Origin of the sequence: Vibrio sp. Vb339, from assembly GCF_902751245.1 — a bacterium.
GTDB classification, from domain to species: domain Bacteria; phylum Pseudomonadota; class Gammaproteobacteria; order Enterobacterales; family Vibrionaceae; genus Vibrio; species Vibrio coralliirubri.
The window spans coordinates 1,437,711-1,553,053 of sequence record NZ_CADDIS010000001.1 but is presented as its reverse complement, the minus strand read 5'-3'; the positions used below and the strand labels follow the sequence as shown (position 1 = coordinate 1,553,053).

Here is a 115,343-nt window from a genome sequence, read left to right as displayed (position 1 = left end):
TGGATATGGAAACCATCAAGCGTGTCGCTCAAGAGTCAGGTGGCGAAGCCTTTGAAGCACTTAACCGCGACGAACTGACCAAAGCCTATGCTCAGATTGGTGAGCTAGAACCTCAGCTGTATGAGAGTACCACTTATCGCCCTAAACAGGGGCTGCACCACTACTTGATGGCGATTGTTGTAGTGATGTATTTGACCGCATTCAGCTTAGCAACGATACGCCGAAGATCGCTGCTCGCTGCTTCGGCTAAGAATTTGAAAGGAGAGAGTGATGCCTGATTCTCTCACGATACAACAGTTCTTTACCCAGTTTCATTTTATCCGACCATTGTGGTTGTTGGCCTTTATTCCAATGTTTTTTCTGTTATGGGTTCGTTGGAGAGAAGAGACAAAACCAACGTGGAAAGACATTCTACCAGCACATTTACGTGATGCATTGACGATTGGCGAAACAGGCTGGCGCAAGCAACTGCCATTGAAGCTATTGGTGGTGATTGTGACTATCGCCATCATTATCTGTTCTGGCCCAACATGGCAACGTGAAGCATCGCCATTTGGTGAAGCATCGCCATTTGGTGAAGATAAAGCGTCGATGTTGGTTGTGCTCGATAATAGTGAATCTATGCTCGCTAAGGATTTGCCTCCAAGTCGCTTGGAACGATCTAAGCAGAAAATTAGAGACTTATTGGCAGCTCGCAAAGGCGGTAATACAGGCTTAGTGGTTTACGCAGGCAGCGCACACGTCGCGATGCCCGTCACGCAGGACAGCAAGGTATTTGAACCGTTTCTTGCGGCTATCACACCCGACATCATGCCGGTTTCAGGTAAATCAGCAGAAGAAGCGCTGCCACTCATAAATCAGCAACTGTCTGGTGAGTTAGGTTCGTCAGTGCTTTTAGTCTCTGATGGTGTGAATCCAAGTACGACGCGAGCTTTTGAAACCTTTTTCAACGAAAATCCATATCAGTTGCTGATTTTGGCTGCCGGAAATAGCGATGTGGTGAGCGATAACCCTGTCGACCTCGATTCATTGCACAATTTAGCAAACAAGACAGGTGGTCGAGTAATTGAGGTGACCGTTGACGATTCGGATATTCGACAACTGAATCAAGCGGTTGAAAGAAACATGCAACTTAACGGTGAATCTTCTATGCCATGGAAAGATATGGGCTATGGCCTGCTTATTCCAATGGTGATCATCATGTTGTTGTGGTTCAGAAAAGGATGGTTGGTACAGTGGTGTGTCGTTGGCCTAGTGATTTCGGGCAGCCTGTATTCACCAAGCACTTTGGCGAAAACAGTCAACTTAACTGCTGATAAACCCGTTGTGGTGGAGTCGCTTACAGCTTGGGATAAGACCACTCAATGGTGGTGGGACTTATGGCTAACGCCCGACCAACAAGGTCAACGTTTATTGAATCAGAAGGAGTACCTTCAAGCTGCCAAACATTTTACTGACCCAATGCGAAAGGGCGCGGCTTATTACTATGCTCGTGATTTTAAGCTCGCTCACAGTGCGTTCTTGCAGACCAAAACTGACCTTGGTTTGTACAATGCAGCCAGTGCGTTAGCTAGGCAGCGTGAATACCTTGCGGCGCGAGACCTTCTAAAATCATTAAGCGAGAAAGAAGATCTTTCACCTGAACTAAGAACGGATGTGGAAAATAACCTTGCTGTGCTTAGCGGGATTGTCGAAGAGGTAAACCGAACCAGTGAAAGCCAGTCTGGAACCACAGATGGCCCTGAAGAATCTTTAGAACTCGAAGACGATCAGCCGCGAACGGGTGATGGTGCTGAAGAAGAAACGGTAGCGGAATTGATGCTTAAGGAAACGCTGAATGCCAATGAAATATTGGGCAGTCAAGAGCTTGCCGACAAGTGGTTAAAACGAGTCGAAGCGGATCCTAAATTCTTCTTGAAGTCGAAATTTCAAATTCAATTAAGAGACCCTGCACCGTCTATTGAACAGGCGCCAAAACAGGAACAAGCCTCAAAACAGGAGCAAACACAATGAGTCGATATGATTTAGCTCTTGAAGCGATTCAATCAAAGGGAGTGCGATTCACATCCCGTACATGGTTGCTGTCGATGACTCTTATGTTGAGTTGGTTTTTTCCTGCTGTTGCTTCTGCTGCCGATATCTTCGATCTGCAAAAAAGTGGTGATGTGGAACTTATCGCTTGGGTAGGGGAAAAGCCAAAGTCAGGCGACAAAATAACGCCGGCCAAAGTCAGCGTAAATGAGCAGGTCATTCTGAACATTGAGGTGGCGACACCGCGCTGGTTAACGGGCGGCACTCGAATCGGCAGTATCGAAATCCCTAACGTGATCGCTAAGCAGCGTAACCAACTCGCGACGAACTACACAGAAAGAGTTGGTGGTACTACATGGTCACGTCAGCGTTGGGAAGTGACGCTTTATCCGATGACTTCTGGCGAGTTTGTCATTCCAACCGTTCCGGTTCGTATCCAAGTTTCTGCTCCTGATGGTTCAAACGTGGGCGGTACGCTTTACACGCAGCCGATTAAATTTGAAGCTTCGTTGCCTTCAGGTTTACTCGATAATGAAACGCCTTGGTTTTCTGCGACAGAAGTAGATGTAGAGCAGCAATGGCAACGTTCGAGTGAAGAGCTAAAAGTTGGCGATGCCATTACTCGAATTATCACGATTAAGGCAAAAGACAGCCTGTCTGTGTTGCTGCCAGACGTGCTAACCAATGAGTCCACTCAGCAGTTCCAAGCTTACCCACAGCCCAACCGTTTGGATGATACACAAGAACGTGGTGATTATCGCTCAAGCCGAGTTGAAGAGACGGTATATGTAATTCAGCAGGGCGGTGAATTTACGCTCCCAGAGTTTTCATTTCAGTGGTGGGACAGCAAAAATCAACGCCTTGAAACCGTGGTGATAAAAGGAGAAGTGTTTGAAGCCAAACACACAGTCCAATCTTTCATCAAAGCTTACATGTCGGTGTTTATTACGGTTGGTTTGGCGTTATTAGTCTGCATTGCGTTGATTGTTTCCGTTAAGCGTTACTACGCAAATCGTCCAACACCAAGTTGGTTGGTATTACGTCGTTTACTCAAGCAAGGTAATTGGGCTGCATTAAGAACCTTTATCTATCGTCAATTGCGAAGTGAAACCTCTCAGCTAGAACTAAGTAAAGAGCAACTGGGTAAATCAAATGGGCAAAAGCGTTGGCTAGAAGATAGCGAAGCCCTTCAACAGGGAAGTGAAGATAAAAACGTATTCACTCGTTTATGGAAAGGGTTACGTAACTTGCCCGACGACAAATCAAGACAGAGTAAACCTCGTTCAATTGCCGCTCGCATGAAAATCCCTAAAGCCTTGCCAGACTTAAAAGATAGAACTAAGTAGCAAACTTTAGTCATTCGCATCGAACATAATCGGCAGGTTCTCTACTATGGGGAACCTGCTTCTTTAATATGGAACTGTATGAAAAGTACCGAACTAAATCTAATTCCTATATTTGTTGCTATCTATGAAGAGCAGAACTTATCTAGGGCTGCTAATCGCATGGATATAAGCCAACCAGCAGTGAGTAAAGCACTTGCAAGGTTGAGAGATATCTATGATGAACCACTGTTTCATCGCACCACATCAGGCGTAGAGCCAACCACATTCGCTATTGATATCTATCCTGCAATGGCTGCCGCGCTTAAAAACTTTACTTCTACCTTATCCGCATCAAGAGACTTCGATCCTAAAACATCTGGCCGTGTGTTTTCCATTGCCTGCGTCTCGGCAGCGAGCTACGAAATGATGCCAAAAGTCATGCAGTTAATCAGCCAAGTAGCGCCAGGTATCGCGTTAGAGGTTCATCCTCTGTTTACGGAAGATTATGAGTCCGACTTAAGGCTTCAAAGACACGACGTGATTGTTGATATGACGCCTAAAGGAAGAACCATGCTTAAGCACGAGGTGATTTCTACAGAAGAGCTGGTCGTGGTGTGTAGTAGTGATCATCCTACGGTTGGCGATACGATCGATATGGAACAGTTCTTAGCACTCGAACATGTGGTTGTATCAAGGTGGCATGCGCGCAAAAGCTTATTGAGCTCTGAACACTACAGTGACCTTGAGAAACGTAGAATCGTGTATCGCGCAGCGGGCGTTGTAGAGATGCTGCCTGTTATCGAAGGCTCTGAGTACATCGGTGTAATGCCTATTTCATCGGTGCGTTGTTTTGCTGAAAAGTACGCGGTAAAAACACTGCCATTACCCTTTGAGTTGGAAGACCTCGATATGTGTATGATTTGGCATCCAAGCCGAACTAATGAACCAAGCCATAAGTGGTTACGAGCTAAGATCAAAGCGGCAGCAAAAGAATTATCAAGTTAGCTTATACAAGGACATAGCCATGGAAATCATTCGCGCGATTTTAAACGGAAAGAAAGCCAATATCCCGGAATTAAGGCAAGCCATCTTTGCGGCGAGGGACAACGATATTGACCTGCAAGTTAGAGTGACTTGGGAATCGTCGGATATGTTCCGTTTGGTAAGCGAGGCTATATGCGATGGTGTTAAGCGTCTGATTGTGGCGGGTGGCGATGGAACGGTGAATGAAGCCGTTAACGCGCTCAACCAGTTCCGTGCCAGTGAAAGACCACAACTGGCGATTATCCCGATGGGTACTGCGAATGATTTTGCTACCGCAACGGGAATACCTAATGATATTTCGGGTGCTTTCGAACTAGCGCTGGAAGGCAAGGCGTTTGCGGTGGATAGCGTGCGTGCGAATGACCGCTACTTTATGAATATCGCTGCGGCGGGTTTTGGTGCTGAAGTCACAGCCGAAACGCCAGTCGAGCTTAAAGATTTTCTCGGTGGCGGTGCGTATACACTAACAGGTGTGGTGAAAGCACTCGGCTTTAAGCCTTACAGTGGCACGTTGACCATAGACAAAGGCAGCTTTACCGGCGAGATCCTTGTTGGTGCTTTTTGTAATGGTCGCTTAGCGGGTGGAGGACAAGAGTTAGCGCCTAATGCATTGATTGATGACGGCTTGATGGATCTTACTTTGGTCAAAACCTTTGTGGCTTCTGATTTGCCAAAAGTCATCGAAGAGCTCAAGCATCCAGCCGACGACGGCAAATACATTGTCCATACTCAAGCTCGCTGGTTAGAGATCGATTTCCCTCAGTCACTGCCCATTAACCTTGATGGTGAACCTTATCGTTCCAACCAAATACGTTTTGAAGTCATGCCATCCAGCATTTGTTTGGTGTTGCCAGAAAACAGTCCTTGTTTGGTGAAAAACCGGTAAACCACTTCGATTGGGTAAACGGAGTGATCGACCGATAGGGTCATTCACTCCGCTAAGATTCGTTATGCCTCTTTTTGCGTTTGCTCTGAATTAAGCAAGAAGTAAGACAATCAGTCATCAATTGGCAGAGGACGCGCAAAGAAATAGCCTTGAGCGTATTTACAACCGATCTGGCGCAGTGTCTTCACATGACTCTGGGTTTCAAGGCCCTCTGCAATCACTGAAAAGTCGAGTATTTGCGCGAGTTTAAGCACCGCACAAGTAATCTCGTAATCAACCTTTGATGAGTTAATATCTTCAATAAAGCTTCGATCTAACTTTACGCAATCAGCCGAAAGGTTCTTCAATACCGACAGTGAAGAGTAACCCGTACCAAAATCATCGATAGCGATCTTATAACCTTTAGAATGAAGTACCTCAATGGTTCTCGAACAGGTTTCAAAATCACGCATCATGTCTCTTTCGGTAATCTCAAGCAGCAATTGGTGAGGTTGGCAATCCGTTTCATCCAGTATCACTTGTAGCTGCTCGGCGAGGTCGGTCATATAGAACATTCTCGCTGAGAAATTGATTGAGAAAATCACGCCTTGTAGGTCTATTCCCGCACGTTGCCATTCAGTGATCAAGTTTGCCACTTTCTTGAACACCCATTTATCGATATCGATAATGAGGTCACTTTTCTCCGCCACTTCAAGGAAATCAATCGGTGGCAGTAAGCCCAATTTAGGGTGTCGCCAGCGAATAAGTGCTTCGGCGCCAATGATGCCCTGTGAGTCTAAGTCGACTTTGGGTTGGAAGAACACTTCAAGCTCGTCGTTAGCTATCGCTTGATGAAGCCCGATGTTGGTTTCGATTAAGTCGTTCACTTCATGGGTCATTTTATCCGCATAGACTCTGTATTGATCTCTACCATTACGTTTGGCGTGATACATGGCGGTATCCGCGTTGCGAATTAGGGTTTCACGATCCAAACCATGAGTAGGGTATTCACAAACACCAATACTCGCGGAGACGAAGATAGAATTATCATCGATGTAATACGGCTTTCTTAATGCTTGGTTCAAGCGATCAGCGATCGGTTCACCTTCTTCTAAGCCAATGTTGGAATAAACAACCAAGAACTCGTCGCCACCCATTCGAGCAACAAAGCCTTTATCGCCGACTAGGCCACTCAAGATGTCAGAGACATTGACTAATAAGTTGTCCCCGGGTGCATGGCCTAAGGAGTCGTTAATGGTCTTAAATTCATCAATATCGAGATAAAACAGTAAGAAAGAGGCGTTGTTCTCACTGGATTTTTTGATCTCTTCATCCAATTGTTTGGTGGCCAACAGTCGGTTAGCCAAATTCGTCAGTGGATCATGGTGCGCGAGAAAGTCGAAGTTCTTCTTCTCTTCAGTGAGGTCGAGGTAGGCCTCAGACAGCCTTAAAGCCATGTCGTTATAAGCTTTTTCTAAGTGAGACCATTCGTCACTTCTGCCCAAGTTGATCGGGTTTTTGAGGCTACCGGATTCTAAACGGTCGAAGCCATGTCTAAGTGCATTGAGTGGCTTTCGAATGTGATGTCTAACAACGTGGCTAACCAGCAACATCGATAGCACGACGGCTGAAATGCTGATAACAATCGCATTGAGCCTTGATAGACCAATCTCTTTTTCAAGCTGGTCTGTCAGTTCTAAGGCTTGGCTTTGTACGCGTGATTCGGTTTTTTCTACCATTTCCAACAAGTCACTTTGAGCAACTAGCAGTGATGCCATCACCAACCAACGCTGTTCCAGATTCGCTCGAATGCGTTTTAAAGCCGCGTTGTATCGTTTTACCGTTCGATGAATTCTTTTCTTTTCAGCAATCACCGCTGAGGTTTCGATATCAACGTTTTCTAAATGGAGTAAGAATATATCGAGTTCTTTCTCGACCTCGATAAGCAGGACTTTCTCCGTTTCTGGCGTGATACGGCTGTGAATGTCACCGACCATTTTCCCCGAAGTGAGAAACGACTCTCGTAGCATGTTGATGAGATCTAATTCATTGTTATAACGGATGAAATTAGGTTGGTCTAAGTGCCTTAGCTTACTGTCGGCGATCGCAAATTCGAGTTGATCAAGTTGCTCGGCTAATGCTGCGTCGATTTGATTTGTCTGCTTGAGGATTCGATTAAGTGCTAATGAACTGCCCAAGAAACGGTGGAAGTTATCGATAAAGGCGTCGATCTTCTGCGAGAATCCTTCGTTGGTCGAGAGATCTCTCAGCCGTTGCAGTTGGAAGTCAACATTGAACGCTTCTTCAGACAGTGTGGTTTCACTGAACAAAAAGGTCTGCTCCAGCAGCTTAACGCGAGAGGTTAAAGTGAATACGCGTCGGCTGATCTCAGAGTTAACAATCAAATCTGATACGTGTGTTGAGGTTTCCGTTTTGAGCGTCGACTCGACGTAATAGAGTGAGCGGATCACCATGATGACGGCAAGGCTCACAATCAATAGCGAAACCAGGTTCGAAATAATGAGCCGTTGAGTTATGTTTATCTGAGGTAGTTTCATTGTGGCTTCCAAATTTTCAGATATGCTTCACGGTAGCCATTTTTAGGGTCGTAGATTCCTTTGTCTGACTGGCTGATGAGTTCTTCAACATTATCGGGCGTGACGAGATGTACAGGGGCAGAGTAGCCACTTGGAGGCATCTGGTTGAATGCTCGGTTGAGCTCGTCGACAATTTGCCAGCCTTGTAGGTATAAGGGTTCAGGTACAGTCGCCAGTTGGAATTGACCGCTATTGATTCTTTTGTACGCGGCTTTGCTGCCGTCACCCGCTGAAATGTTTTGTGGTATTAACCGATACTCTTCGAGATTAGATTCCAAAGAAGGGATCGCGTAATCAATGTAGAGGTCGTTGATGGCTAAGATGTGAGTGATTTTCTCGTCATATTTTTCATCAAGGCTCTTCAATGTTGCAGGCATCTGCTCGGCAATTTTATCGAGCGGTAAGTAGTTCAACTCAAGTACATCACAGGTACCGCAACGCTTGATGGTGTTGACCATCGCGTTGGCTTTGATCATCGCAATTTCATAGTTCGGGTCGGTAAACACCACGGTTTTTGCTCGCCCGTTTGAGTTAACAATCGCGAGTAGCGCGGCCACTTCCGCCACATCGAGAGGGTCGGTGGTGATGTTGGTATATAAGCCGATTTCAGGGTTGCCACCGACAAGTTCAGTCGCGTGCCAGCCAATAACAACGATTCCGAGGTCTTCCGCTTGTTTCAAAATGGTTTTGTGTCGAACAGCGTCAATGCCACCAAGAACAATGGCATCGGGTTCAAAGCCAATCGCTTTTCGGATAGCCGCACCTTGGCGCACTTCTGAGCCTAAGCCATCAATGAACCTCAGATGCCAATTGATGTTTGAAATGGCCTCAGAGATGCCTTTACCCACCCCGTAAACGCCACCATTACGTAAATCAGACGCGACAAAAATAACGTTTTTTTCATGACGCACCGCAGGGCCTTGCATTGGGCCATCCCAAGTTCTCTGGTTGGAAACCGCTCGCATCACTTTTTCTTCAGCATATTGGAAGAAATCGTCTTCATGATTACCCGCAAAACTCTGAGAGTAGCAAGTAGTAGCGAGCAACAAACTCGCAAAATTTAATCTCTTATTCATATGGCTTATAAAACGCTTTAACTTATAATCGCCCTATATTTATAATATTGTTAATAAACATTCAAACATTTGGTAACAGTTATGCCGGGTCAACTTTATAAAAATATTTTACCAACCCTACTGACAGCGTGTTTTTGCCTCCCTTTGTACGTCAATGCTGACGGGGTAAGGTCGGAGGCTGATGTAAAGAAACTTGAAAAATTTCAAGAGACTGTAAGTGGCGAGCCAATTTCATTAGCTCCGATGTCGGTAGAAAAACCGGTAAGAATTGCACTGATTTATCCAAGTGCAGATATTTCTGACTTTTGGACAAGAAATTACACCGCATTGAAGGAAAGGCTCATCGCTTTGGAGCTGCCTTTTGAGATCAGTGAGTTTACCTCAAGGCAAATTGAGCACTCATTACAGACCCAATACACCGAGCAAGTCCTGAATTCTGAGACGCCTTATGACTTCGTCATTTTTGGTCCTTCTGAATTGGGTATCCAAGCCAGTAATATCCAAAAACTGTCCGCTTCCAAAGATTTCAATACCTTTATTTGGGCGTTTCACACACCTAATGAGCAATGGAAACATCAACCAGACAGCTGGTTTGATTTCTCAAGCGCGATGGGGGCAGAGGTGCTTTGTGACCATGTGGTGAAAGAGCTGGGAAATGAAGTCGAGTTTTCAGCAAATCGAGGGATCCCGGGAATAACAGATACTCAACGTTCACAAGGCTTCATCGATTGTGTAGAGAAAAAAGGTGATTGGTTAACGGTATATGAGCACTTTGGGCAATACCAGAAGATAGGTGGCGCCGATGGGATTCGTTTGGTGCTCGGTAACTTCCCTGAAGTGACCATGGTTCACAATGCCAATACTGCGATGACCATGGGAGCGGTGGATGCTTTAAACAAGGCTGACATGTTGTCTGAAATCTATGTAACGGGTTGGGGCGGTACTGCAAAAGAGATAGAAAAGATTCGTTCAGATGAATTAGACGCGACGCCTATGCGAATGAGCGATGACCTTGGTGTGGCAACGGCCGAAGCGATTAAGTTCCACTTGGAAGAGCGAGAGGCAGAAGTCCCGTTGGTTTACTTAGGTCGTATCACCGTTGTGCACAATAAGATGAATGACGACCAATTAAATCAGCTAACCAGAGAAGCGTTTCGTTACTCGGGTAAGAATTAGGTTCGATCCATCTAGCCTTTATCAATCGAAAAGAGCCACTTATCTGTTTCGACCTAGTGAGTCAGAAACAGATAAACGGCTCTTTTATTGAGTGGGTGCTGGATTCGAAATCTAGCTCACGAAACCTTAGAGATTGAGTCTACTCAGTGATCTCTTGTAGCACTTCTCCGATTGACCCGCTTGGTTGGGTGATTCCCAGTTTGTTCGAAAGCGTTGGCGCAATATCATATGGTGTCACTGCTCGCGATACCTTCTTAGCTTCAACATCGTAACCTGCAAAGATCACAGGCACATGTGTGTCGTACTTCCACGGAGAACCATGTGTAGAGGCAATTTGAAGGCCTTCCATGTCGTTAATGTAGCTGCGCGGTGCAAATACTACGTATACATCGCCAGAGCGAGCAGGGTGGTAGTTGTTTTTAATTAGCTGCATCACATGCGTGTCCGGTACTCGGTTAGCCGCAATGTCACTGCTTGATACAGCAAACGCAACACCTTTCACTTTTGCAATTTCATCCGCAATAGCTTCTTGGACCTTAGCCAGATCAAGCTTCTTCTCAGCGATCAGATCATGATTCAGATAGATGTAAGGTTGTGCGTACAAGCGAATCGCGTCTTTGGTTAAACCAAATTCATCCTTCAATCGTTTCTCAACACCACTCGAGAGTAGTGTGTCTTTATTGAAGTATTGAGCTTGATTGAAACCAAGCGCATTTGCCGCAGGTGAAGATTCAGGTACACCGTGGTCGGCAGACAGCACAATCAATGTGTTTTCTAGCCCGACTTGGTTATCCACGGTTTTGAAAAGCTTAGCGAGAGTCTTATCTAGTCGGATAAGGTTGTCTTCTGTTTCTAGGCTTTCAGGGCCGTAAAGGTGCACCACGTAGTCGTTTGAAGAGAAACTCACTGACAGATAATCAGTCACGTCGCCTTGACCAAGCTTCTCTTGCATCAACAAGGTGCTAGCGAAGTTTTCCGTGATCTCGTCACCAGCAGGGCTCACGGTTAGGGTGGTGCTGTAGTACTTGTAACTTGCCGGGCCGTATGGGTGAGGGAAGGTGCGTTGGAAATCACCGAGTTTCACTTTGTGTTCGGTATCGTGTTCTTGCAACGTGTATTTCTCACGCGGTAATGAGAGCTCCCATTTTTGTTTGGAATACTGAGCAGCAATCGCTTTCTCGTTCCAGCGTGATACCCAATCTGGATACTCGTCGTAATAATAGTTACTGGTGACAAACTCAGATTGTGCTTTGGAGAACCAGAAGGCTTTACCACTATGTCCTGCCAATGAGATTGCGCCGCGGTCTTTCACTGAAACACCGAACACTTTTGATTTTCCACTATTGGAAATCGTCAGTTCGTCACCAAACGTGGTGGAGAGTATTGGCTCTGGAGAGCGGCCATCGCCTTGTGCTGTCTTCTGCGTTGGGTCGATCTCTGTTGCTTTATCGACACCTGCACCAGAGGTCAGCATTTGGTAGTTACCGTCTTCTACGTTATACACCAAACGTTCTTCGCTACGGTCATACCAAACATTACCTACCATGCCGTGTACGCTCGGTGGAGCACCTGTTGCAAGCGACACATGGCCCACGATCGTTTCCGTGTTGCCATGTTGGTAGTTTGCGTTGGTGTAGTAGGTACCATCATCCATTAAGTACCGGAAACCGCCTTCACCGAAGTTGTGCTTATATCGTTCGATCAGATCTGCGCGCAGGCCATCTACCGTGATTTGAAGGACTAGATTTGGCTTTTCCTCAGCTGAAGCTGGGAGAGCGCAGAGTAACGCGAGGGTTAGTCCTGAAAGCTTGGTGTATTGCATAGAGTTTCCTTATTCACTGTTGCCGCTGAGTTCTAATGTTTGGTCAGGTTTCCAACGTTTGGCCAGACTTGTAACGTGTGTGCAGTGCGAATCGTATTTTTAGTATTGTTGGTGACGATTAGTGAACCATAACCTTCGGCATCTTTAGTTAGTTCGCTTCGTTAGCTAGTTCACAGCTTTAGTTCGTATCCTTAACTAAACGCAGGCCCATGTCCGACATCGTGATCGATTGGCTTGCGAAGTCACGACGGTAACTTTCAGATTCATTTTCGTCATAAGCAAAGCTGCCACCGCGAACCGATTTGTGTGATAAACCAACGTCGCTGTGTTTTGCGTTGTTAGGGTTGTCTGTTGGACCAAATCGGTAGAAGGTGTCATCGAAGGCATCGATAACAAACTCGCCCACGTTTCCTGTCATGTCATATAAGCCTAGTTCATTTGGTTTCTTTAGCCCGACAGGATGAGCGCTATTTTTAGAATTTGCTGAGTACCACGCAACATCATCTAAGTTATTGGAACCACTGTAAGTATAGCCTTTACTTTTGTTGCCACCTTTGGCTGCAAATTCCCATTCAGCTTCAGTAGGCAAACGGTATTCTTCGCCTGTAAGTTCGTTCAATTGCTCGACGAAGTAGTTCGCTTGTTGCCAGCTAAGGTTATTGACCGGGACTTGTGGGTTTTGGAAATAACTGAGAGATGAACCCATCACCGATTCGAACAATTCTTGAGTCACCTCAAACTTCGCAATATAGAAACTATCTACAGTTACATTACGTGCAGGACGCTCTGCTTTGGTCGCTTCTGGATCGTTCGACCCCATGGTGAATGTGCCGCCTTCAACCAACACCATCTCTTGGTCAATTTGTTGGGCGATGGGGTGTGTAGGCACGCTTGCACAGCCACTCAGAAGAATAGTCATGGTGACGCTGCTAATTGTTGCTAACTGTTTGTAATTAAGAAATTTCATCACGTGCCTCAGATGTTCGAAATAGGGTCTAATTCTAACGTTTAAGGTCATTCCTATTGGTTATAAAGGGTATAACATGTCACCTGATCGAATAGGAATTATGATGGGTCCAGAATACTAAAATAGGTAGGTAAATCATGCATATTACTCAAGGTCCCCAATATAACGGTAAAGCGTCTAAGCGCTTGCATGTCATGGCTAAGCCAATTGGCGCAGCGTGCAACATTGACTGTAAATATTGTTACTACCTAAGTAAGCAAGATTTGTTGGAGTACAAGAAAGGCAGTTCTCCAAGAATGGATGATGAGACGTTAGAAACCTACATCCGACAATACATCGAAGGTCAAAACACACCAGAAATCATCTTCTCATGGCAGGGCGGTGAACCGACCATGCTGGGTTTGGCGTATTTTGAACGCGTGGTTGAGTTACAGAAAAAGTACCAACCTAAAGGCGTATTGATTTCAAACGATTTGCAAACCAATGGTACTTTGCTGAATGATGATTGGGCTGAGTTTCTTGCGAAGAATAACTTCCTGATCGGTTTGAGTATTGATGGCCCTGAAATGCTGCACAATGCCTATCGTGTCAACAGAGCTGGCCGTGGCACATTCAAACAAGTGATGGCGGCTGTGGAACTACTCCACAAACACCAAGTGAAGTTCGCAACGCTAACTTGTGTGAATAACCTCACCAGTCAAAATGCACTTGAGGTCTATCGCTTCCTACGTGATGTGGTCAAGTCACCGCAAATGCAGTTTATTCCTATCGTTGAACAGAAAACGTTCCGAACGGTTGCACCACAAACATCCCAAGTGAGCGAGCAGCTCAAACAAGGCGACAAACGCCTGATCCCCGGCCATAAAGATTCGATCATGGAATCGTGGTGTGTGTCGGATTTGGCTTGGGGTAATTTCCTTATTTCTGTATTTGATGAGTGGGCTAAGAATGACATCGGTAAGGTGTTTGTTCAGTATTTTGAAGCGAGCGTAGAAACATGGATTGGGCGTCCGAACCCATTGTGTACCTTGAACGAGATATGCGGAAAGGGTTTGGCAATGGAGCCAAATGGCGACGTGTTTTCATGCGACCACTATGTTTACCCTGAATACAAGATTGGCAATATTCATCACGAGAAGCTTGATGACTTAGCGTACAGCGCACCACAGCAAAAGTTTGGTTTTGCTAAATCACGCACACTGACGAGTCAATGTCAGCAGTGTGATTACAAGTTCGCTTGTCATGGTGAGTGTCCTAAGAACCGCTTTATCAAAACTCGTGCAGGCGAACCGGGCTTGAACTACTTATGTGCAGGTTGGCATAAGTTCTTTTCTCATGTCGATAAGTCGATGGCTTACATCGCTCGTGCAATGGGGCATCCAGTAGCTCACGGCAAATTCAGCGACTCAGTATTGATGGCGCATCGAGCAAAACAGGCGCAACAAGCCACGTTTGAGACCAAGTTTTAACTTGTTCTTTGGATCAACAGGTCCAAGATAAATTTAATCAGATACGAGTCTAAGGACAGGCTAAGTTCTCCGGTTTAAGGTAATACTATGATGAAGAAGAGTTTAGCGACGGCTGTTGCTTTATTGGTTTCAACGTCCGCATTGATTTCAACGTCTGCGATGGCTGCGAATAGCGTTCAACAAACGGTTGACGCGCCAGCACAAAATATCAATCAAGTGCTTGAAATGACGGACACTCAAATCCGCATTCAACAGTTGTCTTACATGGCACAAGATCAGAATCAATCTGTTGAAAATAGAACTGGAGCACTGCAAGAGCTTGCTTCATACCCAAGCCAAAATGCGCTGGTGGCGGTGGCAAGAGGCTTAAAAGATCAAAACCCTGAAGTGCGTGAAGCGGCGGTTATCGGTTCTGAACCTTACCAACTTGAACATCGTTGGGCATTAGTTTCACCTCTGCTAAAAGACAGCGATACCATGGTTCGCCATACGGCAACGTCAAACCTAGTCCGTGACTTCAATGCATTAGATGATGAACAGAAAGCACAAATTGAACCACCAGTCACAGAGTTGATTAGCTTCTTGGAAACGCAAGAAGCTGAAAAGTACCAATTACTGTTTGCTGATGTGCTTCGTTGGCACAACGATTGGGATAAGGCGGAAACGGTTTATCTAGAGCTGATCAATACGCATCCAAAAGAAGCGCAAGTTTGGTTGAGCTACGCAGATAATTTTCGAGCTCAGAACAAAGATAAGCAAGCAGTCGAAGTATTAGATCGTGGTTTGGAGAGCGTGCCAAACAACGCCGCTCTGCATTATTCGAAATCGTTGACTCTGGTTCGCCTTGAAGACAAAACTGCGGCAGCCAAAGAGATTGAAGTGGCTGCGAAGCTAGCGAAAGATAACAGCTACTACTGGTACCTAAATGGGGTATTACAAGAAGAGTTGGATATCGACAAGTCGACTAAATCGTTCGAGAAAGCATATTTGATCTCTGGTTCTCCAGAGCAGTTATACGCGGTCTGCGATATCTACGTACGCTACGGTAATGAAAAGACCGATGATTGCTTGGGTGAGCTAGGTAAAGTGGCTCCTGATTATGTTATTGAGCAGTTGAAAGAGAAACGAGTAGCGCCAAGCTCATAATATCCAAATGAGTAAATAGCGAAGCCGATAATGAAAAGCCAGTCGACACGTTCGACTGGCTTTTTCGTGTCCATGAACTGCTTAGACAAGGTTCAAGCAACTAAAGACAAAATAAGGGCAAGCCTGTTACTTGCCCATTTCGTTTTATTATTCACCCATAGAGCTTGATGCACGGCGTCTGTCGGTCGCGCCATAGATCTTGCCATCTTTGACTTCAATGGCATTCAAGCCACTGACGACTGGAATGACATGCACCAGATAACCGAGTTGCATGAACTCTGGTACTAACATTTCGGCGTAGGTTTTCTTCTCGACGAGTAAACCTGTTGGGTCATAAGGCTTGGTGCGATCAATCTTGGTGCCATATTGAATGTTTGGAAGGTCAATGGCTTCTTGCGCAGACAGATCCCAATCGAGAACACCTACCACGGCTTTCAACACGTAACCCGGAATTTGCGAACTGCCTGGAGAGCCGACAACTAAACGCAGGTCGTCTTTTTTATCCATAACCATTAATGGTGTGATTGCAGAGCGTGGTCGCTTACCCGCTTCGATGGCATTTTGAGTCGGTTTACCGTTTATGGTGGGTTTAGTGGAGAAGTTCGCCATTTGTGCGTTAAGAATTACACCATCGACCATTACTCCAGAGCCCATGCCCGTGCCGACGGTGCTGGTCATAGCAATGGCATTACCGTCTTTGTCGATAATGGATATGTGCCCAGTATCTTGACTCTCAAAACCTTGATGCTGAGCGTAATCAGTATCGGATAGCTTGCCTGCTTTCGGGTTTGTTTTCGCAATGCCACTCTCAGGAATGAGCTTACGTCGCTCGTCGATGTAAGCTTTGTCGAGTAGGGCAGCAACGGGCGCTTCGATGTAATCTGGGTCACCGGCATAAGCGATGCGATCGGCCTTAGCGATTCTCATGGCTTCGGTCATCAAGCGCCAAGGTTCAACATCGGTTTTAGACATGTCTGCTAAGTCATAGGCCTCTAACATTTCGAGGCTTTGAGCAACCATCACGCCACCAGAGGCTGGATAACCGAACGAGACAATCTTGTTGCCTCGGTAGTCGCTTTCGATAACCTCACGTTGTTTCACTTGGTACTGTTCAAAATCTTCAAGAGAGAGCTTAGCGTGGTCGGCGTCGATTCGGCTGTTAACCGTTTCAACGATGTGCTTACCAAACTCGCCACCATAAAGGTACTTATCGCCTTGTTGGGCAATGTTGCTAAGAGTGTCAGCAAGCTTAGGGTTTTTCATCAATGTGCCGGTTGGTTTGATTTGGTCGCCATTCCAATACAGGGCTTCGATTTCTGGATCTTCAATCAATCGTTCTTGTTCACGAACCACGATGTCGTAGGTGTAGCTGTTCATCGCATAGCCCTTGCTTGCCAGTTCAATTGCGGGTTGAACGAGCTCAGACCATGGCAGTTTTCCGTATTGTTGATGAGTGCTATAGAGCAAACGAAGTGTGCCGGGAACCGCTACAGAACGAGCCCCTAAAATCTCGTTTCGACTTAGCGCTTCTCCGTTTTCCATGAACATGTCTGGAGTGGCAGTTGAAGGGGCTTCATCTCGTCCATCAAGTGCGAGGAATTGATCTTTGTCTTTTTGGTAAAACAGCGCAAAAGTACCACCGCCGATACCTGTCATATCCGGTTCAACCACAGACATTGTCATCTGCATCGCCACCATTGCATCGACTGCATTACCGCCTTTTTTGAGTATTGAATACCCAGTGCTGCTTACGTATGGATTTGTTGCACTTACCATAAACTCTTCGCCAGTTTCGTCTGGCTTAATTGGAAAAGGATTTGGCTCAGCCGCGAAACCGACCGCTGAAACCAAACTTAAAGATAAAGTAGCTATTCGCATGCGTTCTCCGTTTAAGGTAACTGTTTATTCGCTCTTAGGTTGACCAAATTAAGGTAGTGAAGTTCGTGAGTTTACAGCCTTCTTACACAATGCTGACGGCTCTGACATTAGTGACTAAATCACCTAAATGTTTCTGTATTAAAGGATAGTTAAGATCAATGTTATGGCTTGTTAAGCATGACAATTCAAAGACATAAAAAAGCCCAGACTGTTTGATTAGCTTGGGCTTTTATTTCTATTGACGATGATTTTTACGCATGATTAGAAAACGAAACTCAGCATGATGGTGTAAAGGACGGCATCTTTGTCATCAAAGCCAGTGAGCGCGTTAAAATCTTCGACAAACGCACCGTTTGACTTGCGAGCTTCGAAGTATTGCACTTCACCATTGATAGAGACGTTTGGTAACACATCGTAATCCACACCAATTAGGTAGCTGTTTCCTGTTAGGTGTTCGTGAGAATCAAACTCTGCTCCGTAAACGATGTATGGAGTGAATAAATCTAGTCTATAGCCCAAACTCGCGTACATCGAGGACGAGAAGTCACTGATCTGTCCTTCACTTGCAAGCACCGCTTGACCTAATTCATACTCAGCACCTAACGACCAAAGTTGAATGTGTTGGTTGTCTTGTTTGCTACTGAATGGAGCTGTTATCGAAGTTCCAGGGATTGTAATCGTGCCAGAAACGGTTTGATCAAAATTGGAGTCGAGGAATGACAAGTTCCAACGATAGTTTTCACCGCTCAATTGAAGATTGGCACCGAACATTCGGTTGGTTTCAAATTCCAGCTCTGTACTCGAATTAAAGTCGACTTTGTTTTTGTCTTTTACACCGAAGAAAGGTGAGAGCAATAGCGTTGCTTCATCACTGACATCATGAGTCAAACTCACTTTAATACCATTGAACGCAGTAATGCCTAAGACGGAATTGTATACCTCTGTCGGTGGCCTTGCTGTCATATAGGCTTGGCCCACATAGTAGTACTCAGAAGCAAGGAATAATGGTAGTCGTAATCGACCAACGCTGACATCAAAGTCATTAAATTCATAACCTAAGTAAGCCCACTCTAGCTGCGGCTCACTCCAATCATATTGGGGTGGCTTTACAACTTGCACGGAAGCTTTGAATGAATTGTAGAAGTAATCGAGTTGAACACCAAATGTGGTATCACAGTCGTAACAGCTCTCATCAGTAAAACCGCGGTTGATGATTAATGGATTATCGTTATCCGATGTTGCCCAAGACGTTGAGCCAAAGCCACTGAGGGATAAATTATCGGTAAGTTCGATATTCGCAAAAGCCGGAGAGGCCATTGAGGCACATAACACTGACGTAATTATTCTTTTCATATTATTTCTCCGAACTTATAACGTAGAGAACGTTGGCATTTTGAGGAACCGAAGAGAGTGGGGAGTAACCAATACGGTTTGGTTTGTCATCAAGCCAGTCCACTAAGCTGTCGGTTGATGCCGTTTTGATTTCTCTTGGATAACGCGCTTTTCCTGAAAAAGATAACCCAGCCCAATGAGCATTCATTTGAGCGGCATTTTTTCCAAGTAAAAGCTGATAAAATTGTTCTCTCTCGGCGCTGTTCTCAGGCCAGTCTGATAGTTCTACACGTTTGCCATTGAGGCGCTTGGTTTTTCCTCGGTATAGCTTTCTCGCTTTGTTTATCGATATCTCTTCAAACCCAGAGTCTAAAGAGAATATGGCGTAATCTTCTGCGGCATGAGCGGGGCTGAGAAGGAGTAAGCTTCCTAACAACCCTATCACTGCGGGTAGCAGCGCTCTGCACGAGAGTGTTTTAATTGTTTTGATCCAATCCATTGGTTTCTCCTAACAAGTCGCACTTTCTATTTGGTGGAACAGTTTTTCTTTTCTTACAGGCTTCGCTACGTACCCATCCATTCCGGAATCAAAGCACTTTTGAATATCATCATCGATAACACTGGCGGTTAACGCGATAATAGGAGTTTTGCTTAAGCCTTGGTTTTTCTCGTGTTCTCGAATCTCCTTAGTTGCGGTGAAACCGTCCATAACAGGCATCATGCAATCCATCAAAATAATGTCGAAGCTACTGTCGTTCTGGTACATATCAACGGCAATTTGTCCGTTGTCTGCTATTTCAAAGGCGTAGCCGGCTTTTTTAAGCATCACTGAAGCGACTTTCTGGTTCACGCGATTATCTTCAACCAAGAGAATCTTCTCAGATTTGCTTGGTACCGTGTTCAACTCAGGTTGCTCTGGCAATGTTTGTTTGGCTGTTTGTACGCTATGAATAGGTGTGACCGTTGAGTTTGAAGGTGTTACAGATGCGTTTTGCGTCGTCGGCAGTGGCATCGCCTCTACTGCTGCGAGAACCTTCTCTTTCAACATCTCGAATTTGAATGGTTTAGGCACGTAATCGTCCATGCCTACGTCGAAACATTTTTGAATATCATCATCAATCACACTGGCTGTAAGAGCGATGATAGGAATACGACGAGCGGAATTGGCCTCTTTTTCAACGCGGCGAATATTAGCTGTTGCTTCAAAGCCATCCATCACTGGCATCATGCAGTCCATAAGAATTGCGGCGTAATGCGGGTTGGCGGTAAACATGTCGACCGCTTCTTGTCCGTTATTAGCGAACTCGAATTCGAAACCGCTTTTTCCAACGTGAAGACCCGCGATTTTCTGATTGATCTTGTTGTCCTCGACGATAAGAATCTTGTGCTGAATTGCCTGACCTTGTTGATTGGCTTCTGACAGCTCAACTAGACCTTGTGAGTCACAAAGTTCAATGGCTTTTATTAAGCGCAAGCCGAGTAGGGGTTGTGATACTTGAGCGGTAATACAGTGCCCAATATCTGCGGGGTCACTTAGGAATGAACGAATCAAACAAATCGTTGCGCCATTCTTGTGGAGTTTGTCTAGGTTGTCTGAATAGTCACTCGCTTGGAATGAATCGTCTTCAGCAAAAATAACGGTGGTTGGTTTGTCGTGTTTTTTCGCAGAAATTTGCTCGTTAATGGTATCCGCGCTGTTGGTTTGCTGAGTAACTTTCAAGCCATAGAGATTCAGGTCGCTTTCTATACGTTCAGAAAGCATGTTCTCGTTACCTAGAATATAGATATTTGCGGAGGCAGTGCTTGGTTTCGGTAACATCAAATCAACGGCCAATGCTAGGTCGAAGTAGAAACAACTGCCTTCACCTTTAACTGAATCAAGTTGTATCTGGCCACCCATTAATTCAACCAACTGAGTACTAATAGCAAGGCCAAGACCGGTACCACCGAATTGTCTGGTTGTTGAATCATCCTCTTGAGCGAAGGGTTCAAATATTTGTTTTTGTTGCTTTGAATCGATACCAATACCTGTGTCGCGAACGGCAAATCGAATGGTGACATTATCGTCCGATTGCTCGAGTGTTTTGATCGACAGTGTTACACCACCTTCAGCCGTGAACTTAACCGCGTTCGACATAAAGTTCATCAAGATCTGTCTTAAACGGTGATCGTCTATCATCACGCGTGCCGGTGTCTCAGGGCTGATATCGACGTTAACCGATATTTTTTGCTCTTTGGCTTTAGGTGCAACAATAGATGCTATGTCGTAAATCGATTCTCGAATTGATGCTGAATGAGGGCTGATCAACAGCATGCCAGATTCGATCTTAGAGAAGTCCAAAATGTCGTTGATAAGGCTTAATAGCAATTGAGAAGAGGTCTCAATGGTATCGACATAATCGCGTTGTGTTGGTGTCAGCGGTGTATCAGACAAGATCTCAGAAATACCAATAACCCCATTCAATGGAGTACGAATCTCGTGTGACATGTTTGCCAAGAAGCTACTTTTGGCCTTACTGGCTTGTATCGCGTGATCTTTTGCTTCTTCAGCGTCTTCTTTAGCTCGCTCGGCGTCTTCTTTTGCTACTGTCAGTCTATCTTTCGCGAGTTCTCGTTCGATGGTCAATCGTTCAACTTGTTGAGCAAACAGACTGAGTTCATCTTTACCTTGGATTAATTTATCTAAAGAAGGGCGCGTGTCATCATTTTCGCTTTTTAAGAAGGCTAACACCAAATTCAGGTTGTTAGTGACTTGTCTCGCTAAGCTAAGGGTTAAACCCATAACAATCGCTGCCAACAAAGCGACGATTGAAATAAACAGGGTTCGCTGTATTTGCGCGTCATAGATGGCTTGCTCAACTTCTTGTTGAAACTCTTGCTTGATTACGCTGCCAAGGCTTTGTAATAGGTTGAGCCGTGCGCTCATCGCTTCCAAGCCGACAGACACTTCTTGTGGCGTCAGTTGGCTGATTGCATTTAGGTCGAGTAGCGCGCTTCTTATCTCTTGGCTTTGAGCAAACACATCATTTCGAAACACTTCAACCATCAAAGACACTTGATGTTCGTTGGCGTTCAATGAAACAAAGCGCTCTAAGAACAATTGTTGTCTTTCACTCAAGGTTTCGATCTGTTCTGCGAGTTCTGGGTCGTACTCTTGGCTGCTTTGGAATATCTCAATTAGTGAACTACCAAGCTTGAACTCTTCATTCGACCAAAACATCAACCACTCAAGTTGTTGAAGGGCAGTGAGGTGCTGTTGAATTTCACGTTTAGTGTTTTCAAAAGGGACCTTCTCTACTTCAAGTAACAGTTGCTTGTATAAATCGCTCTGCCATTCGAGGGCATCCAATTTATCGTAAGTGTCAGTCGCTTGCATCGTCGATAAGGTCGCTTCGCTGAAATCGGCAACAAGTTGATTCATTTCATCAGATGCGTCTAAAAAAATGATGGGAGACAGGTTTTTGAGTTCTGCCTTTACTTGATTGCTTTGAGTCGCAAACTCTTCAGGGCTAGACGCCAAGGTACTTCTATACAAGACAGAAATATCTTGAAGATACACAGATAACTGATTGGTTCGTTCAAAATCGGTTAACTGAGTCGTTAATATATAAGCCTGTCTACCTGCTAGGAAGAGTAATAATGAAATGGGAAGTAGAACTAAGCCAAAGAGTTTATGTTTGACTGAAAGGTTATTCCAGACCGTAATCGCCATATAAGGATCCATCCAACTGTCGTTATATAAAAACAGTAGAATAAAAATGCAGATATGGAAACTTTGAAACAGTAAATTTTAAGTAAGTGTGGGAGGGGTATAAGTTCTTGTGATTCCAGAGCTTATTTTGAAATGCATTCTTTTATTAGTAATTTATAGCGTTTGGTAGTTTGTTTAACTTTATGCTTATTGATGAATAGCTTAAAAAGCGCACTAATGAGGACGATTGTTATCGAGGCTTAATTCGAAAAGAAGTTGCTCTAAAACCGTTTTTGCAGAGGGTTCTAATGTCCAAATACCGAGCATTCTGTTTAGTGCTGCGCGATACACTCTGTTCTTGAGTAGGAAGGCAAGTGTGCTCGTATCGTTGTTAAAAACGTGTGTTTGTATGATTGTGAGCTCTGGTTTATTTGCGATCTCAATTTTCTGTAGGTTGAAAGCAGGCAGGAATGAACACTCGTACCAAATCTCAATGATCTCTCGAAGTTCGATTTCTTCTTCAGGCACGTCACAGCCCTGAAATATGTGATTCTCAGGAATTGCGGATAAGTAAGCTACATCAAGCTTGTCTGCAACGAATGTGTACATTTTCTTCCTTGTTACCTGTGGTATTGGGGCGAATCATCTCTCTCACTTATTAATTTGTCAATTACATCCATTTCCCTAAATCGCGAATTGTGATTAAGCGTTGAGGTTTTAGCTTAAGCTGTTTAAGTATTTGTCTGTTAAGCCAAAATATTTCAAATTCCCATCCGGCTCTAACACTAAACTCATGTTTGATGTTGCGATCAAACCAGGGTCATTAGTCGAAAAAATCACGGTTTTATTCAACAATTTATCGGAGAACAGGCGATTAAAGTATTGAGCGTTTTCTTGCTCTGCACCGTTGAACGGTTCATCAATGATAATCAGAGATTGCTCACAGTTACCTAGGCCAAGTGCCAAACGCAATTTTTGTTGAATTCCATTCGGGAGACTTTTGCATTTATCCACGCTTAACTGAGTAGCCAAGCCTTCAGGAAGCCATTCATCTAATTCGAAGAAGCTGATCATCTCTTGCATCTTTTCGGTAGGTATCAAGCCATTGTGTAGAATGAAGTTGGTCTCAAGTGAGCCTTCAAAAATATGCAAATTAAAAGGGATGTAGTTAATCGAGGTGCGATAACGGTAGCTATTGAACTGTTTAATGTTGTAACCATCGACAGATACAGCGCCTTGATAGCGGTCTTCTAACCCAGCAATGATTGAAATTAAGGTGGTTTTGCCGCAGCCCGTAGGGCCACAAATGACCACTTTGGCACTGGGTGGCACTTTGAAACCAAGGTTGGTTAAGCCGGTCGCCGCTCCTGCATATCGGTGACTGACACCGCTGCCCACAATGCTGCCTTGGAACAGGCGAATAGGTGGGCTTTTTTCTAAGGTCAATTTGTCGTCATTCATCGACATCAGGTTGTTTATCTGTGCTGATGAAGCCTTGATCGATTGGAACTTGGAAATTGAGTTATAGATACCCATGATTGGGCCTAACGCTTTCCAAACCAAAATTACGGTCGCGAGCATGGCACCCGCATCAGAAGTGCCTTCCATCACGCCGATTACCGCGGTCACGATACTTGCTGTACCAATCACTTGAATCAAACTGCCGCCAGCGGCCTGAATCTTACTGTTAGTCACGGCAACGTTCTCTGCATCGCTGGTGCTTTGCATATGCGATGCACTGAATCGAGATTGAACGACACGAAGTAAAGGCAGGCCTTGGATAGTCTTGATACCACGAAGGATTTCGTTCCATTGATACGAGACCATCGCATTGGCGCGCGAACTTTTGGATGTGGCTTGCGAGTAGATATAGCGTGAGTAAATACAGAACACTAACATCAGGATTAAACCACCCATCACCACTAATGCCGCTGTACCAGACATCAGAGCAATGGCGATGATAAATACTATCACAAACGGCATATCAAAATAGCTGAGCGTCGATTCGGCAGTCACTAAGCGTCGGAACGTATCGATATCTTTCAAACGAGCTAACTGGGAAGAGACCCCAGCTGTAGATGTCATCGCATAAGGTAGCCACAGCAGCTTAGATATAACGGCTTGCGAGATGTGCACGGCGAGATCTTTACCGGACGTGGCAATGATATTTACCCGCATCTTTTTAAAGAAATATTCCGAGAAGCCAACAATAATGGCGAATAAGGTTAACCAATAGAGTGTGGCTTCGGAGCTCGAAGTCAGTGCGAAGTTATATACACTCATAATAAAGAATGGCTGCAATGCACCGAGAATACTGATGACGAAGCTGAGAATGATCAGGCTTTTAAGTTCATTGTTGTAACGATAGAAAGCATATTTAATCCAATTGCTTCTGTCTTGCGATTCCGGAGGTGGTTCGCGGAACAGACGAGAATATTCGCTAATAGAAATCAGCAAGCATGGCTTTTGACACATTGGATATTCAATAGTGTTGTTGTTCGTGTAATCAAACAGCAGCAATTTTCCATCTTTAGTACCTAAGAAGATCGCACTTAGATTCTCTATTTCAATAAAGCATGGGTGAGGGTGCTTATCGATATTCTCGAGTGTCTTTAGCTTAGTCACATCACAGCGATACCCAAGACGCTCGATGGTTGCCGTAAAACTGTCGCTGTCTTTTGGTTTAGGAATAAAAGCGTCACTGAGGATGGCCGGTGTACCTTCCCATTCCAATGCTATCAAGGTGTAAGCTAAGCCGCGAATCAGCGGCGACTGACCGTAACGTTCATCATAACCACTTGCTTCAAAGTCCAAAACTCGCTGCGGAACATTGTTGAAGTCAACTAGGATACTCATTGATCACCTCCGGTAAGTTTTACGCGTTTGAGGCGATGGTTAAGTTTGTCCATTTTATTGCTGGCGATGATTAGGATTTTGTCATTGGCACGATAAGCTGTGCTGGTGAGAACCATTCGCGCGAACTCCTCATCAAACACACAGTCGATGTCATCAAATATCAATACACGTTTACTGGCGAGCAGAGCGCGAACCAATAATAAGGCATAGCCAACTTGGCGTGAAAATGGGTTACGCATATGGCCTTTGAGTTCTGTATAAAAACCGGCAGGAAGCCCATCAATTTGAGCTTTGATGTTCATGGTTTCACAAAGTGCAAACGCCGTGTTATTCAAGCTTGGGCGGAAACAGGTGAGGTTATCGATAATCGTCCCTTCTACGAACGAACTGGTCTTATCAACCATCAGAACACTGTTACGCCAAACGTTGTAATTGACGTCATCCAAAGGCGTGTCGTTAATCATGATATCGAGTTTGGTATCACTGTTCTGACGCGTAATACAGTTAGCGAGGTGGGTCTTACCTGAACCACTTTTCCCTGTCAGCAAATAGGCTTGGCCTAGTTCGAACTCGATGCGCTGCTTTTCAGAATACTTAACCGAAATACGTTCTACTTCTGTTGTTTCATGTTGGTGCTCGACAGAGGCTGCTAATTCAAGGAGATCAGCGATACGTTGGATATGGAGTTTGTTTAACTCCCAGCGGCTAGCGGTGCGCATTACTTGCTGGTAAGGCGCAAAATAACGGTTGGTTAGCATGATGATGGCGGCCATGATGCCTTGGCTCGATTCCATATTGATTACTGCAGTCGCCAATACCACAACGACACAAGCAATGGAGAGCTGTTGGATGAGCGCCAATATTAGGCTGAAGTTCGATTCAATCTGCTCATATTTGATGTTCTCCACTTCGCGCTCTTCAACCATTTGTGTCATCAGGCTTTCAACTCGGTACTCCATGTTTCGAGCTTTGATATCAAGTGGGCTAGAGATGATCTCAATGATTTTGGAGGTGGTTAACCCTTCGATGTCTGACTTATTCTGTAAGCTACCAATCTTTTGTTTGGAAAGGCTCCACGCAAAAATAGCCAAGATGACAGAGGCAATCAGAAGGGTAATGCCAGCCCATATGTTGATGAGGCCGATGATGAGGATCGTTATCACACTGACGGCAAGGTTGATAAGCGCTCGAACCGATTCTCCACCAAAGAAGGTCTTAAGTTCAGGAATGGTTGAGATTCGTTCTAGGTATTCGCCCGGTTCTAAACGGCGGAATTTAGAGATCTCAGCCAAACAGATGGATTGAAATACCTTATTGGTTAAGTTGGTCTCAAACTGCCTCATGATGACAGAGGAAATCTTCTCTTCCTGATTTTTTAAGTGATAGTCGAGGAAGATAGAAATCAAGATAATCGCGAACAATAAGAACAGAGTATCTTGGGCTTGGTTGGGTAACACTCGGTCAAAAATGATCAGAATAGAGAAGGGCAGTACCAAGCCAAACAGGGTCGATATTATCGTTGAGAAAGTCAGATAACACTTATCTGCCATGTTGATCTTTTGCGAAAACTGCTCAGTTTGCATTGCGACCTCCTTTCCTCAATGACTCCGTTGAGAGAAGGTGTTTAGGCACCAAATCTTGATTGTCTCGTCCCTCAATATCGCTCATCAATTGCATGATGCTCTCTATCGATTGAATTGAGAGTATGCCTTTAGTTTGCTCAAGCTTGATGGTCTCGATGATGTAGTCGTATCGTGCGCTTTCATAGTCTCTCAAAGCGCTGAACAATTTACTTTCCGCCGCCAGCAAGTCGGTGATGGTACGCGTGCCTAATTGGTAGGCTCTTTGGATCCCTTTATAAGAGGCGTAGTTGGCGCGAATGATGTTTTCGTAACTGCTTATAGACTGCGAGAAATCGTTAATGTTGAGAACTGAGGTATTCACGCTGTTACGTGTGGTGTAAAGCGAATCTTGGTAAAGCAGCTCAGTACGTTCGATGGCCGTCGATGATTTTTGATAACCATAGTAATCAGAACCACCAGACAAGATAGGCACGGCGAGGTTTAAGCCAACACTGGTTGAGTTACTTTCACCTGTCGCTGTAATGTCGGTTTTATCGTAGTTATTGGCGTTATCGTGTCGATAGCTGGCTGAAAGCGACACGGTCGGTAAGAAATTCGAACCGCTCTCTTTCAAGCTTCTGCGGCTTCTTTCTACGTTTTTCTTTGCTACCAACAAGTCGTTATTCAGCTTTAATGCCTGATCCATAATTGCGCGTTGTTCGGTTTCGTTGATCTCTTTTAAAGGCACGCTTTCGTATATGTCTTGCGACGGAGTAATAGGGTATTGAATTTGAATAGAGAGCCCGTTGAGAATGACACGTCGATCTTTCTGCAAGGTTCTTAATCGGTTCGACACACCTTCTTTCTGAGCAATCACTTCGTACAGCTCACTGGCTGCGGTGTTACCCAGCTCTACATTGCGTCGCATTTGGTGTTCACGCGTTTCGGACGATTTAAGTTCAACCTTAGTCGCTTTAATTTGGGCGTTATTTTTCAAATACTCAAAGTATTGAGAACCGATTTCCGAAATGGTGCTTTGAACTTTGTTCTCGTGTTTAATCTCTTCAATATTGAAGTCGAGTTTTGCCGTCCCATATTTAAAAATGTCACCAAGATTGAATATGGATTGGGATAAAGAAAGACTGTAGCTATTTGAGTTATAGCTAGAGGTTTCATCGGGCACGCTCGATAGCAAGGTTTCATTCTCGTTCCATGTGGTATCGGCAGCACCATTGAATGAAGGCAGAAATTTAGAGCGACTAATACCAATGTTGTACTCGTTTTCTTCCACGCCCTTATCACTCGCGCGAAGAGACAGGCTGTTTTGCAGGCCGAGTTCTACCGCCTCAAGCAGGGTAGTCGCCGATGCTGAAGGTGTCGTGCTGAATGCGAGTGCAGCTATGATGCTGCTAATTAAGTTTCTGTACCGCCACATACTTGTTGATCACCTTGATGATTTGGTCGCTTTTATAAGGTTTGCTGATCACGTAATCCATTCCGGCCTCAATACAAGCCTGGTGTTCGTTACTGCTGGTCAATGCGGTTGCACCTATGATGGTACAAGGGTTCTTCTCGTTTTCTTGTTCGAATTGGCGAATGCGTTTTGTGGCTTCAATGCCGCCCATACCCGGCATGATGCAATCCATAAAGATGATGTCAGAACGTTTATTCATGAAGTGCTTCACGGCATCGGCACCATCGCCAACGGTGTCTGGTTCATACTCTTGCTTGGTAAGAATTCGTTTCAGTAAGATCTGCTGAACTCGGTCATCCTCAACGATAAGGAATGAGCTGTTCTCCATCTGTTCTTCCGATGCTTCCGCTTCCATAATGGTGAGTAGGTTTGGAATGAACTCGTAAGGGATAGCAGGGGCGTTGATGATCTTGTCGACGAAGCTATGACACTCTTGTGCTTGCTGAGTGTTGGTCACTGACAACAGTAACTTGGTATTTGGGTGGTTCTTAAGTTGGGATTTGACCGTTTTACTCAACGACGGCAGCTTATTGGGTTCAAAGGTATCGGTCAGCATAATCGCATCGTATTCGCCGAACGTTTTCGCCGCTGAGAAAAGCTCATTTGCAGTGCGAATCTCGGTGATGTCTAGCCCCAAATTGCTGAGCATCTTCTTCATCACATCGATACGGATTTGAGTATTGGCACACAAGAGTAAACGCTTGCCATCAAAGCGCGTTTTCTCTGTGTGGAAGTTCTTAGCCTTAAGATCCAGTTCAATCTGGAAACGTTCCTGAGCCCCTGACTGGAACCAGTGACTCTCGTAATATCCGTAATCCTTCAGAACGCTTTTCGCTAAGTCATCTGTGCTGGCTGTATGGTCTTTGTGGGCGCTCCAGTGGAGTTTGTTGAGCTTGGCAACAGAGACATCCAGCGTTGATAAGAAGTTGAGGTTGATAGTGACACGGGTATTTTCCATGTCTGACGCCGCACCCGATTCAATCGTTACAAACAGTTTCTTATTTGATTTGAGTTGAATGGCATTGGAAAGCTGCAGGAACAATATCCAGAACAAGCTGGTGGATTGACCTTCTACGCGATTGGGTAAGTTGTCAGAGATAAAGCAGTCAAGTTCGCCTTCATTTCGTTGAATTTTGGCGCTGATATGAATCATCAATTCCGACAGTACGTTAAGTAATGAAAATTCTTTCGATTTACTTTCCGTACCCTGTGAAATCAAGCGATTATAGTTTTCTGCTAACTCAGATAAAGTGCTACATGCAGAGGTAATATCCTTCGCCATCAATACGCCGTTTTCATCGGTTTCTTGAACCAGATATTGGACGCCACCGTTGATGGTATTGGTGATTCCGCGAATCTCATAACCTATTAATGCATACAACTGTTTGTAGAGATCGTTATTGCGCTTTTGGTCTTCCAATTTACCGAAGATTAGCTTCAAGTGAGAGTAAATCTGGCGTTGCTTAGGGTTGATGCTCACTTCGTTAAGAAGCTCTTCAAGCCGTTGTAAATCGAGTTGCTTCAGTTCTTGATACAGGGCATCGAATTCATAGTCGATTTCGCGTTCGTTAGAGCTGGATTTCTTGAGTTTCAACATAGCAACTGAGTTGGATAAAATCGTAATCACAGCCAATATCACGACTACCATAAACAACCAGATGAAGAACTCGTTCTTCTCTGACATTAAGTCATTCGCATAGTTGTTAAACATGGTGCGATAGTTGTCGTCCATCTGCAGATAGTTATTGGTCAATGAAAGGTACAAGCCTAATACGTCGTTACGTGTTTTTGGGCTATCGGAGAAACGATTAATCGCTAATTCCAGTTGTGTGTATTCAGTTGCCCCAACCAAGCTGAACTCGGTTTTGTTCAAAGAGGCTAAAGAGCGAAATTCATCAATCTCACGCTTCAAGTTAACTAGGTTGAATTCGTTAGTACCGCAAGTGTTGGTACTTAAACACTGTTGCAGAGTTTGAATATCTTGTTCTATGGTCTGATTAAGCTTCTGAGCTTGTATGAGCAGTGGGGCGCTTTGCACTTGTGCGACTGAGTCTACTTTTGACCAAGAAAAGTATAAATAGAAAGCGAGCGCAGCTAATACCACGCTAAATAGTATGCTTAGACGTAGAGCGGGTACGGAAATATTGTACGAAGGTTTACCGCTCATTGATTATCTCTCATCGAAAGCATCCTCGATGGCTGACATCACAGGTTTCGCAGCGTATTCGATCACGCGACGCGAGCCTGTTTTCACATCGGCGGTAAATTCCATGTAAGGTGATAACTTGTATTGAGTGCCTCCTCGCTCAAGAAAGTTTCGGTCAATTTCAATCTCTGCTAAATAGAACTCAGCGTCTTCTTCTTCGTATGATGAACGGCTGATTGAGGCGATGGTTCCCTCAACAAATCCGTATTTTGCAAAGTTATAGGTATCCATTTTCACTTTCACTGCTTGACCAATTTCGACAAATCCCATGTCTTTACGTGGGATCTTCGCTTCACCGTGAAGGGAGTTATTGATCGGTGCAATATCGGCGATACTTTCTCCTGGCGGAATCACAGCAGAACGGAAATTGAAATGCAGTTTATCGACCACACCATCGACTGGCGAGTAGACCACTAGGCGATCAACCTTGTCGGAATGCTGTGGTTGTAAGATTCGCTTCAGCTTAAGATCTTTATTCGCTTGAATGATTTGTGCTTGGTACTCAGAGTTTCGATTCTCAACCAAGTCACGATGTTGCTTTTCAAGCTTGTCGAGTTGGAAGCGCTCATTCATCACAGATTCGTCAAGGTTCTCAATCTCACGCACCATATTCGACTCTTGTACTTTCATGTTAAGAACGTCGACATAAGACGCCATCTCTTCTTTATAGAGGGTGTTTTTGATGTTGAGCTGCTTACGTATCAGAGAGAGTTGATTCTCTGAACTTTTTCGGCGCTTTAACATTGAGCTGATTAACGAGTTTTTGTGCTTAATATCGTGAGTGATGAGCTCTTCATTTGAACGGTTTTTAGAGAACTCTTGCCTCCAGGTATTCATGTTGACCTGAACCTGCTCAGGGTATTCCTCAATAAAGGCATCGAAGTTAGGTTCTTCCATGTCGCGTAAGCTTTCATAACGAATCTTATCGAGCTCTATCTGAATAATTTCAGTATTGACGGTATCAAGTTGAGTGTTACGGTCGAGTGAGCGTATTCGAGCGATAGGTTGGCCCTCATAAACGACTTCCCCTTTTCTGACTAACAATTCTTCTAATATCCCGCCTTCTAAATGTTGAACCTTCTCAACATCCGATTCCAATAGCAGTTCGCCACGTACAGAAACAACAATGTCGATACGTGCTTGTGACGCCACCGCAATAGCGACCAAAGCGAGCAAGAATATAATGAGCAACGTTTTGTGAACGCTGGTCATGGCACTAGCAAGCACAATAGTGTCATCAGCTGTGACCTTAGAAGCCTCGTTATTGGAAACAAGTGCTTTTCTGAGGTGATGTTCTATTTGGTTATTGCTCATGACTGACCTCGGTTACTTGCCATCTATTACTTCCTTAATATCCAACAAGTGGTTGATTTGTCGATTGACGTTGTGCAATTCAGTTTTTACATCCTCTATTAGATCTTCCGGCGCAGGGAACTCGTGTCTACTCAAGTGTTCCAATTTGGCCATTTTGGGCGGAAGGTCTTGGTCGCAAAGCAACGTTAAGATGGTCTTCAACTTTTTTGAGTAACTATTGAGTTCATCAAAACGATTACTCTTATGAAGCTCTTCTATATTTAGGGCTGCGTCAGAAAAGTCATTGTAAAAGTCGCCTAATAGCAATTGCAGCCCTTTGTGGTTGTTGTCGACCGAGCGCAACAAATTCGTCATGTCTATCATCGCTCCACTGCCTTAATTGCTTTAATCACAATAACTAAGGATCTTTAAAGGCAGTTTTCAAATTTTTTTTGATTCTTTCTCTTTAAAAAGAAATTATGAAAAATGTTGTATAAAAAATTGGTTTTTCAAAATGATGTCCTTTAATGCTTCTAAATACGATCAGTTAGCTAGTAGCAACGGAGGCTGTAATGGCAGGCGAAAATAACCAAAACAACCAAAATGAAGATCTAAACGACGCGGTAGAACAAACGGACATGAACGACGCGGGTACGCCCTCCCAACAGCAGAATCAACAAAATCAACAAAATACGATTGCGTCGACAATAGCGACGGGTGCTGAAAATGCGGATGCGGCAGATGAAGTTAACCAGGCTTTAGACGAAAATCCGAGTGGTGCAGGTAATGCTGAAGATGCCTCGGCTTCTGGTGCGGCTGTGCAAGAAGAGACGCCAGAAAGTGGTAGTGATTCAGACGCAGCACAATCCAATGTAGTTGGTGGGGCCGCTTCTGAAGCTGGTTCGGATAACGCAGCTGGCAGTGGTGGCGGAGCTGGAGCGGGCGCACAAGCTGTAGGTGGTGATAACGCAGAGGCTGCGACAGGTGGCGCAGACGCAGAAGGTAATGAAGAACAAGGCCAAGCTGCGCGTACATCAGCAGCGCCGAGTGCGACATCTTCAGAGTCAGGTGACCAACAAGTTGGTGATGAGCTAGATTCACAAACAGTAGAAGAGACATTTGCAGTTGATGTTCAAGCTTCTGACGAAGAGACCATCAGCGAAGTAGAAGATGACTTTGATTCTGAAACGGTAAGCGAAACGTTTAAAATCAAAGTCGAAAGTGAAAATGATGCACCAGAAGCTGAACAAGATCTGGCTTACATCATGGATGAAGATGGCTCCATAACATTCACTCAAGAACAATTACTCGAATACGCAAGTGATGTAGATGGGGACGAGCTTGTTGCTTCTAACGTTCAAGTTGGTGCTGATGCAACTGTTCAAGACAATGGTGATGGTACTTTCACCGTTGTTCCTTCAGCTGACTTTAATGGTGAACTTGACCTTACTTTCGACATCAGTGACGGCCAAGAAACGATTAGTAGCGCAATTGATTTAACGGTACGTCCGATTAATGACGCGCCTGTTCCTGAAGATAAAACGTTTGAAATTGAGGAAGACGGCACGCTCATCTTCACCGATGCCGACCTGTTAACAGGTGCAACAGACATTGAAGGTGACAACCTAACGGTTGAAGGTGTGACCTACGATGGCGGTGACGGTATCTTGACCGACAACGGTAATGGTACGTACACCTTCGCTCCAAATGAAAACTTTAATGGCGACGTAAACTTCGGTTTTGATGTGTCTGACGGCACCGATACGGTGTCTGCGAACATTGATGTGAGCGTTACGGCGGTAGATGATGCTCCTGTATCGGGTGACTTAGCTTACTCAATCGATGAAGACGGTTCGATTCGTCTAAGCCAAGAGCAGCTTCTATCCCAAGCGTCTGACGTAGAGGGCGATGACCTGACGGCCAGCGGCCTAACGGTTGGTGGTGATGCAACGGTCGTAGCTAACGATGATGGCAGTTTCACCATCACGCCAGATGAGAACTTCAACGGTGACATCGATATCAGCTTCGATATCTCAGATGGCACCAATACCGTTCAAGCCTCTGCAGACTTAACCGTTAACCCAGTAAACGACCTGCCAGTGCCTCAAGATCAACAGTTCAGCATGGAAGAAGATGGCACACTCATCTTTACCGATGCAGACCTGTTAACAGGCGCAACGGACATTGAAGGTGACAACCTAACGGTTGAAGGTGTGACCTACGACGGTGGCGACGGTATTCTGACTGACAACGGTAATGGTACGTACACCTTTGCTCCAAACGAAAACTTCAATGGCGACGTAAACTTCGGTTTTGATGTCTCTGACGGTACCGATACGGTGTCAGCGAACATCGACGTAAGCGTAACTGCCGTTGATGATGCGCCTGTGTCTGGTGACCTAGCGTACTCAATTGACGAAGACGGTTCGATTCGTCTAAGCCAAGAGCAGCTGCTTTCTCAAGCGTTTGACGTGGAAGGCGATGACTTGACGGCCAGCAGCCTAACGGTTGGCGGTGATGCAACGGTTACTCAAAACGATGATGGCAGCTTCACGATTACGCCAGATGAGAACTTCAATGGCGACATTGATATCAGCTTCGATATCTCAGATGGCACCAATACCGTTCAAGCTTCTGCAGACCTGACGGTTAACCCAGTAAACGACCTACCAGTCCCTCAAGATCAACAGTTCAGCGTTGAAGAAGATGGCACGTTAATCTTCACCGATGCAGACCTGTTAACCGGTGCTACCGACCTTGAAGGTGACAACCTAACGGTTGAAGGTGTGACCTACGACGGTGGCGACGGTATTCTTACTGATAACGGTAACGGCACGTACACCTTCGCTCCGAATGAAAACTTCAATGGTGACGTAAACTTCGGTTTTGATGTCTCTGACGGTACCGACACGGTCTCTGCCAACATCGATGTAAGTGTGACTGCGGTTGATGATGCACCTGTATCGGGTGACCTAGCGTACTCAATCGACGAAGATGGTTCGATTCGTTTGAGCCAAGAGCAGCTGCTTTCTCAAGCCTCTGATGTGGAAGGCGATGACTTGACTGCCAGCAGCCTAACGGTTGGCGGTGATGCTACAGTCGTTGCTAACGATGATGGCAGTTTCACCATTACGCCAGATGAAAACTTTAATGGTGATATCGATATCAGCTTTGATATCTCAGATGGCACCAATACGGTTCAAGCATCGGCTGACCTTACGGTTAACCCAGTAAATGATTTACCAGTCCCTCAAGATCAACAATTCAGCGTTGAAGAAGACGGCACGCTCCTCTTTACTGATGCAGACCTGTTAACCGGTGCAACGGACATCGAAGGTGACAACCTTACTGTTGAAGGTGTGACCTACGATGGTGGCGACGGCATCCTTACTGATAACGGTAATGGTACTTACACCTTCGCACCAAATGAAAACTTCAATGGCGACGTAAACTTCGGTTTTGATGTATCAGATGGCACCGATACAGTCTCTGCAAACATCGACGTAAGCGTAACTGCCGTTGATGACGCGCCTGTATCGGGCGACCTCGCATACTCAATTGACGAAGACGGTTCTATCCGTTTAAGCCAAGAGCAGCTTCTATCGCAAGCGTCTGACGTAGAGGGCGATGACCTTACGGCCAGCGACCTAACGGTTGGTGGTGATGCAACGGTTGTAGCTAACGATGACGGCAGCTTCACCATCACGCCAGATGAGAACTTCAACGGTGACATCGATATCAGCTTTGATATCTCAGATGGTACCAATACCGTTCAAGCATCGGCTGACCTAACCGTTAACCCAGTTAATGACCTGCCAGTCCCTCAAGATCAACAATTCAGCGTTGAAGAAGACGGCACGCTCCTCTTTACTGATGCAGACCTGTTAACCGGTGCAACGGACATCGAAGGTGACAACCTTACTGTTGAAGGTGTGACCTACGATGGTGGCGACGGCATCCTTACTGATAACGGTAATGGTACATACACCTTTGCTCCGAATGAAAACTTTAACGGCGACGTAAACTTCGGTTTTGATGTATCAGATGGCACCGATACAGTCTCTGCCAACATCGACGTAAGCGTAACTGCCGTTGATGATGCACCTGTGTCAGGCGACCTAGCGTACTCAATCGATGAAGACGGTTCTATCCGTTTAAGCCAAGAGCAGCTTCTATCGCAAGCGTCTGACGTAGAGGGCGATGACCTTACGGCCAGCGACCTAACGGTTGGTGGTGATGCAACGGTTGTAGCTAACGATGACGGCAGCTTCACCATCACGCCAGATGAGAACTTCAACGGTGACATCGATATCAGCTTTGATATCTCAGATGGTACCAATACCGTTCAAGCTTCAGCAGACCTTACGGTTAACCCAGTTAATGACCTGCCAGTGCCTCAAGATCAACAGTTCAGCGTTGAAGAAGATGGCACACTCATCTTTACTGATGCAGACCTGTTAACAGGTGCAACGGACATTGAAGGCGATAACCTAACGGTTGAAGGTGTGACCTACGACGGTGGCGACGGTATTCTTACCGACAACGGCAATGGTACATACACCTTCGCTCCAAATGAGAACTTCAATGGCGATGTAAACTTCGGTTTCGATGTATCTGACGGTACCGATACGGTGTCAGCGAACATCGATGTGAGCGTTACGGCGGTTGATGATGCACCTGTGTCTGGTGACCTAGCGTATTCAATGGATGAAGACGGTTCGATTCGTCTAAGTCAAGAGCAGCTTCTATCGCAAGCGTCTGATGTGGAAGGCGATGATCTAACCGCAAGCGACTTAACGGTCGGCGGTGATGCAACGGTTGTAGCTAACGACGATGGCAGTTTCACGATTACGCCAGATGAGAACTTCAACGGTGACATCGATATCAGTTTCGATATCTCTGATGGCACCAATACCGTTCAAGCTTCGGCTGACCTGACGGTTAACCCAGTTAACGACCTGCCAGTGCCTCAAGATCAACAGTTCAGCGCTGAAGAAGATGGCACGCTCATCTTTACAGATGCTGACCTGTTAACTGGTGCGACTGACATTGAAGGTGACAACCTAACGGTTGAAGGTGTGACCTACGATGGTGGCGACGGTATCTTGACTGACAACGGCAACGGTACGTACACTTTCGCTCCGAATGAAAACTTTAATGGCGACGTAAACTTCGGCTTCGACGTGTCTGACGGCACCGATACGGTGTCAGCGAACATCGATGTGAGCGTAACTGCCGTTGATGACGCGCCTGTATCGGGTGACCTAGCGTACTCAATCGATGAAGACGGTTCTATCCGTTTAAGCCAAGAGCAGCTGCTATCACAAGCATCAGATGTGGAAGGCGATGACCTTACTGCCAGCGACCTAACGGTTGACGGTGATGCAACGGTTGTGGCTAACGACGATGGCAGTTTCACGATTACGCCAGATGAGAACTTCAATGGTGACATCGATATCAGCTTTGATATCTCAGATGGTACCAATACCGTTCAAGCTTCAGCAGACCTTACGGTTAACCCAGTAAATGATTTACCAGTCCCTCAAGATCAACAGTTCAGCGTTGAAGAAGATGGCACGTTAATCTTTACCGACGCCGACCTATTAACCGGTGCTACAGACATTGAAGGCGACAACCTAACGGTTGAAGGTGTGACCTACGATGGTGGCGACGGTATCCTTACTGATAACGGTAACGGCACGTACACCTTTGCTCCGAATGAAAACTTCAATGGCGATGTAAACTTCGGTTTTGATGTATCTGACGGTACCGATACGGTGTCAGCGAACATCGACGTAAGCGTAACAGCCGTTGATGATGCGCCAGTGTCAGGCGACCTAGCTTACTCAATCGATGAAGACGGTTCGATTCGTCTAAGCCAAGAGCAGCTTCTATCGCAAGCATCTGACGTGGAAGGCGATGACCTTACAGCTAGCGGCCTAACGGTTGGCGCTGATGCAACCGTTACTCAGAACGATGACGGCAGTTTCACCATCACGCCAGATGAGAACTTCAACGGTGACGTCGATATCAGCTTTGATATCTCTGATGGCACTAACACCGTTCAAGCTTCAGCTGACCTAACCGTTAACCCAGTTAACGACCTGCCAGTGCCTCAAGACCAACAGTTCAGCGTTGAAGAAGACGGCACGTTAATCTTCACCGATGCAGACCTATTAACAGGCGCAACGGACATTGAAGGTGACAACCTGACGGTTGAAGGTGTGACCTACGATGGCGGTGACGGTATCCTTACTGATAACGGCAACGGGACTTACACCTTTGCTCCGAATGAAAACTTCAACGGCGATGTAAACTTCGGCTTCGATGTATCTGACGGTACCGATACGGTGTCAGCAAACATCGATGTGAGCGTTACGGCGGTTGATGATGCACCTGTGTCTGGTGACCTAGCGTACTCAATCGACGAAGACGGTTCTATCCGCTTAAGCCAAGAGCAACTGCTTTCTCAAGCATCAGATGTTGAAGGCGATGATCTAACAGCGAGCGACCTAACCGTGGATGGTGACGCAACAGTCGTTGCTAACGATGATGGCAGTTTCACGATTACGCCAGATGAGAACTTCAACGGTGACATCGATATCAGCTTCGATATCTCAGATGGTACTAATACGGTTCAAGCATCAGCTGACCTAACCGTTAACCCAGTTAATGACCTGCCAGTACCTCAAGATCAACAGTTCAGCGTTGAAGAAGATGGCACGCTCATTTTCACCGATGCAGATCTGTTAACCGGTGCTACTGACATTGAAGGCGACAACCTGACGGTTGAAGGTGTGACCTACGATGGTGGCGACGGTATCCTGACCGACAACGGTAATGGTACATACACCTTTGCTCCGAATGAAAACTTTAACGGCGATGTAAACTTCGGCTTCGATGTGTCTGACGGTACCGATACGGTATCAGCGAACATTGATGTGAGCGTTACAGCGGTTGATGATGCGCCTGTATCAGGTGACCTAGCGTACTCAATCGACGAAGACGGTTCGATTCGCCTAAGCCAAGAGCAGTTGCTTTCTCAAGCATCTGATGTGGAAGGCGATGACCTGACAGCGAGCGGCCTAACGGTTGACGGTGATGCAACAGTCGTTGCCAACGATGATGGCAGTTTCACGATTACGCCAGATGAGAACTTCAACGGTGACATCGATATCAGCTTCGATATCTCAGATGGTACTAATACGGTTCAAGCATCAGCTGACCTAACCGTTAACCCAGTTAATGACCTGCCAGTACCTCAAGATCAACAGTTCAGCGTTGAAGAAGATGGCACGCTCATTTTCACCGATGCAGATCTGTTAACCGGTGCTACTGACATTGAAGGCGACAACCTGACGGTTGAAGGTATCACTTATGAAGGCACTGATGGCGTACTGACTGACTTAGGTGAGGGCTCATATAGCTTTGCTCCAAACGAAAACTTTAATGGAGATGTGAGCTTTAGCTTCGATGTGTCAGACGGTACAGATACCGTGTCTGCAAACATTGATGTTAGCGTGACTCCTGAGAACGATCCGCCAGTTGCGGGTTCTACTTCTTACACGGTGAATGAAGACAATTCGATTACCATTTCTGATGCACAACTATTGGCAACATCTTCAGATATTGAAGGTGATGTATCGATAGACAGCGTGACTTACTCTGGTAGCGACGGTGTCCTCGAAATCAATGGTAACGGCACTTACACCTTCTCACCAAATGAGAACTTCAGCGGTGAAATTGCACTGGATGTGGCTGTTGCTGATGAAGAGGGTGCGACCGACGCGACGACTGCGGGTATCAATGTTCTTGAAGTGAACGATCCGCCAGTTGCAGGCCCAACGTCTTACACCATTGATGAAGACTCAGTACTGACCTTCAGTGAGTCTCAAGTGTTGCTTAATGCCTCTGATGTAGAAGGGGATGTTGAGCTAGTTGGTATTAGTTACGATGGCCCTGATGGTATCTTCTCAGTAAATGGTGATGGCACTTGTAGCTTCGCTCCGAATGAGAACTTTAATGGCCAAGTTCAGCTTGATGTCACTATTCGTGATGAAGACGGTGCAGAAGTTGAAACCGTCATCAATGTTGACGTATTACCAATCAATGATGCGCCAGTGTCTGGTGATTTGGCTTACAACGTTAATGAAGATGGTTCAATCACACTGAGCCAAGATCAGCTGTTGTCTCAAGCGTCCGATGTTGAAGGCGAAGACCTAACCGCAAGCGACTTAACGGTTGGTGGTGATGCGACGGTTGTAGCTAACGACGATGGCAGTTTCACGATTACGCCAGATGCGAACTTCAATGGTGACATTGATATTCAATTCAACATCACTGATGGTACTGACACGGTTCAAGCAACCGCCGATCTTACTGTTAACCCAGTTAATGACTTGCCGGTTCCTCAAGACCAACAATTCAGTATTGCAGAAGACGGTACGCTTCAATTTACAGATGCCGACTTACTTACCGGTGCCACCGATATTGATGGCGACGACTTAACCGTTGAAGGTATTAGCTATACAGGTGGTGATGGCGTACTGACCGACCACGGTGATGGTACTTATACCTTTGCGCCAAATGAAAACTTCAATGGCGATGTGAACTTCAGTTTCGATGTGTCTGATGGCACAGAAACAGTCAGCGCTAACATTGATGTGAGTGTGACACCTGAGAACGATCCGCCAGTTGCGGGTTCAACCTCATACATGGTCAATGAAGACAATGCCATCACAATCTCTGATGAACAGTTGCTAGCAAACTCTTCTGATGTAGAAGGTGCAGTGTCGGTTGACAGCGTAACTTACAGCGGCACAGATGGTGTGTTCCAAGATAATGGTGACGGCAGTTACACCTTCCTTCCTAATGAAAACTTCAGTGGCGATATCAGCCTTGACGTTATTGTTGCCGATGAAGACGGTTCGATTGATGAAACCACGGCGGGCATCACCGTTCTAGAAGTGAATGATCCACCGGTTGCGGGTCCAACGTCATACACCATTGACGAAGATTCGGTTCTGACGTTTAGTGAATCTCAGATTCTTGTGAACGCTTCGGATGTTGAAGGCGATGTAGAACTTGTTGGCATTAACTACGATGGCTCTGACGGTATCTTCACTGTAAATGGTGATGGTACATGCAGCTTTGCACCCAACGAAAACTTCAATGGTCAGGTTCAACTGGGTGTGACCATTCAAGATGAAGATGGCGCAACGGTTGAAACACACATTAACGTTGATGTATTGCCAATCAATGATGCGCCAGTATCGGGCGATTTGGCTTACACCATCAATGAAGATAGCTCCATCACGCTAAGCCAAGAGCAATTGCTAGCACGAGCAGGTGATATTGATAGCGACAACTTAGAAGCTATCAATCTATCTACTGATGAAAATGCGACCATCCAACACAATGATGATGGCAGCTACACCATTACACCTAACGCCGACTACAACGGTGACCTAGACCTGAACTTCGATATCATCGATAACGATGGTGGTTCAGTTCAAGTTGGCCTAGACATTACCGTGAATCCGGTTAATGACTTGCCACAAGCGCAAGATCAACAGTTCACGATTGAAGAAGACGGTACGTTACTCTTCACCGATGCTGACCTGCTTGCCGGCGCGTCAGATATTGATGGTGACGAGCTGTCGATTGAAAACGTGCTCTACACGGGTGCAGATGGTGTTCTTAGCGATAATGGCGACGGCACATACAGCTTTGCGCCAAACGAGAACTTCAATGGTGATGTTCAATTCTCGTTCGATGTCTCTGACGGTACTGATTCAACATCAGCTGTTATTGATGTCAGCGTAACGCCTGAGAATGATCCACCGGTAGCGGGCTCGACATCTTACACAATCCAAGAAGATGGCCAAATCACGATCAGTGATGAGCAACTATTGGCAAACTCTTCCGATGTAGAAGGTGATGTTTCACTGTCTGGAGTATCGTACTCCGGTGATGACGGCTCTTTTGTTGATAATGGCAATGGTACTTACACCTTTACGCCAAATGAAAACTTCGATGGTGATATTTCACTAGACGTTGTTGTCGTTGACGAAGACGGTGCAACCGCAACCACAACCGCTGGCATCGATGTTATTGCTGTGAATGATGGGCCTGAAACTTCGGGCATTCAGGCTGAAGTCGATGAAGATAATTCAATCACCATTACTCAAGAGCAGTTGCTTGCAAACGCAACCGACATTGAAGGTGATGATCTAACGGCATCTAACCTACAAACCAACGATCCAGATGCGACAATTGTTACTAATGACGATGGTTCATTCACCATCACGCACACAGAAAACTTCAATGGCGAGTTGGACTTCACATACAACATCAGTGATGGTGAGAATGAAGTTCTGACGACACTCGACTTGACGGTTAACCCTGTCAACGATGCGCCGGAAGCGGGCGATGAAATCTTCATCCAAGCGCAAGAAGACCAAACAGTTGGTGTGACACTTCGTGAAGAACCAGCACTACGTTTAGACCAAGCGCCAGAAAACGGCATCATTGAAGCAAATGTGAATGACGAATGGGTGGTACTGGAAGTAGGACAAGAAGTTCCTGCAGATACCGAAGTGCGCTTTGTCCCAAGTGAAGATGCTCTTGCTGAAGGTACACACACCACACAAATCGGTACGTTTGACGATAACGCGAGTGTGGATGATTGGGGTACAGAAGTTGACCCTTATACGCGTGAGTTCTCAGATGGTGACTTAACGGTAACTGTTCAAAGTAACGATGACCCTCTTGGTGCCTGGAATGGTAACACCCACATTGGTCATGGTATCGGTGATACTGACCGCCAAGGCTTAAGTGGTGATGAGAAACTGACGGTTTCAGTTGAAGGTCAAGACATCAATGAAATCAGTTTCCACCTAGATGGTTTGGGTGGCTGGTTCATGGAAGAGTCTCGTCACTTTACCGAAGTAGAAATCAAAGCGTTCAATGAGGATGGCGACCTAATTGACTCGATGACTTACCACAAAGAAGACCGTGGTACTTTCGAGACAGATTACACGCTAACGGTTGATCAACCAGTGTCTTACTTTGAGCTTGGTACCGTGCAAGGTAATGGTACTTACGTCGTTCAAAACATGACAGTGTCACAAACTTGTCATGATGAAGCTGTGTTTACATCGATTGGTGTTGATGGTTCAGAGATCACCGAAACGGTTGAGTTGAATATCCATGCGGGTGACAACGAAATCGAGCTAACGGCTGAACTTCCGAATATTACTGTCGATACCGATGGTTCTGCACAGTTTGCTTCGGTTGTGATTACCGAAGAACAACTACTGGCGCAAGCATCGGATATTGATGGTGATGACCTCGATATTCAAAATCTCGAGCTAGTGGGTGAAAACTCAGAGCATGCAACACTTACCGATAATGGTGATGGTACTTGGACGGTAACACCGGATGAAAACTTCCATGGTGAAATCGAACTCGGTTACCAAGTTACGGATGGTGAGCTGACAGATAGCAACATCATCAACATCAACTTCGAATCAGTAAATGATGCGCCAATCGTTTCTGGCCCGATTGTTCTATCGACAGACGAAGATGAAGGCATCACGTTCAGTGCGGATGACTTGCTAGCGAACACCACAGATGTGGAAGGCGATACGCTGTCTATTTCTGACATCACTTACGGTGGTGACAACGGTGAGCTAGTTGATAACGGCGATGGTACGTTTACCTTCATGCCGAATGAAAACTTCAATGGTGAAATCGACATCGACTACAAGGTGTTTGATGGTACTGATGAAGTTGCAACGCACCTAGATCTAACGGTTGTACCGGTCAATGATGTGCCAGTTCCGGGCGAACCATTACATACCCAAATGCTTGAAAATGGCTCTATGATCATCGAAGCGAAAGACCTATTGTCTGGCGCGACCGATGTTGATGGCGACATTCTTCATGTCGAAAACCTATTACTTGCAGACCAAACGCAAGGTACCTTAACGGATAACGGTGATAATACCTTTACCTTCGAACCTGCAGAAGACTTCTACGGTGAAGTGAATCTGACTTTCGACATCAGTGACGGGCAAGCAAGCGCACCAAGTACAGCAAGAGTCGACGTTGAAATTGTCAATGAAGGCCCTGAGGTGAGTGGTCCAATTGAAGCCGCTGTTGATGAAGATGGTTCAATCACTATTACTCAAGAGGATCTGTTAGCGAACGCAACCGATGTAGATGGCGATAACCTTGAAGCGGTTAACTTTGCGACCAACGATCCAAATGCGGTTGTTGTCGAAAATCCAGACGGTAGCTTCACGATTACACCAAGTGCAGATTTCTTTGGTGAGATTGAATTTACTTACGATGTCACTGACGCGATCGAAACTGTTGCCGCTGACCTCAACCTAACCGTAAATCCAATCAATGATGCGCCAGACGTGCCTGACATGTCTTTCACTACGGAAGATGGTCAAGCGATTACTATTACCGAAGCTGAGTTACTGGCACAAGCGACAGACGTTGAAGGTGATGAACTGTCAGTTGTGAATGTGACGAGCGCAAGCGACACGGTAGAAGTCACAGACAATGGCGATGGAACATACACATTAACCCCAGAGCAAGGCTTCTTCGGTAACGTTGACTTAGCGTTTGATGTGAGCGATGGCACTGATGTGGTTGCTGCAAACATCGACCTAAAAGTTGAGTTCGTCAACGATGCACCAGAAGCGACGCCAATGGTGGCAGATGTCGACGAAGATGGTTCAATCCTCGTTACACAAGAAATGTTGTTGGAGAACGCGAGCGACCAAGATGGCGATGAGTTGTTTGCAAGCGCGCTTGAAACTAACGATCCAAATGCCAGCATTGTAGACAATGGTGATGGCACGTACACAGTGACACCTTCTGAAAACTTCAACGGTGATATTGCATTCACTTATGAGGTGAGCGACGGTGAGCTGAGCAAGGCCAATGACATGACATTGACCGTTAATCCGGTGAATGACATTCCAATTGTTGCTCCAGGCATGTACCACATTGAAGAAGATGGCAGCATCCTGTTCACTCAAGAGGATCTGTTGAGTGGTGCGATTGATATTGATGGCGATGACCTAAGTGTTACTAGCATCAATTACTCTGGCGATGAAGGCACAGTCACCGATAACGGCGATGGCACGTTCAGCTTCGTTCCGGAAGAGCATTTCAGTGGTGATCTGCAGTTCAGCTTTACGGTGACAGACGGCACGGATGAGGTTGAACAAGACATTAATGTTCACATTGAAGCAGTTGCTGATGCGCCTGACTTAGTTATCACGGATGGCGACGGCGTTAACGTTGATGATGAAGCAATTCTGGTTGAGCCAGGCGGCATTGTTGAACTGAACATTGCAGCGGCACTTGTCGACCAAGACTTGTCTGAAACACTCACTGTTACAGTAGACGGTGTGCCAGAAGGTTCGGTTATTCAATACGATAACGAAGGCGTGCTGAATGACCAAGAAAACGGTATCACCAGTTACAACGATACTGAAATCACAGTAACGTTTGAAGGTGAGACGGCTGGTTTCCAAAATGCGGCCGGTTACTACAAAGTTGATGAAGACGGCAACATTACAGGCGTTGAGGTGGTGTATGAGAATGCATCACAAGTTGGCGGCGGTGGCGACCTTGTTCCTGGGCAAGATCAATTCAGCTTCCAAGTCGAGGAAGGTGAGAGCTTTAACCTGTTCTTAATTCCAAACGGACATCAGCACAACGACTTTGATGCGATGCAAGACGGTCAGTACGAGTTCCGTGCTGAGGATGGTTCGCCTGCGAACATGGATACGGTTGATCCTCAACTTGTCTTTGTGGCTGCTGATGGAACCGAAACCGTGGTTCAAGGGCAGAATGGTGACGCGATCTTCCATGGTGGTTCAAGCTCTCAGCTAAACCAAGATGGTATCGAACATACTCGTACTACGGTTAATGAAGACGGCGAGCTAGTTTACGGCTTTGAAGATCTGTATGGCGGCGGTGACGCTGACTACACAGATTTCAACTTCACAATCGATGTGGGTGAAGTGAACAGCCAAATCTACAGCGGTGAAGTGACGGTTGGCCCTGATGGTACGGTGAACTTACCAACAACGGCTATCGAAAATTCACTACAAATCCAGTTACCAGAAGACTTCAACGAACAGCTTGAAGTTCATGTAACTGCAACCGCAACAGAGCTATCGAATGATGATTCTGAAACGGTCTCTCAAACCATCTACATTAACGCGACAGGCGCGCACATTGAGCACGCACCTGAAGCACTACCTGTTGCTGCAACAGTAGAAGAAGATGGTTCAATCATCATTACGCAAGAAGACCTATTAGCTAATGCGCGTGATTTAGATGGCGATCAGTTGACGGCTCTGAATTTAGCAACCGATGATGAGAGCGTTACGATTACCGATAACGGTGATGGTACGTACACATTAACGCCAGATGCTGATTTCAATGGTGATGTAAGCTTTACGTTTGATGTGTCTGATGGTGATGATGTTGTCTCTACCAACCTAGAGCTAACGGTTTCACCTGTGAACGACGGTCCAGAAGCACAAGACCAGACATTCACAGTCGGCGAAGATGGCGTGTTAACTTTTAATGACCAAGACCTATTAACAGGTGCGACGGACATTGAGGGAGACGACCTAAGTGTTGAAGGTGTAACGTACACTGGAACAGACGGTGTCCTAACCGATAATGGCGATGGTACATACAGCTTCGCACCAAATGAAAACTTCAATGGCGATGTGAACTTCTCGTTCAATGTATCAGATGGTACCGATACGGTAACCGCTAACATTGATGTGAGCGTGACGCCAGAGAATGATCCACCGGTTGCGGGTAGCACGTCTTACACGGTTCATGAAGACAACTCTATTACGATCAGTAACGAACAATTGCTAGCGAACTCTTCGGATATCGAAGGTGAAGTGGCGATTGATAGCGTGACTTACAGTGGTAGTGACGGTGTTCTAGAAATCAACGGTGACGGCACATATACCTTCTCTCCAAACGAGAACTTCAATGGCGAAGTTAGCCTTGATGTGGTTGTTGTGGATGAAGACGATGCAGCCGTATCGACTACAGCGGGCATTACGGTTCTAGAAGTGAACGATCCGCCAGTTGCTGGCCCAACGTCATACACTATCGATGAAGATTCAGTACTGACTTTCAGTGAGTCACAAGTTCTGCTGAACGCATCTGATATTGAAGGTGATGTTGAGCTTGTTGAGATCAACTACGATGGCCCAGACGGTATCTTCTCTATCAATGGTGACGGTACATGTAGCTTCGCTCCGAATGAAAACTTCAACGGCCAAGTGCAGTTGGATGTGACCATTCAAGATGAAGACGGCGCTCAAGTTGATACGTTTATTACGGTTGATGTATTACCAATCAACGACGTACCAGTATCAGGCGACCTGGCATACAGTGTTGAGGAAGATGGTTCGATTACCTTGAGCCAAGAGCAGCTTCTTTCTCAAGCTAGTGATGTAGATGGCGACGACCTTACTGCTTCTAACTTGATTGTCGATGGGGACGCGACGGTTGTTGCTAACGATGACGGCAGCTTTACCATTACGCCTGATGCGAACTTCAATGGTGACATTGACCTAACGTTCGACATTAGCGACGGTACAGATACGCTGGTTGCGACGGCTGACCTAACCGTTAACCCAGTCAATGACCTTCCACAACCACAAGATCAAACGTTCAGCATCGGCGAAGACGGCATCTTGAACTTCACTGATGAAGACTTGCTGACAGGTGCGACTGACATTGATGGGGATGACCTGTCGGTTGAAGGCGTTACTTACACAGGTGCGGATGGTGTTCTTACTGAAAATGGCGATGGAAGCTACAGCTTTGCGCCAAACGAAAACTTCAATGGTGATGTGAACTTCAACTTTGATGTGTCAGATGGCACGGATACGGTTCAAGCCAACATTGATGTCAGCGTGACACCAGAGAACGATCCACCGGTTGCAGGTAGCACGTCTTATACCGTTCATGAAGACAACTCCATTACTATCAGCGACGAACAGTTACTTGCTAACTCTTCTGACATTGAAGGTGATGTGGCAGTCGATAGCGTGACTTACACTGGCGCTGACGGTGTCTTTGAAGACAACGGTGACGGTACTTACACCTTCTCACCAAACGAAAATTTCAACGGCGAAGTTAGCCTTGATGTCGTCGTTACTGATGAAGAGGGCGCAACTGAAGCGACCACCGCGGGTATTACTGTACTTGAGGTGAACGATCCACCAATCGCAGGCTCAACGAGCTACTCAGTCAACGAGGACGAAGTTATCACCATCAGTTCAGAGCAACTGTTGGCGAACGCTTCTGATATCGAAGGTGAAGTGGCGATTGATAGCGTTAACTACACAGGTTCAGACGGTATCTTTACCGACAATGGTGACGGAACATTCAGCTTCGCACCTAACGCTAACTTCGATGGCGATGTAAGCCTTGATGTTGTCGTTACTGATGAAGAAGGCGCAACCGTAGCGACCAACGCAAGCATTGATGTTCTGCCTGTTAACGATGCTCCGGTATCGGGCGACTTGGCGTACAGCGTGGATGAAGATGGTTCAATTACCTTGAGCCAAGAGCAATTACTTGCTCAAGCGAGTGATGTTGACGGCGATGACTTAACAGCGGCTAACCTAACCGTTGGTGGTGATGCGACAGTTACAGCAAACGATGATGGTAGTTTCACTATCACGCCAGATGCTAACTTCAATGGCGACATTGATTTGAACTTCGACATTACCGATGGTGATGCGACGCTTCAAGCAACGGCTGACCTAACGGTTAACCCAGTTAATGACTTGCCAACAGTCGGTGAGCCACAATTTGTGACTCAAGAAGACACCAGCTTTACCTTCACAGAAGAGCAACTGCTGCAAAATGCGGGCGACATTGATGGCGATAACCTATCGGTTGAAAATGTGGCTTCAGATAGCGGTACTTTGGTTGATAACGGTGACGGCACTTACACATTCGCTCCGAATGAAAACTTCGACGGCAATGTGAATGTGACGTTCGACGTGAATGACGGAACCGCGACAGTACCAGCAGAAGCGACGATTGATGTCCAATCTGTGGTTGATATGCCAGAGCTGTCGATTGCTTCTGACCTAGTGATTGCTTCAGACAACTTCGAGTCTGGCTCAAACGGTTGGAATACCGGTACTGAAAGCTCACAAGGCTTCGAATCAGGTGACATGCTAGGTCGTATTGGTGGCACTGGTGGCGAGGAGGCCGTAAGCAAAACTTACGACATTCCAAGTGATGTGAGCGAAGTTAATATCTCGTTCAGCTTCTATGAAATTGACTCTTGGGATGGTGAGTCGTTCCAAATCTTTGTCGGTGGCGAAGAGCTTACCTCGTTAGATAACTCTGCGTTCCGTACTCAAGATGGCACAACAACGCTTTACGATTCAGAAGGAAATGAAGTCGGCGAAGTGGTTCACGGCGTATCGCAAGGTGAGGGCTTCAGTGGTTGGAATGACCAAGCACACCAAATCAACGTAACGGTACCAGTAGAAGACGGCCAACTTGAACTTGGCTTCGGTTCAACCCTGAATCAAAGCGTTAATGACGAATCGTTTGGTATCGACAACATCGAAATCACAGTGTCTGACGCGGAATACCAAATCATTGGTACCGAAGATACACCTGTACCACTCGATATTGATGCAGCTCTAACCGATACCGATGGCTCAGAAAACCTTGCTATCTTGATTGAAGACGTGCCAGAAGGCAGCTCACTTTCTGCAGGTACCGATAACGGTGATGGCACATGGTCATTGCAACCAGGTGAGCTAGAAGGGCTAGAGTTTATCCCTTCAGGTGACTTCAATGGTGATGTGGTTCTAACTGTGAATGCAACATCAACAGATGTTGATACGGGCACTACCGCAACGGCATCGCAAGATGTGACGATTCATATCTCTCCAGCGAACGATGCTCCAGAAGTTGATGGTGATATCAGTGCCGTTACAGCCGAAGATAACAGCATCACGCTAACTCAAGAGCAGTTGCTAGAGCACGCTGTCGACATTGATGGTGATGACCTATCAGCAATCAACCTAACCACCAATGATGAAAATGCGACCGTTCAAATGAACGACGATGGCAGTTTCACCATTATACCGAGTGAAAACTTCAACGGTAATATCGAATTTAGTTACGATGTCACCGATGGAGAGGGCATGGTCGCTGCTGGCCTAGACTTGACGGTAACACCTGTCAATGATGCGCCAGAGCCACAAGAACAAGCATTCACTATCGGTGAAGATGGGGTTCTTAACTTCTCTGACGCTGACCTGTTAACGGGTGCAACGGATGTTGAAGGTGATGACCTAACAGTCGAAGGTGTGACATACACGGGTGCTGATGGTGTGCTTACCGACAATGGTGACGGAAGCTACAGCTTTGCGCCAAACGAGAACTTCAATGGTGATGTGAACTTCAGCTTTGATGTGTCAGATGGCACGGATACGGTTCAAGCCAACATTGATGTGAGCGTGACGCCTGAGAACGATCCACCAGTGGCGGGCAGCACGTCTTACACTGTGCATGAAGACAACTCAATCACGATCAGTAACGAACAGCTATTAGCCAACTCTTCAGATATTGAAGGTGAGGTTGCGATTGATAGCGTGACTTACACTGGCAGTGACGGTGTGTTCGAAGACAACGGTGACGGCACTTACACCTTCTCGCCAAACGAGAACTTCAATGGTGATGTGAGCTTAGCAGTTGTTGTTACCGATGAAGAAGGGGCAACAGAAGCGACCACCGCGGGAATCACCGTACTTGAGGTGAACGATCCGCCAATCGCAGGCTCAACCAGCTACTCAGTCAACGAAGATGAAGTGATCACCATCAGTGCAGAGCAACTGTTGGCGAACTCTTCTGATATTGAAGGTGAAGTGGCGATTGATAGCGTTACTTACACAGGCGCTGACGGTATCTTTACTGACAACGGTAACGGCACATTCAGCTTTGCACCGAACGCAAACTTCGATGGCGATGTTAGCCTCGATGTCGTGGTGACAGATGAAGACGGTGCGACAGTAGCCACCAGCGCAAGTATTGATGTTCTTCCAATTAACGATCCACCAGTATCGGGTGACTTGGCATACAGCATTGATGAAGATGGTTCGATTACTCTGACTCAAGAGCAGTTGCTATCTCAAGCCTCTGATGTGGATGGCGATGACCTGACCGCAAGCAATTTAAGCGCAGGCGATAATGCAACCGTTGTTGATAATGGCGATGGCACCTTTACGGTAACGCCGGATGCTAACTTCAATGGTGATATCGACCTAAGCTTTGATATTTCGGACGGTACTGAGTCAATTGTGGCGAACGCCGATCTGACGGTAAACCCAGTCAATGACTTGCCAACGACATCTGATGTTTACGCGAACGTTGATGAAGATAATGTCATCACTATCACGCAGGAGCAGCTACTTGCGAATGCCGCTGATATTGAGGGCGATGATCTTGTCGCTTCCGACTTAACCTTAGTGGGTGACGATGCAACGATAGTCGATAATGGCGATGGTACGTTCTCAATCACTCCAAGCGAAAACTTCAATGGCTACATCGATGTTGCCTACAGTATCAGCGATGGCGACACTCCAATTGCCGCTAACTTAGGCTTAACCGTTGACCCAGTGAACGACGCTCCGATTGTTTCTGCTGATGTGGCGATAACCATTGAAGAAGATGGTTCATACACCATTACTCAAGAAGAGCTCCTACAATTTGCAACTGACATCGAAGACGATGACATGACCGCAATTATCGGAGAGCCGGGTGATGAAACAACCGTAACCGGTACCGTGTTGGATGCTGAAACCGGCAACCCAATCGCAGGTGCGGATGTGACGTTAACCGACAACGCGGGTCACTCTTACACCGCGGTGACGGATCAATCCGGTAACTACTCTGTGAGCGGACCTGTTGTTGACCAAGGTACCGTTACTATTGAACAAGACGGCTCTATTACTAGCAGTTTCCTAGTTCCAGCTGGTGAAGATACCAACGGTGGCGTAACTGCAATATCTGAAGTACTTGAAGAAACAGATATGCGTATCGTGGTGACTTGGGGTGAAAGCCCTCGAGATATGGATAACCACTTATGGTTGTACGATACAGAGAATGGCAATGAGCTAGACCATATTTACTACCGCGACATGAGCCATGATCTTGGTGAAGGTAACGTTGTTCAACAAGATGTGGATGATGTAAATGGCCATGGTCCTGAAACTATTACCATTCCAAACTACCAAGATGCTGACATGCACTATTCAGTACACAACTACACCAACAGAAGTTGGGATGTAGATGGTGTTGAAGATGTACAAGTTCAGGTGTTTGTAGGCGATACATTGGTTGAAACCTTCAGCCCGGATTTATCTGATAACCCATCAGGTGACCACTGGCATGTATTCGATATCGTGAATGGCATCATTGTTCCAAGCCAAGATGTGGGCACTCAAAATGCGTTCGACTTGCCAACGGCAGAAGAAGCGCTTGCGAATGAAAACGGCATTGATATCTCTGAATTGCTAACCGGCGATGAAGGTGATGACTCTGGTGATACGGGCGGAAACGAACCAAGTGTTGGAGATGTTTCCATTGAGAACGCTCTTATCACTGACAATGGTGACGGTACTTACACCATTACACCGGAGGAGAACTTCAACGGTGAATTCTCGATTAGCTACAACGTAGACGATGGTAACGGTGGGGTTACTCCAGCGGAACTAGACGTGACCGTAACAGCAGTGAACGACCTTTCTGTAATTTACGACCACGACTACACCATTAATGAAGATGGCTCGCTGACCTTTACCGATGAACAGCTATTGGCTGGTGCAACGGATATTGACGGCGATGATCTTTCTGTCGAGTCGGTTAACTACGAAGGCACAGACGGTGTGTTCACAGATAATGGCGATGGTACATACACCTTTGCGCCAAACGAGAACTTCAATGGCAATGTCGACCTTACTTACGATGTGAGTGATGGTACTGATGTTGTATCGGCGAATATTGATGTTCAAGTTGTTCCAATCAATGACGTACCGGTAGCGGGTTCTACAACTTACAGCGTTGAAGAAGACGGCAGTATCACCCTAAGCGATGCACAGCTTCTAGCGAATAGCTCGGATGTTGAAGGGGAAGTGTTTGTCAGCGATGTAAGCTACAGCGGCACTGATGGTGTATTCACTGATAATGGTGATGGTACTTACACCTTTGCTCCAAACGAAAACTTTAACGGTGACATCAGTCTTGATGTCTCTGTTATGGATGAAGATGGCGCAACCGCTGAAACAACCGCTGGTATCGACGTCATTGCTGTTAATGACTTGCCAGTTGCAGGTTCAACGACTTACAGCGTTGACGAAGATAACGTGATTACCATCAATGAGGCGCAGCTTCTTGCGAACAGCTCAGATATTGAAGGTGATGTATCCGTTAGCGACGTTTCCTACTCAGGCGCAGACGGTATCTTCACTGACAATGGTGATGGTACTTACAGCTTCGCACCAAATGAAAACTTCAACGGCAATGTCAGCCTAGATGTCACCGTTGCAGATGAAGACGGTGCAACCGCTCAAACGACGGCGGGTATTGATGTTATCGCAGTCAACGATGCACCAGTATCGGGTGACTTGGCTTACTCAGTGGATGAAGATGGTTCAATCACGCTAAGCCAAGAGCAACTGCTTGCTCAAGCATCGGATGTGGACGGCGATGATCTTACCGCTGCCAACCTAACCGCGGGTGATAACGTGACGGTTACGGCAAACGATGATGGTTCATTTACCATTACTCCAGATGCCGACTTCAATGGCGATATTGACCTAAGCTTCGACCTTTCTGATGGTACTGAAACGGTTGTTGCAACGGCCGACCTTACTGTGAATCCAGTGAATGACATCGCAGTTGTAGAAGATGTCGCTTACACCATTGAAGAAGATGGTTCGCTTACCTTTACTGACGAGCAACTGCTAGCGGGTGCTTCTGATATTGATGGTGATGAGCTTTCAGTTGCCGACGTGTCTTACACTGGCGCAGAGGGTGTTTTCACCGACAATGGCGATGGCACTTACACCTTTGCACCGAACGAGAACTTCAATGGTGACGTAAGTCTGGACTTCTCAGTATCTGACGGTACAGAGACGGTCGATGCAAACATCGACGTAACGGTAACAGACGTTAACGATGCACCTGTGGCAGGCGCAACGTCTTACCAAATGAACGAAGATGGCACCATCACATTGAGCCCTGAGCAGTTGATTGCTAATAGCTCCGATGTGGACGGGGAAGTGTCTCTTGATAGCGTGAGCTATTCAGGTGCAGACGGTATCTTGGTTCAAAATGAAGATGGTTCGGTAACGTTCGCACCAAACGAAAACTTTAACGGCGACATCAACCTTGATGTGACGGTTATTGATGACGACGGTGCAACGGCTCAAACCACCGCTGGTATTGAAGTTATTGCAGTTAACGACGCACCAGTGGCCGGAAACGTGGCTTACTCGGTTGATGAAGATGGTTCAATTACGCTATCTCAAGAGCAGTTGTTGGCTAACGCATCCGATGTTGATGGTGATGCACTGACCGCAAGCAACCTATCCGCGGGTGACAATGCAACCGTAACAGCAAACGAAGATGGTTCATTTACTATCATGCCGGATGCTGATTTCAACGGTGACATTGATTTGAGCTTCGATGTGTCAGATGGCCTTGAAACTGTTCAAGCTGGCGTCGACCTAACGGTTAACCCAGTCAATGACCTACCAACAGCAGAAGACCAAAACTTTACCGTTGAGGAAGATGGAACGCTAATCTTCACGGATGCAGACCTACTAGCAGGTGCTGCAGACATTGACGGCGATGACTTGTCTATCACAGATGTGTCTTACACGGGCGCAGAAGGTGTATTCACGGATAACGGTGATGGCACTTATAGCTTTGCTCCGAACGAGAACTTCAATGGCGATGTAAATCTTGGCTTCACAGTGACTGATGGCACTGAGACAGTCGATGCCAATATTGGTGTGACGGTAACGGATGTTAACGATGCGCCGGTAGCGGGTTCTACGTCTTACCAAATGAACGAAGATGGCACCATCACAATCAGCCCTGAGCAGTTAATTGCTAATAGTTCTGACGTTGATGGTGAAGTGTCGCTTGAAAGCGTGACTTACTCAGGCTCTGACGGCACCTTGGTTCAAAACGATAATGGGTCTGTGAGCTTCACGCCAAACGAGAACTTTAATGGTGATATCAGCCTATATGTGGTCGTGACCGATGATGACGGTGCAACTGCAACAACAACGGCAGGAATCGAAGTTCTGGCTGTGAACGATGGACCTGAATCTGAGGATGTGAAACTAACCACAGCCGAAGATAGCACCATTCTTATCACACAAGACATGTTGTTAGCTCAAGCTACCGACATCGATAACACCGCAGACGAGCTGTCAGCTTCTGGTCTACAAATCGACCCTAGCTTGGGTGAGTTGCTAGACAACGAAGATGGTACTTGGTCATTTACGCCAAACGAAAACTTCAATGGCGATGTGCCGATGACGTTTAACGTTAGCGACGGTCAAGAGACTATTTCAGTCGACGGCAACATCGATGTTACGCCAGTCAATGATGCACCTGAAGCGCCAACCATTGAGATGCAAGGCGAAGAAGATGTGGTCATGGTGATTGACCCTGCTTACATCGCGGGTCAAGTTACAGACCTTGATGGCGACGAAATCAGCATTGAAAGCATCACAGTTCGAGCTCCAGCGAACGCGACCTTAACTCAGCAACCAGACGGCATGTATCACTTGGTGACTACTCAAGACTTCAATGGCTTAGTGGAACTCGGTTATCAAGCTACTGACGGTGAAGAAATGGTTGATGGCTCGCTGAATGTGGATGTCATTCCGGTTAACGACGCACCATTCAACGTCGGCAACGCAATGATGACCACAAACGAAGATGGCGCGTTCACCTTCGATGCTGGCGACTTGATGAACTTGTTCGGTGACATTGATACCGCTGACCTTGTTGTTTCTCGCATTATCACCGCAGACGGTGAAGATGGCGGAGAAGTAACAGACAACGGTGATGGCACTTGGACATTCACACCAACAGGCGACTTCTCAGGCGTTTCTGACCTGCAAGTTGTCGTGAGTGACGGTGAGTTTGAAACGGTTCTTGATGTTCCTGTGTTCGTACGTCCTGTCGCAGATGGCGCGGTAATTACCACCGACCATGACGGTCCATTAGTCTTCGGTGAAGATGAAACAGGTCACTTGGGACTGAACGTTGGCCTAGTCGATGATTCAGAAACACTAAGTAACTTGGTGATGACAGGTTTCCCTGTTGGATTCGAGGTAACAGATGGTGTGAATACCGTGATGATCACCGAACCGGGTCAATACATCGACCTGTTCGACTGGGATATCTCAAACATTCAAATGACGCCTCCTGAAGACTTCCATGGTGAGTTCTTCGTAACCGTAAGTGCAACAACCGTTGATTACGGAGATGAGCCAGAAGCGTTTGATGATGGCATCGATACGGGTGATTTCGAGACCGTAGCGGGTGATTCCATCATCCTGACGGCGGACGACCTAATTGGTTTGGCAGAGAATGTGGATGCAGACAGCGATGATGAAGTGAAACTGGTTCATCTTGCCGACCGCAGCCAAGGTGAGATTGTCGATAATGGCGATGGCACTTGGACGTTCACACCAGCACCAGGCTTTACTGGCGAAGCAGACATTGCTTACGTGGTTGATAAAGATGGCGTGCTTCATGATGAGCAAACTGGCGTAGTCGTGAAAGAAGGCGACTCACAAGAGAATGCAGCACCAGAAGTTAACAGCATCACAACGACGGAAATCGCAGCGGATGCCACCTTATCGTTCACTGACGAAGACATGTTAGCGAACCTGAGCGATGCAGAAGGCGATAGCTTGAGCATTGAGTCAGTAAGCTTGATGGAAGGTCAGGGCGTAATTGAGAGCGATAACCAAGGTAACTATCAATTCACTCCTGCTGAAGACTACACCGGCGATGTTCAAGTTGGATTTATAGCGACCGATGGCGAGAATCGCATCGAAAGCTTCTTCAATGTGGATATCCAAAGTGGCGATGAAGCAGCGGCGAGCGAAGGTTATGCCTTAGCTGATGATGGTTCATTAACTATCACGGATGCACAGCTGGTGGATGAGTTGGGCGTGAGTGATTCTGCACAAGTTGTTGATGTTGCAGACGCGAACGATGCTGGCTTCTTTGCCCAATCAGGCGAAGGTGAGTGGACTTACTGGCCGAACGAAGACTTCGATGGCAATTTAGCGATGAATGTTGAAGTTAACGACGGCGGTGAAGTATCAAGTCACAGCTTAAGTATCCAAGTTGAGGATGATTCAGTACAAAGTGATGAACCACAAGTCCAAGCTGCTCAAGCAACAGAAGAGCAACAAGTGGAAGTGGCTCAACAAGCTAATGACCAAGCTCAAGATGCTGAAACTGAAGACAGTACAGCAGATGTAACCGCGGCACCGGGCGATACCATCTCTATCTCGATTCCTGATGAGGTGAGTGGTAACGAATCGGTTGATTACGCTGATATGTCTGGCTTACCTGAGGGCGCTACTGTGAGTAACGCACTGGATAACGGTGATGGTAGCTTCACAATCAGTGGCAACCTAGAGCAGCCTGTATCTGTCGAACTACCAGAAGGTTACGAAGGTACTAGCGAGATCCAATTCCAAGGTTACGACGAATTGGGTAGCTCAATAGACGGAGCTAGCGGTTCTGTTGAAGTTGAGGTCGATGATCAATACACCATGCAAGGTTCTACGCAAGAACAGCAACCGGACATGGCGGGTATGGAATCTGGTGGCAGCGACTGGACAAGTGCGGGAGGTCAAGACCAAGGTGTTGACTTCACGGACGACTCTGGAAGCTTCGATTCAGATTCTCAAACTGGAACTGATCAAGGCAACGACTTCGACCAAAGCTCGATTTAATCGAGAGAGCTTAGTTTTAGTCTGAACCGACATTTAGTCTAAGCCAACAAGTAGATAGGGCAGCGTAAAGTTGCCCTGAGCAAAGCCATGTAGAGTGACCTTTGCATGGCTTTCTTATTTGTCCCTGAGATTCATTCTTTGGCTTCAAAAAACTTGAGAATCCACAAGAATGTTCTTAGTTACTATAGAGAGAGTTAAAAAGGAGTGAGGGCATGTATCGTTATGTCAGTTCACCGCAAGCGTCGAAGTACATAGTGCCACCGCCTCAACATCGAGAATTGTCGAGTGTGGATGTGCCTGAGTCTGAATTAGAGATGCGAGAAATATTGAATAATTGGTTTGCTGATGGTTTAGCACCCATTATTGAAAGTGAAGATGACTACATCTCTGCGAGCGATCACGTTCGATTTGAAAAGCTTAGCCGCACCGTTGGGATGCTGTTGAGAAACAAAGATTATTATTTTGCGGCCAAACGGATTTTATCAGTGTGGGAACAAGATTGTCTTGAAACCACTTATATCAATTATCTCATTTTGCGCAGTGAGCGAGTCAATTCTCTAAGGTAAGTTAATGCTGTGGCAATTTTCCTTCGCCATTAGGCATTAGCGACTTTGGGTTTGTGTGCTTAAGATCTTTCTGTTTTTCTAGCAAATTAGGCAAACAAAAAGGGCAAGCTTTGAGGCTCACCCTTAAGGTTCTTTGTTTTACTTCCGTTGTTTTTTTAATTACGTTGCTGTTTTGGTTTAACGCTATTTTCAACTGGGTTACGACTTACACCCAACCATCAAATTTGAGTCGTTTTTGAATTCTCTCGACTGCTTCTTTCTGCATTTGTCTAACACGCTCGTTAGAAACGTTTACATCCAACATTTGTCCGACCTCAGACAGCGTTTTCACGTTGTTATCAAAGAAACCAAAACGGTGGATTAGCACCTTTTGTAATTTTGGAGGAAGTGTATGGATGATTTGTTCTAGAGCTTGGGTAAAGGATTGATCTTCACAATCTTGTTGAGGGTCGGGGATATATTCACTTTCGCATTGATCAAGCACCATAGGCGCATGGCTAGTTCCAACCGTTGTCGTCACGTCAATAAACCCGCTTAACGCCACCAATTGATCGACGCGTTCGGCCTTAACACCTGAACTGTCTGATAGCTCAGAAATTGAAACCTCTTTACTCATTTTTTTGCTTACATCGAGCTTTTTTGAGGCGAGGCTGTTTATTTCTTTACACACGTGGGCTGGCAATCGAACGGTTCGACCCGTGTTCATCAGTGCGGCTTCAATGTTTTCGCGGATCCACCACACAGCATAGGTTGAAAAACGATAACCTGGTTCTGGATCGTATTTGTCGATGGCCTTAATCAAGCCAATGTTGCCTTCCTCGATCAGGTCGAGCAGGGTGAAATTATTGCCTTTACGTTTTAGGTAACTCTTTGCGATTTTCACAACAAGGCGCAGGTTTGATTCGATCATGACATCACGCGCTTTTTTATCACCCGCGCGATTCAATTTTGCGTAATACACCTCATCTTCACGTGACAGCAGATCAATGCCAACAATATCTTTCAGATAATGAGCATAAGGGTCTGCACTGGTAGAAAATGATTCGGTAATGGGTGTTTCATCCGTGAGCCCCTGAAACGCAGCAAAACTATCGTTGTTCATTTCCTTGTCCTTATCTAGCCGACTGAACGTTTTATTTTATTATTATGCCACCAAGTGATTAACGCTTGGTTTCATTAGAGTGTAGATAACAGTTTCTTCTTTACCAATAAATAAAATGCAATTTCGTATGTTTATGTCACAAAAAGATCTACAAATATTTAACTATTTTGCATCTCATCCAGTGTGTTGGTTTTTCATTTAAAACATCAAGATGGCTGGTTTATAAAGCATGTGTTATGCATTGCTTTGTCTAGATAAATACCGTGAATTTATAGGTATGGGTTAGATCTATAATTGAGAGGGGATATGATGAAAAGAATGGTAAGAGTCGAGGTTCAATGTTTCCAAGTACCTCAACTCTTTTAGCTGTATCGGCTATTAAGTATCGCCACGAACGTCTTAATTCTATCGACTAATAAGTGCTAAGAACCTCATCAATTTGTTGATTAATGATCTTCATTTCGCTGTAGATAACGGAAAGATCATCAGCCTGCGGAGCAAGCTTATTAAGTGTGTTTTGCTCTACTCTTTCCAATGCAACAGTCGCCGTTTCTTCCCCAAAACTGGCTAGAATGCCTTTTAAGGTATGCACAGTAAAATGAAGCTTGCCCCAATCTTGTTGTTGAACCAACTCTTCGATTTCTTGTAGCGAATTGCCATGGTCTTCTTGATATGTAGACAAAACGGCGTAAATGACTTCTCTGTCGTTGTCTAAATAGGCGTTTAAAGCATCAAAGTCTAGCATGTGGACTCCTGTCGGCTGCATGTTGAAAATGGGCTAGGCGGCTTAGTGGAAAAACCATACCGTGATGAATCACTAATCCATTGGTTCCATTTTGGAGGAAGTTCTAATTGTAAGATTTCTTCTAAATAGTCGTCGCTAAGTTTTTCATCTATATGAGCTTTATGGACGGCATATATATAGTCAAGTTTGGCGGCAACTGAATATGGGTAACTGTGAATGTAGTCTTTTATTTCTTGGATCGACCCCAAGTTTTCAATGTTTATACACGTTGAAGGGTCGATGTTTTTGGACTCAAGTTGGTGGTTTACGACTTCTCCGCGAGATTTGAGACATTCCACTGCTAAATGATAAAGAGAGTACTCACCAAAGTGGGCCAGCATTGGTAATAACTGAGTGAGCAAATAAGTTGGTTGGCTGTGGAAATTGTTCGCTAACAGTGTCGAAGCTCTAATCACTTTTTTGTGGGCAAGCTGAGGGCTATTTTCGATGAGCAATATGCTGCCCTGAAATAGGGCAAGGCTGGCCAAAACTTGCTGCTGTTGTTTTACCGGAAGTTTCAGGTTTACCAACTCAGTGAATTGGTTGGCGTGCTCAAGCAAAATACGTTTGTACTTTAGCTGCGTCTCGCGCTGATACGTTGCTTTTAACGAATTAAAGTGCGCACCAATAGAATGGATGACATCAATGTCAGCAGCTGAAATGTGGGTAGCATACATTTCACCTAACTTTATGATCATGTGTGTGTTATCTGCGTTCTCAGCTAAGTCGATGGCCCTGATTGCACGATGGCTGATACTCGGTGTCATCTCAAATGCACGAATCGCCAATTTAAGAGCAGGCAGCAGCATTTTGTGTTTTTCATAGATACAGCTTAAGCAATCAATAACGCTTAATGAGAGTGGCTGCGCTATCAGAAAATTGTGGAGCTTATCTATGGCTAAATTGGGTTTACCTAAGCTGTCGAGAATTAGCGCCTCAGCCACCAATTTTGTTGGGTGCATGTTGGTTTTCGAGTTGTTAATGACGCTAGAGAGTAACTGCCATTTCTTACCTGCAATTAAATGTTCAATCAATGTCGCCTCGAACTGGACGCTAGTGCCATTAGGGGAGATCGCCAAAGCTTGAGTTAATCTTTCTTGACTGGAAATTGGATATAAATCATTCAGTTGCGTGAGTTTCTTTGAAACAGACACAGCACTTTGGATCTTTTTACCCAACGTTTGAGTATTAATCGGTTTAGAAACGAAGTGGTGTGCTTCACCTGAAAGGGCGGTTAATACTGTTTCCTGACGCATATCCCCAGAGAGTAAGATTGTCGCCACCGTATGATCGATGAGGCGATTTCGATACAGAATCCCCAACAGCTCAAAGCCAGTAAAAGACTGTTCTAAGTGGTAATCGATGAGGAGTACATGAAAAGAGTGTGTCTCGACTGCTTTAATGGCTTGTCGATAGTCGGTCGCAATAAAGATGCAATCATGTGAAATGCCCAAGCTCGAGAGTTGCTGCTTTATAAGAATAGTTGCACTCTTGGAGTCGTCGACAATTAAAACTCGTAGATCAGGTGGTAAGGTCAAATCCATTTTCCTCAATACCAAATGTTATTTTTAATCTAGGTGTCAAGTTGCACATTGTCAAGGTGCCTATATCACATACAAACACTCAATAAACTATTGGTAATTAAAACATTTATGAAATCCTTCAAACGCAGGTTACTTTTACCTGATTTTTGTGGGGTTATACGTGTTTTAGAAATAAAAAAGAGGCAAACCGATAAGCTCACCTCTCTGTTTTATTATTCGAGTTTTTATTCGAAATGTTGTTCTTTGCTTGAAGCTTTATTTACCGAAACTCCAGCGCTAATCACGCATGTTTAGAATCAACACCGCGGCTAGGGCCAAGAACGCCGTCATCATTAAGAACACATCGTTGTAAGCCATGATGGCAGCGTCACGTTGCATTGTGCCGAGCAAGCTTGCTTGCGCTTGTTGCATTGCAGTTGCCGCATCACTTCCTGACTGAATGAAAAACGCTTGTTGTTGCTGAAGCGTCTGCCAACCAAGTTGACTCACGGAAGGTAACGATTCCTTGATGTGTGCCAAGTGCTCACGGGTTTTGTTATCCAATAGCGTAGCGATAATCGCGATGCTGAAAGCACCACCTAAGTTTCGCATCACGTTGGTTAACGTTGATGCATCTGGTGTATCCATTTTACTGATGTTTTTCATGGCAACCAAAGACAGCGGAACCATGATAAACGGACTACCAATAGCACGCAGAACCATGGATAAAATCAGTTGTTGCCCGCCAAAGTCGATTGTCATGTGTGTATTTACGTAACAACTTAATCCGAACATCGCGAAGCCAAAGGTAACCAAGTACTTAGGCTTAATGATCTGTGTTAGCTTAGGCACAATTGGGAATATCAGAAGCTGTGGGAAACCCATCCACATTAACACTTCACCAATTTCCATCGCATTATATTGCTGAATTTGAGTGAGATACATCGGCAGAACATAGATAGAACCAAGCAATGCCATCCCTAGAATCAAATAGGCGATACAGGACATCGCAAACTGCCCATCCCGCAATAGCCGCAGGTTAACCAATGGCTTCTTGTGTTGAAGTTCGTTTATCACGAAGTAAACCAAACTCACAGCAGAGACGATACTCAAGCCAACAATAAAGCTCGAACTGAACCACTCTTCACGGTTACCTTCTTCTAGTACCACTTCCAAACAACCTAGCCCTAATGCCATGGTGGCGATACCAAACCAGTCTGCTTTTTTAAGCGTGCCAAGGTCGAGCTTTTCATCGTCCAAGCCATATCTGATCATGGTGATCACAAGCAAAGCAGGCGGAATATTGATGTAGAAAATATAGTGCCACGAGAAATTCTCCGTCAGCCAGCCACCAAAGGTAGGGCCGATCGATGGAGCAAAGGTCGCGGTTACACCAAACAGTGCCATACCCACAGCGCGCTTGTTGACCGGCAATAACTGAATCACTAGCGAGAAAGCAAGCGGGATCAAAGCACCACCACTGAAGCCTTGCATCGCGCGGAATACAATCATCGAGGTCATGTTCCAAGAGAACGAACACAACAAAGATGAAATGGTGAAAATGGCCGTCGTCCACGTGATATAACGGCGTTTACCGAGCGCTTTAGAAAGCCAACCGCTGAGTGGGATAGCGATCATCTCTGCGACTAGGTAAGACGTAGAAATCCACGAGCTTTCATCCAAGGTGGCAGACAGAGCACCTTGAATGTCTTTGAGAGACGAGTTGGTGATCTGAATATCCAAGATCGCCATAAACGCGCCAATCAAGCCGCCAAATAGGGCGATCCAATGGCGTCTCGAAACCTCTCCATCATCATTCGTTTGGGTAACAACACCAGCGTTACTCATGGTCTAGCCTCGTTTATCGATGGTCGCTACCACAGACAAACCAGGAAGCAGTCGACCTTTCAACTCTTGCTGATCTGGAATCGTAATTTTCACCGGTACACGTTGAACAATTTTAGTGAAGTTACCGGTCGCGTTTTCTGGTGGTAGGAGCGCAAACTTAGCGCCAGTCGCAGGGGAGAAGCTGTCTACCACGCCCTCAAGCGGTTGCCCCGGAAACGCATCCAGCTCTACTTCAACCGTCTGACCTTTGTGAATACCACTTAGCTGTGTCTCTTTGAAGTTGGCTTCAATCCACACTTGGTTGTTTGGTACCAAGCTCATCAGTGGTGCGCCTGCTTGAATCAGCAAGCCTTCACGTACGCTGCGTTTACCAATCACGCCATCTGCTGGCGCGTAAACTTTGGTGTAATCAAGGTTAAGCTGTGCTTGATCTCTTTGGGCTTGAGCTTCGGTCACGGATGCATTTGCTTGCTCAATCTCACTAGCGATAACGGTTAATTGGTCATTGGTTGCAACGAGGTTTGCTTTTGCTTCTTCTAAATCTGCCTGAGTCACTTTTTGTTGTGCGACCATGCTGTCGACTTCATCTTGAGACGCGTAGTTACGCTTTAGTAAGCTACGAGAACGCACCACTTGTTGAATCGCGCGTTCGTATTCAGCTTGTGCAGAATCAACGCGGCTCTCTGCTTGATTAATCTTGCTACGTTGTAACGTTTGTTGTGCCACCAGATTTTTGACGTCTGACTGCACGACGCTTAAATGGGCGTTTGCTTGAGCGAGTGCTGATTGGTAATCACGGTCATCGATTTGAACCAGCAAATCACCTTCTTTAACCGATTGGTTATCACTCACGTAAGACTTGACAATATAGCCAGACACCTTAGGGCTAATATTCGTGATGTCGCCTTGTAGGTAGGCATTGTCGGTAGATTCAAAGTACTGGCCATAGCCGTACCAGTATCCAGCGCCGGCTAAACCCAATGACAGCATGATCGCAGTAGCAATAAGCGGAGCTTTTTTACGTTTTTTTGTGCTTACTGTTTGCGAAGCGTTGTTGTTCTCTGTCATTTTTTATTTCTCATTTTGTTTTTATTTAGATGTAACGAATTGTAAATGAATTCGATTGATTGATAAGATAGGAAAAAAGGGAAACACTGTTGCAAAAATCTAACTAATGGCGCTTTGGGAGAAGTACGATGGACTTAAATGCTGTGACTGTTTTTACACAAGTTGTTGATTGTGGGAGTTTCACGCACGCAGCTGAAGCATTGAACATGACCAAGTCGACCGTCAGCCGAAAGCTTGACGAGCTGGAACAGCATCTTGGTGTGAGGTTGATCACTCGTTCGACACGAAGTTTAGTCTTAACGCCAGAGGGGGAGCGCTTTTATCAGTCGAGCATGCAGATGCAAGAGATCATGAACCAAGCTGAGTTAGAGGTTTCTGCCAATCAGGATTTGATCCGAGGGCAGTTGAATGTTGTGTTGCCTGTCGAATTGGGGCATCAAGTATTAGCCCAATACATCCACAGCTTCCTAAAAGAGCACCCAAACGTGACTTTGAACTTAGAACTGTCGAATCGAGAAGTCGACATTATTGCGGAGGGGATCGATCTTTACGCACAAATTGGTGAGCTAGTGGACTCGAGCTTGGTTTCTCGCTACCTAACAACATCAAAGCGTGTATTGGCAGCCAGCCCTGAGTATTTAGAACAGTTCGATGAAATCTCTTCGCCCAATGATCTTAAACCGCCATTCAGATTGATTGAGGTAGTGAATAAGGCCGCGCGTCTACCCAAATGGCATTTACAATTAGAAGGTGGAGAGTCGATTTTGATCGATCTGCCGTGTCAGTTGCGGGTGAATACCATCACGGCATGCCTAACAGCGTGTGTAGATGGGCTCGGCTTGGCGGTGCTTCCTGAATTCATTTGTCGTGAGCACTTCAAGACAGGTAAGCTGATTCGTTTGTTACCTGAATATGAGATGCCGGAAGTTTCAGTAAGCCTAGTGTATGCAGACAGGCAGTTGATGCCGAAACGTAAGAAGGTCTTTATCGACTATCTACTGACTGCCTTTCAAAATAGGAAGCAAAAGTAACGGGGTAAACCTTAGCGGTTAAGTGCTTAGGCTTCCTATTATTCGTTATTGTCTAAACCGTATCGAAGCTAACTATGATCGGGCTGCCAGTCGACGACTTGCCCATTCGCCAATATAGCTTTGATCGATAGGCCAGCAATATCGATACCGTTGTGACGAAATGCCTTGCTGGAGAAGTTGGCAATGATCTTACTCCCGTCACTGAACTTCGTTTGTTGAACATCGCCGTTTTTGTCTAACCATTCGAAATCGACCAACTGTTTATCCCATAACTGTTCGTGCATCGGTTCAAAGCCGTCTTGATAGTGTTTGAGTGCTTTGATTCTCGGGCTTGAACTTGATAAAGCTTCATCTCTGGTCAAGTGAACCATCGGTGGTGTGTTGTACAGCATGGCGGTTAAATCACGTTCTGCTCGTACATTAGTGAACTTGAGGCTGTCTGAGTGCCAATGGTGTGTATTGATTACTTCATCATGGAAAACGGCTTGGTAAAGTGGAATTCGATATTGAGGCGAAAACAGTAGCGACTTATAGGGCTCTTTAACCTCGGCCGGCTTAAAGAAGAAGTCGGGCTTGTGGTCTGGGTACCAACGACCTAAGTAATAGGGAGATTGGCGGTTCTCTTTCATGTCTTTGTCTGTCCAACCAAAACCAACCGTTTCTAAGCCGTGTGCAAACGCGATGCCTTTTGTTGCTAGGCCGTTGCCATCTTCAGATCCTAATAGTAACGATGGTTGCTCGCTAAGCCACTGCATTCGGTTATTGAAGGCAGAAAGCATGTCTGATTCGTTTGTATTGCCATTGCCATTGCTGTTGCTTTGACTGTCTATAGAGCCGCTGTAATCTTCACGTGCCATGGCGGTTGCATCAACATCTAAGAACAAGCTGTTGAAGTTGCCGAATCTCATAATGTCTTGAGCACGCTGTTTTACGTATTCTAAATGGCAGTTCGGATTGAGATAGAATCCGTTACCTCGAAACCCTTTTTTTAGGTTGCCATCTGCCAGTTCAATGGCACAACTCTGACGCATCGGCTCTGGCAATTGAGCGGTTAGCCAGTTGTCATTGAGCTTCGCGGGAATGGCTGTGTTGTAGGAATCGTAAGTACCGACCAGATATCCGGACTGTTTTGCCATAGCCACGGCGTTAGGTTGATAGAATGCTGGCGTCCAATTGTCGAATCCAAGCCACAGTTTGTTTAAACCTGCCTTATTTAGATTAGCGACCATGTTTGAAGACAATGCTTGTCCCCAAGTCTCTGACGAGTTTAGGTAGGGGGAAGCGTGCTCAACTAACCAATCTTTCTTATTCTGCGCTGCCACGTATTGAGCTTTGATCGTATTGTTTTCGAGTGTCGGATTACCAACAGGATATAACACCTGCAACGATTGGCTAATAGAGCCCAATAATAGTTGTTTGTGGTACTGACTGAACCAATCTTCCCCCTTGGAGAGTGATGACAGCTCTCTTTTCGCTTCCCCAGAAACGCCGAGTTTAGAGCCCTCTAGATACCATGTTTTCAATCCCCACCAGTCACTCACATCTTGGATGCTCAATGGGTCTTTGCCAAATAGGTAAACGTGGCTTGCACCGATTAGCTTACTCACATCCGGATTACGCTTTTGTTTAGCAACCAGTGTTTCAGAAAGGCCATTTTCGATGCGCCAATCGCGGTAGTGTTTCGCTCCATCTAACCACGAGTCTCCAAGGGTGATACGAACAATAAATGGCTGTGATTGATTGAGCATCGTAAATTGGTGTGATGCCTTCATATCAATTTTGGTCTTTGAATTAGAGGATGCATCTGAAAAGAGCAGTTGATTATTGGTTGCATTAACCATTTGATAGCTAATGAAATGATTGTTTTGCTGTACTGTCCAAAAAGGCATCTTCAAGTCTTGAGTAGTGTTACTTCCAGAATGGTTGCCGACGAGATAACTTGCCCAAAGCTTGTTGTCAGTAGGCACGCGCATGCCTTCACTAAAGGGTAGAAATAGTGTCTGAGTTTGTTGTTCTGCAAGATCAAACCACGCCAACTCGATGGGACCGTGTCGTTTCACCTGAATATTTGAAGGCAAGCTGAACTGAAAAGTGAGCTGGTTTTGATTAAGCTCTGCCTCAACGTTTATCCCGCTGGGTACTAAGGTCCAAGTGGCGATTTTTACTGAGTCAGCTTTATCGGAAAAGCCAATGACCAGATTGGTCGCTTTCTGTGGTTGGCTATCAACGGTGAGAGCAGCGCTGTTAACGCTTAAGCCGTTCCAATCTATCTCTAGAGTATTCGATGATATAGAGACGGTATTGTTGGTAGCACTGTTAGCGTTGTCGCGAATACTGCTGTCGCTAACGCTGCTATTACTGGTGAGCGTTATTTGGCTCCCTTGTGCATTGGATGAAAACAGACAAGCTGTTGTTAAAGCCACAATGGCACAAGTAGAAAGATTGAGTGGGTGACGAACGCTGAGCATATTTAGATTCCGTAAAGGGTAAGTACGGTTATTACACCTAAGTAGCGCTAGTGCTTTGTCACCTATATGTCTCTATTTTCTGTTTGGCTTTAGTGGTATTCCATTAGAAAGGCACGGCGACGCGCTGCACATATTGGACTTCAATAGCGCCTTGGTATTCAAACATTTCAACCGAAGCACTTAAGTGCTTGGCTTTGGTTCCAAGTGGACCTTCTGTGGGAACGGGTGCTTGCGCTGTTTTGATTGGCACTTTGTAACCTAACAGGTTGTAGTTTTCATCAAACCATTGCCAACTCACATTGGCGTCAGGGCAGTTGTCGATCACTTTTGGAGGCGAGAGCACAATATGTGGTTCGCTGAGTTTACTTTCTAGCGTCAGCCATCGATTACTGTCATTTAAAGAAACAATAATAGGGTAGTGGTTTGAACCTATCTTTAGTTGATAAACACCAGATTCGGGTTTGATGAACATTTCATTGGTTTCAATCTCCTGATACTCATTATTGGAAGCGAGTTGCCCATCAAGAAGGACTTTGCCTTTAGGCGATACCAAAGAAAGAGTTTGGGTTTCTAAGCCTTTGTTGAGTTGCTCGGCAGAGACTTTGATTTGATAACCGTGTGACGACAGGCCATAGCGTCGAATGAAGCTGACTTGGATGTGGTGTTTCGGCTCAGCACTTTGTTTTAGTGAGGTTCCACATTGAGTCTGGCTTAATATCTCTTGTTTGACTGGCAGCCAAAGCTCAATATCGAGTGTTTGTTGATCGAGTGCGATTTGCAGCTCTTGCCACGCAACTTGAGGTTGGTCATCAAGCAGAGATTGGTAGGTGTGCTGTAATGGCGTGTCAGTAAACCATGCTGCATGACTTGCGAACGGCAAGGTGCAGAGCAGTGCAGTTAACGAAGTGACTTTCATTATGACTCCCCAGCCAAGCGGTAACCAACGCCGCGATGTGTTTCTATATTCAATGTGTGCAGCTTCTGGCGTAAGCGCAGTATGTGATTATCAATAGTTCGGGTACTAGGAAAGGCCTGATACCCCCAAATTTTGTTGAGTAACTCATCTCGGTGAAACACACGACTTTGGTTCTGAACAAACAGTACCAATAGCTGAAACTCTTTAGGTTTTAGTGTTACTGGGCTTTCATCCAGATAAGCGCTCCGTTCCGATAAGTTGATTTGGATATTTGCGTAATTTAAGAGGCTCACACCTAACGGACGAAGCTGGGTAATGACTCGAGCAAGTAATTCGTCGTTAGAAAATGGCTTAGTCACGTAATCTTTGGCACCCGCCATTAAACCTTCAACACGTTGTTGAACTTCTACTTTAGCGGTCAGCACAATTACAGGAAGCGCTTTGAGGAGTAACCAGTTTGGAAGGTGTTGCAAGCTGTCACCATCTTCAAGCTGTCGATCCAGTATCACAAGATCGGCTCGAAACCATTGCTTACTGGCACTCTCTGAATCCTTCGCCCAAAGGCATTGGTAACCATTGGATTCAAAGAAGCTGACGAGGCCTTGTCCAAGCAGTTGGTCGTCTTCAATCAGCAGTAGGGTGTTCATGAGCAATTTCCAAAATACAGCGGGTTGGGTTACGAAGAATAATGAGGCGGCCATTCGCTTGCTTCATCAAGTGCTCGACAATAGTCAAGCCAATGCCCATGTTATCCAGTTTGTGCGTTTCACTTGGCGTGACACGAGACATGAGTCGTTGTATCGGCGAAGGGAAGTGCCCCTCGTCTTGTACCTCAATCGTCAGCTTGTCTCCGAGTTCGACCTTTACCAACACCTTACCTTTACCGTGTTGTTTGGCATTCTTGATTAGATTATCCAAGCAGATGGTTAGCCAGTAATAGGGAAGGTTCAGTTCAACTTCACGCGCTTCACATTGATAAGAAATATTGTGCTTTTCACAGACATGATCGAGCCACTCTTCTAATGATGCATTTTGCTTTAACAAAGGCTCTGACTGATCAGAACTTAGGTACACTTTGCTGTTTTCGGTGAGTTGAGAGAGTCTTTGATAATCAGATATTAAACGCCAAACCGCACTTTGAGTTTCATCCGAAAAGTCATCGTAGCGATTTCTGAACATCTCGACGGTTAGACCTAGGCTAGTAATGGGCGTGCGTAGTTCATGAGTAAGAAGCTGTAAAACGAACTGCCTCTCTTTTCGTTGTTTTGTTCTTAGGTATAAGACTCTAGCGAGGCCGGAAAGCAACGTTAACAGTAATGAAAATATCAAGGTTTTCATGATCAGGTTGTCATTGCTAGGCTCGCTTAAGCACACGTTGCTGTAACGAAAAGTACAGGTATCACCTGCCAAAGATATCTCTTGTTGTTCTGCGATAGGTTGCCAAACATCTAAGGGAATGGCTTTCCAGCCTTGTTCGCCACTTAACCAAAGTACATCATCTTGTTGCCAAGCGCGATATCCATTGAGCAGAGCTTCTCTGCCTTGTGCAGTGAGAGCCTCTAGCTTGGTATATAAAGGGTGCTGTGGGTTGGTAATATTCAAAAATGGACGTATTTGCTCGCTTACGTCTGGGTAAGCTGCCAAATAACGATCAGCAAAGCTGCCACCGGCAGGGTGACGTTTGGAGTGTGCTGCAAACCAAATCGAATCCAATGCTTGTTGCTGACACAGAGCGAGCTCGAACTCGATCGCGTCATGTAATGAAGGGTTACTGCTTTCAATTGCTTGGCAGTGATCTTGTATTGACGCTAACGCTGCGATGTCGTCCCAACTGAATTGGTTGAAATCAGGATAGCGGCTACGTTCATGGAGCAGAACTTTCGGATACTGAGCCAACTCTTGTTGAGATACTAAGATTGGAGATGATTGCCAGCTCAGTTGATACAGGGTTTGCCACTTATCTTGCAAACTTTGGGCATTGGCTAGAGTTGGGAGCCAAAAGATCAAGCAAAGAGCTAATGTAAACCTGCGCATCCAATCATTCTCGTTAAAAGTCGTGGGGCGAGTCTAAAGAGTTTTGGGCGCGATTTGTAACCTGAATGTCAACAAGTGTTCCTTTAACAACAAATTGTCGAGTGGGTCATGCTTTTAAATAATAAATTAAAAATACAGTAAGTATCATTTATTTGAAATAAACTAGATAATTGTGTACTTACTGTCATTATTGGACGGATTGAGGGGACTATACTGGGCTCATACCTAATAAGAGGAACCATTATGAAACTCATCATCAAATCAGTATTGGCAATCAGTATTTTGGCTGCAGGCTCTGCTCAGGCGTTCGAATTAACCAGCAACGATATTCAAGAAGGTCACCCAATGGCGAAGACTTTTGAATACTCAAGTTGGGGTTGTGACGGCGATAACCTATCACCACAATTAATGTGGAAAGATGCACCAGCAGGCACCAAAAGCTTTGCTATCACAGCTTATGATCCAGATGCACCGACTGAAAGTGGCTTCTGGCATTGGGTTGCGTTTGATATCCCTGCAAATGTGAACGAGCTACCTCGCGGTGTCGACATGTCTAAAGTCGGTGGCAAAGAAGGTCGCATTGATTACGGTACAGTTGGCTACGGTGGCGTTTGTCCTCCAGAAAACGATGGCATGCACCGTTACCAGTTCACAGTTTGGGCGTTGCCAACGGACAAACTTAACCTCGACGAAAACACGCCGTCGGCAGTGGTTGGATTCACGTTGAACAGCATGGCTTTAGACAAAGCGAAACTGACCGCAACTTATACACGTTAAAAGCTTATACACGTACATAATAAGTAAACAAGGGGATGAGATGAATCATCAATATCAAGTGACGATCTTTCGTGCAGAGCAGTTACAAAAGCTGCGTAATGTGAGGATTCTATCCCCTAGTATCATTCAGATCATTACAGGCAGTAAGCGCCTGTTTTGGAAAGATTCAGCGGTAGAGCTCTCACATTCTGAGCTGTTGTTGTGTGAGGCATCAGCTTCACTCAGTTTTGAGAACATGCCTCACAAAGGGCGCTTCTTGTCGCGAGTGTTCAGCTTTCAATTCCAACCTTCTCAGGCAATGCTTGATTTAAGTGAGGAACGGTCTAATGATCTGGGACTTCCTACAGTGAAAGCGGATCGAAACTTACAAGACTCACTCAATGCTCTGTTCTCGTTTGATACACAGAGCATGAGCAAAGAGACTCAACAGTATTGGTTGCAGGGCTTGTACCAGCAATTGGCCGAAAAAGGGGTGTTGCATCGACTGTTTGCCAGTGCCAACGTCTCGTTTAGCCAAAAGCTTAGCCATTATCTTTCACATTCACCAGATGAGAAGCATCCATTAGAGTCGGTGGCGGAGCGTTTTGCGATGAGCCGAGCCACGCTGATCCGAAAGCTTAAACTGGAAGGTATGCAATATCGTGAGGTATTAGCTGAAGTTCGCTTGAGTCACGCGCTTTATCTGATGCAAAACGGACAGCAGAATGTGGCGATGTTGGCTCAGTCTTGCGGTTACCAATCGGAAGGGCGTTTTAGTCAGCGCTTTAAAGGCAAATTTGGTTTGTCGCCAAGTGAATACATCAAGACCGTCGTCAGCCATAGAGTCGCGAGCAAATAAAGTTGCAACGCCATAATCATTCTGTTTGGCCTAAACGCTAACTTTCTTATCTCGTGCTGCCAATGCCGCGAAAATCGTGCACGCAAAGGCAACAGATGCGATCAGCAGAATCGGCACACTCCAAGAATCTGTCTGAGCATGAAGTTTACCCACCAGCGTTGGACCAGTGGCTGCCAACGCATAACCGATTCCCTGAGCCATACCCGACAATGATGCAGCTTGGCTACTATTCGAAGTACGCAAGCCAACAAAAGAGAGCGCGATAATAAACGTCGAGCAGTTGGTTAATCCAAACAGTCCCACCCAAAAGATCGCAAACTCAGGCAAATACAGAAGACCAATCAATCCAACAAATACACTCGATGCACACAGAGTGATGAGCCATTGTTGATTGTCACTTTTGGCTAAGAATGGCAGTAACAAAAGCCCTGGAACCATAGTCGAAAATTGAAGGAAGCCGTAGATGTAGCCTGCATCGATCTCGCTGTAACCAAGATCGTTCAATATCTGTGGCAGCCAGCCTGCCAAAGAGTAGAAGGTAAATGAGTTAAGCCCTAGCGCTAAGGTTACTTGCCACGCGACACCACTCTTAATCATCTTTTTCATCGGCAGAGGTTTGTCTTGCTGCTTGTTATTGTTGGCCGAAGATGAGCGTTTTCTGATTTTAGGCAACCAGATCATCAAAGCTAATATTGGAAATACCAAGTTCATTAACAGCGCTAATTGCCAACCAGTCATGGTGAACACGGTGAGTTGTGAAAATGGCACCATCAAACTTGAGCCTAACGTCGAGCCGATGCCCATCGTAAAGATGTACAAAGAAGTCACAGTAGCGATGCGTGTCGGGAAGCTAATTTTCACTACTACAGGTAACAACACATTACCAATCGCGATACCAAGCCCAATCATCACCGTGCCGATATACAAGGTTGGAATTAAACCAGCAGAGCGCAGTGTAATCCCTGTCGTGATCAGAACTAAGCCTAATAACAGGCTAGGCTCTAGACCAATTCGTTGGGATATCTTGGTGACTAATGGTGAGAATAAGGCGAAGGTAAGAAGTGGTAAAGCCGTTAAGAAGCCAGCAGCCGACGACGTAAGGTTGAGGCTTTCCATAACCTGAGAAAGCACAGGAGCCAAGCTCGTAAAAGGCCCACGAAGGTTAAGTGCTAGGAATAAAATCCCTAACATGACGAAAATGCTATTACGAAGAGAGGCGCGCATAGGTTGTTCTACTGTTTGCTTATGAGAAGACAGGCTAGCCTACAGATCATTGAATATATAAACAATTACCGTTGCTAAAAAGTTCTGGCTGAGCCAAGACTTCCTTTCTTCCACAAAATCTGCATCATTCACACGATCCGAGCATACACACCTACATCTGATCTCTTTGCGCTAAAGCCCATTCAATAAACATTTTAACTTTTGGTGATTGGTGTTCTGAAGGCGTCGCGAAATAGTACTGCTGTTTGCACGTCACGGGTGGTTCGTTAAATGGCGCGATAAGCGTATTGTCTTCAAGATATTTGGATACAACGCTATATCGCCCAATCGCAATACCGGCATTGTTTATGGCTGCCAGTATCGCGAGATCTGAACGGTCAAATTCCATATTTGAATTGGACTGTACAGTACCGAGTTGGTTCGCTTGTGCCCACACTTCCCATTCATTGCGGTTTGAGTCGTAGTTCCATGCTTGGTTGTCGTGAAGTAACGTTGCTCGATTGAGGTTCTCTGGCTGTTGATTAAGCCCATGTAACTCAGCGTATTGAGCGGTACAAACCGGAGTCATGCTCTCGCGCATGAAAGCTTGGCAGAAAAGCTTATCGGGGAACAGATCATCGAAATAGATAGCAATATCGATACCGTGTCCTTGAAAGCTGATATTTTCATTGCCAGTGAGCAGTTTCAATGTGATTGATGGGTAACGTTGTTTGAAGTTCGCTATCCGAGGTACTAGCCAACTCTGTGCAAATGTCGGTCGTGAATAGATCGTGAGTGTGCCCGATATTTCTTCGTTCTTAACATCTAAAATCTCTTGGTTTAGATCAATCAAGGTGCGGCTCAATGCGGCATAGATGCGTTTGCCTTCGCTTGTCAGTGTGATTCTGCGGTGCGCACGTTCAAACAGCTGTATATCCATCTCTCTTTCGAGCTTGTTGATACGATGAGAAACCGCACTTGGTGTCATCGATAGCTCTTGGGCTGCAAGCGAAAAAGAACCATGTCGAGCTGCCACTTCAAACGTGTGCAGTTTTGACAGCTGGTGGCTGTTTAAGCGTTGATTTCTAGAGTACAGGCTGTCTTCGCTATACATTTCGTTAAGGGCACCTTGATTCAAGCAAGAGGATTTCGATACACATCGTCAATGTCATATCATAGCTCTATCTATGACTCATAGTTAATCATAAGTTACTTTGGTTGCGTTAATTTCCTAAATTTTAATTAATAGATGAATTCAGTTCATGCAAGTGTGATTTTTCGTCGGTTGAACAAACACCAAAATCCCGTTTAAATAGGTTTACTAATGACTGAACCTGCGCAGTACGCGCTTTGCCAGAGAAGCTCAACCATGACTGTTTTAAATATCGACAAGCTCATCTCAGATTTCCCACTGCTACAACAATTAGTGAGTCTCGAAGAAGTGACTTGGTTTAACCCAAACATCACGACTTTGGAGCAAGGTTTACCCTATGTGGAATTAGGCGAACAAGATATTCACGATGCGAGCATGAGGCTACAAAGGTTTGCTCCTTATCTAGCTAAAGCGTTTCCGGAAACTCAAATGAACAATGGCATCATCGAGTCAGAGCTTGTTGACATTCCATCTATGAAATCAGCATTGGAAGCGCATTATCAGCAACCTATTAAAGGGCGTTTGATGATGAAGAAAGACAGCCATTTACCGATTTCAGGTTCAATCAAAGCTCGCGGTGGTATTTATGAAGTACTAACGCATGCCGAGAAGCTTGCCATTGAAGCCGGGCTACTGTGTGAGAGCGATGACTACAGTAAGTTGCTCGAACCTGAGTTTCGTGACTTCTTCCAACAATACAGCATTGCGGTAGGCTCCACAGGTAATCTAGGCATGTCGATCGGTATCATGAGTGCCAAATTGGGCTTTACTGTCTCTGTTCATATGTCGGCAGATGCGAGAGCTTGGAAGAGAAACAAACTTCGTGAGCATGGCGTCAACGTTGTTGAATATGAACAAGATTATGGCGTTGCAGTGGAACAAGGACGTAAAGAGGCAGAACAAGATCCTCGATGCTTTTTCATTGATGATGAAAACTCGCAAACCCTGTTCCTTGGTTATTCGGTGGCAGGGCAAAGGCTCAAACAACAATTTGAGCAACAACATATTTCAGTAGATAAAGAACACCCATTATTTGTTTACTTGCCGTGTGGAGTAGGTGGTGGCCCCGGTGGTGTGGCATTTGGCTTGAAGATGGCCTTTGGTGATCATGTCCATTGTATTTTTGCTGAACCGACTCATTCACCTTGCATGTTGCTTGGTGTTCATACGGGATTGCATGATGAGATTGCGGTGCAAGATCTTGGTATCGACAACCTGACAGCTGCGGATGGTTTGGCGGTGGGTCGAGCATCTGGCTTTGTCGGTCGCGCGATGGAGCGTTTGCTTGATGGTTATTACACATTAACCGATGAACGCATGTACCAATTGCTAGGTGAGCTGAATCAAGCTGAGGGCATTCAACTTGAGCCTTCAGCGCTAGCGGGTATGCCGGGTGCGATTCATGTTGAGCAAAATAGTGAGTACCTTGCACGACTAGAAATTGATGAGTCGACGCTAGCGAATGCAACACACCTTGTGTGGGCGACAGGCGGAGGCATGGTGCCACCACAAGAAATGACAGCGTATTTAGCCAAGTCTTCGATGTAAATCGGATAGAAAGTCGGACTCTGGTGGATGATTTATGAGTTTAAACGAAGCAATAACTTGCGCAGATCGTTATCCAAAACACACATTTTATAAATTAGGCTTCTTAGATGTTCTAACTATCAGTTAGGTTGAGTAGCATTCAACTTGATAGGGATTGGGCAATGCAAACGGATAAAGTGATGCAGACAAGACACAAAAACACACCAGAAAAATTACTACAGCGTTTAGATGCGATTGGGGAGTCTTTGGAAGCATCGGGTAAGGCTCATGCTTTGCTGGGATTGGGCTCAGTAGGCATCGAAACAGAGCGACTTGATCAGTATTCAGATGTCGATTTTTTCGCGATAGTACAAACTGGGCACAAGCAGTATTTCATAGACAGTCTGCATTGGCTATCAGATATTCACCCAATCGACTACGCGGTGAGAAATACCGTCGATGGTTATAAAGTTCTGTACGCTGACGGAATCTTTTGTGAGTTTGCAGTGTTTGAACCCCACGAGTTAGCGCATATCCCATTTGCTGAAGGGCGCATTGTTTGGCAACAACCTCAATTTGATACGCAGTGTTGTGTTCCACCAGCAAAAGGTGAGGCACACGCAAACTCCCAAGAGTGGATCATTGGTGAGGCACTAACCAATCTTTATGTCGGTATGTCTCGTTATAACCGAGGCGAAAAGCTGTCGGGCAGTCGGTTCGTTCAATCTTACGCACTCGATCGTTTGATCGATCTTGTGGATCAAACTGAACAATCTGAGCCTGAATTCGTTGATGAATTTATGTCGGATAGAAGGCTAGAAGCACGCTTTCCTAAGTTTGCCCAATTGCTACCAACCTTTACCCAAGGCTACGAGCGCACCGCAGAATCAGCACTTGCCCAACTAGCATTCCTCAACACCCATTTCACAGTCAACCAAGCCATGTGTGACCGAATCACTGAACTGTGTTCCAGTAAAGATTAAGCCTATAACCTTTTAATCTTAAAGCCTATTTTTTGGTGCGCGTAAATAACAGTTGTCGCTCGCCTGTATTGTTGATAGGTTTTAACCATGAAATTTAATTCTGCTTCAACTTCAATTTTCTTTTGGTGGTGCTCTTAACAGAGCAGCACGGAATACGCATATTCTTTAGCTGCTGGACGGTAGCTAAGAATGTCATCAAAAATGTCGCCTCTTTTTATCTCCAGTAGCCTTTCTAACTTGGAGATACACCATGAATACCAACTCAAACAGCCATATCGACAGCAACAGCCATACCAACAAGCCTGAGATTATTCTGACTGGCGATAGAGCAACTGGGCCTTTGCATTTGGGTCATTATGTCGGTTCACTTAAACAAAGAGTCTCTTTGCAACATGTTCACGACCAAACGATATTGGTTGCCGACATGCAAGGGCTTACCGACAATGCCCATAATCCTTCGAAGGTTTCGTCCAATATTCTTAATGTGGTCGCTGATTATCTTGCGGTGGGTATCGACCCGACCAAGACCACGATTTGTCTGCAATCACAGTTGCCGGTGTTAGCTGAGCTCACCATGTTTTACAGCAATCTTGTTTCTATCGCTCGCTTAGAACGAAATCCAACAGTCAAAAGCGAAATTCAGAACAAAGAGTTTGGACGTTCAATTCCAGCAGGCTTCCTCACTTATCCCATCTCACAGGCGGCAGACATCACCGCTTTCAACGCGACTTTAGTGCCTGTCGGTGATGATCAACTGCCGATGTTAGAACAAACCAATGAGATTGTAAGAAAGGTTAACTCGCTCGCTGGCAAACCAATCTTGAATGAATGCACACCGCTTCTCAGCAATGCATCTCGCCTCCCTAGTACCGATGGTAAAAGTAAGATGTCTAAATCGATGAGCAACGCCATTAATTTGGGTGCAACAGAGAAAGAGATCAGAGCTGCCGTTAAATCCATGTATACCGATCCAAATCATCTACGAATTGAAGACCCAGGTAAGGTAGAAGGCAATATCGTGTTCACTTATCTTGATGCTTTTCACACAGACGCTAACTATGTCAGTCAACTAAAAGAGCATTACCAAAGAGGTGGACTAGGCGATGGACAAACTAAGAAAGTATTGGAAGAGTGCTTACAAGAGATGCTTCGCCCTATTCGTGAAAGAAGATCAGAGTTACTGAATGATAAAGCGCAACTCATCGAAATTTTACGCAATGGCACTCAAGTCTCTAGGGCAAGAACGCAAAAGGTACTGTTCGATGTAAAAGACGTCTTTGGTCTGAATATTATCTAGCACTGGCTGCATCTTTGGCTGGCTAAATGGCGGGAGAGTGAATAACGATCTGGATGCAAATACTTCACAAGGAAGCTTCATTATCAAAGAGCCTGCATTGTCTGAACTTATTGGCAAATTAAAGCCGACGGAATCAACCAATCAATTTCAATTTGTAGATGGCGAGAATGTTTGGGTGTTCAAGGTAGGTGATGATAGTTTAGTTTCCTACACGCTCAGTAAGCGCGAAGGCTAAGTTCAGTAATTCCAACCTACATGTCTGTTATGAGTTATGTGGGTTGTCGAATGACATTGCTCACCTAACTAAGCTTAGTCACCGCCAATAAGCCCTTATCACTCTTAGTTACAGGAAGGTAATGATGGAAATCAGTCAGTTGGATCATTTGGTATTAACCGTGAGTGATTTACAAGTTACGGTCGACTTTTACCAACGGGTGCTTGGAATGAAGCCCATCGAATTTGGCGAGGGCAGGTTAGCGTTGTCATTTGGGACGCAGAAGATCAATTTACACCTCAGTGGTAGCGAGTTCGAGCCAAAGGCAAGGCGTGTTATGGTCGGAAGTGCAGACCTCTGCTTTGTTACCAATACACCAATTGCTGAAGTTGTCGAACATATCCAAGCGCAAGGCGTCGTGATAGAAGAAGGGCCCGTACCACGAACCGGTGCAATAGGAAAAATTGTATCTGTTTATATTCGAGATCCTGATGGCAACCTGATTGAGCTCTCGAATTATTAGTCTTAAGTACTAAACCCGTACGCTTTTGTTTACTCTTCAAGAATGCGACTTTTCGTGTTTACTCCGCTTATCACTGGATGTCGTCAGCCAAATAAAATACAATCGAACAATGTTTTATTAATTCGTACTTTATCATTATGATGAGAAACTTACTCATATTCATCGTTAGCCTGTTCCTCTTAACAGCCTGTTCTTCAACGAGTAATGATCAGCTAGACGACGAGATATTAAGCAACGAAGATGCTATGTCGAAAAGCGTAGAGGGAGAGAGTAATCTCGAGACTTCAAAGGATACAAACGCTGAGACCAGCGTTGATTCTTCCCATGATTCAATCGTTAATCATCAACCACTCACTAACCTTGATTCAAGTAAAAACACGATAACTCAAGCTAATGCAGAGCCAGAATCAGTGCAGTCTTCTCAAGTAGCAGTGACAGAAACAACGGAAAGCGATGCTAAGAGTGGCAGTGAAAAAGGCATCGGAAGCTATTTTATTCGTCATAACCAACCGACTAAGACCGTGATTAAATCACTAGAGGGCGTGACAGATGCATTGAACGTCATGACGTTTGGGATATTTGCCACCGGTAATGGTTAAACCGCCATCCAAGAACACAAACCTAATAGATAGAATGAGACGTGAAGGCGAGCCAAGTGGTTCGCCTTTTTTGATCTTCTAAATCTGGCTACCGTTCTTCCTAAGAATCGTGTTCACTTATCTGAGCGCTGAGTCAGGCGACGGTTAACGAAAATAGGAAATTATTAGTTCTGGAAGGGAGTCGCCGAATTTACCCTGTTTGACTTGTTATATGCATCAAGGGTTCTAATACTCATCCCAAAGTAAGCAATGAAATCTAATCTTACAAAGACAAGTCTTATATTCACTTACGAGCATAGTAAGATGTTTGCTGTTAAGTAGGTTTAGTTATCAATATTCTAGGGAAGAAAAATGAAGAATAAGAGTGTGTTTTTAAGTGTCGCGATGGTGATGTTGTCAGCTCATGCAAATGCATCAGATGCGAACCATGAGTCTGTATCAGATGGTGTTATCGCAGAACAAAGAGCGAAGCTTTCTGAAAATACCCAAGGACAAGGTTTTGGACCGCAAGCTCCACGAGATTTGGGTTCATTAGAAGGAACAAATACCAGGTTGTTCTCGGATGCTCCTGATTCAACAGCGATGAACTTATGTAATATTCACTTCCATAAAAATGCTGAGCATAAAGGCGGTGAGTTTACTCAATACGCTGGCAACGGTGATGGTAAGGGATTCCAGAGTGGCTTTAAATACACAGGAAAACTGAGTTCTGCTGAGCTGAAACCATTTGAGGGCAAGGTTTGTCCGAGCGATCATGGTTCTTTGCATTCGGGTGACACCATTGAAGTTCACTATGTTTATTCAACGGCGCAAGTTGAACCGGGTGAAACATTGGGTGCTTGTTTTAACGACGCGATCACCAACCCGCAACTGCGTGTAGAAACCCAAGTTTACGTATTAGTGAATGACGACAAAGCACTCGACTTTGAAGCGCTCGCTAAACATTCAAAAGTGAACGGCTTACACCAAGCACCAAACATCCCACAAGATACGGGCTCAGCGATTCAATACGCAGGCTCTACAACGGGTCCTGGTTATAATGAGCAAGGTTCACCTTTCCAAGTAACATGGAGCGTTCGTCCACAAGTAGCGAAAGTAAACATCGCGACAGTGGGGAACTGGTGTGAAGGCAATGACTTTAACGAAGACCACGCCCACGGTGTGAGAAACTTGGTGGTTAACCCTGAGCTGTTATCACCTATTCGTAATGACTAAACGATTCTGACGAATAAAATGATTAAGGCGAGCCAATAGGTTCGCCTTTTTGTTTGGCTCAGTATTTTGTGCATGACATGCCCTGTTATGTATTGGGTAACCGCCTAGCTATATCCTTTCTTTTTCTCTCTTCTTATCTGACTTGCTTCTTGAGTTCCAACTCGTCTTCGCTATAAGCATGTTCTCTGATCTCATGTACTCGTACTTATATATTTGGATGAGTTTCGTCCGTCATATCGAATTGTTGGTATTTAAAAATCGTCCATATAATGAGCCCATCTTAAAGAAACAAACCAACTTACTTAGATAAATAGAGGTCATTATGAACACTTCAAAACTTACTACTAAAGCACAATTCGAAAACGGCACAATGTTTGAAACTGGCGAGGAAATGCTTTACGTCCTGCAGCTTAACGGCAGCTGGTATGAAATGGGCAAGCAGTACGGAAACTTGTCAAAAGAGCACATGCAAGCGATGTACGACGTTATCGTTCAGCCTGAATTTGATAAAGGGCTAATCAGCCAAAAAGAAGCATATGAATTGTTTGGCACTCGCGTTTTCGCAGCGCTTTCTTTACGTCGCAAGCAATACTTCCAAGGTGTAGCAGATGGTCTAGGCTGGCCACTGGAAAAAGTCATCGTGCTAGACCAAAGCGGTCCAATGGCGATTTACCTTGGAAAGCTTCACTCATTCTCTGGTTGTTCTTCGTTAGCGACTTGGGGTGAAAGCACGGTCGATGGTCATTCGGTTGTTGGTCGTAATATGGACTGGAGTGATCTGTTCCTAGACTTCCCAATCTATACAACGGTTTATAACCCAACAGATGGTTCAAACGCATTAGTGAATGTGAGCTGGCCGGGTTGGCAGTGGATGGTTACTGGTTTTAACGACAAGGGTGTGTATACCGATCTGCATGACGGTACATCAATGGGCGGCAATATTGTATCGGTTGAGAAGCCATCTTTCTTAAACTCAGTGGTCGATTACATGGCGGAATCTGATTCGATCGAAGCTCTTAGCTCACGCTTCCAAGCGTCACGTACTGATATTGCTTCAATCTGGATGTTAGCGGATAAAAGCGGTCAGGCTTGTGCTTACGAGAACACAATCCAAGAAAACAGAAAACGCGTCAGCGATAAAGACGCTAGCTCGTTTGCGACGGTTAATACGTTCTTAAACCCAGATTGGGGTTTGGGTATCCGTGAAACTCAAAGCTTTTCACTAAAACGTTTTGATAACTTAAATGCACGCCATGATGACCTGTGCGGTCACATTGATGCTGAGGCAATGCGTAACATCTTTGACTTACCACTGTATAACGAAGATGGCAGCTTCAAAGAAAATGGTGGTGTGACTAAGCCAACCAATCAAGATGTGGATCTAACTAACTACCAAGTCGTCGCTGACTTAAATGAACTGCAAATGTGGGTGAAACTTCCGGCGCTTGGCAGCGACACCAACTGGACTCATATTGATGTGAAGTCTTTGTTTAACAACAAGTAACATTATCACTCAGTGAGTAGGGCTAATGTGTTTGTATAAGCACATAGCCTTCCTCTTTTTGTAGGCTCACCTCGTAACCAGCCTCAAGAAAACGTCATCAATTGCTTATCAAACTTCTCGTCGGACTTTAATAGACGAATCCGATCATTGCATGGAAGCTTAACCAGCAGGCGCCTCTTCCTATCGATATCAAGGGGGTCAGAATACCACTTTCCAATCATAAGTTAGTATGCATCAATGCCATGTTTGCTTTAGCGCTTTTAATTCAATGGGTTCTGCAATGCAATAAAGCGTTCAACATAGGCATCTGTCGCTGTCATGATCGACTTTTTCACTTCCATGATCTGTTTTGAGTGTGGATTCCATAGGGCAAACGAGAATTTCATTCCCATCTTCAGTTGGTCTAACTCCAGAGCTTCCAAACTTTCAGTTACATAGGATGATTCTGACAACACCTTAGGTAACCACGCCCAACCGAGCTCGTCCTGAACCAGCTTTATAACCAAGGCAAGCTGATCAACTTCTTCATGTATCGCTGATACCAAGAGCTTGTCTTTGAGGCCTTCATCTTTAAACGCACTCAAAACGAACTGACGTGTGCTGCGTAAAGCGGTTAATGCTTCTGTTGGCGAAAGCTGAGAGAGCTTGCCTCCTTTTTTCACAAACGGCAAAAACTCGATATGGCCAATAAAGGTCGAGTCCTTACTGTACATACCTTTGCCTTTGTCGATCATCACCAAGCCAAAGTGAATATCACCACTTGCTAAGCCTTGTTCAATCTGGCTCTTTGTTCTCACCAGAAAGTTAACCTTCATATTCGGAAAGTCTTGGTCGAGTTGAGCTCGTATGGAAGAGAGTAGGCGATGTGGAGTCATACTTGGATAGGCAAAGTTGATGCTTTCCAGTCCACCGTAAGAGAGGCTTAGCGCGATATTATCGAAGATACGAGACTGCTCTATCGCAGACTTAGCGTAGTGGTAAAGAAGCTTACCATCTTCAGTCGGTTCTACTGTGCGACCTATTCGCTCAAATAGCTCAACAGCTAGCACGTCTTCAAGGTTATTGATGACTTGGCCTGTGGTTGTACGGTGTTTGTTTAATCGGGCAGCAGCCTTGCTGAATGAACGCTCTTCGTAAACGGTCACAAAGGCGAGTAACTGTTCAATACTAAAATTCATACGTTGTACTCAATTGTTACTCTATTAAGTATAACGTATCAGATATTCGTAGGATTAGGTAATTCATATGTCCAACTATGATGTACGTCGTAATTGGGCAGAATAGGCATTTGGAGGAGGTTGGAGCGCAGCGGTACAGGAGTTTGTTATTGATAGGGTGCGATTTCGATATTAATCATTTGATAACCCGTATCGGCAACGTCTGTCGAGGTATCTTTCGTTCTCAGGGTTCCCGTCAAATACACCGTATCCCATAACCCTTGTGCGCTGACATCTTTTGGAGAGTTTACATAGATGATTTGATTGGTTGGCGGTGGCGGTACGTGTATGCAGGCACCGTAATAAGGAACCAACAAAAACTCAGTAGCAAGCTCGTCGTCACCTTCAAGTTGAATGATAAACACAGGATCTTAACACTCTACCCATTAAGTCCTTTTCTATTGCGCCTAACTTATTTTGTTTGCGGTGTGACCAATTGCCTCGCTTAACCCGCTAACTTTCACACAAATTTAAGAAAATTAAATAATTTTAAAAATACTATCAGCAAAGTAAGCAGTGTTTAGATATGGGTTATTAACAATATCAATCACTTATTCTACCTGATGAAGTTTGGATGTGTTGAGTCCGTCTTATGTGATTTATCAGACTGACAAAGCTCATCAATAATGCGAATCAAAGAGGCGGACAACGCTGACTTAATTTACTTATTTAACTTTGGAATCAACATTATGAACAAGCAAATCAAAGCTACTCAAATCAAACGTACGGCCATAGCAATGCTGGTGGCAATGTCACCAAGTGTCTTCGCTTACGATCTCGTTATCATGAATGGTCGAGTTATGGACCCTGAAACGGGCTATGACCAAGTTGCCAATGTCGCAGTTGAAGATGGAAAGATCGTTGCTATAACTGGCGATGCTATTGAAGGCGATAAAATGATTGATGCTGAAGGTCTGGTTGTTGCACCTGGATTTATTGATACTCACTCACACGTTGTTGCGATTCCTGTCATGCAAAAGCTACAGCTACGTAGTGGTGTTACTACGCCATTGGCTCTAGAAGTTGGCGCTTATCCAGTGAGTGATTGGTATCAACGGTTGGAAGGCCGTTCACAAACGAACTTTGGTGCAAGCGTGTCATCTGCGGGTATTCGTACCAAAGTCTTTAACGACGATTACCACACACGCACGGGTACAATGATTAACGATATTTTTGATACCGAAGAGGCAAAAGCGTCGAAGATTTCAGGTGACTCAATGACTAAGATTGCATCAAGAGAGCAAATAGAAACGATTTCTGAAATGGTCGATAAAGAGCTAAAAGATGGCGGTTTAGGTATCGGTGTTCCAGTGGGTTACATGTCTAAAGCGGCAACGACCATCGAAACTAAAGAATGGCAGAGACTTGCGGGTGAATACGGTGTTCCAACGTTTTTGCACGGTCGATTCTCAAGCCAACTTCCACCAACATCAGGCTTAATTGGTATTGAAGAGATGCTGTCTGGAGTGGGTATTTATGGTGGTGGTTTGTTGGTTCAGCACATGCACCAGCAAACTCTCAATGAAACACCAGTCGCACTTAAGATGCTGGACGATGCAAAAGCCAAAGGCATGAACGTTGCAGCAGAGATCTACCCATATAACTATGGTGCAACCATTGCAGCGGCTGACTACCTAGAGCCAGAAAACTACCAGCGCAATATGGCACGAGATTACTCAGACATTATTGAAACAGAAACAATGAAACCTCTAACCAAAGAGCGATACGAGCAGTTGCTAAAAGAGAACCCTCAAGCGAGTGTTATGTTCTACGGTGCAACGGATCAAGACCTTAAAAACGCGCTCGCTCATGAGTCTACAATTGTCGGTAGTGATGCTTTCCCACTGATGAAAGAGGACGGAATGATGGCTTACAGCTGGAATACGTCTTATGAAGGTCTACAAGGACACCCAAGAGCCGCTGGTACTCAAGCTCGAGTATTGAAAATGGTTCGTGAGGACAACCTGATGCCATTGATGTCTGCGGTTTCTAAAATGTCTTACATGCCAGCTAAGTTCTTGCAAGACAATGGTATTAACCAAATGAGCCAAAAGGGTCGTATTCAAGTAGGCGCTGATGCTGACATCACGATGTTTGATCCTGAAACGGTAACGGACAACTCGACACTTAAAGAACCAGGTTTGCCATCAACAGGTATCCCTTATGTTGTGGTTAACGGTACAGTAGTCGTAGAAGACTCTAAAGTGCTGCCAAATGTTTACCCAGGTAAAGCGGTGCGTAATAGCGTTACTAAATAAAGCTACCTAAACAAACGTTAATAGAAGCAGACGCGACAACTTCGGTTTCACGTCTGTTTTTTTATCACCAAATTAGCATCTAAAGGGTCATCAAATGTTCGTAACAACCACGGAACTCATAAATACTATCTCTGTCGTTGGCACTGCTGCTTTCGCGTTCTCTGCGGTATTGGCAGCGAGTGAAAAAAAGACGGATATTTTCACGGTGGTGGTATTGGGTGTAATCACAGCTGTAGGGGGAGGGAGCACACGTGATGTATTGCTCGATGTGACCGTGTTTTGGTCAAAGGAACTGTATTATGTCTGGATTGCGGTTGTGAGTAGCTTAATCGGCTTTATCTGTGTTTCGTTTTTGAAGAAACGTTGGTTTCATACGATCAACCTTTATGTCGATGCGATTGCTATCGCCATGTTTGCGATTCAAGGGACTGAAAAAGCATGGAGCTTAGGTTTCGGGCTACCGCTAGGTCCAATCATATTGGGTATTATTACGGCCGTGGGAGGAGGGGTTATAAGGGACGTTTTGATTCAACGTCCGACGCTACTGTTATCAAAAAAGCTTTACGCAATCCCTGTTGCATTAGGCTGTACATTACATGCGACTATACTGGCGTTGCTTCCACAATATACCGATGTGAGTGCGATTGTTTCTATTGCCCTTGTGATTTACATACGCCACCTGTCGATTAGTAAACAACTTGCTGTTCCAAAGTGGGCGACATTGAATCCAGTTTAAAACCAGTTTCCGTTTTATTTCACTGGCATTGATCGTTTTCTTTACTCGACTCAAGACAGCATGATACGTTCATGATCAATTATGTTGGGTTATAGAAAAGGACAGTCCAATGTCATTAGAAAGTGCGATTACATTCTTTATTGCCATGTTTATATTTGGTATCACTCCGGGGCCTGGCGTATTTGCCATTTTAGCTCGTGCTATGGTTCAAGGATGGCGAAAGTGCGTCACGCTTTCGTTAGGTATGATATGCAGTGATCTTATTTATCTTGCACTTGCCTGTTTCGGTCTAGCAACGATTGCCGAGAACTGGTCGATTGCGTTTGAGGTGATTCGCTATGTTGGTGCAGCTTATTTGATTTACTTGGGCTACAAGATGTTTAAGAGCCTGCCTGAAGTGCAAGGCTCTGCGGAACTTGCGGCCAAACAGAGTCAGAAATCCGAACTCGCGAGTTTCGCGCAAGGCTTTTTGATTTCAGCATCAAACCCTAAAGTGATTCTGTTTTATATTTCGTTCTTGCCGACTTTCATTGATCTGACTGTTCTGCGCTCACAAGATATTGTCTTGGTTTCTGCGCTAGCATCTGTTGCTTTAATGTCCGGTTTAATGCTTATCGCTGTAGGCGCGGGCAGAATGGCAGGTTTGTTGAAAACGCCACGCGCACATAAAAGGTTAAACCAAAGTGCTGGTGGAATCATGATTGCTGCTGGCTCATATTTGGCGATAAATCGATAAACAAGTTTCATTAAGCAGAAAGGCGAACCGTTGGGTTCGCCTTTTTAGTTGGATATAAGTGACATCGTTTAAACAGAGACTTGTTTGTTAGTCACAATGGTGCAATTATTTAAAGAGTGATATTACTCGGATGCATGTCTTATGATGACTATCGAACAACAGCTTTCTCGGTTGGACCTAAACTTATTGGTGTCGTTAAGTGTTTTAATCAAAGAGAGGAACGTAACGCGATCTGCCAATACCTTGTATCTGTCTCAGCCTGCGATGAGTCGTACCTTAAGTCGTTTGCGAGAGTTGTTTGATGACCCACTGTTTTATCGAGAGTCGAATGGCTTAGTGCCCACGCAAAAAGCGTTAGAACTGCAAGCACCTTTAGAAGAGTTGCTATTGGCGATGCGAAGCCTAGTAACGAAATCTGCGTTTGATCCTGCTGAATGTGTTCAAACCTTTGTTGTCTCTGTACCGCCATTAATGAGTCGGATGCTTTCTGTGCCCCTTGCTGAACGCTTCATGCACGATGCGCCAAACGCCAGTCTTATCGAATATCCGATTGCAAAAACGCCTACTAGCCAACTGCTGTCACGAGATGTGGATTTTACCATTCACATCGAAGCCCCGAGTAATCCAATCGAATTTCCATACGTGAGTCTTGGCCAGATCTATCCGGTATTTTATGTTTCTGAACATCACCCTTTAGCGAAAGCGAAAAATGTCACTCTTGAGCAGTGCCTCGAATCTCGTTTTGTCGATCTCACGCTCGATATTCGCTCGAATTACGGGCTGCAACACCCGGTAGATACTTACTTAGTCAAGAATGGAATGCAGAGAGATATTGCATTTAAAAGCGGACAGCTTCTTACTTTGGTGGAAGTGATGCAGAGTTCGAATACAATTTTGGTTGCGACCCATAAATTGACGGAACTAGAGGGAATAGGCGACAAGATAGTGCCAATATTCTCTCTAGATAATATTCCCGAGTTAATATTCGAGCTGTTTTTGATTGAGCATAAAAGAACCGTTACCAGCCCAGCACATCAATGGTTCAAGAACTTAGTCGTGTCCGTTATTGAAGACGTTGTTTGTGAAAGTTGACCCCAACGTCTTTGCTAACACCGCAGCCTAGTTATATTGACCGCTTAGTTCAGATTCCAGTTAAACCTAAACGGTGCTCTTCGGGTTTTGGGCGAGTCATTTATGGCTTTTAACAGTGTTTTGGCTTCTGCTAGTGAAACTGAGAGGGAAGCTGAAACTGGCCCTTCAGTATTTTTTGCGTAGCCAAGCTTCAATAGCTTCTTCCAAATGTCGTTTGATTCAGAATCTAGAGGCAGTTGAAGCGTGCCTTTCACAAAGGTTTTTCGCCCCGTAATCTCATAAATAGTTTGCACTGCTTTGCTGTATTGCTTTTCTTCAACGTGTCGACAGAATTGAATATTCAACTTTTTGGTATTCAATTGCTGGCGTGCGACAAAATAACGCGTTAAATCAATGAAGTGATTTCCGATCAGGCGAGCAATCGCAGCAAGGAATACTCCCGCAATGACCAAGTAATGCCAATATTGACTCAACCAATTCGATAAGGTCTGAGCCCCGTCGCTCGATCCTAAAGTGTTGCTTAGTGAGTCTAATAACTTTGCGTCACCGACTTGAAGCGTTTGCTGATCTACAGTTAACGACTCCAGCTGATTGGTCTTTGTGTTCCACCATGTCATGGTCTGTTTTGGTAAGACGACTTTCCCTTGTTCTTGCAGGATTAACGTTACCTGTTGTGTGAGTGTCGCGGTATTGCTTTTATTCAGGCGATTAAACACGTTTTCTTTGACTGCTGGCTTGCGATACATCTCAACGCCGGAAATGTCTGGGATATTGATCTCCGGCAGCAACATCATGTGTGAGTTTGCCACGCTCAATGTATACGTTGCAGTGACAGCGTGGCCCACTTCGAATTCGTCTGTTAACGGACGATCGGTTGATATTGAAAGCTCAGCATTTGGGCTAACAATCAACGCGTCTGTATCAATGTTGCTCACGGGTATTTTGGATGTAAAGTTAATGGGTTGCGATTGAATCTCACCTTCAACAACGTTTTCGCTGGCAAGCTCTACGCTAACGGGGATGCTCAATTCAGGAACAGTAAACTCGCCAGTTTGCATTGGGTACAAGTAGTAACGTGCTTTTTGTGTAAACCACTTGGTGCCCTCAATTGTGCGTGCTGAACGCGCGACTTTCTGCTCATCTTTCTTGACGACTGTGTTGGGTATATCTAAGTAAGGTAATGCCAACTCTTCTTTGAAGGGGCGGGTACTTAATACCTCAACGTCGAGTGCGACTTGTTGTTTCACTGCGACATCTTGAGCGTTAATTTCAACATTCAGCTTCAACTCACCGTCACTGACAAACTGGTCTAGGTTAGTAGCACTGGCAGGCATTGAAATTAAAAGCATCATCGCGGATAAGACAGCAAACCAATATTTCAGAAGGTCGAATGCCCGGACGGTCGATTTAGTTTTGTTCATTGCTGTATTCCTGCTGAAATTTTTGTCTTAGAAACTTAGATGGATTTTGTCTGACCTGTTTTAGCCAGACTTGGTCAGAGATCACGAGCTCCTTCTGACTCCCTTCTTTTGGTTTGTCGTCGACCAATTTCCTATCATCAATGACTTTTTCTGAATCTTGTTTTGTCGGTGGTGTGTTCTTGATTTTCTCTATCGCAGCTTCCACAACGGCGAGGTTGTTGGTCGCTTGTTCTGAATACGTTTCGTTGTTCAACAGTTCGTTGTAAAGCGCCGTGGCTTTATCAAATTGAGCTGTATGAGCGTAGCTGTTTGCGACGATTAACTTAGCGAAATCAGTCAGCGCTGCCGGTTCGCCACCTTGTTCGCTCTTTTGTGGGCTTAATTGGTCAATCGCGCCAAGGAAATCACCTGACAAATAACGACTATAGGCTTTCCATGTTGGATCATCGAACAGAACGGCACTTTGCGCGTAGTTGCCTTGATTGAATTCAACATAAGCGTGTTGATCGTTGGATAGCCAAAAATCAAAAAATGAGTGCTTATCGACAATTCCCCAAGTCAGATTTCCTGCAATAAGCACAAGCAACACGTGCATTGGCTTAAGTTTGGATAACCAAGCTAAACGACTGGATTGGTTCGGAGTCGAAGAGGTTGGCTTCGTCAGATTTCCGAACTCATGATTCACTACCTGTTTATTATTTACCACTGTAGCGTCCACCCTTTTCTAAACCACATCAATTGAATCGGCAGCAACAAGAACAGCAACCAATAGCCCGCGTCTAACCAAGGTAGGGCGTTATCGCTGACCGCAAACAGGTTGTTTTGAATGCCTTGATAAACTGCTTCTACATCGCTAGCGTTGTGGGTGAATGAAACCATGTTTCCATGACCGGCTTGCGCCAGTTGTGACAGTGAAGCGAGTTGAATTTCTGTTAAACCTGCCGTGCTATTTCCGCCACTTTGTGGGTTTTCACCCATCGCCCAAACGATCACTTGATGTTGCTGTTGTTCAAACGCTTTAGTGAATTCTTCTATCGCTTGGTCGTTGGTCTTGTCCGTCAGTATCAAAACCGTTGATGGTGCTTTTGCTTGTGAGATTAGCTCGAGCGTTGGCTTTAACACCGAAGCCGGTTTGCTCTCGTTATCTGGCAACAAGCTTCCATCCAATACATCGAGGAAGTATCGCGTTAACTCTTTGTCTTTGGTGACAGGCATAGCGACATGCGCACTGCCGCCGTATATGACTAAACCAGTTTTTGCGTCGCCGCGCAGTTCGACAAGCTGATTGATCTTCTGTTTAGCGCGCTCTAATCGTGACGGCTGAATGTCGGTTTTATTCATTGAATCAGAGACATCCAAGGCGATCACCAGCTCGGAATTGTCTTCAAAAAATGGTGAAGGTTGCTGCTGCCACGTTGGACCCGCCATAATGAGCGTGGCTAGAACCGCAAACACCAAAAACAATCGATTAGGAGAAACCATACGCGTTCGATTTTGGTTGAGAGACAGATGTTCCACCATGTTTTTAGACATCACAGGTTGCCACTGCGCGACCAAATCGTCTTGTTGAACGAGTGCACGATAAAACAACACGAACGGGACCAGTGCAAACAACCATAATGGGCGCATGAAATGAAACAGGGTGATATCGCCACCAAACAATGTATTGAAATCAGTCATTGGTGAGCTCCTCTCTACGGCGAATAACGCGCTTTATTTGTTTTTTACGACGCAGATTTGCACCAAACACGATTAAGGCGGCGAGTAGGTTGCTCATCAAACACACGCCAAACGCATAGTGGTGCAAGCTGTGTTTAGGACGGTGAGATAAAAGTTCGAACTCTTGCTGTTCTAGTTCGTCGATCGTTGCGTAAGCTTGTTCGAGTTGCTTTCGGTCCATGGCATGAAACATCTGCCCGCCAGTAGCTGCTGATACCTTCTCCAATGTTGGAAGATCCATCTTGTAGCGACCTTTGGTAGTCGGGTCACCAATTGCAATGGTGTAAATCTTCACGCCATATTTGGCGGCGATTTCCGCGGCTTTGACAGGAGGCATTTTCGAACTGGTGTCATCACCATCGGTTAGCAAAATCATCACTCTTTGACGGCTCTGTTCTTGTTCGAATACGGCAATTGATAAGCCAATTGCATCGCCAAAAGCGGTTTGAAATCCAGCGTAGCCAAGCTCAACGTTTTCAAGTAGCGATTGCCACACGTTAATATCTTCCGTAAATGGCGCTTGAACATAAGCTGAGTCTGCAAACAATATTAACCCTAAGCGGTCATGTTCTCGTTGGGCAGCGAACTCACGCAATACCTGCTTTGCAATGGTTAAACGGTCGTGTTTGTTGCCTTGCTTATCGGCAAAATCCTCTTCTGACATCGAACCTGACAGATCAAGTGCGACCATAATTTCACGAGCGGATTTCTTTTGTTCAATGGGTTCGCCTACCCACATCGGTTTAGCAATCGCGATGACTAAAGCAAGATAGCTGATAATGACCAATAGCCATTGCACTTTACGACGGCTCATCTTGACCGCGGTTTCAGAGGGCTCTTGTGAAGACACGGCAATCAGGCGTTCAAAAAAGGGCACTTGAATCGCGCTTTTTGACTCTTTGTAAACAGGCAATAACCAATACACGGCAAAGGGTAAACAAAGCAATGCAAACGCTATTGGGTATTCAAATTCAATCATGTGACACCTCGTGATGCTTTATCCAAAGTGCAACGTTCTCCATGATGGCGTTTCGTTTTTCTTCCGTTAATTTCGCTGCTGAAGAGTAGGCGAGTTGAGCAAGTACGCCTGAGAGTTCTGATGTAGAGAATTCGGATGAAAATTGGCGATTAGTGCAATGGTCATCTAACCACTTTTCCCAATCTGTGCCGGTTAAAGGGGCGACCTCTGTACGAGGGAAGGCGTACAATGCGGTTCGTCGTAGCAGTTGTGGTAGCTTTTGAAATGATGAAATGTCACCGGATTGAGCCTCTAAAGAGAGTTGCTCTAACTCCAATAAGGCAGCGCGTCGGTATGTGTTTGCTAGGTACTTTTTAATCACTAAATAGACACGATATAAAGCGAAGCAAAACAGCAACAAGAGTAGCCAGTACCAGCCTGGTGCATTCGGTAGCCACGAGATACTTTCTGGCAAAGAAGGCTCAGACAAAGAGGCCATCAATGGATTCACATTTTCTGGCTGTAAAGTCTCAAGCCCAGTGTTAGTCGTCATAGTCTGCATTCTCAGTTATTTAACTCGCGCCGAGTGCTTTTCTAAGCTGAACATCGGTTGGATCGACTGTGTTGAAAGGCAATACAGGGATTCGATATTTCTTCGCCACTGCCGTGAAATTATCTATGGCTTGAACCACGTCTTTAGCAAATGCATCGCGTAACTGTGCTTCTTGGCCTGATACGGACAACTGCAATTGCCCGTCGCTGAGTACCATCTTATTTAGCGTGGCTAAATCATGCTCTAGTGGGTCGGTAACATGACACAACACCACATCGTTGTGCTGACACAAAGCCTTGATTTGCTCTTCGCTACGCTCGTTATAACCGTAGCCATCCGTAATCAAGATCACTAACCCATCATGCTTAACCAACCTCTGCGCCTGATGAAACAATTTGGCGAACGAATTGGATTGTGTGTCTTGCGCCTTTCCCGCTTTGAGCTGCTGATTCTTACTCGCAATTTCATTGAGTATTTTGAGTACGTGATTTGCGCTGCGTTGCGGTGAAATAGGCAGAGCAGTGCTGTCGTTATAAACAATGGCACCAACACGATCGGTACTGTCTATGACTTTCCAAGCGATCAAAGCTGCGATTTCTGCAGCAACTACAGATTTCATTCGACCTGTGCTGCCAAAGAACATGCTCGTGCGCTGATCGACCATGACATAAACGTTACGCTCGCGCTCTTCAGAGAATATTTTAACGTGTGGCTTGCCCGTTCTATTGGTCACTTTCCAATCCATGGTGCGAATATCGTCACCAATCTGGTAGTGACGCATCTCTTCAAAGTTCAACCCACGTCCACGTAGCTTCGATACATGACGACCCGTTAACGCACTGTTGATTGGCTGATTCGGTAGAAAGTCAAAGCCATGCGCCTTGTATTTCAACAATCGCAATGCCTTTAGATTGGTATAGATATCGGGATCAAGTGTTGGTTTCGTCTCCATGGTGACCTCTCGCGTTACGCAACTGCAACTTGAGACAAAATCTCATCGATAACTCGGTCTGAACTGACGCCTTCAGCAAGTGCATCGTAAGATAGAATCAGGCGGTGACGCAGCACCCCATAAACCACTTTACGAACATCATCAGGGTCAACAAAGTCTTTACCGTTTAGCCATGCCATCGCTCGTGAACACTTGTCTAATGCGATGGTTGCACGCGGGCTTGAACCAACACCAATCCATTGTGAAAGGGGTGACTCTGGGTACAACTCGGGTTGTCTGGTAGCCACCACAATCGCAACAATGTATTTAAGAACCGCGTCGCTACAATGAATGTCGCGCAATTGATCACGAGCATCAAAAATGCATTGAGGATCAATGGGTGCAGGCTTGTCTGTGCTTGGTTTTTCCTCACTGCGAACCATTTTAATGATCTGCTCTTCGGCATCCGCATCTGGATAATCGAGATTTATTTTCATGATAAATCTGTCCATTTGCGCTTCTGGCAGTGGGTAAGTGCCTTCTTGTTCAACCGGGTTTTGTGTTGCTAAAACCATGAATAGATCAGGCAGTTTGTAAGTCTTACCAGCAACAGTGATTTGTCGCTCTTCCATTGCTTCTAACAACGCAGCTTGTACCTTTGCTGGAGATCGGTTGATCTCATCGGCCAGTAATAGGTTGTTGAAAACTGGGCCCGGTTGGAAGGTAAGCGTCGGTTTGCCGTCTACATCTTGATACACCTCTGTGCCTGTTACGTCCGAAGGCAGAAGATCCGGCGTAAATTGAACACGACCAAGGTCAACTTCTAGGGCAGAAGCCAATGATTTGATAGAACGAGTCTTAGCTGTTCCGGGTAATCCTTCAAGCAGAACATTACCATTTGTAAGGAGCGCAACCAGTAATGTGTCGACCATATGCTGCTGGCCAATTACCGAGGATTCCATCTGCTGCTTTAGTTGGTTTATAGAGTCTAAAGTTGGGTTCATTTGCTTACCTATTGACTAATTAATCAAGTGAGATTCAGGTCACCAGATGGCGAAAAGATAAATATTGTTAGTTAAAGCAACTATTTAAATCACCTTTGCTAAGGGTAGTCGAAAATAATTTCGACATACGCGATCAACATATCTTTGTTAAAGATTCACCTTGGAAATACTGAATTGTATGGTCTATAAATAGGCTACTGTATTGTTTGTATTTTAATCAAGAATAAAGATTGATAAGTAACATTACTTCTCTGCATATCTCTTATGCGGTGATGTCATTTGTGAATTTATGCTGCCTTGATAACATTGTTCACAAGTTGAGCGGTTAACGAACTAACTGCTCGAACAAAAACAAATGGACTATGTATTGATTTAGCGTTATCGATTTTATTAGAGGTCAACAATGAAAAAATTAGCATTAGTAGTTTTAGGTTTAAGCGCAGTTTCTCTTTCTTCTTACGCAGCTGAAGAAGTTTCAACTCTGACAGAGTTCTTCAATGTCGATGGTGAAGTGACTACCGTCGACAATTACGCGGTGTACGAAACGTCACGCCAATATTTGAAAAACCAAGAGCTTGTTGGCGTTAATAAATTCCTACACAAACGCGAACTCACGCCAACCGATAAACAGCCTGTGGTTCGAATGAACCGAGACACGTACTACTCAATGGCTGTGATTAACGTTTCACAAGGCGCGACGATTACGCTACCTGAGATTCCTGAAGGCAAATACATGTCGATGGAGGTGATTACAGAAGACCACCGCATTCAGCCAATGCAATACGGTTCTGGTACGTTTGATCTTTCTACTCACAGTGGCGACCACGTGTATGTCATCGTTCGTACTGATGCGACGTTCACCAAAGATGAAGTTCATAAAATCCAAGATCAGATGAGCATTGATGCAAAAGCAGACGGCGAATTCATGGCAATGCAAGTGGATGAGAAATCATTCGATGAGGTAGAGAAAAACCTTAAGATGGAAATGCCAAAACTACTAAAACGCGATGGTGCTCAGGCGACGTTTGGTATGTTTACTAGCCCTGAAGATGCTTCAAAAGAGATGTTTACCAAAGAGAAGTACGCAGTGGGTGCGGCTATCGGTTGGGGTGGAGCGCAGTTAGATGACAATATTTATGAAGTCTCTGGCAACTTCCCGGCAGACACTTGTCATCAGGCAACCTTTGATGACCCTAAAAACCAAGCGTTTTGGTCGGTAACTGTCTACAACAAGCAAGGTTTCATGTTTGGTGAAGTGGCGAACGTAAGCTCAAACACGGCTGAGAAAAATGCAGATGGCACTTACACAGTAAGCTTTGGTTGTGGTGATGATGCAGTCAACAACATCAAAACAGAGAACGATTCTGGTGTGTTTAACTTAGCTTTCCGCCATTACATTCCGAGCCAAAAAGTACGTGATGGATTCCGAGTACTTCCTTACGTTAAAGCGGTGAACTAATGTTGCGATAGTCGCACAACGATTGATAGATACGCGCTATTACCCGTGGTAGTAGCGCGTTTTTTTATGGGGTCTATTTCATTTCTTGATTTCTTAAGTGGAGAAACACAAAGGCCGAGTCAAAAAATGGTCTAACTTTGGTTATACGCAGCGTGCCTCAGTTCAAATAAATCAATTAAACCTTCTTCCATCGATACTTTGAGTTGCACCACGCATTTGTTCGAATTTAAACCCGCTGACACCTTATGTGACAACGCTTCCAGTTATCTTTACTGCCTCTAAAGGGAACAATTACCACATACCAGCGTTATAAAAACCGATAGCCGTGGAGTGTTATGAGTCCTATTTGAGGTGTATAGTTATAGTTAATTCATTGGGTTATCGAATATTTAAGTTATCAAAAGATGTGTATGTCATGAAGAAAAACGGATTTACTTTAATGGAATTAATTATCGTGATCGTGATACTTGGAGTGTTGGCCGTTACAGCTGCCCCGAGGTTCCTTGGTATTCAAGAATCTGCAAGAGAAGCGGTACTTGAAGGTGTTGCGGGTGCGATGGAAGGGGTGATCACGCAAGTAACTTCTAAAGCGATTATTGTTGGATTAGATCCGGCTGCTAGCAACCCAAGTGATCAGAGCAACTATGTTATCGATTTTGGTATCGGCAGTGTTGAAGTTGACTGGGGAACTCTTTGCCCGGAAAGCCGAGGGGAATCAGGGGATAAATTGAACATGCTCGATTTCCTTACCTTGTCAGACGATGACAGCTTAACCTCTGATTTTGCTAATAGGTATACAGTAGTTGGTTATGAATACCCGTTTACCACTGGAGATCTTGGCGGCGCGATAATAGACGATCTTCCATCTGGTTGTTATGTTCTCTATGACTCTTTTGGTGGTAGAACAAGTGGAGATACATGCCCAGCTGATGGTTGTGTATGTACAGTTGAAGTAGTTAACGACGAGTGTTAAAACCGAACACATCAACTGATTTATAGACATTCAATAAAAAAGCGCGTTATTACCAAATGGCAATAACGCGCTTATTTGTCTATCTTAGCTTGCTATTGCAACATCTGTTGGTGGCAAGTCACGCTTCTTAATTACGTATCGCAAGCGAAGCAACATCAACGCAGCTGATACGCTTAATCCCGTTAGAATGCCAATCCAAAAGCCTTCTTCACCCATTGCAGGAACAATGTGGTCTGTTAAGCCCAACACCATGCCCAGTGGAAGTGCTAAGCCCCAGTATGAAGCGATAGCTAAGATCATCGGGATCTTGGTATCTTTATAGCCACGTAGTGCACCGTTAGCAGACGTTTGCAATGCATCGCTGAATTGGTACATAGCCGTAAACGTCAACAATACTGCTGCCGTTGCACTTATCGCAGGGTCGGTCGTGTAAAGCCTAATGATCCACTCAGGGAACAAAAGGAACATCGCAACCGAAAGCAATGAAATTAACGCTGCAACCAAGATACCGACTTTGCTGCGCTCAATCGTTCCGAGTTCGTCTTTTTCACCCAAAGCATGCCCAACACGAATCGTAATGCCAAACGAGATGCTCATAGGAATCACGTAAGTTAGGCTTGAGATGTTAAGTGCAATTTGTGCGGCTGCCACGTTCTCTGCACCAATACGGCCAATCATCAATGCGATTACCGCAAAGATACTGCCACATACCGCGATATTCATCCCGATAGGTAAACCTAATCTTAGAAGGTGAAGCATCTCTTTTTCTTTTGGCTTCGCATCTGAAAAGTTGATGATGGTCTTGTAATGGTGATGACCTTTAATGTAGGAATACAGCATTCCCGACATTAACCAGTACACCAAGCTTGTCGCCCAACCACAACCCACAGCGCCCATTTCAGGGAAGCCGAACTTACCGTAGATAAGCACGTAGTTGACTGGAATATTCACCAACAAACCAACCACCGAAATGATCATTGGTACTTTGGTGTTGTTCATACCTTCACAGAAGCCGTTCAAGGTGTAGAACAGGGCAATCCCCGGCACTCCGAATGCTAGGGCAAAGGCATAGTCACTGCCGATAGGGATGATCTCAGCGGCTACGCCAATCCATTCTAAAATCGGTTTCGCACTCACCAAGTAAGCGATAAGCAGCACGCTAGCAATTAATGCGAGCCAAACCATCTGGAAGAATTCAACAGAGATACTTTGAAAGTCACGTGCGCCTCGGTGGTATGCGACAACAGGCGTTAACGCCATAATCACGCCACGCAGTAGCAGCAACACAGGAATCCAAAGGCTAGTGCCGAGAGCAATAGCGGCGAGATCGGCAGGGCTTACTTGGCCAGCCATCGTCGTATCGACAAATCCCATCGCTTGGGTAGCTATTTGAGTCAAAATGATTGGAACCGAAAGATGCATAAGCGCACCCGATTCACGAGTAAAAGGACGAAGTTTCGTTAGCATGGAAGTTCACAACACCAATATAAATACACGAATGATGGCAGGATGGCCGGTGTGTATTTTAGGATGTGCCCCGTTGGGCGGGCGACAATATAAACACCTTACCGTATAGGGTCAAGCATTGGATTTATAGAGTTTCACTTACTATGAGATAGGGATAGGTTCTAATGGTTAAAATACTAGTTTAATGTCTATAAGTAGATGATTTTACTAGAAATGAAACTGGATAATAAATTTCGACATTTACCTATTAAATTTTCAAATGGGCATCACAAATTACGGTTATATCTCTTACCTAGAATTTATTCTTTAACTGTCTGATAATAGGGCGATATATTTCTATTAAAGGTATAGATATGGAATCGAAAGTTGAGTTGTTGGCATTACTCGCTCAAGAATATTGTGATTATTGCGAAATACCAGTGAGTGAAGTCCAGAAAAAGCGTGAAAAGAAGTCATTTATTAATGGTCTTATGACGGCATCGAGAGTCATCGGGGTTAGCTTTGATGAGCTAAACGAGATTGTTGGCGCTAATACCGAGTCAAAATTTGAAAGTCTAGACGACAAGCTCGCTATCCCTACTTACATACGAAACAAAATTGAGCTTGAGAGATAGCCAGCAGATCGGCGACGCGCATAGTTAATTTGAACGCTATGTACCATATTCTGTTTGATTGGGTTTAGAGAGATTTCTACTGCCACAACGCCAGCAGAAACACAAAAAGACCAATCCCAAGCGTGACCTTTAGAAGTAAGCCAAGAGGGGCACCACCTTTTGGTGCTTTGTTACAACATCCCATAATTAATTCCTAATTCAGTGTTGGTTTAGATCAACCTTAAACCTTTCCCTTACGGTAAGGTCAATGCTTTATTAGCCATATAATCTGGAATCCGAAAAACAAAAAAGCGAACCAAGTGGTTCGCTTTTGTTTATTTAAAATCTACAAAATTAGTCTTCGTAGTTGTCGATGCTTGGGCAAGAACAGATTAGGTTACGGTCGCCGTATACGTTGTCTACACGGTTAACAGTAGGCCAGTACTTCGAGTTCTTCGTTGCTTTCGATGGGAAGCAAGCCAGTTCGCGAGAGTAAGGGCGATCCCATTCTGCGCCTGAAAGGTCAACTTGTGTGTGCGGTGCGTTCACTAGAGGGTTGTTGTCTAGTGGCCATTCACCCGCTTTCACTGCTGCCATTTCGTGACGGATTGCGATCATCGCTTCACAGAAACGGTCTAGCTCTTCTAAATCTTCTGATTCAGTTGGCTCTACCATTAGTGTGCCAGCTACTGGGAAAGACATCGTAGGCGCGTGGAAACCGAAGTCCATTAGACGCTTAGCAATATCTTCTTCGCTGATGCCTGTATCTTCTTTAAGCGGGCGAATATCGATAATACATTCGTGCGCTACGCGGCCGTTGGTGCCACGGTAAAGAACAGGGTAGTGAGGACGTAGTTTCTCCATCACGTAGTTCGCGTTCAGAATCGCTACTTTCGTTGCGTCTGTTAGGCCAGGTTCGCCCATCATTGCGATGTAAGCCCAAGAGATAGGTAGGATTGAAGCACTACCTAGATCAGCAGCTGATACCGCGTAGTCTGAACCTTGTACACCATTTTCGATGTGACCTGGTAGGAAAGGTGCTAGGTGCGATTTAACGCCGATAGGACCCATACCCGGACCGCCACCACCGTGTGGGATACAGAATGTTTTGTGTAGGTTCAAGTGAGATACGTCTGAACCAATGAAGCCAGGTGAAGTTAGGCCTACTTGAGCGTTCATGTTCGCGCCGTCTAGGTAAACCTGACCGCCCGCTGCGTGTACTTGTTCACACACTTCTTTCACTTGCTCTTCGTATACGCCGTGCGTAGAAGGGTAAGTGATCATGATGCTTGATAGGTTTTCTTTGTGCTTCTCGATTTTCGCTGCTAGGTCTGTCATGTCGATGTTGCCATCTTCATCACACTTAACAACCACTACCTTCATAGAAACCATTGATGCTGTTGCAGGGTTAGTACCGTGCGCAGAGCTTGGAATCAGACAAACGTTACGGTGAGCTTCACCGCGGCTTGCGTGGTAACGTTGAATCGCGATTAGACCTGCATATTCGCCAGATGCACCAGAGTTAGGCTGTAGTGAGAAATCGTCGTAACCAGTGATTTCACATAGCTTCTCTTTAAGATCTTTTGCTAGTGCTGTGTAACCCGCCGCTTGCTCTAGAGGTGCGAATGGGTGAATAGAACCAAACTCAGGCCATGTTACTGGAATCATCTCAGCAGCAGCGTTCAGCTTCATCGTACAGCTGCCCAGTGGGATCATGCCATGCGTTAGTGAGAAGTCTTTGTTCTCAAGTTGTTTTAGGTAACGCATCATTTGCGTTTCGCTGTGGTGCGTGTTGAATACTGGGTGAGTTAGGAACTCTGATTCACGACGGCAGTTTTCTGGAATTGCTGCAAACTCGTTGGATGCAATGTCAGAAGATAGCGCTTGAACGTCTTCTTTGACGTCGAAGATTGCGAATAGGGCATTCACGTCGTCGACTGTGGTTGTTTCATCTAAGCTGATACCGATTTTACCAACAAGTCGACGAAGGTTGATGTCTGCTGCTTGCGCTTTTGCGTACAGTGCATCTGTCTTGTCTTCTGTGTTCAGCGTGATGGTATCAAAGAAGCTGTTATTCGTTAGCTCGTAACCCGCTTTAGTCAGGCCAGCCGCTAGGATAGCTGTCATGTGGTGTGTACGACGAGCAATTGTACGTAGGCCTTCTGCACCGTGGTAAACCGCGTAGAAAGACGCCATGTTTGCTAGAAGTGCTTGAGCTGTACAGATGTTCGATGTCGCTTTCTCGCGGCGGATGTGTTGCTCACGAGTTTGCATTGCCATACGTAGTGCTTGGTTACCATGAGTATCGATTGAAACACCGATTACACGACCTGGCATTGTACGCTTATGCTTTTCACGAGTACCCATGAATGCAGCGTGTGGACCGCCGTAACCCATAGGAACACCGAAACGTTGCGCTGAACCGATTACTACGTCTGCGCCCATTTCGCCAGCTGGCTTAAGTAGAGCAGAAGCAAGTAGGTCAGTTGCAACCGTTACAAGAGTCTTGTTTGCTTGAGCTTTCGCAATGATGTCTGTTAGGTCGCGAACTTCACCTGTTGTACCAGGGTATTGAACCAACGCACTAAATACGTCTTGCTCTGGAAGTGTTTCAAGAGCACCAACCATTACTTCAAAACCGATGTACTCGGCACGAGTTTTAACAACTTCTAGTGTTTGAGGGTGAACATCGTCAGCAACGAAGAATACTTTGCTCTTGCTTTTGCCAGCACGCTTACACAGTGTCATAGCTTCGCCAGCCGCTGTCGCTTCATCAAGAAGAGACGCGTTCGCGATTTCCATACCAGTTAAGTCCATTACCATTTGTTGGTAATTCAGTAGAGCTTCAAGACGACCTTGAGAAATCTCTGGTTGGTATGGTGTGTAAGCTGTGTACCAGCCTGGATTCTCTAAAACGTTACGTAGAATAACGTTTGGAGTGAATGTGTTGTAGTAGCCTTGGCCAATGAAAGTACGTTTCACTTGGTTTAGGTTAGCGATCTCTTTAAGAGAGGTCAGCATGTCCATTTCGCTCAGTGGCGCAGCAAGTGTCATTGGTTTTTCAAGACGGATTTGTGCAGGAACCGTTTCGTCGATCAGTGCTTCTAAGCTAGTCGCGTTGATCGCTTCAAGCATTTTTTGCTGGTCTGCTTTATTAGGGCCGTTATGACGAGCAACAAACTCGTTTTGCGTGCCCAAGTCTTTCAGTAATTGGCTTTGAAGTAATTCAGTCATGATATGTTCTACTTTCTCTCTGGAGCCGTGAGCTAGCCCCTAAAATTAAGCTGCTCCAAAAGAGCAGCTTTATCGTAATGAGGTTACCTATTAGTCTTCTTCGATAGAGCTTAGGTATTCTTCCGCATCTTTAAGGTTGTTTAGTTCAGACGCATCAGACATCTTCACTTTAACAATCCAACCACCTTCATAAGGTTCTTCGTTGATTAGCTCTGGGCTATCTTCTAATTCTTCGTTGATTTCTACGATTTCGCCAGAGATTGGTGCGTAGATATCAGAAGCAGCTTTCACTGATTCAACTAGAGAGAAGCTTTCGCCAGCTTCAATTTCGTCATCAGTGTCAGGCAGGTCAACAAACACAACGTCACCTAGCATCTCTTGAGCGTGCTCAGAAATACCGATAGTCACAGTACCGTCACCGTTGTCTTTTACCCACTCGTGGCTGTCTGCAAACTTTAGTGTATTGTCCATTGCTTATTCTCCAAAAATTTATGAGGTTTTAATTTAAATCTTAAAAACGGTTTAACGGTAAAGAGGGAAGCGTTTGCAAAGCTCTTTAACTTGCTTGCGAACACGTTGCTCAACTTCAGCGTTGCCTTCAGGGCTTTCAACTAAGCCGTCAAGAACATCACCGATCCATTCACCGATAAGTTTGAATTCTTCAGTGCCAAAACCACGACTGGTTCCAGCTGGCGTACCTAAACGAATGCCAGAAGTAATCATAGGCTTCTCTGAGTCGAATGGTATGCCATTTTTGTTACATGTGATCCCTGCACGCTCTAATGCTTCTTCAGTTACGTTACCTTTCAAGCCCTTAGGACGAAGGTCAACCAGCATTAGGTGCGTGTCTGTTCCGCCAGTCACAATGTCACAACCGCGAGTTTGCAACACTTCAGCAAGAACTTTTGCGTTGTCGATCACTGAATCAATATAAGTATTAAATTCTGGGCCAAGTGCTTCGCCAAACGCCACTGCTTTAGCCGCGATAACGTGCATTAATGGGCCACCTTGAAGGCCAGGGAACACTGCAGAGTTGATCTTTTTGTTGATGTCTTCGTGGTTAGTAAGAATCATGCCGCCGCGTGGGCCACGAAGTGTTTTGTGCGTTGTTGTAGTCACAACGTGTGCGTGTGGTAGTGGGCTAGGGTGAGCACCTGTCGCAATAAGACCCGCGATGTGTGCCATATCGACCATTAGGATAGCGCCAACTTCGTCAGCGATTTCACGGAACTTAGCGAAATCAATAACGCGTGGGATAGCACTACCACCAGCAATAATCATTTTAGGTTGGCTTTCGATTGCTAAAGCGCGAACCGCTTCGTAATCGAGTTCAAGAGTGTCGCGGTCTACGCCATATTGAACTGCGTTGAACCACTTACCTGACATTGCAGGGCGCGCACCATGAGTAAGGTGGCCACCAGCGTCTAGAGACATTCCTAGGATAGTGTCGCCAGGTTGAAGTAGGGCAAGTTTAACTGCGCCGTTCGCTTGAGCACCTGAGTGAGGCTGTACGTTTACGTATTCGCATTTGAACAGCTGTTTAGCGCGTTCAATCGCGATAGCTTCAACTGTATCTACGTGCTCACAACCACCGTAGTAGCGACGGCCTGGGTAGCCTTCTGCGTATTTGTTGGTTAGGCAAGTGCCTTGAGCTTGCATTACTGCTTTAGAAACGATGTTCTCAGAAGCAATAAGTTCGATTTGTTCGTTTTGACGAGTGTTCTCTGCTTGGATTCCAGCAAATACTGCGTCGTCAGTCGCAGATAGGTTCGTAGAGAAAAAACTGTCTAAGCTATGGTTTTGGTAAGCGTTCATTGTCGAGACCTTTCATTAAGCTAATGGTGATTGTTTTTATAGTCCATTAGGTCTTACGTTGATTTCTGCATCGGTATCGTTTGCGCTATATAGGTATAGATAAACGTGAATTGCGTTATAAATATACTCTTACAGCGTCTAAGCGATCGTTGTAGGGTCAATGCAGCACGAATTGTTTCCCAAAAAGTTCGGGTAAAAAACAGCTCTTACAAATGTTAAATCTATCATTTGCTGCAAGCTGAAGTAGCATCTCTTCATCTAACAAGTCGATAACATAGCTCCGATAAGATCAATTTTCAACAATAATTTCCAATAGGAAACAACTTTTCTTGTTTTGCTACGGGGAGCACGCTTTATTTCTCTGTGTGCTCTTTAATCAACAAAGCGCTTCATGCAACAATGAAATTAATAGACAGGAAGCAAGAAATTAATGAGGGACCTATGTCAGAAGACATTTATGATGAGTACCCATCTTTAACGTTGGCGAAGGAAACGTTAGACCAGAATATCGAACCACTTAGGCTTGGCCAGCGTATTAAAGATATCCGCGGCAAGCTTGGGATTACGCTAGAAGAAGCAAGCCAAAGAACAGGCTTGGCGCGTTCTACGCTCAGCAAAATCGAGAACGAACAGATCTCACCAACGTTTCAAGCAATGCAAAAATTGGCGATGGGTTTGCAAATAGACATGCCGCAACTCTTTGAGCCACCAAGGAAAAAAGTGGCAACAGGACGTCGCGACTTAACCAAGGCAGGCCAAGGTAAACCACACCCAACACCGACTTATGAACATGAGCTGCTTGCGACTGAGCTTTCTAATAAGAAGATGATGCCGTTTAAGAGCCGCGTGAGAGCACGTACTTTTGAAGAGTATAATGATTGGGTGCGTCATGACGGTGAAGAGTTCTTAATGATCATCTCTGGCGATGTGATGTTCTACTCAGAATTCTACGAACCTGTGCCAATGAGCGAAGGCGATAGCATGTATTACGATGCCAATATGGGCCACATGCTGATTTCGACCAGTACAGAAGATGCACTCATTTTGTGGGTGACTGCAAAATAAGTTAACAAACTTAGAATTTCTTATAGTGAATGCAAACGTTTGCTTTTGTTTCGAACGTTAGCCAACAGACGCGATATTGATGTGAAAATCATCAATATCGCGTTTTTGTATGTATCTATAAATTGTTTTTAAATTGTTAAATGTCACATTTTGAGCTGTTTTAATCTTGTTAAGGGTGTAAAACTCACTCAGGCTTGTTTATTATAGTGAACACGGTTTACTCATGTTGATTGAAGTTTACTGAAGTGAATTCTTAGAAAGTGAGTTGTATGGGATTTGTACAGCCATTCAGATTTATAAAGCTAACAATATAAGCCTATATAAAAGACATCACTTTTTACTATCTACTGTTTCTAACGTTAATCCGTATCGTTAGAGGCGACTCTAAATAGAGATATAAGCGGCAGACTCGATTTTGGACAGCCTGCAACGCTTCATGGAGAATAAAATGACTCAAGAACACGCTAATCAAGACCTACTAAAAACACCACTGCATGCACTTCACGTTGAAGAAGGCGCAAAGATGGTTCCTTTCGCTGGCTATGATATGCCAGTTCAGTACCCACTAGGTGTAAAGAAAGAGCACTTGCACACTCGTGACGCTGCCGGTCTTTTTGATGTTTCTCACATGGGGCAACTTCGTCTACATGGTGCAAACGCAGCTGCTGTCTTAGAATCTTTGGTTCCTGTAGATATTATCGACCTTCCTTCTGGTAAACAGCGTTACGCGTTCTTTACTAATGAGCAGGGCGGCATCATGGATGACCTTATGGTTGCAAACCTAGGCGATCACCTATTTGTTGTTGTGAACGCGGCTTGTAAGACACAAGATATCGACCACCTTACTGCGCACCTACCAGCTGACGTAGAGATGGAAGTGATTGATGACCGCGCTCTATTAGCACTTCAAGGCCCTAAAGCGTCTGAAGTTCTGGCTCGTTTCCAACCAAGCGTTGCAGACATGCTGTTCATGGACGTTCAAAAAGTCGATATCGATGGCGTTGAATGCATCGTGAGCCGCAGCGGTTACACGGGTGAAGATGGCTACGAGATCTCTGTACCGAACGATCACGCTGAAGCTCTAGCACGTAAGCTGACTTCAGAAGCTGAAGTTGAGTGGATTGGCCTTGGTGCTCGTGACTCACTTCGTCTTGAGTGTGGTCTATGTCTGTACGGTCACGATCTAGATACAACAACAACGCCGGTAGAAGCTAGCCTTCTATGGGGCATTCAAAAAGTGCGTCGTACTGACGGTGAACGTGCAGGCGGTTTCCCTGGCGCTGATATCATCCTTGAGCAAATCGCGACAAAAGACGTTCAACGTAAGCGTGTTGGTCTTGTTGGTCAAACTAAAGCACCAGTACGTGAAGGCGCTGAGCTGTTCGATGCTGAAGACAACAAGATTGGCGTTGTAACAAGCGGTACAGCGGGCCCTAACGCGGGCAAGCCTGTTTCTATGGCTTACGTTCGTACTGACCTAGCGGTTATTGGCACTGAAGTATTCGCTGAAGTTCGTGGCAAGAAGCTACCTATGACAGTAGAAAAAATGCCATTCGTACCTCAACGTTACTACCGTGGCTAATCTCTTTTAAGAGAAACCACTAAGCTAAATGAAAGCCTATTGTTTGCTTCTCTTTACTGGGAAGCCTAACGGTAGGCTTTTTTGTTTTTGGTGCGTATGTTTTTGTGAACATATAAGGTTTAGCGTTAACCACTAACAACGGTTACTTAAAATTCGTTTATAAAATGAGATATGTGGCGATATCGTTACAAATACTTACTATAATCACGGTTGTGACGTGTTATGGTGGCGATTCATCATTTTTGTAAATAAGTAGTAGGGGTTACAAGGAGTTAACTATGAACGTAAACCATACAATGAGCCCGGTTCGTAAAGCCGTTTTAGGGCTTTTAGCGCCATTGATTTACACATCAAGTGTTATGGCAACGGAAAACACGGACGAAAGTACTCCTGATGTGGGTGTAACACCTTATATTGTGAATGGTAGCGGTGCTTCGGTAACTGAATTCCCTTCAATGGCGAGCTTGTTCATTGATCGTATTGATTATGACGGTGTTTACTCTACAGGCCCTTACTGTGGTGCGACTATCTTAGATAATTACCATGTATTGACAGCAGCGCACTGTATTTACGGTGATGAAAGTGTACAACTGTTTACCGTGGTTGTACCTCAATTGGAAGATACTTCTTTGTTCCCTAACGGAAACATTCCTAAAGTACGAGTATCAGAGGTGTATTATCGAACTGATTATTCAAATAGTATCAATCAGCTGTTAAGAAATGACATTGCGATTTTAAAGTTAGAAGCTTCTCTCAACCTTCCGTCTTCTGCTGAAACTGCTATTCCCCAATTTGATACATATCTTAATGTCGCGAATGATTTCGTTGCTGTTGGTCATGGTGACATAGAAACTGATGTTGAGGGTACAACATTGCTACAACAAGTTGATTTGACTTACGTAGACACTGCGAACTGTAAAGCTGTCTTTGGTCCGTTAGTCACAGACAAACAAATTTGTTTTAATGGTGATGGACCGGATAACGGTTTATATGGTGGTACATGCCAAGGTGATTCTGGCGGACCGGTGTTTTGGAAAAACGGCTCAACTTATGAGCAGGTTGGCATAACAAGCTTTGGGCCGACTACTTGTGGTGCGGGCATCGGTGTTACATCGGTCTTTACCGAGATATTTGATTATAAAGATTGGATTACGGATGTAACTAACGGTGTAATCGATAGCACAGAAACTGTCCAGTTTACCGCGACAGAGGCAAAACGAGTTGCTGTTGCTGGTACAAGCTCATCTGGTTCAGGCGGCAGTGGAGGCAGTGTGTCGTTTGGCTTGCTAGGCGCGTTGATGTTACTCGGTGGGTTTAGAAGAGCGATGTCTCGTTAGATACCCACGTCTTCATGTTAGCTAAACAAACGGCCAGTCATTCAACTATGACTGGCCGTTTTTGTTTTTTTGTTTAAGCCGTTCAGAGGTTGGCGCTACTCGTTGATATTAATAGATTAGGCACAGAATTCAGTAGACGCTTTTCTACTGTATCTTTCGACAATCACATCCATCTCTTTTATTGCGTCGTTGATGCTTTGAATACCGCTTTGTGCGACACCTTTTTCATTTTGGTTCAGAGCAGAAAAAGCCTGCTTCAATTCTTTCTCTTCCAACATACTTCCGTGCAACAGCACTTCTTTGTAAGTCAGTAGCCTATGCTGCACTGCAATAATTTCTGAGCGGGTATTGTCCGTTTCTAATGCGTGCTTAATGCAAGGAAATGCCAATTTATAACGATTCGCAATTTCCAATATGACGTCTTTCTTATTCGCAATTTGCAATTTTTCTAATTTCCCAACACTTGAATACTCAAGTTACCTAGCCTGTACGTTCACAACTGATATCAGTGTGAAGGTTTATGAAACGTAACGGTTTTTATCAAGCGAATAATATGCCTTTGATGGCTTATGTAAACCATCACAAGTCAATATGGTCTGCTTCTTGCTGAATTTAGGACATAACTGTCTTTTGAGGATGAGCTTATGTCACAAGAACCCATAATAATGGCGCTGATTGAGCGTAGGAAACAAGCCAACTTGTCTCAAGAAAAGTTAGCCTCGAGTGCAGGAATGAGTTTAAAAACTTATCAACGGATTGAACGCGGCGAGGCGGACATCAAGATGTCTCAGTATCGTTCAATCACCAGAACCTTAAAAGTGACGGATTTGGATGTGGTACTTGATATTGTTGGTGCATCACAAGCGACAGCGGAAGATGTAGCGGCGGTCAGTCGTCTGCTGACCAGCGAAGAGCGCCTGTTGTTGATCAAGCTGATTTTGTCGGTCAAAAAGAAGCAGTAGTCTTTCTTTCAAATAAACAGCGTAATGGATCTATTCGTTAGTTAAATTGACAGATATTTCTAGGGTAATGTGTTATCTGAGGGAATGAAGCCATCAGCTCACTCTTCCACGCAGCTGTTTGGTGGTGCTTCTCTGTTTCTTGCTTTCTAAACGTCTTTTCTGAGAGCCACGTGTTGGCTTAGTCGCTCGTCTGACTTTTTGAACTTTTGTTGCTTCCAAGATAAGTTCTTTCAAACGCACTAAAGCATCATCTCGGTTTTGTTCCTGCGTTCTATATTGCTGTGCCTTAATGATAATCACGCCATCTTTAGTGATACGGCTATCTTTGTGTGCGAGAAGCTTTTCTTTATAGAAGTCAGGTAGGGTAGAGTGCTTGATATCAAAACGTAAATGTATCGCGCTCGATACTTTATTGACGTTCTGACCGCCGGCTCCTTGTGCTCTGATCGCTGTTAACTGGAGTTCCCAGTCTTGAATCGAAACAGAGTTAGATATTTGTAACATAAACATCCATTTTGAACGGTAATATGGCGCCATGATACTGAATATTGGTTATGGTATCAGTAACTTTATTAAAGAGTGGTAGTAGTGATGAAAATAGATTTAACGGCATATGAAGGATTAATCTTTGATATGGACGGTACGTTGATCGATACAATGCCTGCACATGTAAAGGCTTGGCAGCAAACGGCGGAAGAGTTTGGCTTTCATTTCGAAGCGTCTTGGCTGCATAGCTTGGGTGGCATGCCGAGCTACAAGATAGCCGGTGAGGTGAACAGCAAATACGGTTTATCGCTCGACCCACAAGCGGTCTCTACGTTTAAGATGGCGTCGTTTGCGGCTATTGAAGACAAAGGAGACGTTATCCCTTGTACCCATTCTCTGTTGTTAGAGCATCTAGGTAGCAAGAAGATTGCAGTCGGAACGGGCAGTCAACGTAAAAGTGCCGAACAGTTACTGGATAAGACAGATATCTTGAGTAAGCTCGATATCCTAGTGACAGCAACTGACGTTAAGAATCACAAACCAAATCCGGATACTTTCTTGGATGCGTGTTTTGGTATGGGTTTGCAGCCAAAGCAGTGTGTTGTGTTTGAAGATACCAACCTAGGTAAGCAGGCTGCTCATGCTGCGAACATGGATTGCATTCTGGTGGTAGAAGGGGACAAACTAGAGTTCTATCCTGCACCGAGCTGATAGAAAACAGCTGGGGTGTTCAACCGCCAAACTGATAGCCTAGCGGAACAATATTGATTTTCTGTTAGGCAATTTCGCTCATTTCGCTGTCTAGGAACAGGCACACACTGTTTCGACCTGCTGCCTTGGCTTCGTAGAGTGCTAGATCGGCGCACTTGTAGTTAAGAGCAGGGTCGTTAGTCAGGTTGGTGATTCCGCCACTGACCGTCACCACGTTGTCGAGCTCAATACTGACTGCGATTCTCAATCTGTTAAGCACATATTCGGCTTCTTCAGTTGTGGTATGAGGCAGAATAACGCCAAATTCTTCACCACCAATACGAGCCACAAAATCAGTTTCACGACACTCTCGTTGTAATACCTGAGCAACGGTTTGAATGACGCGATCACCATAATCGTGACCAAATCTGTCGTTGATGCGTTTGAAGTGGTCTATGTCCAAAATCGCTAAGCAAGACTGTTCGCGAGTAGGGTAACGATTCATACGAGAGCACTCATCTCGCAGCTCAAGATCGAACTTACGGCGGTTCCAACACCCAGCTAAGGCATCTTTTTCGCTCAGGTTTCTCAGTTTGTTTTCTAGCTCTTTGTGTTTACTGATATCCACAAATGAAGCGACATAAAACTGAATCACGTCTTTCGAGTCTTTAATGGTTTGGATTCGCAATATTTCCGTGATCAAAGACCCGTCTTTACGACGATTAACCACTTCGCCTTCCCACATGCCTTTCTCTTTGATGATGCTCCACATCTTGATGTAGAACTCTTCGTTGTAGCGACCAGAAGCAAACATGGACGGTTGGCGGCCTTTTACGTCTTCTAACTCGTAGCCGCTAACACGGGTGAACTCTTGGTTTACCTTGATGATTCGGTTGTTTCTGTCGGTAATCACCAAGGCAGACATACCATTCATCGCGGCCTTAGCAAGTTGGCTCTCGATACTGTTCTTCTTGTGGTTGCTGTTCCACAATACGAAGCCAGCGGAGATCATCGAAATCAAGAAAGATAAGGTGATGATCTGAACGACAATCGCTTGTTTTTCTTGTCGGTATTGACTGCTGAAATGCTGATTTTCAATGTGAAGAACCATGTAAATAGGGCCTGCAAACTGCTTTATCTTTGGGCTGATGTCAGAGTGGAAATACCAGTTCTTACCATCGAAATAGCTAGACGAAGAGTTGGATTGAATGTCTTTCCAAAGCGCCGGATATAGCTTTGCGTATGTATTGTCTGAACGTGACTCTAAAACATGTCCAAATGATTCAGCCGGGTCGGGGCCCATGATGACATGGCCAGTTTTATTGAGAATGACCGGGACTGCGGCTGACGCGCCGATTTGGTAATGAAGACGCTTGTAAATCTCAAGCATGTTTAGATTTGCAATGAAGTAACCAATAATTCGATTCCCTTCAGCGACTGGCGTCATAATGCGAAGCGCCGGCGTTAATGGGTGGATGATTTCTCCATTTTCCATTTCTAAGTCAATGCCTCTAGAGCTGACATCGCCAATCTCTAACTTCTGTAGCATCTTGTAGTAATCTCGAGAGGATTTGTTTTGCAGTTCGTTCTCTGGGACGACAGTTGCTTTACCGTCTTTGTAGTTAACGCGGAACACTTCGTTTCCAGCTAGATCGAGATAACGAAGCTGAGAATAGTATTTTTGGCCACGAGCTAACATCACCCAAAGATCTTGCAGGGTTTCTTTATGGATAATAGAAGGTTCTTGAATCGCTCGGAGTAGTGTTTGAGAGTCAGCGATAGAAGGAACAGAGTTAGATATTTGCTCAACAATAACAGCGAGCTCATGAAAGCTGTATTCGATCTGGTTCTGACTGGACTGTTTGATATTTAGCGTGTGCTGAGCTTCAACCCTGTCAAATTCAGAGTTTATGTAGAGGGCAGGGACTAGTCCTAGGGCAAAGATGGTACATAGAAATTGGCTGACTAGTTTTTTTATACTTGTATTCATCACTGTCCTCAAAGAATCAGCGCAATACTATATATTTTATAAGGTTTTTAATGTGATCTTGACCCAGAAGTTAAGACAAGATTCGCATATAACTACGATTTTAGTGCAACTTTTTGCACTTAAGCTTGATTGTTGAGCAATCACTTCGTAAGGGAATGATTGCTCAATATAGAACACCGGTCTGAAAATTGAGCCAAATTAATCGCGATTAATTGCCATTTATCTAGCTAAGAGCATCTAGCTTAGGCCGACGATATTTCCATTACTATCAATATCTAACGACATGAACGCCGGTTTGTCAGGCAAGCCTGGCATGGTCATCACATTGCCGCACAACGCGTAAATAAAGCCAGCACCAGCACACAGTTTTAGTTCTCTAACAGGCACGTCAAATTGGGTGGGTGCACCTTTTACGTGTGCTTCTGTCGAGATCGATAGTGGTGTTTTTGCCAAACAAACCGATAGGTCGCTATAGCCATGCAGTTTGAATTCAGCCAGTTGTTTTTTAGCCAGTGGAGATAGCGAAATACTTGCCGCGCCATAACCAACTTCAGCGACTGCCATTAGCTTTTCTTCTAGGCTTTGCTCTGAGTGATACAAAGGCTTAAATTCACTCTGTTTTTGGCAAGCTTTTACTACAGCGTGAGCCAGTTGAGTCGCCCCTTCGCCACCTTGACCAAATGCTTCACTTACTTCAACGCTAACGCTTGGATCGAAGTCGGTGATCATCTGTTTCAAAGCATCGAGCTCTTGAGCTGAGTCTTGTGGGAATCGGTTAATCGCAACTACTGTAGGCACTTGGTATTGCTTAACGTTATTGATGTGCCATTTAAGGTTCTCAAAGCCTGCAATTAGTGCGTCTTGGTCATCATTAAAAATAGAATCTGGTAATGGAGTGCCCGGTCTCAAATCGTATAAACCAGAGTTGGCCTTTAATCCACGTAATGTTGCAACAACCACAGCGCAATCGGGCTTTTTGTTTGACGCTTTCGCTTTTATGTTGCACGCTTTCTCAAAGCCCATGTCTGACCCGAAACCGCCTTCGGTCACAACAAAGTCACTCAGTTTTAACGCTATCTTATCGGCAATAATTGAAGAGTTACCATGTGCAATGTTCGCGAAAGGCCCGGCGTGAATTAGGGTCGGAACGCCTTCAAGGGTTTGCATCAATGTTGGTTCAATAGAATCCTTCATGGTTACGGTCATTGCGCCTGCAACGTTGAAGTCATCTGCGGTTAACGGCAAGCCTTGTTTGTTGTAAGCAAGTACCACTCGTCCGATGCGTTTTCTCAAATCTTGAAGGTCATCAGCTAGAGCAAGAATGGCCATTAGCTCTGAAGCGGCTGAGATATCAAATCCATCTTCGCGTTCAAAGCCATTAATCGTTTTGTCTGCTTCGTTCTTGCCAACCGTGATCATGCGTAATGCGCGATCATTATGGTCAAGTACACGTCGCCAAACGATTCTGCTTGGGTCTATATTCAGTGCTTTTAAGCCTGAGCGCGTTTCAAAGGCTTCTAACCCTTCACGCTGTTCATGATACAAACGTGCATCAATGGCGGCAGAGGCGAGGTTGTGAGCGGCCGTAACAGCATGAATATCGCCCGTCAGATGCAGGTTTAATTGTTCCATAGGGGCAACTTGAGAGTAACCACCACCCGCAGCGCCGCCTTTTACACCAAATACCGGGCCCATTGAAGGCTGACGAATGCAGGCCATTGCAGATTGGTTAATCTTTGCGAGGCCTTGTGCTAATCCGATAGTAGTGACGGTTTTGCCTTCACCAAGAGGTGTCGGTGTGATCGCCGTGACTACGACTAATTTACCATCTTGTTGGTTGGCGAGGCGTTCAAGTGATGTGAGAGACACTTTAGATTTGAATTGCCCTAATGGCTGATGTTCGTTGTGGTGCAGGCCAGCTTGCTTGGCAACCTCACTGATGTTTTTAAGGGGAGTAGAGCGACAAATATCAATATCAGA

The 115,343-nt window shown here is 45.1% G+C and carries 75 protein-coding genes and 2 pseudogenes (2 of these 77 cut by a window edge); 34 read left to right on the top strand and 43 right to left on the bottom strand.

Going from position 1 to position 115,343, the window contains the following annotated elements; all coding sequences use genetic code 11:
* From HRQ85_RS06765 to yegS, 5 genes are all read left to right on the top strand, one after another.
* Window positions 1-278, top strand: partial view of a vWA domain-containing protein gene (locus tag HRQ85_RS06765; protein ID WP_172379104.1) — the 3' portion only. It extends 802 nt beyond the left edge of the window; only the last 278 of its 1,080 coding nucleotides appear in the window; the start codon falls outside the window, past its left edge; the stop codon is at window positions 276-278.
* Window positions 271-2,013, top strand: coding sequence for a vWA domain-containing protein (locus tag HRQ85_RS06760; RefSeq protein WP_172379103.1), 1,743 nt, complete (start codon window positions 271-273; stop codon window positions 2,011-2,013). Before HRQ85_RS06765 ends, HRQ85_RS06760 begins: the two co-directional genes overlap by 8 nt.
* On the top strand, window positions 2,010-3,377 hold the full coding sequence (locus tag HRQ85_RS06755; protein WP_172379102.1) for a BatD family protein: 1,368 nt from the start codon (window positions 2,010-2,012) through the stop codon (window positions 3,375-3,377). The genes HRQ85_RS06760 and HRQ85_RS06755 overlap by 4 nt, the downstream gene beginning before the upstream one ends.
* A 78-nt stretch (window positions 3,378-3,455) precedes the next feature.
* Complete coding sequence (locus HRQ85_RS06750; protein ID WP_048613320.1) at window positions 3,456-4,361, top strand: LysR family transcriptional regulator; 906 nt, start codon at window positions 3,456-3,458, stop codon at window positions 4,359-4,361.
* A 19-nt stretch (window positions 4,362-4,380) separates the two neighbouring features.
* Entirely contained in the window at window positions 4,381-5,286 is a 906-nt protein-coding gene (gene yegS, locus HRQ85_RS06745; protein ID WP_172379101.1) for a lipid kinase YegS, read from the top strand.
* Between the two features lie 110 nt (window positions 5,287-5,396).
* On the opposite strand, the gene HRQ85_RS06740 is transcribed toward yegS, so the two are convergent.
* The gene (locus HRQ85_RS06740) at window positions 5,397-7,823 is read right to left on the bottom strand and encodes an EAL domain-containing protein (protein WP_172379100.1); all 2,427 of its coding nucleotides are present in this window, start codon (window positions 7,821-7,823) and stop codon (window positions 5,397-5,399) included.
* Window positions 7,820-8,938 (bottom strand): substrate-binding domain-containing protein, encoded by a 1,119-nt coding sequence (locus HRQ85_RS06735; protein ID WP_172379099.1) that lies wholly within the window; start codon window positions 8,936-8,938, stop codon window positions 7,820-7,822. Before HRQ85_RS06735 ends, HRQ85_RS06740 begins: the two co-directional genes overlap by 4 nt.
* 81 nt (window positions 8,939-9,019) lie before the next feature.
* On the opposite strand from HRQ85_RS06735, the gene HRQ85_RS06730 reads away from it, so the two are divergent.
* Complete coding sequence (locus tag HRQ85_RS06730) at window positions 9,020-10,114, top strand: substrate-binding domain-containing protein (protein ID WP_172379098.1); 1,095 nt, start codon at window positions 9,020-9,022, stop codon at window positions 10,112-10,114.
* A 139-nt stretch (window positions 10,115-10,253) separates the two neighbouring features.
* On the opposite strand, the gene HRQ85_RS06725 is transcribed toward HRQ85_RS06730, so the two are convergent.
* Window positions 10,254-11,936 carry an alkaline phosphatase family protein gene (locus HRQ85_RS06725; protein ID WP_172379097.1) on the bottom strand — a complete coding sequence of 561 codons (1,683 nt, stop codon included), beginning with the start codon at window positions 11,934-11,936 and terminating at the stop codon, window positions 10,254-10,256.
* 178 nt (window positions 11,937-12,114) lie between these two features.
* Entirely contained in the window at window positions 12,115-12,903 is a 789-nt protein-coding gene (locus HRQ85_RS06720; protein WP_048608517.1) for a formylglycine-generating enzyme family protein, read from the bottom strand.
* Window positions 12,904-13,040: 137 nt separating this feature from the next.
* Here HRQ85_RS06720 and HRQ85_RS06715 point away from each other — a divergent pair, with 137 nt between their 5' ends.
* Both HRQ85_RS06715 and HRQ85_RS06710 read left to right on the top strand, forming a co-directional pair.
* On the top strand, window positions 13,041-14,372 hold the full coding sequence (locus HRQ85_RS06715) for an anaerobic sulfatase maturase (RefSeq protein ID WP_172379096.1): 1,332 nt from the start codon (window positions 13,041-13,043) through the stop codon (window positions 14,370-14,372).
* Window positions 14,373-14,459: 87 nt separating this feature from the next.
* Window positions 14,460-15,518 carry a HEAT repeat domain-containing protein gene (locus HRQ85_RS06710; protein WP_172379095.1) on the top strand — a complete coding sequence of 353 codons (1,059 nt, stop codon included), beginning with the start codon at window positions 14,460-14,462 and terminating at the stop codon, window positions 15,516-15,518.
* A gap of 147 nt (window positions 15,519-15,665) precedes the next feature.
* Here the strand turns inward: HRQ85_RS06710 and ggt are convergent, their stop codons facing one another.
* The 11 genes from ggt to HRQ85_RS06655 all read right to left on the bottom strand — a co-directional run bounded on the left by ggt (window position 15,666) and on the right by HRQ85_RS06655 (window position 32,194).
* Window positions 15,666-17,396 (bottom strand): gamma-glutamyltransferase, encoded by a 1,731-nt coding sequence (gene ggt / locus HRQ85_RS06705; protein ID WP_172379094.1) that lies wholly within the window; start codon window positions 17,394-17,396, stop codon window positions 15,666-15,668.
* 261 nt (window positions 17,397-17,657) lie between these two features.
* Window positions 17,658-18,749 carry a sulfate ABC transporter permease gene (locus HRQ85_RS06700; protein WP_172379093.1) on the bottom strand — a complete coding sequence of 364 codons (1,092 nt, stop codon included), beginning with the start codon at window positions 18,747-18,749 and terminating at the stop codon, window positions 17,658-17,660.
* Between the two features lies 1 nt (window position 18,750).
* Window positions 18,751-19,227, bottom strand: a complete 477-nt coding sequence (locus HRQ85_RS06695) for a hypothetical protein (protein ID WP_017094534.1) — start codon at window positions 19,225-19,227, stop codon at window positions 18,751-18,753.
* Between the two features lie 9 nt (window positions 19,228-19,236).
* The gene (locus HRQ85_RS06690) at window positions 19,237-22,440 is read right to left on the bottom strand and encodes a response regulator (protein ID WP_172379092.1); all 3,204 of its coding nucleotides are present in this window, start codon (window positions 22,438-22,440) and stop codon (window positions 19,237-19,239) included.
* 213 nt (window positions 22,441-22,653) lie between these two features.
* A complete protein-coding gene (locus HRQ85_RS06685; protein WP_050621561.1) occupies window positions 22,654-23,028 on the bottom strand; it encodes a hypothetical protein in 375 nt (124 codons plus the stop codon).
* Between the two features lie 108 nt (window positions 23,029-23,136).
* Entirely contained in the window at window positions 23,137-25,275 is a 2,139-nt protein-coding gene (locus HRQ85_RS06680) for an ATP-binding cassette domain-containing protein (protein ID WP_172379091.1), read from the bottom strand.
* On the bottom strand, window positions 25,272-26,858 hold the full coding sequence (locus HRQ85_RS06675) for an ABC transporter transmembrane domain-containing protein (RefSeq protein ID WP_172379090.1): 1,587 nt from the start codon (window positions 26,856-26,858) through the stop codon (window positions 25,272-25,274). The genes HRQ85_RS06680 and HRQ85_RS06675 overlap by 4 nt, the downstream gene beginning before the upstream one ends.
* A complete protein-coding gene (locus HRQ85_RS06670) occupies window positions 26,848-28,272 on the bottom strand; it encodes a TolC family protein (protein ID WP_172379089.1) in 1,425 nt (474 codons plus the stop codon). The genes HRQ85_RS06675 and HRQ85_RS06670 overlap by 11 nt, the downstream gene beginning before the upstream one ends.
* On the bottom strand, window positions 28,247-30,478 hold the full coding sequence (locus HRQ85_RS06665; protein ID WP_172379088.1) for an ATP-binding response regulator: 2,232 nt from the start codon (window positions 30,476-30,478) through the stop codon (window positions 28,247-28,249). The genes HRQ85_RS06670 and HRQ85_RS06665 overlap by 26 nt, the downstream gene beginning before the upstream one ends.
* 3 nt (window positions 30,479-30,481) lie before the next feature.
* On the bottom strand, window positions 30,482-31,831 hold the full coding sequence (locus tag HRQ85_RS06660) for an HlyD family type I secretion periplasmic adaptor subunit (RefSeq protein ID WP_048611151.1): 1,350 nt from the start codon (window positions 31,829-31,831) through the stop codon (window positions 30,482-30,484).
* Window positions 31,832-31,843: 12 nt separating this feature from the next.
* Entirely contained in the window at window positions 31,844-32,194 is a 351-nt protein-coding gene (locus HRQ85_RS06655) for a hypothetical protein (protein ID WP_048613289.1), read from the bottom strand.
* A 188-nt stretch (window positions 32,195-32,382) separates the two neighbouring features.
* Here HRQ85_RS06655 and HRQ85_RS26485 point away from each other — a divergent pair.
* The 3 genes and pseudogenes from HRQ85_RS26485 to HRQ85_RS06645 form a co-directional block, all read left to right on the top strand.
* Window positions 32,383-36,444 (top strand): annotated as a pseudogene (locus HRQ85_RS26485) (tandem-95 repeat protein); the annotation flags it as partial.
* The gene (locus HRQ85_RS06650) at window positions 36,442-57,912 is read left to right on the top strand and encodes a tandem-95 repeat protein (RefSeq protein WP_444823267.1); all 21,471 of its coding nucleotides are present in this window, start codon (window positions 36,442-36,444) and stop codon (window positions 57,910-57,912) included. The pseudogene HRQ85_RS26485 and the gene HRQ85_RS06650, both read left to right, overlap by 3 nt.
* 212 nt (window positions 57,913-58,124) lie before the next feature.
* Window positions 58,125-58,478: a hypothetical protein gene (locus tag HRQ85_RS06645; protein ID WP_172379086.1), complete on the top strand. Its 354-nt coding sequence runs from the start codon at window positions 58,125-58,127 to the stop codon at window positions 58,476-58,478.
* 205 nt (window positions 58,479-58,683) lie between these two features.
* On the opposite strand, the gene HRQ85_RS06640 is transcribed toward HRQ85_RS06645, so the two are convergent.
* The 5 genes from HRQ85_RS06640 to HRQ85_RS06620 all read right to left on the bottom strand — a co-directional run bounded on the left by HRQ85_RS06640 (window position 58,684) and on the right by HRQ85_RS06620 (window position 64,803).
* Window positions 58,684-59,580, bottom strand: a complete 897-nt coding sequence (locus HRQ85_RS06640; RefSeq protein WP_048612578.1) for a sigma-70 family RNA polymerase sigma factor — start codon at window positions 59,578-59,580, stop codon at window positions 58,684-58,686.
* Window positions 59,581-59,992: 412 nt separating this feature from the next.
* A complete protein-coding gene (locus HRQ85_RS06635; protein WP_048660260.1) occupies window positions 59,993-60,325 on the bottom strand; it encodes an Hpt domain-containing protein in 333 nt (110 codons plus the stop codon).
* Window positions 60,319-61,908, bottom strand: coding sequence for a response regulator (locus HRQ85_RS06630; RefSeq protein WP_172379085.1), 1,590 nt, complete (start codon window positions 61,906-61,908; stop codon window positions 60,319-60,321). The genes HRQ85_RS06635 and HRQ85_RS06630 overlap by 7 nt, the downstream gene beginning before the upstream one ends.
* Window positions 61,909-62,184: 276 nt before the next feature.
* Entirely contained in the window at window positions 62,185-63,735 is a 1,551-nt protein-coding gene (locus HRQ85_RS06625) for a DHA2 family efflux MFS transporter permease subunit (protein WP_172379084.1), read from the bottom strand.
* A 3-nt stretch (window positions 63,736-63,738) separates the two neighbouring features.
* On the bottom strand, window positions 63,739-64,803 hold the full coding sequence (locus tag HRQ85_RS06620; RefSeq protein ID WP_017066726.1) for an HlyD family secretion protein: 1,065 nt from the start codon (window positions 64,801-64,803) through the stop codon (window positions 63,739-63,741).
* Between the two features lie 128 nt (window positions 64,804-64,931).
* Here HRQ85_RS06620 and HRQ85_RS06615 point away from each other — a divergent pair, with 128 nt between their 5' ends.
* Entirely contained in the window at window positions 64,932-65,834 is a 903-nt protein-coding gene (locus HRQ85_RS06615; RefSeq protein WP_172379083.1) for a LysR family transcriptional regulator, read from the top strand.
* 68 nt (window positions 65,835-65,902) lie between these two features.
* Here the strand turns inward: HRQ85_RS06615 and HRQ85_RS06610 are convergent, their stop codons facing one another.
* From HRQ85_RS06610 to HRQ85_RS06595, 4 genes are all read right to left on the bottom strand, one after another.
* Complete coding sequence (locus HRQ85_RS06610) at window positions 65,903-68,302, bottom strand: glycoside hydrolase (RefSeq protein WP_172379082.1); 2,400 nt, start codon at window positions 68,300-68,302, stop codon at window positions 65,903-65,905.
* A gap of 103 nt (window positions 68,303-68,405) precedes the next feature.
* Window positions 68,406-69,218, bottom strand: a complete 813-nt coding sequence (locus HRQ85_RS06605; RefSeq protein ID WP_050644886.1) for a DUF2861 family protein — start codon at window positions 69,216-69,218, stop codon at window positions 68,406-68,408.
* The gene (locus HRQ85_RS06600; protein WP_172379081.1) at window positions 69,218-69,865 is read right to left on the bottom strand and encodes a response regulator transcription factor; all 648 of its coding nucleotides are present in this window, start codon (window positions 69,863-69,865) and stop codon (window positions 69,218-69,220) included. Before HRQ85_RS06600 ends, HRQ85_RS06605 begins: the two co-directional genes overlap by 1 nt.
* A complete protein-coding gene (locus HRQ85_RS06595) occupies window positions 69,843-71,252 on the bottom strand; it encodes an ATP-binding protein (RefSeq protein WP_172379080.1) in 1,410 nt (469 codons plus the stop codon). Before HRQ85_RS06595 ends, HRQ85_RS06600 begins: the two co-directional genes overlap by 23 nt.
* 243 nt (window positions 71,253-71,495) lie before the next feature.
* Here HRQ85_RS06595 and HRQ85_RS06590 point away from each other — a divergent pair, with 243 nt between their 5' ends.
* Both HRQ85_RS06590 and HRQ85_RS06585 read left to right on the top strand, forming a co-directional pair.
* Window positions 71,496-72,029 (top strand): YbhB/YbcL family Raf kinase inhibitor-like protein, encoded by a 534-nt coding sequence (locus tag HRQ85_RS06590; RefSeq protein ID WP_050644883.1) that lies wholly within the window; start codon window positions 71,496-71,498, stop codon window positions 72,027-72,029.
* Window positions 72,030-72,069: 40 nt separating this feature from the next.
* Window positions 72,070-72,867 carry a helix-turn-helix transcriptional regulator gene (locus HRQ85_RS06585; protein ID WP_172379079.1) on the top strand — a complete coding sequence of 266 codons (798 nt, stop codon included), beginning with the start codon at window positions 72,070-72,072 and terminating at the stop codon, window positions 72,865-72,867.
* A 30-nt stretch (window positions 72,868-72,897) separates the two neighbouring features.
* Here the strand turns inward: HRQ85_RS06585 and HRQ85_RS06580 are convergent, their stop codons facing one another.
* On the bottom strand, window positions 72,898-74,091 hold the full coding sequence (locus tag HRQ85_RS06580) for a CynX/NimT family MFS transporter (RefSeq protein WP_172379078.1): 1,194 nt from the start codon (window positions 74,089-74,091) through the stop codon (window positions 72,898-72,900).
* A 151-nt stretch (window positions 74,092-74,242) separates the two neighbouring features.
* Entirely contained in the window at window positions 74,243-75,184 is a 942-nt protein-coding gene (gene dsdC, locus HRQ85_RS06575; RefSeq protein WP_172379077.1) for a DNA-binding transcriptional regulator DsdC, read from the bottom strand.
* A gap of 255 nt (window positions 75,185-75,439) precedes the next feature.
* On the opposite strand from dsdC, the gene HRQ85_RS06570 reads away from it, so the two are divergent.
* From HRQ85_RS06570 to HRQ85_RS06535, 8 genes and pseudogenes are all read left to right on the top strand, one after another.
* Window positions 75,440-76,771 (top strand): D-serine ammonia-lyase, encoded by a 1,332-nt coding sequence (locus HRQ85_RS06570; RefSeq protein WP_172379352.1) that lies wholly within the window; start codon window positions 75,440-75,442, stop codon window positions 76,769-76,771.
* A 161-nt stretch (window positions 76,772-76,932) separates the two neighbouring features.
* On the top strand, window positions 76,933-77,733 hold the full coding sequence (locus HRQ85_RS06565; protein ID WP_172379076.1) for a hypothetical protein: 801 nt from the start codon (window positions 76,933-76,935) through the stop codon (window positions 77,731-77,733).
* Window positions 77,734-77,983: 250 nt separating this feature from the next.
* Window positions 77,984-79,030, top strand: a complete 1,047-nt coding sequence (trpS, locus tag HRQ85_RS06560; protein ID WP_172379075.1) for a tryptophan--tRNA ligase — start codon at window positions 77,984-77,986, stop codon at window positions 79,028-79,030.
* A gap of 37 nt (window positions 79,031-79,067) precedes the next feature.
* A pseudogene (locus HRQ85_RS06555) lies at window positions 79,068-79,265 on the top strand (hypothetical protein); the annotation flags it as partial.
* 124 nt (window positions 79,266-79,389) lie between these two features.
* A complete protein-coding gene (locus HRQ85_RS06550) occupies window positions 79,390-79,767 on the top strand; it encodes a VOC family protein (RefSeq protein ID WP_172379351.1) in 378 nt (125 codons plus the stop codon).
* 137 nt (window positions 79,768-79,904) lie between these two features.
* Window positions 79,905-80,366, top strand: a complete 462-nt coding sequence (locus HRQ85_RS06545; RefSeq protein ID WP_172379074.1) for a hypothetical protein — start codon at window positions 79,905-79,907, stop codon at window positions 80,364-80,366.
* Between the two features lie 351 nt (window positions 80,367-80,717).
* A complete protein-coding gene (locus HRQ85_RS06540; RefSeq protein WP_172379073.1) occupies window positions 80,718-81,581 on the top strand; it encodes a delta-class carbonic anhydrase in 864 nt (287 codons plus the stop codon).
* A gap of 322 nt (window positions 81,582-81,903) precedes the next feature.
* Window positions 81,904-83,085 (top strand): C45 family autoproteolytic acyltransferase/hydolase, encoded by a 1,182-nt coding sequence (locus HRQ85_RS06535; RefSeq protein WP_172379072.1) that lies wholly within the window; start codon window positions 81,904-81,906, stop codon window positions 83,083-83,085.
* A 260-nt stretch (window positions 83,086-83,345) separates the two neighbouring features.
* Here the strand turns inward: HRQ85_RS06535 and HRQ85_RS06530 are convergent, their stop codons facing one another.
* Window positions 83,346-84,263 carry a LysR family transcriptional regulator gene (locus tag HRQ85_RS06530; RefSeq protein ID WP_048608472.1) on the bottom strand — a complete coding sequence of 306 codons (918 nt, stop codon included), beginning with the start codon at window positions 84,261-84,263 and terminating at the stop codon, window positions 83,346-83,348.
* 146 nt (window positions 84,264-84,409) lie between these two features.
* Window positions 84,410-84,667 (bottom strand): DUF3299 domain-containing protein, encoded by a 258-nt coding sequence (locus HRQ85_RS06525; RefSeq protein ID WP_172379071.1) that lies wholly within the window; start codon window positions 84,665-84,667, stop codon window positions 84,410-84,412.
* A gap of 324 nt (window positions 84,668-84,991) precedes the next feature.
* On the opposite strand from HRQ85_RS06525, the gene HRQ85_RS06520 reads away from it, so the two are divergent.
* From HRQ85_RS06520 to HRQ85_RS06505, 4 genes are all read left to right on the top strand, one after another.
* Complete coding sequence (locus HRQ85_RS06520) at window positions 84,992-86,560, top strand: amidohydrolase family protein (RefSeq protein WP_172379070.1); 1,569 nt, start codon at window positions 84,992-84,994, stop codon at window positions 86,558-86,560.
* Between the two features lie 94 nt (window positions 86,561-86,654).
* Window positions 86,655-87,296 (top strand): trimeric intracellular cation channel family protein, encoded by a 642-nt coding sequence (locus HRQ85_RS06515; protein WP_172379069.1) that lies wholly within the window; start codon window positions 86,655-86,657, stop codon window positions 87,294-87,296.
* A gap of 109 nt (window positions 87,297-87,405) precedes the next feature.
* Window positions 87,406-88,032 carry a LysE family translocator gene (locus tag HRQ85_RS06510; RefSeq protein ID WP_048615283.1) on the top strand — a complete coding sequence of 209 codons (627 nt, stop codon included), beginning with the start codon at window positions 87,406-87,408 and terminating at the stop codon, window positions 88,030-88,032.
* Between the two features lie 141 nt (window positions 88,033-88,173).
* On the top strand, window positions 88,174-89,124 hold the full coding sequence (locus HRQ85_RS06505; protein ID WP_172379068.1) for a LysR family transcriptional regulator: 951 nt from the start codon (window positions 88,174-88,176) through the stop codon (window positions 89,122-89,124).
* 44 nt (window positions 89,125-89,168) lie between these two features.
* Here the strand turns inward: HRQ85_RS06505 and HRQ85_RS06500 are convergent, their stop codons facing one another.
* The 7 genes from HRQ85_RS06500 to HRQ85_RS06470 are packed head-to-tail and all read right to left on the bottom strand — an operon-like array spanning window position 89,169 to window position 95,710.
* Window positions 89,169-90,545: a BatD family protein gene (locus HRQ85_RS06500; protein ID WP_172379067.1), complete on the bottom strand. Its 1,377-nt coding sequence runs from the start codon at window positions 90,543-90,545 to the stop codon at window positions 89,169-89,171.
* Window positions 90,532-91,251, bottom strand: a complete 720-nt coding sequence (locus HRQ85_RS06495) for a hypothetical protein (RefSeq protein ID WP_172379066.1) — start codon at window positions 91,249-91,251, stop codon at window positions 90,532-90,534. Before HRQ85_RS06495 ends, HRQ85_RS06500 begins: the two co-directional genes overlap by 14 nt.
* Window positions 91,245-92,225, bottom strand: a complete 981-nt coding sequence (locus HRQ85_RS06490; protein ID WP_172379065.1) for a VWA domain-containing protein — start codon at window positions 92,223-92,225, stop codon at window positions 91,245-91,247. Before HRQ85_RS06490 ends, HRQ85_RS06495 begins: the two co-directional genes overlap by 7 nt.
* Entirely contained in the window at window positions 92,218-93,243 is a 1,026-nt protein-coding gene (locus HRQ85_RS06485) for a vWA domain-containing protein (RefSeq protein ID WP_172379064.1), read from the bottom strand. Before HRQ85_RS06485 ends, HRQ85_RS06490 begins: the two co-directional genes overlap by 8 nt.
* On the bottom strand, window positions 93,236-93,775 hold the full coding sequence (locus HRQ85_RS06480; RefSeq protein WP_172379063.1) for a DUF4381 domain-containing protein: 540 nt from the start codon (window positions 93,773-93,775) through the stop codon (window positions 93,236-93,238). The genes HRQ85_RS06485 and HRQ85_RS06480 overlap by 8 nt, the downstream gene beginning before the upstream one ends.
* A gap of 19 nt (window positions 93,776-93,794) precedes the next feature.
* Window positions 93,795-94,727, bottom strand: coding sequence for a DUF58 domain-containing protein (locus tag HRQ85_RS06475; RefSeq protein ID WP_050654399.1), 933 nt, complete (start codon window positions 94,725-94,727; stop codon window positions 93,795-93,797).
* Window positions 94,728-94,741: 14 nt separating this feature from the next.
* Window positions 94,742-95,710 (bottom strand): AAA family ATPase, encoded by a 969-nt coding sequence (locus HRQ85_RS06470; RefSeq protein ID WP_172379062.1) that lies wholly within the window; start codon window positions 95,708-95,710, stop codon window positions 94,742-94,744.
* Between the two features lie 403 nt (window positions 95,711-96,113).
* Between HRQ85_RS06470 and HRQ85_RS06465 the strand changes: the two genes are divergently transcribed.
* Together HRQ85_RS06465 and HRQ85_RS06460 are read left to right on the top strand one after the other, a co-directional pair.
* Entirely contained in the window at window positions 96,114-97,169 is a 1,056-nt protein-coding gene (locus HRQ85_RS06465; protein WP_172379061.1) for a DUF1254 domain-containing protein, read from the top strand.
* Between the two features lie 415 nt (window positions 97,170-97,584).
* Window positions 97,585-98,142: a type II secretion system protein gene (locus tag HRQ85_RS06460; protein WP_172379060.1), complete on the top strand. Its 558-nt coding sequence runs from the start codon at window positions 97,585-97,587 to the stop codon at window positions 98,140-98,142.
* 84 nt (window positions 98,143-98,226) lie between these two features.
* On the opposite strand, the gene HRQ85_RS06455 is transcribed toward HRQ85_RS06460, so the two are convergent.
* On the bottom strand, window positions 98,227-99,609 hold the full coding sequence (locus HRQ85_RS06455) for an MATE family efflux transporter (RefSeq protein ID WP_172379059.1): 1,383 nt from the start codon (window positions 99,607-99,609) through the stop codon (window positions 98,227-98,229).
* Between the two features lie 353 nt (window positions 99,610-99,962).
* Here HRQ85_RS06455 and HRQ85_RS06450 point away from each other — a divergent pair, with 353 nt between their 5' ends.
* Window positions 99,963-100,223, top strand: a complete 261-nt coding sequence (locus tag HRQ85_RS06450; RefSeq protein ID WP_050620803.1) for a hypothetical protein — start codon at window positions 99,963-99,965, stop codon at window positions 100,221-100,223.
* 333 nt (window positions 100,224-100,556) lie between these two features.
* Here the strand turns inward: HRQ85_RS06450 and gcvP are convergent, their stop codons facing one another.
* From gcvP to HRQ85_RS06435, 3 genes are all read right to left on the bottom strand, one after another.
* On the bottom strand, window positions 100,557-103,436 hold the full coding sequence (gene gcvP, locus HRQ85_RS06445) for an aminomethyl-transferring glycine dehydrogenase (protein WP_172379058.1): 2,880 nt from the start codon (window positions 103,434-103,436) through the stop codon (window positions 100,557-100,559).
* A 90-nt stretch (window positions 103,437-103,526) separates the two neighbouring features.
* A complete protein-coding gene (gene gcvH / locus HRQ85_RS06440; protein ID WP_017064654.1) occupies window positions 103,527-103,907 on the bottom strand; it encodes a glycine cleavage system protein GcvH in 381 nt (126 codons plus the stop codon).
* Window positions 103,908-103,958: 51 nt separating this feature from the next.
* Complete coding sequence (locus HRQ85_RS06435) at window positions 103,959-105,251, bottom strand: serine hydroxymethyltransferase (protein ID WP_172379057.1); 1,293 nt, start codon at window positions 105,249-105,251, stop codon at window positions 103,959-103,961.
* A gap of 441 nt (window positions 105,252-105,692) precedes the next feature.
* On the opposite strand from HRQ85_RS06435, the gene HRQ85_RS06430 reads away from it, so the two are divergent.
* The 3 genes from HRQ85_RS06430 (at window position 105,693) to HRQ85_RS06420 (ending at window position 109,235) form a co-directional block, all read left to right on the top strand.
* The gene (locus HRQ85_RS06430) at window positions 105,693-106,316 is read left to right on the top strand and encodes a helix-turn-helix domain-containing protein (protein WP_017064652.1); all 624 of its coding nucleotides are present in this window, start codon (window positions 105,693-105,695) and stop codon (window positions 106,314-106,316) included.
* A 448-nt stretch (window positions 106,317-106,764) separates the two neighbouring features.
* Window positions 106,765-107,898: a glycine cleavage system aminomethyltransferase GcvT gene (gene gcvT / locus HRQ85_RS06425; RefSeq protein WP_048608440.1), complete on the top strand. Its 1,134-nt coding sequence runs from the start codon at window positions 106,765-106,767 to the stop codon at window positions 107,896-107,898.
* A gap of 278 nt (window positions 107,899-108,176) precedes the next feature.
* Window positions 108,177-109,235 carry a S1 family peptidase gene (locus tag HRQ85_RS06420; protein ID WP_172379056.1) on the top strand — a complete coding sequence of 353 codons (1,059 nt, stop codon included), beginning with the start codon at window positions 108,177-108,179 and terminating at the stop codon, window positions 109,233-109,235.
* Between the two features lie 116 nt (window positions 109,236-109,351).
* Here HRQ85_RS06420 and HRQ85_RS06415 read toward each other — a convergent pair whose 3' ends face one another.
* A complete protein-coding gene (locus HRQ85_RS06415) occupies window positions 109,352-109,678 on the bottom strand; it encodes a hypothetical protein (protein WP_172379055.1) in 327 nt (108 codons plus the stop codon).
* Between the two features lie 201 nt (window positions 109,679-109,879).
* Between HRQ85_RS06415 and HRQ85_RS06410 the strand changes: the two genes are divergently transcribed.
* Window positions 109,880-110,197, top strand: coding sequence for a helix-turn-helix transcriptional regulator (locus HRQ85_RS06410; protein ID WP_019822198.1), 318 nt, complete (start codon window positions 109,880-109,882; stop codon window positions 110,195-110,197).
* A 93-nt stretch (window positions 110,198-110,290) separates the two neighbouring features.
* On the opposite strand, the gene arfB is transcribed toward HRQ85_RS06410, so the two are convergent.
* Window positions 110,291-110,701 (bottom strand): alternative ribosome rescue aminoacyl-tRNA hydrolase ArfB, encoded by a 411-nt coding sequence (gene arfB / locus HRQ85_RS06405; RefSeq protein WP_017059842.1) that lies wholly within the window; start codon window positions 110,699-110,701, stop codon window positions 110,291-110,293.
* 87 nt (window positions 110,702-110,788) lie between these two features.
* Between arfB and HRQ85_RS06400 the strand changes: the two genes are divergently transcribed.
* Window positions 110,789-111,394, top strand: coding sequence for a beta-phosphoglucomutase family hydrolase (locus HRQ85_RS06400; RefSeq protein WP_050644848.1), 606 nt, complete (start codon window positions 110,789-110,791; stop codon window positions 111,392-111,394).
* Between the two features lie 64 nt (window positions 111,395-111,458).
* Here HRQ85_RS06400 and HRQ85_RS06395 read toward each other — a convergent pair whose 3' ends face one another.
* Window positions 111,459-113,363: a sensor domain-containing diguanylate cyclase gene (locus tag HRQ85_RS06395; protein ID WP_172379054.1), complete on the bottom strand. Its 1,905-nt coding sequence runs from the start codon at window positions 113,361-113,363 to the stop codon at window positions 111,459-111,461.
* Between the two features lie 237 nt (window positions 113,364-113,600).
* Window positions 113,601-115,343 carry the 3' portion of a formate--tetrahydrofolate ligase gene (locus HRQ85_RS06390; RefSeq protein WP_172379053.1) on the bottom strand. It continues 6 nt past the right edge of the window, so the window shows 1,743 of its 1,749 coding nt (coding positions 7-1,749); the start codon falls outside the window, past its right edge; its stop codon occupies window positions 113,601-113,603.

What these genes read in the sequence shown, in the direction of transcription:
- HRQ85_RS06760 (WP_172379103.1), top strand. Translation starts at nt 271, where the DNA reads ATGCCTGATTCTCTCACGATACAACAGTTCTTTACCCAGTTTCATTTT.
- HRQ85_RS06755 (WP_172379102.1), top strand. Translation starts at nt 2,010, where the DNA reads ATGAGTCGATATGATTTAGCTCTTGAAGCGATTCAATCAAAGGGAGTG.
- HRQ85_RS06750 (WP_048613320.1), top strand. Translation starts at nt 3,456, where the DNA reads ATGAAAAGTACCGAACTAAATCTAATTCCTATATTTGTTGCTATCTAT.
- yegS (WP_172379101.1), top strand. Translation starts at nt 4,381, where the DNA reads ATGGAAATCATTCGCGCGATTTTAAACGGAAAGAAAGCCAATATCCCG.
- HRQ85_RS06740 (WP_172379100.1), bottom strand. Translation starts at nt 7,823, where the DNA reads ATGAAACTACCTCAGATAAACATAACTCAACGGCTCATTATTTCGAAC.
- HRQ85_RS06735 (WP_172379099.1), bottom strand. Translation starts at nt 8,938, where the DNA reads ATGAATAAGAGATTAAATTTTGCGAGTTTGTTGCTCGCTACTACTTGC.
- HRQ85_RS06730 (WP_172379098.1), top strand. Translation starts at nt 9,020, where the DNA reads ATGCCGGGTCAACTTTATAAAAATATTTTACCAACCCTACTGACAGCG.
- HRQ85_RS06725 (WP_172379097.1), bottom strand. Translation starts at nt 11,936, where the DNA reads ATGCAATACACCAAGCTTTCAGGACTAACCCTCGCGTTACTCTGCGCT.
- HRQ85_RS06720 (WP_048608517.1), bottom strand. Translation starts at nt 12,903, where the DNA reads ATGAAATTTCTTAATTACAAACAGTTAGCAACAATTAGCAGCGTCACC.
- HRQ85_RS06715 (WP_172379096.1), top strand. Translation starts at nt 13,041, where the DNA reads ATGCATATTACTCAAGGTCCCCAATATAACGGTAAAGCGTCTAAGCGC.
- HRQ85_RS06710 (WP_172379095.1), top strand. Translation starts at nt 14,460, where the DNA reads ATGATGAAGAAGAGTTTAGCGACGGCTGTTGCTTTATTGGTTTCAACG.
- ggt (WP_172379094.1), bottom strand. Translation starts at nt 17,396, where the DNA reads ATGCGAATAGCTACTTTATCTTTAAGTTTGGTTTCAGCGGTCGGTTTC.
- HRQ85_RS06700 (WP_172379093.1), bottom strand. Translation starts at nt 18,749, where the DNA reads ATGAAAAGAATAATTACGTCAGTGTTATGTGCCTCAATGGCCTCTCCG.
- HRQ85_RS06695 (WP_017094534.1), bottom strand. Translation starts at nt 19,227, where the DNA reads ATGGATTGGATCAAAACAATTAAAACACTCTCGTGCAGAGCGCTGCTA.
- HRQ85_RS06690 (WP_172379092.1), bottom strand. Translation starts at nt 22,440, where the DNA reads ATGGCGATTACGGTCTGGAATAACCTTTCAGTCAAACATAAACTCTTT.
- HRQ85_RS06685 (WP_050621561.1), bottom strand. Translation starts at nt 23,028, where the DNA reads ATGTACACATTCGTTGCAGACAAGCTTGATGTAGCTTACTTATCCGCA.
- HRQ85_RS06680 (WP_172379091.1), bottom strand. Translation starts at nt 25,275, where the DNA reads ATGAGTATCCTAGTTGACTTCAACAATGTTCCGCAGCGAGTTTTGGAC.
- HRQ85_RS06675 (WP_172379090.1), bottom strand. Translation starts at nt 26,858, where the DNA reads ATGCAAACTGAGCAGTTTTCGCAAAAGATCAACATGGCAGATAAGTGT.
- HRQ85_RS06670 (WP_172379089.1), bottom strand. Translation starts at nt 28,272, where the DNA reads ATGTGGCGGTACAGAAACTTAATTAGCAGCATCATAGCTGCACTCGCA.
- HRQ85_RS06665 (WP_172379088.1), bottom strand. Translation starts at nt 30,478, where the DNA reads ATGAGCGGTAAACCTTCGTACAATATTTCCGTACCCGCTCTACGTCTA.
- HRQ85_RS06660 (WP_048611151.1), bottom strand. Translation starts at nt 31,831, where the DNA reads ATGAGCAATAACCAAATAGAACATCACCTCAGAAAAGCACTTGTTTCC.
- HRQ85_RS06655 (WP_048613289.1), bottom strand. Translation starts at nt 32,194, where the DNA reads ATGATAGACATGACGAATTTGTTGCGCTCGGTCGACAACAACCACAAA.
- HRQ85_RS06645 (WP_172379086.1), top strand. Translation starts at nt 58,125, where the DNA reads ATGTATCGTTATGTCAGTTCACCGCAAGCGTCGAAGTACATAGTGCCA.
- HRQ85_RS06640 (WP_048612578.1), bottom strand. Translation starts at nt 59,580, where the DNA reads ATGAACAACGATAGTTTTGCTGCGTTTCAGGGGCTCACGGATGAAACA.
- HRQ85_RS06635 (WP_048660260.1), bottom strand. Translation starts at nt 60,325, where the DNA reads ATGCTAGACTTTGATGCTTTAAACGCCTATTTAGACAACGACAGAGAA.
- HRQ85_RS06630 (WP_172379085.1), bottom strand. Translation starts at nt 61,908, where the DNA reads ATGGATTTGACCTTACCACCTGATCTACGAGTTTTAATTGTCGACGAC.
- HRQ85_RS06625 (WP_172379084.1), bottom strand. Translation starts at nt 63,735, where the DNA reads ATGAGTAACGCTGGTGTTGTTACCCAAACGAATGATGATGGAGAGGTT.
- HRQ85_RS06620 (WP_017066726.1), bottom strand. Translation starts at nt 64,803, where the DNA reads ATGACAGAGAACAACAACGCTTCGCAAACAGTAAGCACAAAAAAACGT.
- HRQ85_RS06615 (WP_172379083.1), top strand. Translation starts at nt 64,932, where the DNA reads ATGGACTTAAATGCTGTGACTGTTTTTACACAAGTTGTTGATTGTGGG.
- HRQ85_RS06610 (WP_172379082.1), bottom strand. Translation starts at nt 68,302, where the DNA reads ATGCTCAGCGTTCGTCACCCACTCAATCTTTCTACTTGTGCCATTGTG.
- HRQ85_RS06605 (WP_050644886.1), bottom strand. Translation starts at nt 69,218, where the DNA reads ATGAAAGTCACTTCGTTAACTGCACTGCTCTGCACCTTGCCGTTCGCA.
- HRQ85_RS06600 (WP_172379081.1), bottom strand. Translation starts at nt 69,865, where the DNA reads ATGAACACCCTACTGCTGATTGAAGACGACCAACTGCTTGGACAAGGC.
- HRQ85_RS06595 (WP_172379080.1), bottom strand. Translation starts at nt 71,252, where the DNA reads ATGCGCAGGTTTACATTAGCTCTTTGCTTGATCTTTTGGCTCCCAACT.
- HRQ85_RS06590 (WP_050644883.1), top strand. Translation starts at nt 71,496, where the DNA reads ATGAAACTCATCATCAAATCAGTATTGGCAATCAGTATTTTGGCTGCA.
- HRQ85_RS06585 (WP_172379079.1), top strand. Translation starts at nt 72,070, where the DNA reads ATGAATCATCAATATCAAGTGACGATCTTTCGTGCAGAGCAGTTACAA.
- HRQ85_RS06580 (WP_172379078.1), bottom strand. Translation starts at nt 74,091, where the DNA reads ATGCGCGCCTCTCTTCGTAATAGCATTTTCGTCATGTTAGGGATTTTA.
- dsdC (WP_172379077.1), bottom strand. Translation starts at nt 75,184, where the DNA reads ATGTATAGCGAAGACAGCCTGTACTCTAGAAATCAACGCTTAAACAGC.
- HRQ85_RS06570 (WP_172379352.1), top strand. Translation starts at nt 75,440, where the DNA reads ATGACTGTTTTAAATATCGACAAGCTCATCTCAGATTTCCCACTGCTA.
- HRQ85_RS06565 (WP_172379076.1), top strand. Translation starts at nt 76,933, where the DNA reads ATGCAAACGGATAAAGTGATGCAGACAAGACACAAAAACACACCAGAA.
- trpS (WP_172379075.1), top strand. Translation starts at nt 77,984, where the DNA reads ATGAATACCAACTCAAACAGCCATATCGACAGCAACAGCCATACCAAC.
- HRQ85_RS06550 (WP_172379351.1), top strand. Translation starts at nt 79,390, where the DNA reads ATGGAAATCAGTCAGTTGGATCATTTGGTATTAACCGTGAGTGATTTA.
- HRQ85_RS06545 (WP_172379074.1), top strand. Translation starts at nt 79,905, where the DNA reads ATGATGAGAAACTTACTCATATTCATCGTTAGCCTGTTCCTCTTAACA.
- HRQ85_RS06540 (WP_172379073.1), top strand. Translation starts at nt 80,718, where the DNA reads ATGAAGAATAAGAGTGTGTTTTTAAGTGTCGCGATGGTGATGTTGTCA.
- HRQ85_RS06535 (WP_172379072.1), top strand. Translation starts at nt 81,904, where the DNA reads ATGAACACTTCAAAACTTACTACTAAAGCACAATTCGAAAACGGCACA.
- HRQ85_RS06530 (WP_048608472.1), bottom strand. Translation starts at nt 84,263, where the DNA reads ATGAATTTTAGTATTGAACAGTTACTCGCCTTTGTGACCGTTTACGAA.
- HRQ85_RS06520 (WP_172379070.1), top strand. Translation starts at nt 84,992, where the DNA reads ATGAACAAGCAAATCAAAGCTACTCAAATCAAACGTACGGCCATAGCA.
- HRQ85_RS06515 (WP_172379069.1), top strand. Translation starts at nt 86,655, where the DNA reads ATGTTCGTAACAACCACGGAACTCATAAATACTATCTCTGTCGTTGGC.
- HRQ85_RS06510 (WP_048615283.1), top strand. Translation starts at nt 87,406, where the DNA reads ATGTCATTAGAAAGTGCGATTACATTCTTTATTGCCATGTTTATATTT.
- HRQ85_RS06505 (WP_172379068.1), top strand. Translation starts at nt 88,174, where the DNA reads ATGATGACTATCGAACAACAGCTTTCTCGGTTGGACCTAAACTTATTG.
- HRQ85_RS06500 (WP_172379067.1), bottom strand. Translation starts at nt 90,545, where the DNA reads ATGAACAAAACTAAATCGACCGTCCGGGCATTCGACCTTCTGAAATAT.
- HRQ85_RS06490 (WP_172379065.1), bottom strand. Translation starts at nt 92,225, where the DNA reads ATGACTGATTTCAATACATTGTTTGGTGGCGATATCACCCTGTTTCAT.
- HRQ85_RS06485 (WP_172379064.1), bottom strand. Translation starts at nt 93,243, where the DNA reads ATGATTGAATTTGAATACCCAATAGCGTTTGCATTGCTTTGTTTACCC.
- HRQ85_RS06480 (WP_172379063.1), bottom strand. Translation starts at nt 93,775, where the DNA reads ATGACGACTAACACTGGGCTTGAGACTTTACAGCCAGAAAATGTGAAT.
- HRQ85_RS06475 (WP_050654399.1), bottom strand. Translation starts at nt 94,727, where the DNA reads ATGGAGACGAAACCAACACTTGATCCCGATATCTATACCAATCTAAAG.
- HRQ85_RS06470 (WP_172379062.1), bottom strand. Translation starts at nt 95,710, where the DNA reads ATGAACCCAACTTTAGACTCTATAAACCAACTAAAGCAGCAGATGGAA.
- HRQ85_RS06465 (WP_172379061.1), top strand. Translation starts at nt 96,114, where the DNA reads ATGAAAAAATTAGCATTAGTAGTTTTAGGTTTAAGCGCAGTTTCTCTT.
- HRQ85_RS06460 (WP_172379060.1), top strand. Translation starts at nt 97,585, where the DNA reads ATGAAGAAAAACGGATTTACTTTAATGGAATTAATTATCGTGATCGTG.
- HRQ85_RS06455 (WP_172379059.1), bottom strand. Translation starts at nt 99,609, where the DNA reads ATGCTAACGAAACTTCGTCCTTTTACTCGTGAATCGGGTGCGCTTATG.
- HRQ85_RS06450 (WP_050620803.1), top strand. Translation starts at nt 99,963, where the DNA reads ATGGAATCGAAAGTTGAGTTGTTGGCATTACTCGCTCAAGAATATTGT.
- gcvP (WP_172379058.1), bottom strand. Translation starts at nt 103,436, where the DNA reads ATGACTGAATTACTTCAAAGCCAATTACTGAAAGACTTGGGCACGCAA.
- gcvH (WP_017064654.1), bottom strand. Translation starts at nt 103,907, where the DNA reads ATGGACAATACACTAAAGTTTGCAGACAGCCACGAGTGGGTAAAAGAC.
- HRQ85_RS06435 (WP_172379057.1), bottom strand. Translation starts at nt 105,251, where the DNA reads ATGAACGCTTACCAAAACCATAGCTTAGACAGTTTTTTCTCTACGAAC.
- HRQ85_RS06430 (WP_017064652.1), top strand. Translation starts at nt 105,693, where the DNA reads ATGTCAGAAGACATTTATGATGAGTACCCATCTTTAACGTTGGCGAAG.
- gcvT (WP_048608440.1), top strand. Translation starts at nt 106,765, where the DNA reads ATGACTCAAGAACACGCTAATCAAGACCTACTAAAAACACCACTGCAT.
- HRQ85_RS06420 (WP_172379056.1), top strand. Translation starts at nt 108,177, where the DNA reads ATGAACGTAAACCATACAATGAGCCCGGTTCGTAAAGCCGTTTTAGGG.
- HRQ85_RS06410 (WP_019822198.1), top strand. Translation starts at nt 109,880, where the DNA reads ATGTCACAAGAACCCATAATAATGGCGCTGATTGAGCGTAGGAAACAA.
- arfB (WP_017059842.1), bottom strand. Translation starts at nt 110,701, where the DNA reads ATGTTACAAATATCTAACTCTGTTTCGATTCAAGACTGGGAACTCCAG.
- HRQ85_RS06400 (WP_050644848.1), top strand. Translation starts at nt 110,789, where the DNA reads ATGAAAATAGATTTAACGGCATATGAAGGATTAATCTTTGATATGGAC.
- HRQ85_RS06395 (WP_172379054.1), bottom strand. Translation starts at nt 113,363, where the DNA reads ATGAATACAAGTATAAAAAAACTAGTCAGCCAATTTCTATGTACCATC.